This window comes from Pantoea sp. PSNIH1, assembly GCF_007680655.1.
In the GTDB taxonomy this organism is placed as follows: domain Bacteria; phylum Pseudomonadota; class Gammaproteobacteria; order Enterobacterales; family Enterobacteriaceae; genus Pantoea; species Pantoea eucrina.
This window is the reverse complement of the sequence record NZ_VEIP01000005.1, coordinates 1-115,343: the sequence shown is the minus strand read 5'-3', so window position 1 is coordinate 115,343 and position 115,343 is coordinate 1. Positions and strand designations below refer to the sequence as shown.

103 protein-coding genes and 1 tRNA gene (1 of these 104 running past the window's edge) are annotated in these 115,343 nt (G+C 56.9%); 40 read left to right on the top strand and 64 right to left on the bottom strand.

Annotated features, from left to right (window positions below; all coding sequences use genetic code 11):
- The 18 genes from FS690_RS13840 to FS690_RS13755 form a co-directional block, all read right to left on the bottom strand.
- A protein-coding gene (locus FS690_RS13840; RefSeq protein ID WP_039385674.1) for a dicarboxylate/amino acid:cation symporter crosses the window boundary here: on the bottom strand, positions 1-307 show its start. 974 nt of this gene lie to the left of the window's left edge; 307 of the gene's 1,281 nt are visible here — the first part of the coding sequence; the start codon lies at positions 305-307; its stop codon lies beyond the left edge, outside the window.
- Between the two features lie 233 nt (positions 308-540).
- Positions 541-2,550, bottom strand: coding sequence for a biofilm formation regulator HmsP (gene hmsP / locus FS690_RS13835; protein WP_175540445.1), 2,010 nt, complete (start codon positions 2,548-2,550; stop codon positions 541-543).
- Positions 2,551-2,755: 205 nt separating this feature from the next.
- Entirely contained in the window at positions 2,756-3,760 is a 1,005-nt protein-coding gene (locus tag FS690_RS13830) for a glycosyl hydrolase family 8 (RefSeq protein WP_039381672.1), read from the bottom strand.
- A gap of 9 nt (positions 3,761-3,769) precedes the next feature.
- Positions 3,770-4,216, bottom strand: a complete 447-nt coding sequence (bcsD, locus tag FS690_RS13825; RefSeq protein ID WP_039381668.1) for a cellulose biosynthesis protein BcsD — start codon at positions 4,214-4,216, stop codon at positions 3,770-3,772.
- Positions 4,216-8,016, bottom strand: a complete 3,801-nt coding sequence (locus tag FS690_RS13820) for a cellulose biosynthesis protein BcsC (protein ID WP_104085863.1) — start codon at positions 8,014-8,016, stop codon at positions 4,216-4,218. Before FS690_RS13820 ends, bcsD begins: the two co-directional genes overlap by 1 nt.
- Before the next feature lie 9 nt (positions 8,017-8,025).
- Complete coding sequence (gene bcsB / locus FS690_RS13815) at positions 8,026-10,476, bottom strand: cellulose biosynthesis cyclic di-GMP-binding regulatory protein BcsB (protein WP_145339790.1); 2,451 nt, start codon at positions 10,474-10,476, stop codon at positions 8,026-8,028.
- A complete protein-coding gene (bcsA, locus tag FS690_RS13810) occupies positions 10,473-12,578 on the bottom strand; it encodes a UDP-forming cellulose synthase catalytic subunit (RefSeq protein WP_104085865.1) in 2,106 nt (701 codons plus the stop codon). Before bcsA ends, bcsB begins: the two co-directional genes overlap by 4 nt.
- Before the next feature lie 54 nt (positions 12,579-12,632).
- On the bottom strand, positions 12,633-13,433 hold the full coding sequence (bcsQ, locus tag FS690_RS13805) for a cellulose biosynthesis protein BcsQ (protein ID WP_071668229.1): 801 nt from the start codon (positions 13,431-13,433) through the stop codon (positions 12,633-12,635).
- Positions 13,424-14,041, bottom strand: coding sequence for a cellulose biosynthesis protein BcsO (gene bcsO, locus FS690_RS13800; RefSeq protein WP_145339789.1), 618 nt, complete (start codon positions 14,039-14,041; stop codon positions 13,424-13,426). Before bcsO ends, bcsQ begins: the two co-directional genes overlap by 10 nt.
- Before the next feature lie 474 nt (positions 14,042-14,515).
- Positions 14,516-15,526: a dipeptide ABC transporter ATP-binding subunit DppF gene (gene dppF / locus FS690_RS13795; RefSeq protein WP_039381655.1), complete on the bottom strand. Its 1,011-nt coding sequence runs from the start codon at positions 15,524-15,526 to the stop codon at positions 14,516-14,518.
- On the bottom strand, positions 15,516-16,502 hold the full coding sequence (gene dppD / locus FS690_RS13790; RefSeq protein WP_039381653.1) for a dipeptide ABC transporter ATP-binding protein: 987 nt from the start codon (positions 16,500-16,502) through the stop codon (positions 15,516-15,518). Before dppD ends, dppF begins: the two co-directional genes overlap by 11 nt.
- Before the next feature lie 12 nt (positions 16,503-16,514).
- Entirely contained in the window at positions 16,515-17,417 is a 903-nt protein-coding gene (gene dppC / locus FS690_RS13785) for a dipeptide ABC transporter permease DppC (RefSeq protein ID WP_039381650.1), read from the bottom strand.
- A 9-nt stretch (positions 17,418-17,426) separates the two neighbouring features.
- Positions 17,427-18,446: a dipeptide ABC transporter permease DppB gene (gene dppB, locus FS690_RS13780; protein WP_039381648.1), complete on the bottom strand. Its 1,020-nt coding sequence runs from the start codon at positions 18,444-18,446 to the stop codon at positions 17,427-17,429.
- Positions 18,447-18,646: 200 nt separating this feature from the next.
- Positions 18,647-20,257 carry a dipeptide ABC transporter periplasmic-binding protein DppA gene (gene dppA, locus FS690_RS13775; RefSeq protein ID WP_145339788.1) on the bottom strand — a complete coding sequence of 537 codons (1,611 nt, stop codon included), beginning with the start codon at positions 20,255-20,257 and terminating at the stop codon, positions 18,647-18,649.
- 841 nt (positions 20,258-21,098) lie between these two features.
- Positions 21,099-21,175 (bottom strand) — tRNA-Pro (locus FS690_RS13770).
- Between the two features lie 121 nt (positions 21,176-21,296).
- A complete protein-coding gene (gene eptB, locus FS690_RS13765) occupies positions 21,297-22,988 on the bottom strand; it encodes a kdo(2)-lipid A phosphoethanolamine 7''-transferase (RefSeq protein WP_039381642.1) in 1,692 nt (563 codons plus the stop codon).
- A 260-nt stretch (positions 22,989-23,248) separates the two neighbouring features.
- The gene (locus tag FS690_RS13760) at positions 23,249-23,677 is read right to left on the bottom strand and encodes an organic hydroperoxide resistance protein (RefSeq protein ID WP_039381640.1); all 429 of its coding nucleotides are present in this window, start codon (positions 23,675-23,677) and stop codon (positions 23,249-23,251) included.
- Positions 23,678-23,750: 73 nt separating this feature from the next.
- Entirely contained in the window at positions 23,751-24,215 is a 465-nt protein-coding gene (locus FS690_RS13755) for a MarR family winged helix-turn-helix transcriptional regulator (protein WP_071668230.1), read from the bottom strand.
- A gap of 60 nt (positions 24,216-24,275) precedes the next feature.
- Between FS690_RS13755 and FS690_RS13750 the strand changes: the two genes are divergently transcribed.
- Entirely contained in the window at positions 24,276-24,869 is a 594-nt protein-coding gene (locus tag FS690_RS13750) for an HD domain-containing protein (RefSeq protein WP_104085869.1), read from the top strand.
- A 41-nt stretch (positions 24,870-24,910) separates the two neighbouring features.
- On the opposite strand, the gene FS690_RS13745 is transcribed toward FS690_RS13750, so the two are convergent.
- Positions 24,911-25,207, bottom strand: coding sequence for an HTH-type transcriptional regulator (locus tag FS690_RS13745; protein ID WP_039381633.1), 297 nt, complete (start codon positions 25,205-25,207; stop codon positions 24,911-24,913).
- A 699-nt stretch (positions 25,208-25,906) separates the two neighbouring features.
- Between FS690_RS13745 and FS690_RS13740 the strand changes: the two genes are divergently transcribed.
- From FS690_RS13740 to FS690_RS13720, 5 genes are all read left to right on the top strand, one after another.
- On the top strand, positions 25,907-26,623 hold the full coding sequence (locus FS690_RS13740) for a DUF3053 domain-containing protein (RefSeq protein WP_071668231.1): 717 nt from the start codon (positions 25,907-25,909) through the stop codon (positions 26,621-26,623).
- A 431-nt stretch (positions 26,624-27,054) separates the two neighbouring features.
- Entirely contained in the window at positions 27,055-28,989 is a 1,935-nt protein-coding gene (locus FS690_RS13735; RefSeq protein ID WP_039381628.1) for a PTS mannitol transporter subunit IICBA, read from the top strand.
- Positions 28,990-29,082: 93 nt separating this feature from the next.
- Positions 29,083-30,231: a mannitol-1-phosphate 5-dehydrogenase gene (mtlD, locus tag FS690_RS13730; RefSeq protein ID WP_039381626.1), complete on the top strand. Its 1,149-nt coding sequence runs from the start codon at positions 29,083-29,085 to the stop codon at positions 30,229-30,231.
- 63 nt (positions 30,232-30,294) lie between these two features.
- Positions 30,295-30,840, top strand: coding sequence for a mannitol operon repressor MtlR (gene mtlR, locus FS690_RS13725; RefSeq protein ID WP_175540444.1), 546 nt, complete (start codon positions 30,295-30,297; stop codon positions 30,838-30,840).
- A gap of 89 nt (positions 30,841-30,929) precedes the next feature.
- A complete protein-coding gene (locus FS690_RS13720; RefSeq protein WP_065647847.1) occupies positions 30,930-31,292 on the top strand; it encodes a YibL family ribosome-associated protein in 363 nt (120 codons plus the stop codon).
- Positions 31,293-31,298: 6 nt separating this feature from the next.
- Here the strand turns inward: FS690_RS13720 and FS690_RS13715 are convergent, their stop codons facing one another.
- The 3 genes from FS690_RS13715 to fdhD form a co-directional block, all read right to left on the bottom strand.
- Entirely contained in the window at positions 31,299-32,261 is a 963-nt protein-coding gene (locus FS690_RS13715) for a VirK/YbjX family protein (protein ID WP_094111897.1), read from the bottom strand.
- Between the two features lie 184 nt (positions 32,262-32,445).
- Positions 32,446-33,063 carry a superoxide dismutase [Mn] gene (gene sodA, locus FS690_RS13710; RefSeq protein ID WP_039381619.1) on the bottom strand — a complete coding sequence of 206 codons (618 nt, stop codon included), beginning with the start codon at positions 33,061-33,063 and terminating at the stop codon, positions 32,446-32,448.
- Between the two features lie 149 nt (positions 33,064-33,212).
- A complete protein-coding gene (gene fdhD / locus FS690_RS13705) occupies positions 33,213-34,004 on the bottom strand; it encodes a formate dehydrogenase accessory sulfurtransferase FdhD (protein ID WP_039381616.1) in 792 nt (263 codons plus the stop codon).
- A 332-nt stretch (positions 34,005-34,336) separates the two neighbouring features.
- On the opposite strand from fdhD, the gene fdhE reads away from it, so the two are divergent.
- On the top strand, positions 34,337-35,263 hold the full coding sequence (gene fdhE, locus FS690_RS13700) for a formate dehydrogenase accessory protein FdhE (RefSeq protein ID WP_094111895.1): 927 nt from the start codon (positions 34,337-34,339) through the stop codon (positions 35,261-35,263).
- A gap of 48 nt (positions 35,264-35,311) precedes the next feature.
- Positions 35,312-35,923: a glutathione S-transferase gene (locus tag FS690_RS13695; protein ID WP_071668235.1), complete on the top strand. Its 612-nt coding sequence runs from the start codon at positions 35,312-35,314 to the stop codon at positions 35,921-35,923.
- 57 nt (positions 35,924-35,980) lie between these two features.
- On the opposite strand, the gene glyS is transcribed toward FS690_RS13695, so the two are convergent.
- On the bottom strand, positions 35,981-38,050 hold the full coding sequence (gene glyS, locus FS690_RS13690) for a glycine--tRNA ligase subunit beta (RefSeq protein ID WP_104085872.1): 2,070 nt from the start codon (positions 38,048-38,050) through the stop codon (positions 35,981-35,983).
- Positions 38,051-38,059: 9 nt separating this feature from the next.
- Entirely contained in the window at positions 38,060-38,971 is a 912-nt protein-coding gene (glyQ, locus tag FS690_RS13685) for a glycine--tRNA ligase subunit alpha (RefSeq protein ID WP_039381606.1), read from the bottom strand.
- Positions 38,972-39,174: 203 nt separating this feature from the next.
- Between glyQ and FS690_RS13680 the strand changes: the two genes are divergently transcribed.
- On the top strand, positions 39,175-40,170 hold the full coding sequence (locus tag FS690_RS13680; RefSeq protein WP_104085873.1) for an acyltransferase: 996 nt from the start codon (positions 39,175-39,177) through the stop codon (positions 40,168-40,170).
- Positions 40,171-40,213: 43 nt separating this feature from the next.
- On the opposite strand, the gene FS690_RS13675 is transcribed toward FS690_RS13680, so the two are convergent.
- Positions 40,214-40,957, bottom strand: coding sequence for an alpha/beta hydrolase (locus FS690_RS13675; RefSeq protein ID WP_338045677.1), 744 nt, complete (start codon positions 40,955-40,957; stop codon positions 40,214-40,216).
- 463 nt (positions 40,958-41,420) lie between these two features.
- On the opposite strand from FS690_RS13675, the gene FS690_RS13670 reads away from it, so the two are divergent.
- Together FS690_RS13670 and FS690_RS13665 are read left to right on the top strand one after the other, a co-directional pair.
- Positions 41,421-42,524 carry an EpsG family protein gene (locus tag FS690_RS13670; RefSeq protein WP_224144796.1) on the top strand — a complete coding sequence of 368 codons (1,104 nt, stop codon included), beginning with the start codon at positions 41,421-41,423 and terminating at the stop codon, positions 42,522-42,524.
- 242 nt (positions 42,525-42,766) lie between these two features.
- Positions 42,767-43,804, top strand: a complete 1,038-nt coding sequence (locus tag FS690_RS13665; protein ID WP_039381595.1) for an acyltransferase — start codon at positions 42,767-42,769, stop codon at positions 43,802-43,804.
- Positions 43,805-43,869: 65 nt separating this feature from the next.
- Here FS690_RS13665 and FS690_RS13660 read toward each other — a convergent pair whose 3' ends face one another.
- The 4 genes from FS690_RS13660 to FS690_RS13645 form a co-directional block, all read right to left on the bottom strand.
- Entirely contained in the window at positions 43,870-45,003 is a 1,134-nt protein-coding gene (locus FS690_RS13660) for an ROK family protein (RefSeq protein WP_071668238.1), read from the bottom strand.
- Positions 45,004-45,096: 93 nt separating this feature from the next.
- Positions 45,097-45,837: a DNA replication protein DnaC gene (gene dnaC / locus FS690_RS13655; RefSeq protein WP_071668239.1), complete on the bottom strand. Its 741-nt coding sequence runs from the start codon at positions 45,835-45,837 to the stop codon at positions 45,097-45,099.
- Entirely contained in the window at positions 45,837-46,373 is a 537-nt protein-coding gene (gene dnaT, locus FS690_RS13650; RefSeq protein WP_039381566.1) for a primosomal protein DnaT, read from the bottom strand. The genes dnaC and dnaT overlap by 1 nt, the downstream gene beginning before the upstream one ends.
- Positions 46,374-46,473: 100 nt before the next feature.
- Positions 46,474-47,136, bottom strand: a complete 663-nt coding sequence (locus tag FS690_RS13645; protein WP_094111890.1) for a hypothetical protein — start codon at positions 47,134-47,136, stop codon at positions 46,474-46,476.
- Between the two features lie 128 nt (positions 47,137-47,264).
- Here FS690_RS13645 and FS690_RS13640 point away from each other — a divergent pair, with 128 nt between their 5' ends.
- From FS690_RS13640 to FS690_RS13595, 10 genes are all read left to right on the top strand, one after another.
- Entirely contained in the window at positions 47,265-47,825 is a 561-nt protein-coding gene (locus tag FS690_RS13640) for a DNA-3-methyladenine glycosylase I (protein WP_145339787.1), read from the top strand.
- Between the two features lie 108 nt (positions 47,826-47,933).
- Positions 47,934-48,596 (top strand): OmpA family lipoprotein, encoded by a 663-nt coding sequence (locus FS690_RS13635; protein WP_039381558.1) that lies wholly within the window; start codon positions 47,934-47,936, stop codon positions 48,594-48,596.
- 154 nt (positions 48,597-48,750) lie between these two features.
- Positions 48,751-49,746: a LacI family DNA-binding transcriptional regulator gene (locus FS690_RS13630; protein WP_104085879.1), complete on the top strand. Its 996-nt coding sequence runs from the start codon at positions 48,751-48,753 to the stop codon at positions 49,744-49,746.
- 61 nt (positions 49,747-49,807) lie between these two features.
- On the top strand, positions 49,808-50,833 hold the full coding sequence (locus FS690_RS13625; protein ID WP_039381552.1) for a LacI family DNA-binding transcriptional regulator: 1,026 nt from the start codon (positions 49,808-49,810) through the stop codon (positions 50,831-50,833).
- Positions 50,834-50,960: 127 nt separating this feature from the next.
- Positions 50,961-51,707: a sugar phosphate isomerase/epimerase gene (locus FS690_RS13620; RefSeq protein WP_039381548.1), complete on the top strand. Its 747-nt coding sequence runs from the start codon at positions 50,961-50,963 to the stop codon at positions 51,705-51,707.
- A gap of 10 nt (positions 51,708-51,717) precedes the next feature.
- Positions 51,718-52,665, top strand: coding sequence for a sugar kinase (locus tag FS690_RS13615; RefSeq protein WP_071668244.1), 948 nt, complete (start codon positions 51,718-51,720; stop codon positions 52,663-52,665).
- Between the two features lie 93 nt (positions 52,666-52,758).
- Complete coding sequence (locus FS690_RS13610; protein ID WP_071668245.1) at positions 52,759-54,039, top strand: MFS transporter; 1,281 nt, start codon at positions 52,759-52,761, stop codon at positions 54,037-54,039.
- Between the two features lie 67 nt (positions 54,040-54,106).
- Positions 54,107-55,081, top strand: a complete 975-nt coding sequence (ghrB, locus tag FS690_RS13605; RefSeq protein WP_039381539.1) for a glyoxylate/hydroxypyruvate reductase GhrB — start codon at positions 54,107-54,109, stop codon at positions 55,079-55,081.
- A gap of 84 nt (positions 55,082-55,165) precedes the next feature.
- On the top strand, positions 55,166-56,452 hold the full coding sequence (locus tag FS690_RS13600; protein WP_145339786.1) for a valine--pyruvate transaminase: 1,287 nt from the start codon (positions 55,166-55,168) through the stop codon (positions 56,450-56,452).
- Positions 56,453-56,492: 40 nt separating this feature from the next.
- Positions 56,493-57,398: an EamA family transporter gene (locus FS690_RS13595; protein ID WP_145339785.1), complete on the top strand. Its 906-nt coding sequence runs from the start codon at positions 56,493-56,495 to the stop codon at positions 57,396-57,398.
- A gap of 56 nt (positions 57,399-57,454) precedes the next feature.
- Here the strand turns inward: FS690_RS13595 and ibpA are convergent, their stop codons facing one another.
- Positions 57,455-57,871, bottom strand: a complete 417-nt coding sequence (gene ibpA, locus FS690_RS13590; RefSeq protein ID WP_039381531.1) for a small heat shock chaperone IbpA — start codon at positions 57,869-57,871, stop codon at positions 57,455-57,457.
- A 287-nt stretch (positions 57,872-58,158) separates the two neighbouring features.
- Here ibpA and FS690_RS13585 point away from each other — a divergent pair, with 287 nt between their 5' ends.
- Entirely contained in the window at positions 58,159-58,515 is a 357-nt protein-coding gene (locus FS690_RS13585; RefSeq protein WP_223811800.1) for a YceK/YidQ family lipoprotein, read from the top strand.
- On the opposite strand, the gene FS690_RS13580 is transcribed toward FS690_RS13585, so the two are convergent.
- Entirely contained in the window at positions 58,484-59,755 is a 1,272-nt protein-coding gene (locus tag FS690_RS13580) for a DUF3748 domain-containing protein (protein ID WP_145339784.1), read from the bottom strand. The genes FS690_RS13585 and FS690_RS13580 overlap by 32 nt on opposite strands.
- Positions 59,756-59,856: 101 nt before the next feature.
- Positions 59,857-60,666 carry a sugar-phosphatase gene (gene yidA, locus FS690_RS13575; protein ID WP_039381505.1) on the bottom strand — a complete coding sequence of 270 codons (810 nt, stop codon included), beginning with the start codon at positions 60,664-60,666 and terminating at the stop codon, positions 59,857-59,859.
- A 206-nt stretch (positions 60,667-60,872) separates the two neighbouring features.
- Here yidA and FS690_RS13570 point away from each other — a divergent pair, with 206 nt between their 5' ends.
- On the top strand, positions 60,873-61,226 hold the full coding sequence (locus FS690_RS13570; RefSeq protein WP_108570071.1) for a type II toxin-antitoxin system RelE/ParE family toxin: 354 nt from the start codon (positions 60,873-60,875) through the stop codon (positions 61,224-61,226).
- Positions 61,223-61,528, top strand: coding sequence for a helix-turn-helix domain-containing protein (locus FS690_RS13565; RefSeq protein WP_108570070.1), 306 nt, complete (start codon positions 61,223-61,225; stop codon positions 61,526-61,528). The genes FS690_RS13570 and FS690_RS13565 overlap by 4 nt, the downstream gene beginning before the upstream one ends.
- Positions 61,529-61,562: 34 nt before the next feature.
- Here the strand turns inward: FS690_RS13565 and gyrB are convergent, their stop codons facing one another.
- From gyrB to dnaA, 4 genes are all read right to left on the bottom strand, one after another.
- Complete coding sequence (gene gyrB / locus FS690_RS13560; protein ID WP_039381501.1) at positions 61,563-63,971, bottom strand: DNA topoisomerase (ATP-hydrolyzing) subunit B; 2,409 nt, start codon at positions 63,969-63,971, stop codon at positions 61,563-61,565.
- A gap of 17 nt (positions 63,972-63,988) precedes the next feature.
- Entirely contained in the window at positions 63,989-65,077 is a 1,089-nt protein-coding gene (gene recF, locus FS690_RS13555; RefSeq protein ID WP_071668250.1) for a DNA replication/repair protein RecF, read from the bottom strand.
- A gap of 86 nt (positions 65,078-65,163) precedes the next feature.
- Complete coding sequence (gene dnaN, locus FS690_RS13550; RefSeq protein WP_039381494.1) at positions 65,164-66,264, bottom strand: DNA polymerase III subunit beta; 1,101 nt, start codon at positions 66,262-66,264, stop codon at positions 65,164-65,166.
- Between the two features lie 5 nt (positions 66,265-66,269).
- Entirely contained in the window at positions 66,270-67,673 is a 1,404-nt protein-coding gene (gene dnaA, locus FS690_RS13545; protein WP_145339783.1) for a chromosomal replication initiator protein DnaA, read from the bottom strand.
- A 599-nt stretch (positions 67,674-68,272) separates the two neighbouring features.
- On the opposite strand from dnaA, the gene rpmH reads away from it, so the two are divergent.
- The 7 genes from rpmH (at position 68,273) to FS690_RS13510 (ending at position 73,812) form a co-directional block, all read left to right on the top strand.
- Positions 68,273-68,413: a 50S ribosomal protein L34 gene (gene rpmH, locus FS690_RS13540; RefSeq protein ID WP_003849659.1), complete on the top strand. Its 141-nt coding sequence runs from the start codon at positions 68,273-68,275 to the stop codon at positions 68,411-68,413.
- 15 nt (positions 68,414-68,428) lie between these two features.
- Positions 68,429-68,788: a ribonuclease P protein component gene (gene rnpA, locus FS690_RS13535; protein ID WP_071668251.1), complete on the top strand. Its 360-nt coding sequence runs from the start codon at positions 68,429-68,431 to the stop codon at positions 68,786-68,788.
- Positions 68,752-69,009 (top strand): membrane protein insertion efficiency factor YidD, encoded by a 258-nt coding sequence (gene yidD, locus FS690_RS13530; protein WP_071668252.1) that lies wholly within the window; start codon positions 68,752-68,754, stop codon positions 69,007-69,009. The genes rnpA and yidD overlap by 37 nt, the downstream gene beginning before the upstream one ends.
- 2 nt (positions 69,010-69,011) lie before the next feature.
- Positions 69,012-70,658 (top strand): membrane protein insertase YidC, encoded by a 1,647-nt coding sequence (gene yidC / locus FS690_RS13525; protein ID WP_065647883.1) that lies wholly within the window; start codon positions 69,012-69,014, stop codon positions 70,656-70,658.
- A gap of 104 nt (positions 70,659-70,762) precedes the next feature.
- A complete protein-coding gene (gene mnmE / locus FS690_RS13520) occupies positions 70,763-72,127 on the top strand; it encodes a tRNA uridine-5-carboxymethylaminomethyl(34) synthesis GTPase MnmE (RefSeq protein WP_145339782.1) in 1,365 nt (454 codons plus the stop codon).
- 151 nt (positions 72,128-72,278) lie between these two features.
- The gene (locus FS690_RS13515; protein ID WP_145339781.1) at positions 72,279-72,869 is read left to right on the top strand and encodes a malonic semialdehyde reductase; all 591 of its coding nucleotides are present in this window, start codon (positions 72,279-72,281) and stop codon (positions 72,867-72,869) included.
- Between the two features lie 181 nt (positions 72,870-73,050).
- A complete protein-coding gene (locus FS690_RS13510; protein WP_145339780.1) occupies positions 73,051-73,812 on the top strand; it encodes a 4'-phosphopantetheinyl transferase superfamily protein in 762 nt (253 codons plus the stop codon).
- 30 nt (positions 73,813-73,842) lie between these two features.
- Here FS690_RS13510 and FS690_RS13505 read toward each other — a convergent pair whose 3' ends face one another.
- Positions 73,843-75,156, bottom strand: coding sequence for an NCS2 family permease (locus tag FS690_RS13505; RefSeq protein WP_145339779.1), 1,314 nt, complete (start codon positions 75,154-75,156; stop codon positions 73,843-73,845).
- Positions 75,157-75,305: 149 nt separating this feature from the next.
- Here FS690_RS13505 and yieH point away from each other — a divergent pair, with 149 nt between their 5' ends.
- Complete coding sequence (yieH, locus tag FS690_RS13500; protein ID WP_145339778.1) at positions 75,306-75,983, top strand: 6-phosphogluconate phosphatase; 678 nt, start codon at positions 75,306-75,308, stop codon at positions 75,981-75,983.
- 316 nt (positions 75,984-76,299) lie between these two features.
- Here the strand turns inward: yieH and FS690_RS13495 are convergent, their stop codons facing one another.
- The 24 genes from FS690_RS13495 to ravA form a co-directional block, all read right to left on the bottom strand.
- The gene (locus tag FS690_RS13495; protein WP_104085889.1) at positions 76,300-77,538 is read right to left on the bottom strand and encodes an MFS transporter; all 1,239 of its coding nucleotides are present in this window, start codon (positions 77,536-77,538) and stop codon (positions 76,300-76,302) included.
- A 105-nt stretch (positions 77,539-77,643) separates the two neighbouring features.
- Positions 77,644-78,378, bottom strand: a complete 735-nt coding sequence (gene phoU, locus FS690_RS13490) for a phosphate signaling complex protein PhoU (RefSeq protein ID WP_071668257.1) — start codon at positions 78,376-78,378, stop codon at positions 77,644-77,646.
- A 14-nt stretch (positions 78,379-78,392) separates the two neighbouring features.
- Positions 78,393-79,166, bottom strand: coding sequence for a phosphate ABC transporter ATP-binding protein PstB (gene pstB, locus FS690_RS13485; RefSeq protein WP_039381453.1), 774 nt, complete (start codon positions 79,164-79,166; stop codon positions 78,393-78,395).
- A gap of 44 nt (positions 79,167-79,210) precedes the next feature.
- Positions 79,211-80,098 (bottom strand): phosphate ABC transporter permease PstA, encoded by an 888-nt coding sequence (gene pstA, locus FS690_RS13480; protein WP_039381450.1) that lies wholly within the window; start codon positions 80,096-80,098, stop codon positions 79,211-79,213.
- A complete protein-coding gene (gene pstC, locus FS690_RS13475) occupies positions 80,095-81,057 on the bottom strand; it encodes a phosphate ABC transporter permease PstC (RefSeq protein ID WP_039381448.1) in 963 nt (320 codons plus the stop codon). Before pstC ends, pstA begins: the two co-directional genes overlap by 4 nt.
- Before the next feature lie 85 nt (positions 81,058-81,142).
- The gene (gene pstS, locus FS690_RS13470; RefSeq protein ID WP_039381445.1) at positions 81,143-82,186 is read right to left on the bottom strand and encodes a phosphate ABC transporter substrate-binding protein PstS; all 1,044 of its coding nucleotides are present in this window, start codon (positions 82,184-82,186) and stop codon (positions 81,143-81,145) included.
- A gap of 172 nt (positions 82,187-82,358) precedes the next feature.
- Positions 82,359-84,188 (bottom strand): glutamine--fructose-6-phosphate transaminase (isomerizing), encoded by a 1,830-nt coding sequence (gene glmS / locus FS690_RS13465; RefSeq protein WP_145339777.1) that lies wholly within the window; start codon positions 84,186-84,188, stop codon positions 82,359-82,361.
- Positions 84,189-84,332: 144 nt separating this feature from the next.
- The gene (glmU, locus tag FS690_RS13460) at positions 84,333-85,703 is read right to left on the bottom strand and encodes a bifunctional UDP-N-acetylglucosamine diphosphorylase/glucosamine-1-phosphate N-acetyltransferase GlmU (RefSeq protein ID WP_108570065.1); all 1,371 of its coding nucleotides are present in this window, start codon (positions 85,701-85,703) and stop codon (positions 84,333-84,335) included.
- 200 nt (positions 85,704-85,903) lie between these two features.
- Positions 85,904-86,323 (bottom strand): F0F1 ATP synthase subunit epsilon, encoded by a 420-nt coding sequence (locus FS690_RS13455; RefSeq protein ID WP_039381436.1) that lies wholly within the window; start codon positions 86,321-86,323, stop codon positions 85,904-85,906.
- 24 nt (positions 86,324-86,347) lie between these two features.
- Positions 86,348-87,745 (bottom strand): F0F1 ATP synthase subunit beta, encoded by a 1,398-nt coding sequence (gene atpD, locus FS690_RS13450; RefSeq protein ID WP_065647895.1) that lies wholly within the window; start codon positions 87,743-87,745, stop codon positions 86,348-86,350.
- Between the two features lie 63 nt (positions 87,746-87,808).
- Positions 87,809-88,675 carry a F0F1 ATP synthase subunit gamma gene (gene atpG / locus FS690_RS13445; RefSeq protein WP_039381430.1) on the bottom strand — a complete coding sequence of 289 codons (867 nt, stop codon included), beginning with the start codon at positions 88,673-88,675 and terminating at the stop codon, positions 87,809-87,811.
- Positions 88,676-88,727: 52 nt separating this feature from the next.
- On the bottom strand, positions 88,728-90,269 hold the full coding sequence (gene atpA / locus FS690_RS13440; protein WP_039381427.1) for a F0F1 ATP synthase subunit alpha: 1,542 nt from the start codon (positions 90,267-90,269) through the stop codon (positions 88,728-88,730).
- 14 nt (positions 90,270-90,283) lie between these two features.
- Positions 90,284-90,817, bottom strand: a complete 534-nt coding sequence (gene atpH / locus FS690_RS13435) for a F0F1 ATP synthase subunit delta (protein WP_039381423.1) — start codon at positions 90,815-90,817, stop codon at positions 90,284-90,286.
- Positions 90,818-90,831: 14 nt separating this feature from the next.
- Entirely contained in the window at positions 90,832-91,302 is a 471-nt protein-coding gene (gene atpF, locus FS690_RS13430; protein ID WP_039381418.1) for a F0F1 ATP synthase subunit B, read from the bottom strand.
- A gap of 108 nt (positions 91,303-91,410) precedes the next feature.
- Entirely contained in the window at positions 91,411-91,650 is a 240-nt protein-coding gene (gene atpE / locus FS690_RS13425; RefSeq protein WP_003849523.1) for a F0F1 ATP synthase subunit C, read from the bottom strand.
- 48 nt (positions 91,651-91,698) lie between these two features.
- Positions 91,699-92,517, bottom strand: a complete 819-nt coding sequence (gene atpB, locus FS690_RS13420) for a F0F1 ATP synthase subunit A (protein WP_039381416.1) — start codon at positions 92,515-92,517, stop codon at positions 91,699-91,701.
- Between the two features lie 8 nt (positions 92,518-92,525).
- Positions 92,526-92,906 (bottom strand): F0F1 ATP synthase subunit I, encoded by a 381-nt coding sequence (gene atpI / locus FS690_RS13415; RefSeq protein WP_039381414.1) that lies wholly within the window; start codon positions 92,904-92,906, stop codon positions 92,526-92,528.
- A 712-nt stretch (positions 92,907-93,618) separates the two neighbouring features.
- Entirely contained in the window at positions 93,619-94,236 is a 618-nt protein-coding gene (gene rsmG / locus FS690_RS13410; protein WP_071668258.1) for a 16S rRNA (guanine(527)-N(7))-methyltransferase RsmG, read from the bottom strand.
- Positions 94,237-94,284: 48 nt separating this feature from the next.
- Positions 94,285-96,174 carry a tRNA uridine-5-carboxymethylaminomethyl(34) synthesis enzyme MnmG gene (gene mnmG, locus FS690_RS13405; protein WP_113655871.1) on the bottom strand — a complete coding sequence of 630 codons (1,890 nt, stop codon included), beginning with the start codon at positions 96,172-96,174 and terminating at the stop codon, positions 94,285-94,287.
- A 439-nt stretch (positions 96,175-96,613) separates the two neighbouring features.
- Positions 96,614-97,054, bottom strand: a complete 441-nt coding sequence (mioC, locus tag FS690_RS13400) for an FMN-binding protein MioC (RefSeq protein ID WP_039381406.1) — start codon at positions 97,052-97,054, stop codon at positions 96,614-96,616.
- 153 nt (positions 97,055-97,207) lie between these two features.
- Positions 97,208-97,669 carry a transcriptional regulator AsnC gene (gene asnC / locus FS690_RS13395; RefSeq protein WP_039381403.1) on the bottom strand — a complete coding sequence of 154 codons (462 nt, stop codon included), beginning with the start codon at positions 97,667-97,669 and terminating at the stop codon, positions 97,208-97,210.
- A gap of 104 nt (positions 97,670-97,773) precedes the next feature.
- Complete coding sequence (gene ovoA / locus FS690_RS13390; RefSeq protein WP_223811799.1) at positions 97,774-99,912, bottom strand: 5-histidylcysteine sulfoxide synthase; 2,139 nt, start codon at positions 99,910-99,912, stop codon at positions 97,774-97,776.
- 72 nt (positions 99,913-99,984) lie between these two features.
- A complete protein-coding gene (gene viaA, locus FS690_RS13385; RefSeq protein WP_104085894.1) occupies positions 99,985-101,445 on the bottom strand; it encodes an ATPase RavA stimulator ViaA in 1,461 nt (486 codons plus the stop codon).
- The gene (gene ravA / locus FS690_RS13380; RefSeq protein WP_039385671.1) at positions 101,442-102,938 is read right to left on the bottom strand and encodes an ATPase RavA; all 1,497 of its coding nucleotides are present in this window, start codon (positions 102,936-102,938) and stop codon (positions 101,442-101,444) included. The genes viaA and ravA overlap by 4 nt, the downstream gene beginning before the upstream one ends.
- Before the next feature lie 285 nt (positions 102,939-103,223).
- Between ravA and kup the strand changes: the two genes are divergently transcribed.
- Positions 103,224-105,092, top strand: a complete 1,869-nt coding sequence (gene kup, locus FS690_RS13375) for a low affinity potassium transporter Kup (protein ID WP_108570061.1) — start codon at positions 103,224-103,226, stop codon at positions 105,090-105,092.
- On the opposite strand, the gene qseC is transcribed toward kup, so the two are convergent.
- Both qseC and qseB read right to left on the bottom strand, forming a co-directional pair.
- The gene (gene qseC, locus FS690_RS13370) at positions 105,061-106,434 is read right to left on the bottom strand and encodes a quorum sensing histidine kinase QseC (RefSeq protein ID WP_145339776.1); all 1,374 of its coding nucleotides are present in this window, start codon (positions 106,432-106,434) and stop codon (positions 105,061-105,063) included. The two genes, kup and qseC, sit on opposite strands and share 32 nt — an antisense overlap.
- Positions 106,431-107,093 (bottom strand): quorum sensing response regulator transcription factor QseB, encoded by a 663-nt coding sequence (gene qseB / locus FS690_RS13365; RefSeq protein ID WP_071668262.1) that lies wholly within the window; start codon positions 107,091-107,093, stop codon positions 106,431-106,433. Before qseB ends, qseC begins: the two co-directional genes overlap by 4 nt.
- A gap of 178 nt (positions 107,094-107,271) precedes the next feature.
- Here qseB and FS690_RS13360 point away from each other — a divergent pair, with 178 nt between their 5' ends.
- The 7 genes from FS690_RS13360 (at position 107,272) to rbsR (ending at position 113,681) form a co-directional block, all read left to right on the top strand.
- A complete protein-coding gene (locus FS690_RS13360; protein WP_094111666.1) occupies positions 107,272-107,670 on the top strand; it encodes a YgiW/YdeI family stress tolerance OB fold protein in 399 nt (132 codons plus the stop codon).
- A 214-nt stretch (positions 107,671-107,884) separates the two neighbouring features.
- Positions 107,885-108,304, top strand: a complete 420-nt coding sequence (gene rbsD / locus FS690_RS13355) for a D-ribose pyranase (RefSeq protein ID WP_104085896.1) — start codon at positions 107,885-107,887, stop codon at positions 108,302-108,304.
- A gap of 7 nt (positions 108,305-108,311) precedes the next feature.
- The gene (gene rbsA, locus FS690_RS13350) at positions 108,312-109,820 is read left to right on the top strand and encodes a ribose ABC transporter ATP-binding protein RbsA (RefSeq protein WP_104085897.1); all 1,509 of its coding nucleotides are present in this window, start codon (positions 108,312-108,314) and stop codon (positions 109,818-109,820) included.
- Positions 109,817-110,788, top strand: coding sequence for a ribose ABC transporter permease (gene rbsC / locus FS690_RS13345; protein ID WP_108570060.1), 972 nt, complete (start codon positions 109,817-109,819; stop codon positions 110,786-110,788). Before rbsA ends, rbsC begins: the two co-directional genes overlap by 4 nt.
- Before the next feature lie 27 nt (positions 110,789-110,815).
- Positions 110,816-111,691, top strand: a complete 876-nt coding sequence (gene rbsB, locus FS690_RS13340; protein ID WP_039381376.1) for a ribose ABC transporter substrate-binding protein RbsB — start codon at positions 110,816-110,818, stop codon at positions 111,689-111,691.
- A 63-nt stretch (positions 111,692-111,754) separates the two neighbouring features.
- Entirely contained in the window at positions 111,755-112,684 is a 930-nt protein-coding gene (rbsK, locus tag FS690_RS13335; RefSeq protein WP_145339775.1) for a ribokinase, read from the top strand.
- A 13-nt stretch (positions 112,685-112,697) separates the two neighbouring features.
- A complete protein-coding gene (rbsR, locus tag FS690_RS13330; protein ID WP_039381369.1) occupies positions 112,698-113,681 on the top strand; it encodes a ribose operon transcriptional repressor RbsR in 984 nt (327 codons plus the stop codon).
- Here rbsR and mdtD read toward each other — a convergent pair.
- On the bottom strand, positions 113,678-115,081 hold the full coding sequence (gene mdtD / locus FS690_RS13325) for a multidrug transporter subunit MdtD (protein ID WP_108570059.1): 1,404 nt from the start codon (positions 115,079-115,081) through the stop codon (positions 113,678-113,680). The two genes, rbsR and mdtD, sit on opposite strands and share 4 nt — an antisense overlap.
- Positions 115,082-115,343: the final 262 nt, after the last annotated feature.

Genomic DNA, 115,343 nt, shown 5'->3' with positions numbered 1-115,343 from the left:
TTCCTGCGCCAGGCTGAACCACGTTCACCACCACCAGTCCGATGATCAACGCGATAGTACTGACGATTTCAAAATAGAGCAGCGCTACGGCGCCGGTGCGTCCGACGGCTTTCATGCTCTCCATGCCGGCGATACCGGTCACCACCGTACAGAAGATTACGGGGGCGATGATCATCTTGATCAGCTTTACAAAACCATCACCAAGCGGCTTCATCTGCGCGCCTAATTCGGGATAGTAATGGCCTAACAGAACGCCGATGCCGATGGCAACCAGCACCTGAAAGTAGAGGCTTTTAAACAGTTTCATAACAGGTGTCCAGGTAGAGACGGCATTCACCGCCTGTGTCAGGGAGAAACGCATGCGGCAAGCCGCCTGAGAGCGTAAAACCTTACCGATAAACTGAAAATAACACCCTGTTAACAGGATGAGTATCCCCTGACATTCCTTACAAAAGTTACAAAACTCTAACTATGAACTGAAACGCTTCAGCTGGCGCTGTGGCGCGGTTTCTGCAGAACAATCAATTGATAAGGTCACTATCACGTGCGTGAACAGCGCTGCAGCCAGCCCTGTTCAAAGGTGGTAAGCGGCAGGGCTTCGGCATACAGATAGCCCTGACCAATAGTAATGCCACGCGCCAGCAGCCAGTCGCGCTGCTCCGCCGTTTCTACCCCTTCAGCCACAACGTCAGCATCCACAATCTTTGCCACGGCGGCCACAATGCGCACCATAGTGTCATCGTCCGGCAGCGCGGCGACAAAGCTGCGGTCCATCTTCAGCTTATTAACCGGTAACGCTTTAAACTGATGCAGATAATTGAGATTGCAGTAGCCCATACCAAAATCGTCCAGCGCAACGGCAACTCCGGTCTGCTGCAGCGCGAGCAGCAGCGCCATCGCCTGTTCGGCATCACCTATTCCGGCGGTTTCGGTGACTTCCAGCACTAAAGAACCCGGCCGGATGCGATGCCGTTCCAGCAGGCTCTGCAGATGCGTCACCATGCCGCTGTCGCGCAGCTGGACGGCCGAAATATTTACGCTCAGCGGCAGCGTAATCCCCCGTCGCTGCCAGCCGGCCAGAATGCGGCACGCCTCTTCAAATACCCAGCGACCGATGGCGGAAATCACGCCGATCTCTTCCGCGCTGGCGATGAACTCTTCCGGCAGCCCGAAGCTGCCATCCGCCATCCGCATACGCAGCAGCGCTTCAGCCCCCGTCAGCTCACCGGTTGCCATGTTAAGCTGGGGCTGCAGATAAAGCGCAAACTCACCCTCCTGCAGCCCCTGCAGAATGTCATGCTCCTGCGTCAGCCGCTTCTGCGCCCGTTCGGTCAGGACCGGATCAAAAAACAGGATCTGATTTTTCCCCTGATGCCGCGCTGACATCATGGCTGATGTCGCCCGATCCAGCTGCTCGCGGGCAGAGCAGAGGCTCTCGTCAGAGAGCGACAGCCCGATACTGGCATTGGGTCGCAGCTGCAGCTGATACAGATTGACCGGCTGATTGATACGCAGCATCAGGTTGCGCGCCAGACGCATCGCGCGGAAGGGGTTGTGCGCCCGCTTCAGCAGCAGCGCAAAATCGCTGGGTCCCGTCTGCGCTAGCAGCGTGTGGTCATCAATCGTACTGCGGATTTTCTCTACCAGCGTCAGCATCAGCGCATCACGCTGCTCATCGCTCAGCACGCCGTTGGCTTCCTGCAGCGTTTCGATACGGATAACCATGACGCTCCAGGGCTGCTGCCGGTGACGCTGCTGCAGATGCTGGTCGAGCAGCGCCAGGAACAGCGTGCGGTTAGGCAGATCCGTCACGGCAAAATGGGTGGTCAGCCGGCTCATCTCATCGTGAACGGACTCCAGCACCTGCTGATTGCGGTTATAGCTGCGGATCAGCATGCCTATCTCATCATCGCGGTGATTGCCGGGCAGCGTAAGCTTATGTGTCAGGATGGCTTGCGGCGGCAGTTCCTGCAGCTCGCGTGAAATATCGCGCAGCGGGTGCACAACCAGACGGTTAATACACCAGCTAATAGCGACCGAGAGGATCAGCGCCATCAGCAGCCAGGTGGTGATCATGGTTGAGAGCGTACTGAGCAGAAACTGGTAAACGCGCGAGGAGTCCGCCTGAAGCACCAGATAGGCGATGGGCTTTGGCATGCCGCCCCGCTCTATCGCATACAGCGGCAGCGTGATCTGCACCGGCAGTTCAAACAGCCGGGCGACCAGACGCGGAACCGGCTTTTCCGGTGCAAAATCGGCGTGCAGCGCCTGAAACGCATTGGGCAGCACCACATCGGCCCGCGACAGGATACCGGCGGGTTTCAGTGTATTAAGAATATGCTCCGCCTGAGGGATGTCCGCTTTCAGCACCGCCTCTGAGAGCGGCTGGCGTACCGTGTGCGCCACATTCTCCATCTGCTGGGCGTAATCAACCCTGCGCTGCTGCACAAAATGAAAAAGCTGGATAACGATAAAAATCGTGATCGTCACCAGCACAACCGCAGACACGGCTGCCATTTGCTTGATGGTTAACGAGCGACTGACGCGCAACAAAATTTCTCCCGGCCGCAATGCCGCCATAATCCGCAGTGATAGTAGCCTGAATGCGCAGCAAGTATATCCCAGGTCTCAGACGTTGTACGCCGCGATAAGGGTGAAAATCATCGGTCGGAAGGAAGAGAGGCGCGTTTTCAGCGTTTTACCCGTTGCCGGGAGCGTAGAAAGCGAGCGCGCACCGCGCGCTCGCAGGAGAGCATTAACCTTTTTCCTGCCAGGCAAGCCACACTAATAGCTGCAGGCTGGCAGAGAAGTAATTCTGTTCCGGCTGAATGCGGTCGCTGAGATGACCGGTCTGGTTCAGCGTCAAATCGCGTACCGCTGTCAGGCCGCCTTCCATATTATAAGGCGCCGGGCTGTTAGCCAGTACGTCGAACCAGGCCGGCGTAGTCTGACGCGGATAGCCCTGCCAGACGTGCTGAAAAGGCACCAGCCGCAGGCTCTGCGGATCGTACCACCAGATATTCAGCGGCACGCGAATCGCATCATAACTGAACCGATTAGAGTACCCCACCGCCGGTGCGACAGAGCCATCCGCGTTCAGCGCGACCCAGTCCAGTGGCAGCGCGGTTTTACCAAACTGCATCTCACCCAGCAGCGTCATGCCATCGTCAATGAGCGTATTCCAGACGCGCAGATGGCTCTGCTGAGCAAACGCCTGCCAGGCAGCAAACAGAAAATAGGAGGGGTTCAGCACGACGTAGCTCGACTTATTAAAGCCGTTTGCGCCAGGCAGCATAACTTTGTGTCCGGCGTAATCGATCACGTTCAGCTTAATAATTGCCCGCTGAATGCGATCGGAATCCTGCTGATAATCTCCTCCCCACTTTTGGGCCGCGCGCTGCAGCGCCCAGGCAATGAGCACATTACCGTCGCTGGCGTCGTTTTTGTCTGCCACCGGATCGGCCGCATCAGGCACATAGCGCCAGTAGAACAGGTCATTTTGCGGATTATGCAGATGCGCACGCGTCCACTGCCACAGCAGATCAAAGGTAGCGCGATCGTTATTCGCTACCGCCAGCAGCATGCCATAGCCCTGACCCTCTGTATGGCTGACGCCTTTGTTGCCGGTATCGATAATCCGGCCGTCGCTGTTCAGAAAGCGGCTTTTATAACTGCTCCAGCCGTCTGCCATCGCCTGCGCGCTAAAAAATATCATCATTAAACAGAGCATCCACCGACGCCCGTGCCGCATTACATTCATTACCGCTTCCTATTGATATCGATACAGCAGCGTTGAGCCATTGTCGTTTTCCAGCGTCAGCGGTACTGCGGCGCTGCCGCCCTGACCGCGCAGCCACTGCGCATACAGCCCGCCCAGCACGGCCCCCATTGCCAGCCGCCAGCGTTCAGCCGGCAGCGTGTCGTGACCGGCCGGCAGCGCATGATGCTCAATCTGAATCGCATTTTCTGCCGGATGAATCTGCACAAAGCCCCAGTTGAAGCGGGCCAGCTGCAGATTCATCTCCCGTTCCAGATCCTGCACGGTACGTGAAGCCGGCAGCGGATAGCGCATCGCCAGCGTCTCCCCGGTGCTGGCCAGAAAAGCCGTGGCTTCATCACCGCCGTTCTCCAGCACGCTCTCTGTCATCACGCAGACCAGGTCAAACCAGCCAGGCTGATGCGACCAGGTCACGCGTGCGGTGGGTTGCTCGCTCATCAGTTATCTCCAAACATATAGCGGAAGTAGAGGTTGGCAGTGCTTTCGTTGTAGTCGCCAAAGGTGTCATACCCCAGCTGCCCGCCAATCGTGACATCTTTATTAATTTTATAATCCGCACCGGCGTGCAGGTTGTAACCTATGCCGTTTTTACTTTCACCGCTGTAGTAAGCACTTCTGACAAAGCCGCGATCGGCCAGACTCTGCAGCTGCGACTGCAGCGCAGCATCGTCCGGGAAGTAGGCGCTCTTATCCTGGCTGTAAGACTGATACCCTACCGATCCCCCGACGTTGACTTTCAGATCGTCAAACTGACGGCTGAAATCCACCGGGAATGAAACGGATGCATAGTTCTGTGGGCTGAAATAGCCGCCCTGGCCATAACTGAAATAGCTGAGGTTTTTGGAGAAATCCATCCAGGAGAGGTTCATTCCCACCTTCAGCTCGCGATCGTCGTAGTGGAAAGGCCGTACATAAACGCCAGCGGTTGCCTGAACGCTCTGGTTACTCGCCACATTTTCGCCAATGTAGCTATAAGCGCCGCCGCCGGCATAAAGTCCGGCATCGCCGTTGTCATAGCTCAGCAGGGCATTCGCGCCATTTTTCGTTACGCGTCCCCAGCGTTTGCCGCTGGTTTTATCTTCTGCTCCCACATACGAAAGCAGGCTGTCGGTCATGGCACGGCGTTCACCGGTCAGGATCAGCGTCAGGAAATCAGTCAGCTTCGGTGACCACTGGATCCCGCCCACCAGCGTGCTGAGATCCTGGCCCAGCGGCGTGCTGCCGAGATCGATTTTATAGCTGTCGCCCTTCAGCGCCATGTTCAGCTCAACGCCGGAAGCGGACTGCGAATCGGTGGCTGAAGCGGGAACGTCCGTGATTTTCGCATCCCCGGCTGCCACGACATTGCCCTGCACCAGCGCATTGCTGCCAAAGCGGCGCCATGCATCTCCGCCAGCGCTGCCCGCGGTCAGTGAAACCGGCGTAACGGTAAAATCAAACCGCGACTCGCCAAACGGCACCGTGGAAAAGGTCAGCGGCGCTTTCGCTTCGGTCAGCTTACTCAAGCCTGACTCGCCATCGCGTCCGCGCACCTGCATCTGTCCCTGTACCCAGGTCCCGGTTTTCTCCTGCAGCGCGTCCATCATCGTGTCAATCTGATGCAGCGTCTGGTTCTGCTGCAGCACAGGCGTATTGGCTGCCAGCGCAGTGTCTGCTGTGCGGCTTACTGTTGGTGCGTTCTGCCACGGCATGACCGCGCCATAGCTGGAAGAGGAACGGCCAACCGGCGAGGTGCTGCGGTTAATAAAGGGATTGTCTGCCAGCGCCAGTCCGCCAACCACAGGTACGCTGCCGCTTTGCGCGCCCTGCAGACCAATCATTTTACCGCGTGCGGTACGCAGATAACGCATCGCTTCGCCGTGCTCGCCGTTGGCTTCCGCTACGCGCGCCAGCAGCAGCAGCCGCTCCGGCGTCTCTTCATTGCGCAGTCCGCGCGTCAGCGTATTCGCCCTGCTGATATCATTCTCTGCCAGCGCCACGTTAATGGCCCCGGTGCGCGCATCCTGTTGTGGCGTATCCTGCGTGATTAGATAGTCATAGACCACGCCCGCCTCTTTGTTCATTTTGCCGGACTGATAGAGACGCGCCATGGCAAACATCAGATCGCGGTTTTGCGGATCCTGCTGCAGCGCACCCACCAGTTTGTCATAGGCCGCCGCATACTGTTTCTGCTCACGCAGGCGATCTACTTCATTGATCAGATAGCCGTTGCGCACATCAGCCAGCTGCGCTGGCGTACTGCGCGCCTGCAGTTCAGGCGAGCTGAGAAAACGCTGCGCTTCACCGCTCAACCCGGCCTGGTTGAGCACCGTGACCTGCGTGGCATAGTCCCCGGCGTTACCCTGCACGCCGCGCTGCATGTTGCTGCGTACCACCGCCACGGCGCTGGTGAGATCGCCCGCTTTCGCCAGTTTCTCCGCCAGATTGCCGGCGTCAACCGGATTAGCCGGCGGGGCAGCAGCCAGCGCGCGCAGCGTATTCGCCGCCGCCGCATCCGAGCCCTGTGCCAGATACTGATCGGCCGTTGCCATTTGCAGATTAAAGTTAACGCGCTGCGCCAGTTCACGCATTGCGCCGGTTTTACTGCGATCGGGAATACGTGCCAGCAGCTGGCTCGCCTGCTGCCACGCGCCGCTTTCGCTGGCGTTGAGCGCACCGGCATAGAGTTCGCTGCTGGTCGCGCCATTGCGCATCACCGGCTGCATCACATTGGCTGCCATCAGCGTATTACCCTGCGCGCGGTAGAGCCGCGCCAGATCCAGACGCAGCCAGCCATCGGTGGGATAGCGCTGTACGCCGCTGGTCAGCGTGGCGATCGCGGCGGCGCTGTTGCCTGCGGCCTGCTCGCGTTTCGCCTGTGCTCGGATGGGATCGCTGTTATTACCGCGTGGCGCCACGCTCTGCCGCACGCTGTCGGGCAGTGAGGCGAGCAGGCTGTTAGCTTCAGCGCTGCGGTTCTGCTGGCGCAGCACATAGAACAGTCCCTCTTTGGCGCTGCGGTTATCCGCATCGCTTTGCAGGATCGCACGGTAGGTCTGCTCCGCCTGCTGCAACTGATTGGTGCGGCGCTGCACATCGGCACGGAACAGTTTTGCCGCCACGCCTTTTTCGCCTTCAGCCTGGGTCAGCGGCTCGCTCAGCGCCAGCGCCTGCGCACTGTCGCCGCTTTTCAGCGCCTGCTGAGCGGCGGCAAGCTGCGCGTAAAAGCGGGCATCCGCCGCCTGCTTCTGCCGCGCATCGCTCTGATCGCCACCCAGCTGTGCCGCCCGGTTCAGGTAGTCTGCGGCTTCAGCGTAGCGCCCGGCGCGCTGCGCAACATAGCCCATGCCCGCCAGCGCATCCGCATCCTGCGGGTTCGCCTGCAGCACTTTTTCAAAGCTGGACTGCGCACCGCTGACATCGCCGCTGTTCAGGGCCGTAAAGCCGGCGCCCTTTTCCGCGCCGCCCACGTTTTTACGGTAGTAATCCACTACCGCGTTATCCTGAGGATGACGCTGCTGCCAGGTCTGATAGAGCGCAGCGTCCTGAGCCTGCGGTGCCAGCCAGAGCAGCGCCTGACGCAGCGAGCGGTCAGCCTCTTTATTGCCGTCAGCCATACCGGCCAGCAGCTCAATCCCCTGGCGACGGGTCGGCTCCTGATAGGTCATCGCCTTGCCCAGCGCCAGCTGCGCACCGGTATCCTGCGGATGATCGGCGGCAAACTGCCGCAGCGCTTCAACCGCCTGCGGCAGCAGCGTGCGATCGCCGGCCATGGTCAGATAATATTCAGCGGCGACGCTCGGCGGTGGCTCGTTACCGCTGAAGGTGTTGCGCCACGTCTGCAGCGCTGCGGCGATGTTGCCGCTGCGTGCCTGCTGACGCGCCAGCGATAGCTGCGCCTGCGGAATACTCTGCAGCTGACGGGCGTTATCCAGTTCGGCCAGATGCGCATCGTTGGGCGAAACGGCACTCAGCCGCGCACGCCACTGCGCTGCCTCGGCGGTACTTCCGGTCTGCTGGGAGTAGAGCGCCAGCAGATAGAGCGCCTGGGTATTATTCGGCTCCGCCTGCAGGATTTTCTGCAGCGACGCCTTTGCCAGATCGTCATGCGCTTTCTGATGCCAGTAGGCAGCCTGGTCAAACAGCGCCTGCAGCGCAGGATTGTTGCTCTCTGCCGCCAGCAGCGGCTGAGAGAGCGTCAGCGCCCCGCCCAGCAGCAGGGCGTGGCGGATGCCGGCACTCAGTATATTTTTATGCATTTTTTATCCTTACTTCCTGCCGGACTGACTGTCTGCTTTGGGGTTAAGACGCCGCCATGCGTGACGCTTCAGCATGAGCCAGGCGCTGCTGCCGATCAGTACGGCCACCAGCAGCGCGGCCAGTGCCATCAGCACCGAGTGCTGGTTGGCATACCAGACCACCATCATGTACCACGGCATTTCACCGCTCGGAAACTGCGGACCAACCCGGAAGCTGCGGATCCCATTTTCATCGGTAATGATGGCGGTATCGCCGCGAATACCGGCGTTGATACGCGCTGAATTGAGATCGTCATGCAGGCGCAGCAGCTGCTGATCGCTGGTTGCCACCGTCATGACCACCAGCCGGTCGGCGCTCCACGGCGAGCGATAGCTGACAAATCCGCGCCACGCCTCATTTGAGGAAAAGTAGCGATCGGCATCCAGCTCCTGGCGATACCAGTCGCCGGTCAGCCAGCCGTGCAGTTTTTCCATCAGGCCAGGCTCGTTAACGCTCAGCGTATTGCCGCTGGTCTGCCACGGCGTGCCGTGCAGCATCTGCTGCGTAAAGGCGCTGTGCTGCATGGTACTGACCGCCAGCACATCACTCTGCTGCAGCCGGCTCAGATTGGTGCCGCCTTCAGGCAGGCCAAACAGTACCTGATTTTGTACCAGCGCCACCCCGGTTGCGTTACCCGCGCGCGCCGCCATATCGAGCAGCGTGGCGATCTCCGCATCACCCGGTTTTTCCGGCAGCAGCAGCGTGGTCTGCGAAAAATCCGCCAGGCGCGTGAACGGGAACGCGGCCCCGACAAAGTAAGAGAGATTCGGCAGCATTGTGAAGTGACGGGTGTGGCTCAGATCGATCCACGAATCCTCTTCGATGCGGCTTTTGATATTGTTGTTAAGCAGTACGCCGCACGGCGCATCCGCTTTGGGCTTGATATTAAAGTAGAGCGCCAGCTGGTTATCACCGTAAATCAGATAGGGCTCCAGCTTCAGGGTGTAGTGCTCCTGGCGCGCGTCACCCCCCAGCCGGTGCCAGGCGCTCTCCAGCAGGCCGACTTTGTTAACCGTCAGATTACGCAGGAAAGTCCCGTTGAGGGCGACATTCAGGAACGAATTGTTTTCGTCGATCCAGCTTTCAGTGGGAAAACGGTAGTTCAGGTTTACCGGGATCGTATCGCCATCCCACAAAAACAGATCGGGTGCCGCGCGGAAGTTAACGCGCAGCGCATCGTGCCAGATACCGGTCGTGGTCAGGCTCTGATCTTTTCGCAGCAGCTCACTCAGGCGTACCGGGCGTGAGGTGTTGATCCAGCGCGGCGCATCATAAGGTTTACGCTGGGCCAGCGGCTGCGGCTGCACAGCAAGCTGGCTGGCATCGGTAGTCAGCGGTTTGGTTGTCAGACGATTCGCCGCCTGACGCAGCTGTGCGTCATCGCTGCCCACAATCAGCAGCAGTTTATAGACCGGATTATCCGGGTTATCGATCACCTGCAGCAGCGGACCATTGCTGGCCGGCAGCGTCACGATGCCGATTTTGTCGCCCGGATGCCCGACCAGAATACCGTTGCGCTCTGGCAGTGCGCCGCGGCTCACCGGAAAGCGAATGCCGCGGTAGTCAGACTGAATACCCATCCACGACGCCACCAGCGCGGCAGCGCTCACCGCATCCGGCGTCACGCTGCTGGCAAAACCAAAGGTGACGCTGGCCGGCGTCATACGCTGCGCATCAATAAACGGGCGCGGGAAGTTACGCAGGCTGGTGCCGATATTCAGCTGCTGGCCCTCCAGGCTCAGCGTGGTTTGCGGCAGAATCGTTACCTGATACTGCTGCGCGCTCTCTTTCTCGCACAGCAGCTTATCCGCATCGTTGATTTTAAAGCTGAGGTTGTTATCTGACACTACCATGGCAGCCGGAATATCCAGCTGATAGTCGCTGACGTCGCTGTCGCTGGAGCCGAGCGGCAGCGTGCCGAGCGGCTGTCCGTTCAGCATCAGCTGCAGCGAGGTGTTGCGCGCTGCCAGCGCTGATGAGACGCGCAGCGACAGGTTGAGACGCGCGTTGGTGACCACCTCATCACCGGGCAGGGTAAAGGTAATGCCCGACTGCAGCTGTCCTCCGGTCAGGGTGATGCCCTGTTTCTGGCCCATCTGCGCCACAGAAATCGTACTGCTTACCGGCTGGTTGAGGACAGTGCTTCCGGTATCAGCCGCAGGCAACAGAATTGCCGGCGCTTCAGCCTCAGCTGGCGCGGCGGCACTGCTTTCCGGCGCGTCACTACCGCTTTCCGGTGCATAAGGGGCGGCCCCGGCGGCCTGCTGCAGCTGCTGATCGGCCGTGAGCCCTTCCGGCGGCGGCACAGCTGACAGCGCACTGCTGTCCTGCGTAACCGCAGGCTCTTCAGCCTGAACCGGGGTAAGCAGCAGTGCCGTCGCCAGCGAACTGGCGAGCAGCGTTTGCGTTAATCTTTTCATACTGCGCTGTCCTCTTTGGCCACAGGCTGGTCATCACGCTTGCGCTTCTCGCGGCGATCTTTCCAGGTCAGCCAGAACAGCTCAAAAACGGTACGAATAATAGTGCCGATCGACACCAGCGGATTATCCTGCTTGTACTCCGGCTGGATCCACGCATCCGCTCGCGCCAGCACGACGCGCACCAGCTCGCGGCGACGCGCCAGCGGCATCGCGCCAAAGCGCAGACGGATTGTCTCTGCATCGCCGGAAATTTTACTGACCGGGATAGTGATAGTGCCGGACTTCAGCAGCAGATCGATCTCTTCAATCTCATCCATTTCATGCCGGTTGTCAGGCGCATCCAGCTGCGCGCCGCCCATCGAGAGATCGCTGGTGCGGGTACGCGACGAAATCCCGCTGGCGTAGTGGATCACAGCCGGGATCTGCACCTCAATACGAATGGTTTTACGCACCTGCTTGGTTTCGCGCGCCACGGCGATGGCCGCCATCAGAATAATCAGACTGAAAATAGCCCAGCCAACGTTGAGCGCGATAACCCAGGGATCGACCCCGAAATAGTCATGCGCCGTCGCGCGGACCACGCCGGCGACAATACCGATGGAGAGCAGCGTCGCGACAATGACGTGCGGCCGTACGATATGGAAATCAAAGAAGCCCTGATCGAGCAGACCGCCTTTATCCGTTACGTTGAACTTGCCATGTTTCGGCGACAGTAGCGTCAGCAGGGTCGGGATGACCAGATGGAAGCACATCACCGTTTCGTAAATCTCTCCCCAGAAGGTATAGCGGAAGCGGCCATTCATACGGGAGTTAACGTAGAGCGACATCACCAGATGCGGCAGCACATAGGCGAAGATCAGCGACGCCGAAGAGTGAATGATATTCAGGTTAAATAGCAGATAAGCCAGCGGCGCGGTAAGAAACGCCACGCGCGGCAGGCCAAACTGAAAGTGCAGCATGGCGTTGAGGTAGCAGAGGCGCTGCTGCCACTTCAGACCACGGCCAAACAGCGGATTATCCACGCGGAAAATCTGCGTCATGCCGCGCGCCCAGCGGGTACGCTGAATAACGTGCAGGCCGAGGCGCTCGGTTGCCAGACCGGCCGCCAGCGGGATCGCCAGAAACGCTGAGCCCCAGCCGCGACGCTGCATTTTCAGCGCGGTGTGCGCGTCTTCCGTCACGGTCTCAACGGCAAAGCCGCCAATCTCTTCCAGCGCGCTGCGCCGGATAACGGCACAGGAGCCACAGAAAAAGGTCGCATTCCAGTTGTCATTGCCCTGCTGTACCGGACCATAAAACAGCGATCCCTCGTTAGGAATAGAGCGGGCGGCACGCAGGTTGCGCTCGAACGGATCGGGAGAGTAGAAATAGTGCGGCGTCTGCAGCAGGGCCAGCTTCGGATCTTTCAGGAAGGGGCCGACCGTTGCCTGCAGGAACGCGCGCGTGGCGACGTGATCGCAGTCGAATACGCAGATCAGCTCGCCTTTGGTAATGGTCATCGCGTGATTAAGATTGCCCGCTTTGGCGTGCCGGTTGTCATCACGCGTGATATAGCCCACGCCCACGTCAGCGGCGAATACCGCAAACTCGCTGCGCTTGCCGTCATCCAGCAGATAGACTTTGATTTTATCGCGCGGGTAATCGATACACTGCGCCGCCAGCACGGTATCGCGCACCACGTCCAGACTTTCGTTATAGGTCGGTACGTATACATCCACCGTGGGCCACAGACGGGTATCATCCGGCAGCGGTTCAATCGTACGCTTTAAAGGCCAGGTGGTCTGCAGGAACCCGAGAATTAAGATCAGCCAGACGTAAAGTTCAGCCAGATATAAGCCAATGCCGAGAATAGCTTCGATCTCGGAATTAAACTCCAGCGTTTCGGTAGTGCGCCACCAGATATATCGGGTCGACATCAGCGCGGAAAGAATAACCATTACCACGGTTATTTTACGGCTTTTGCTGAAGCCCAGTAAAAACATCATCCCGATGCTGATTAAACCAAAAATATATTGTTTCTGGCTGTCCATAGGCGTGATGATGATTACCGCCGCCACCGGCGCGAGCACCAGCAGCAGCAGGTAAAACCCGAGTTTACTCATGAGTCACCCTGAAAAAGCGTTATAAATTATTTGAGCCGTGCCTGAGCCCGGCTATTAATACTGGCTGCGGATCGGCGCCTGAACTTCACCGTTGCCGACCTGAATACTGAGCAAATTAGCCACGCGCTTTGCCACCAGTTCAATATCGAACGCGGCCGCCGAAGCGGGGCTGAAGTCGTACACTGACTGCTGTGATGCATTCGCTTCCGCCACGCTTTCATCGCGGTGGACAACGCCGAGCAGGCTATCGCCCAGACGCTGCTGCATAAATGATGTGACTTCACGGCTGATATTGCGGCGATTGTCGCTTTGGTTCAGCACAAAATAGTGGCCATGTTTATTATTCAGCGGCTGACCAATCATGCGGTTATTTTCAATTTGCGGCAGCAGAGAGACGGATGCCGTATCCGCAAGCATGACTACTAAATGCATATCGGCAAGTTGCTGCATCGCTTTAAGCGCCGGCCCCGGACCGGGAGGAAAATCGGCCACAATTACCAGGCCGGGATAATTCAGCACGGTATCGAGACCGCGCCGCAAAAAATGGGTGTCGCTGGCAAGCTTGTGCTCAAAGCGTTCACGCTGCTCCTCTGTGACGTCGCCGTAGGGCAGCACAAAAATATTGCCGCCGGTGGTCAGAATCGACTGGCTCCAGTCAGCCTGCTCTTCAGAGCGCGCAACAAAGCCGCGGCCATCCTGCAGCGGGACGCCAAAATGCAGACGCAGCGCATTCTGCACATCAAAATCGATTGCCAGCACCTTGCTGCCGGCGCGCGCCAGACTCCATGCAAGGTTGGCCGCCATGGTGGTCTTCCCTACTCCCCCTTTTGGCGAGCACACACAAACTAACGGCATAACGCAATCTTCTCCAGTAGCGGTTTGAGGAGTGTTTCTTTAGACAATACGGCGGGTTCAGCAGGACGCGAGCGAAACAGCGTGCTGAAGCGGGCAGAGGCGGGCGGAGCAACAGGCGCTGCTGCGGCCGGCACCGCGCTGGCAGGCGGCTGCGGGGCCGCGGGGCGGGTCACGACCGGCTCAGAAAGCGGAGGCGGAAACAGTGAGCCGGCGCGCTGCCGCTCCACAAGCGCCGCCGCGGGCATCGCTGCCGGCGCGCGCTTCGGCGGCGGCGGCGGCGGAAACAGCGCACTGCTGCCCGGCGCGGCCTCGCGGACCGGCGCGGTGGCCGCCAGGCTGCTGAGCAGCGAGGCGCCCTCCTCTGCCGGAGCACGCGGAGCGGCAGGTATGGCTGGCGCGGCAAATGCCTCAGGGCCGGCCGGCTGTGGCTGCGGCAGATCGATACGCTGCCCCTGGCCCAGCTCCGGCGCATCATCTGTGCTCAGCTGGCGCAGAATGGCCCACTGATGATGATCGGCGCTCTGCGCCTGACCCGACATATCTTTGAAATCGATATCAAGCGTCTGCGTTTTTTCTTTGAAACGCTGCAGATCGTCATAATTCTTCATGATCAGTGCCTGTGAAAGCAGAGGGAATTTTTTGGCGAATATAGCACACACATTAAAAGACGGTGAGAAAATTCTGATTATTAAAACCGCATATCTGATAAAGCTGCTTTATCGGTGTTTATAAAAAACCGGATGCTTTACCGGCGGGAGATGCGCGGCGAAAAGAGACTAATGCATTGCCGTTAACCGAAACGAAAATGCCGCCGAAAAGAAATTAAATATCTGTAAAATAAGGATATTTATGATTTTAGTGTTGCGTAACCCCAGCGGTTCAGCCGGCAACGCCTGCACGGTGATTTAAGAATTTGTCTTAGCGCGCTGCGCGGGGAGTCCTGTCGCTGATGGTCAGATAACGTAATGTGATAGATTTCCGGTCCTGTGCCCGGTTAACCTGATAAAGGTTAGCATTGCTGAACTGTTTTCGCTAAAAAAAAGAAAGGCTCCCGCGGGAGCCTTTTTTATCAGTGACGTTAATCAGGGTGTTTCCAGCGGCTGGTTTTCATCCTGATCGACGGCAAAGCAGGCAACCTGCTGATCGCCATAGCGTTTGAGTTTTGGCTGCAGCTGCACGCAGGTGCCAAAACGGCGCCGGCAGCGCGCGTTGAACGCACAGCCCGGCGGCGGATTGAGCGGGCTGGGCAGCTCACCGGTCAGTTTGATACGCTCGCGCCGCTCATCCGGATTAAGACGCGGCGTGGCGGAAAGCAGCGCCTGCGTATAAGGATGGCGCGGATTGCTGAAGATCGCCTCTTTACTGCCTTTCTCCACGCAGCGCCCGAGGTACATCACCATAACTTCATCGGCGATGTGCTCCACCACTGAGAGGTCGTGCGAAATAAAGACGTAGGAGAGGCCCAGGTCCTGCTGCAGATCCATCATCAGGTTCAGCACCTGCGCGCGTACCGAAACATCGAGCGCTGAAACCGGCTCATCCGCGATCAGGACATCCGGATCCAGCATCAGTCCGCGCGCAATGGCAATACGCTGACGCTGACCGCCGGAGAACATGTGCGGGTAGCGATCGTAATGTTCGGTCTTGAGACCCACTTTCGCCATCATCTCCAGCGTTTTTTCGCGCCGCTCCGCTTTGCTCAGCGCGGTGTTGATAATCAGCGGCTCCTCAAGGATCTGGCTGATTTTTTTACGCGGGTTGAGCGAGCCATAGGGGTTCTGAAAGATGATCTGAATTTTCTGCCGGCGCAGTTTTTGCGCCTGCGGATCGTGCTTCAGCAAATCCTGTCCGTGCCAGTAAAGCTCGCCTTCGGTCGGGGTTTCGATCATGGTCAGCAGACGGCCAAGCGTGGATTTTCCGCAGCCCGACTCACCGACTACCGCCAGCGTTTTACCCCGTTCGAGGTTGAAGGAGACGCCATCCAGCGCCTTCACCAGGCGCTCCTGACCAAACAGGCCTTTCTTCACAGGGTAGTGTTTTTTCAGGTCAATCGCCTGCAGCAGATAATCCTGCTTCGTGTTATCAGGACTCATAGGTCGGTCTCCCGGCATCATCCAGTGGGAAGTGGCATTTAGACTGGCGGCCCGGAATGTCGCGCAGCGCAGGTTCTTCGGTACGGCAGCGATCGGTCACATAGGGGCAGCGCGGATTCAGCAGGCAGCCAGAGGGCCGGTCATATTTGCCCGGCACCACGCCCGGCAGCGATGCCAGCCGCGCCTTGTCTGCCGCAAACTCCGGCAGCGCCCGCAGCAGCGCCTGCGTATAGGGATGACGCGGCGCCCTGAAGATATCCACGGCTTTGCCGCTCTCCACCACCTGACCGGCATACATCACAATAATGTGCTGCGCCGCTTCGGCAACCAGCGCCAGATCGTGGGTGATGAGGATCAGCGCCATGTTCTCCTGCTTCTGCAGCGCCAGCAGCAGTTCGATGATCTGCGCCTGAATGGTGACATCCAGCGCCGTGGTTGGCTCATCGGCAATCAGCAGCTTAGGCTTGCAGGCAATCGCCATGGCGATCATCACGCGCTGGCTCATGCCGCCCGACAGCTGGTGCGGATAGACATCAAGCCGCGAAGCCGGATCGGGAATACCCACCTGCTCCAGCAGATCGATAGCGCGCTGGCGGCGGGTGCGTTTACTGCCGCCCTGGTGCACCTTGAGCGCTTCCATAATCTGGAAACCCACGGTATAGCAGGGATTGAGGCTGGTCATCGGATCCTGAAAAATCATCGCCACTTCTGCGCCAACCAGCTGCCGGCGCTCTTTTTCAGAAATCTTCTGCAAATCGCGCTGGTTAAACTCCAGCTTCTCAGCCATGACGCGGCCAGGAAAATCGATCAGACCCATAATCGCCAGCGAACTGACTGATTTACCGGAGCCCGACTCACCGACAATCCCTACGACCTGGCCCTGCTCGACCTGATAACTGATGCGGTCAACCGCACGGAACGGTGTTTTTTCGTCGCCGAAATGCACCGATAACTTCTCTACATTTAATAACGCCATCTCGGTGCCTCTTTACTGCTTGAGTTTCGGGTCGAGTGCATCACGCAAACCATCGCCCATGAGGTTGAATGCCAGAACCGTCAGCAGGATGACCACTCCGGGGAAGGTCACTACCCACCAGGCACTTTGCGCATACTGCAGAACGTCAGAGAGCATGGTGCCCCACTCCGGCGTCGGCGGCTGCGCCCCCATTCCGAGAAAGCCCAGCGCCGCCATGTCGAGGATGGCGTTAGAGAAACCGAGCGATGCCTGCACAATCAGCGGAGCCAGGCAGTTTGGCAGAATATTGATGAACATCTGACGCAGCGTTCCCGCACCTGCTACGCCGGAAGCGGTGACATAATCGCGGTTAACCTCAACCAGCACCGCCGCGCGCGTCAGGCGGATATAGTGCGGCAGCGCCACAAACGTCAGCGCCAGCGAAGCGTTGACGATGGAGGGGCCAAAGATGGCTACCAGCACCAGCGCCAGCAGCAGGCTGGGCAGCGCCAGCATGATATCGACCAGACGCATAATAGTGGCATCCACCACGCCACCGAGGTAGCCCGCCATCAGTCCAAAAATCACGCCAAAAATCAGTGACAGTACCACGACCAGGCAGCCTACCAGCAGCGACAGGCGCGCCCCGAACATCAGGCGTGACAAAATATCGCGGCCCACATCATCGGTGCCGAGGATATAACTCCAGCTGCCGCCCTCCTGCCATACCGGCGGATGCAGCAGCGCATCGCGGAACTGCTCTGCCGGACCGTGCGGTGCCAGAAAATCGGCAAAAATTGCAATCAGCAGCATCAGCGTGATGTAGACCAGGCCGATGACTGCGCCCTTATTACGTTTAAAATAGTGCCAGAATTCCTGAAACGGGGTCATCGGCTTTGGTGCGGCAGTTACGCGCGCGGGTTCAACAGCAGACATAGCTCCCCCTTATTTCTTATGTCGGATGCGCGGGTTAACCACGCCATACAGCAGATCAACCAGCAGGTTGACCAGAATGATCAGGATGGCAACCAGCAGCACGCCGCCCTGCACTACCGGATAGTCGCGGCGCTGCAGCGCTTCAATCAGCCAGCGGCCCAGACCCGGCCATGAGAAGATAGTCTCGGTCAGAATCGCACCGGCCAGCAGCGTACCGACCTGCAGACCGATAACGGTAACCACCGGCAGCATCGCATTACGCAGCGCATGCACGACAATAACCCGCATGCGCGTCAGCCCTTTGGCGCGGGCGGTGCGGATATAATCCTCGCCCAGCACCTCCAGCATGGAGGAGCGCGTCATACGCACAATCACCGCCAGCGGAATGGTGCCCAGCACAATCGCCGGCAGGATCATATGCATGACCGCATCTTTGAAGTCGCCCTCTTCCCCCCACAGGAGCGTATCGATCAGCATAAAGCCGGTCAGGGGATGGCTGTCGTCAAGGAAGATGGTATCGCTGACCCGGCCAGAGACCGGCGTCAGGTTGAGCTGCACCGATACCAGCATAATCAGCATGATCCCCCACCAGAAGATCGGCATGGAGTAGCCGGTCAGGGAGATCCCCACGGCGGTATGATCGAAAACCGATCCGCGCTTTACGGCGGCCAGTACGCCCACCGGAATACCCACGGCGATAGCAAACAGCATGGCACAGATGCCCAGCTCCAGCGTCGCCTGGAAGCGCGGGACAAACTCATCCCACACCGGAATGCGGCTCTTCAGAGAGATACCGAGATCGCCGTGCAGCACCCCGTTGATATAGGTGATGTACTGCTTCCACATCGGCTGGTCGAGGCCAAACTGCGCCATCAGCTGTGCGTGACGCTCCGGGGAGATACCGCGTTCGCCCGCCATGATCAGCACCGGGTCGCCGGGGATCAGATGAACAAACGCAAAGGTCAGTAGGGTAATACCGATAAACGTCGGGATGACAAGGCCCAGACGTCGGAGTATGAATTGCAGCATAAGCCGGATTCTCAGTCATTCTCCCGCAGCGGAAAGTCGTCGCGGGACTACATTGCTCATAACGCGCGGTCGGCAAAGCCGGACGCGATGCAGGCAGCGCTTCAGTAAAAGTATTTGCCGGAAAAAAGTACGGGACACGGATGGCGAAGAGCGCATCCGAGGGCCAGCAGGCTGGCCCTCACCGTGATAATCCGAAAGGGTTATTCCTGAATATCGACGTTTTCGAAGTGATGCTTACCTAACGGATCAACCACATAGCCGCTTACTTTCTTGCTGACAGGCTCATAGACGGTCGAGTGTGCAATGATCAGTGCCGGAGCCTGATCGTGCATAACAACCTGCGCCTGCTTGTAGAGCGCAATACGTTTATTGTGATCGGCTTCCGCACGGGCCGGCTGGATCAGATCTTCAAACGGCTTGTAGCACCAGCGGGAGTAGTTGGAGCCATCTTTTGCCGCTGCACAGCTGAACAGGGTGGCAAAGAAGTTATCCGGATCGCCATTGTCGCCGGTCCAGCCCATCATCACCGTCTGGTGTTCACCTGCTTTGGCGCGCTTGAGATATTCGCCCCACTCATAGGTAACAATTTTGGCTTTTACGCCAATTTTCGCCCAGTCCGCCTGAACCATCTCCGCCATGCGGCGCGCGTTCGGGTTGTATGGACGCTGCACCGGCATTGCCCAGAGATCGATAGAGAAGCCATCCGCCATGCCTGCTTCTTTCAGCAGCGCTTTGGCTTTTTCCGGATCGTAGGCGTAATCTTTGATCTGGTCGTTATAGCCCCACATGGTTGGCGGGATCAGGTTTTTCGCTGCCTGCCCTGCTCCCTGATAGACCGCATCGATGATCGCCTGCTTGTTGACCGCCATGGTCAGTGCCTGACGCACTTTGGCGTTATCCAGCGGCTTTTTCTCTGTGTTAAATGAGAGATAACCCACGTTCAGGCCAGGCTGCTCCATCAGATTGATTTTGCTGTCTTTCTTCATGCTGGCGATGTCAGCCGGGTTTGGATAAGGCATCACCTGGCACTCGCCCTTCTGCAGCTTGGCGTAGCGCACTGACGCATCTGGCGTAATAGAGAAGACCAGACGATCGATTTTTGGTTTAGTGCCCCAGAAGTCCGGGTTCGCTTTGTAGAGAATGCGTGAATCTTTCTGATACTGCTGCAGTACAAACGGGCCGGTGCCGACCGGATTCAGATCGAGTTTTTCCGGCGTGCCTGCTTTCAGCATGTTATCCGCATACTCTTTAGAAAGAATAGAGGCGAAGTCCATACCGAGGTCAGCGAGGAAAGGCGCTTCAGGACGGGTCAGGGTAAAACGCACGGTGTGATCGTCAACTTTTTCAATTTTGCCGATCAGCTTCGGCATATCCATGCCTTCAAAATATTCGTAGCTGCCGCCAGAGACGCCGTGGAATTTATTGTTTTTATCGAGCTGGCGCTCAAATGAAAACACCACGTCATCGGCGTTAAATTCACGCGTTGGTTTGAAATCTTTCGTGCTCTGCCACTTCACGCCCTGGCGCAGGTGGAAAGTGTAGGTTTTGCCATCTTCGCTGACATCCCACTTTTCAGCCAGGCCTGGCTGCAGTTCAGTGGTGCCGGTTTTAAACTCAACCAGACGGTTATAAATCGGGACCGAGCTGGCGTCATAGGTGGTGCCAGAGGTAAAGAGCTGCGGGTTGAAACCTTCCGGCGAGCCTTCTGAACAGTAGACAAGGGTCTTCGCCTGAACACCGGCAGCGACGGTCATCGCAATCAGGCTGAGACCGGCCTTCAGCATCCTGGATTTAGCCCGGGAGTTCATCATGTTTTGCTCCATTGTGATGTGATGTTGTGTGCATCGCCCGTCCTCTGATTTTTTTATGCGGTACGGGCAGGTCTGACAGCGACCAGAATGTGAGCGGTTATTGTTATTGCCCTGGCGGGATACACCAGCCAGATGCGTCCGTCTCTACATCTTACTGAGGCATCAATTTGTCAACAGTTGCAACGAACGTCAATACAACATGGGGTTATTTACACAGAGTGTGAGTAAGTGCAAGCAACGATAAAAAAGAGCACTGGAGAGAGAAACCGATATATAAGGCGGTGAAAAAGCGTTCGATACCGCTGGATTATCTGGCGCTTGCGTCAAATAACAGTGATTATCACCGCTAAAAAACATTTTAAAATTGTCGATAAACGTCGAATATCTGAACGATTCCCCGTGCGTTATGACGTTCGGGTAGCGAAATATGCTGGCGTAATGGCATAAGAAATCAGCAAAAAGCAAAAGCCGGTCATAAGCAGAATGTGTCGCGAATTAAGAGAGGTGCTTTGATGCAGCAAGTGATGAAGAGCGGTGTTGAGGAATAATAAGGTTTATCCCGGTGATGATTAATGGAACGCGTAAATTGATGACTTTGCTTGATCGCTGCCGGGATGTGAGTCTGGTTCAGGGAAGGCCAGTAAATCCTCAGTCATCACCGAAGCCGGATAAAGGGTGAAATGCGGGGCCGTGGAGTAAAGCGTCACACGCCATGGATGGCGTGTGACGGGCGATCAGGGACGGACCTGGTCTTTACGGAGCGGTCGCGGATTTCACCCTGAGAGTGCAAATACGACAGACGAAAAAAACCTGCTTTTTGCAAAGCAGGTTTCTTAAATGATGGTCGGCGAGAGAGGATTCGAACCTCCGACCCACTGGTCCCAAACCAGTTGCGCTACCAAGCTGCGCTACTCGCCGATGGGGGCGAATATTACTGCTGCGCCTTTACAGCGTCAATCCCTTTTCCCTTTAAAGCTGCCTGATTGCCTGAAAAGCAGGCAACCGCGCCGGGAAGGCGATCTCAGCGCGGGCATACCGGTCAGAGATTGCTCGGTGCTTTAGCGGCGGGAGCCTGACACCAGTTGTTTGCCGGATTGATACCGCCATTGGGTGAGGTGTAGCCCAGACAGCCCAGTATGGTATCAAACAGCTCAACGTGACGATGCGTTTTACCGACACGCTGCTGCGCCTGCAGTCGCTCAAAGTTGCTGCGGTTCACCGGATCGTCCAGGTATTTATCGGACGCCCAGACCATCATCGGCACGCGGAACTGCTCAGGCGGCGCCATCTCACGTGGGGTGCCGTGCAGGTGCATATTTTCGCTGATCGACTCGCCGTGGTCCGCCGCATAGAACACCAGCGCTTTTTTATCACGCAGCTGATCCAGTACGCTGTCGAGCATCGAGTCCACATACAAAACAGAGTTGTCATAAGCGTTGATCAACTGCGCCTTGCTGCAGGTGTCATCCACGCCCATGCACTCAGGCTGATAACGCGCGAAGCTGCGGGGATAGCGCTGCGAGTAAAGATAGTGTGAGCCTTTGGTATGCAGCACCACCAGATGTTTGCCTTTCGGGAAACGCTGCAGGGAAGCCTGCAGTTCCGGCACCAGCAGCATGTCGTCTACCGCTTTACCCTGATTACGCTTTTCAGAGCCGATCTGCTCGCGGAAAGAGAAGTTATTCACATCAGCATTGTCATAGAACCAGACCTCGCTCTGCATGGCGAACAGCTCAGAGGTAAAACCCAGCTCTTTCATGACGGCAAATACGTTCTGCTCTTTCAGAGTACGGCCCGGATTATCCATGGTGCCGCCTTCGCGAACAAACATGCAGCGCAGCGAGAGCTTGGTTGCGGTGTCGCAGGACTCACCGCGGAACGCCACCAGGTTTTTCTCTTTGGAGAGCTTTGGCGTGGTATCGCGATCGTAGCCCAGCATCCCCATATGATCCCAGCGCGTGGTTTCACCGATAACAAACACGACGTAAGTGTCATCAATGCCTGCCGGTGCCACATAGGTAAAGTTTTTCGCCGGATCGAACAGCGCTTCGCTGTCCAGCTTTTCATCCACTTTAGTCCAGGTAAACAGCCCCAGAGCAGCAATCCAGTTAGAAGGCAGATAAGAGTGTGCCACTACCCCGCCATAGCTGGGCAGATCGATATTCGTGATCTCTTCCTGCGTTTTCTGCAGTTTGTCAAAATAGCGGATCGGCAGCCATACCAGCGCCACGCTCAGCAGCATAATGGCTACCGGTTTCAGGCGCTGTCCCGGTGTTTTTAGCTGCTCAATCAGCGTCATACGCAGCCGGTTGCGCCAGATCAGCAGCAGCGGCAGCGCGCTGACCAGCACCATCCAGACAATAAAATGCAGGCCGATCACTTCTTTAGAGAGATCGATGTCGGTTGTCATAACCGAAGCCACAATGCCGTAGCCAATCACGACATTAAAGAAGGTCATGTAATATGCCGCGGCCACGGAAATCACCACCAGCAGACTCGCCAGCACGCGGTAAGCCCATTTTCCACCCAGCGAGAGCAGGCGCATCAGGAAAAAGGTAAGTAAAACAGCGGCCGTGACTTCAGCAACAGCAGAAAGCCAGTCGGACGGGGTTGATTTGGTTAAGAAGCCGTCAAAGCGGCGGTAAAAAATTGGCAGGTTTAGCAGGATGCCAAGATAAAGTGCGAGCAGCAGAGAAAGCTTCTGCTGAGTTAAACTTTTGATATAATTCATTTAAATTTTCTGTTCCCGACCCGGTGTCGATTTATCACCGTTCCTGTGACTCTGTTCAGACAGCAAGGTTCGCTTTGAGAATGGAAAAGCGTGACGTATCGAGCAGGATCGGGACGAATCTGAACCGAAAATAACTGCGATGCCGTGTTAAGCGCAGCAGTAGAACATTTAACCAATGGTAAGACCAGATTTTTTTGTGCGGGCTAAAAGCGGGTGAATAAAAAAGGCTCCCGCAGGAGCCCGGTTAACCGCGTGCGTGCTTAATTAATGATATTCAGCGTCACGTCGATATTGCCGCGGGTGGCATTAGAGTAAGGGCACACGATGTGTGCAGCATCGACCAGCTTTTGGGCTTCTGCAGCATCCATCTCCGGCAGGTGGATATTCAGCGTAGCTTCAATACCAAAACCGGTCGGAATCGGGCCGATGCCAACTTCACCTTCAATCCACGCCTCTTTTGGCATCGCGATTTTGTCGCGACCGGCAACAAATTTCATGGCGCCGAGGAAACAGGCTGAATAGCCTGCAGCAAACAGCTGCTCCGGATTAGTCGCCTCGCCACCGGCTCCGCCCATCTCTTTTGGCACGCCCAGCTTAACGTCCAGGACGTTGTCAGAAGAGGTTGCACGTCCGTCACGGCCACCGGTTGCTTTTGCTTTAGCTGTATAAACCACTTTGTCTAAAGACATACTTTATCTCCGTTCGCTATATAATAACGCGCTACTTATCCGCGCCGATGTAAATGCTTTTTTATCCGCGCAGTCAGCCTGCGCGGTTCAGATTGGTGCGCAGCATATCAAGCTGCTCTTTCAGCGCTGCCATCGTCCCGGTGTCACAGGCCGTCGCACACTGCACCGCTTCCGGAATCGCAGCGGCGCGCGCCTGTAGCTCGCGCCCCTCATCGGTCAGCGTCACCACGACCTGCCGTTCATCCTGGCGTGAACGCTGCCGGCGCACCAGCCCGGCTGTTTCCAGCCGCTTAAGCAGCGGCGTCAGCGTCGCGGAGTCAAGAAACAGCTGTTCGCCAATCTCTGACACCGTGACATCATCCTGCACCCAGAGCACCAGCATCACCAGGTATTGCGGATAGGTGATATTGAGTGCCGCCAGCTGCTGACGATAGACCTTATGCATGGCCAGATTCGCCGAGTAGAGCGCGAAACAGAGATGCTGATCAACCTGGAGTGGCGGCCGCTTCACTTTTTTGCCATCTTGATTACTGTTCATGCAAATTAATATAGATAGCGCGCTAGATAATTGCAAGCTACTTTTCACGGGAGAGTGAAGATGCAGGATTCACTGGAGGAGCAGGCGCGTCGTTTTGCTACTGAACTTCATGCAGCCACAGGCCAGCGACGTAAATACACCGATGAGCCCTATATCGTTCACCCGCAGGCAGTGGCTGAACTGGTGCGCAGCGTAACCGATGATGAAGAGATGCTGGCAGCTGCCTGGCTGCACGATACGGTAGAAGACACATCCAGCACGCTACAGGATATTGAACAGCAGTTTGGCCAGCGCGTAGCCGGCCTGGTCGCGATGCTGACTGACAGCGCCCAGCCGCAGGCCAGAAACCGCGCGGCGCGCAAACTGGCACACTTCCGGCATACGGCGGACGCCTCACCCGAAGCGCAGACGATCAAGCTGGCAGATATTATCGATAATACCCGCGCGATAGTGCAGTTTGACCCGGATTTTGCGCGCGTTTATCTGATTGAGAAGCAGGTGCAGATTCAGCTACTGCTGCAGGGCGATAAACAGCTCTGGCAGCAGGCGCATCAGAATATCAAACAGGGATTGCAGCAACTGTCGCAGCCCCCCTATAACGTTCCGGAAAGCTGGTTCGCCCGTCAGGCGGCTAAATTTGAAGCGCTGAAATAAAAAACCCGCCGTGCAGGCGGGTTCGGAGAACCGATAATTGGTTACTCAAGCAGCTGCCGTCCCAGATAGGGATTCGCCTGCAGCAGCTTCATCAATTTGCGTGCCGTAGCGGAGGGGCGCGTGCGCTGCGCTTCCCAGCTTTTTACTGATGAGACGCTCACCCCCATCACGCGGGCGAACTCATCCACCTGCATGCCGGTCATCTCACGTAAACGCTGTGGCTCGGGAACTGACACCGTGTTGAGTGCAATATCTGATACGGAAGGCTTAGCATCACGTGTCAAAACAATTTGCTCAAGACTGCTGAGTAATTCAACCATTGGATCTTTTAATTCCATAGAGAACTCCTTAAAACTCACTATGAAGCACGTGAAAGTAGAGAGGTAAGCATCAAATGATGCTGAAACCAGGCTTTATCAGGCTGCATCCCGCAGCGGTTTGGACGTTAGAGTTATAAAACCGTTACGGGACACAGCCTGCTGGGCACTGCGAACATGTCAGCGCAATGCAACAATTGCCGGGTTTCTTAGTATGGGTCAGAATCCAGGAATTGCTGTCTGTTTTTTGATTATTTTTTCATCTTGCTTATGGCTAAAACCTGCAGTAACGCTTAAGTGCCTGTCAGGTAAAAAGTTGCTGTCTGTCACACTCTGCCCCCTGTCCTGAATGAAGCAAAAATAGCGCCAGATCCGCATTTCGCATCCTGCGGACGTTTCGCACCGCCGCTGCGGCATTTTTGTTCGCATTGTGCTCAATAATAGAGCAGAGATGCACCAGTCTGATGCATATTAAAGGAAAGGTTATGAGTTATGCCGCCTCTGCTGCGTGCACTCCTTCGCCTGCTACGCTGGTCAGGGGCTGAAATAGGGCAGCGGTCTGCCTCATCGTTGACTATTGCTGTGCCACACGGGCGCGCTGACCGGAGAGCATCACACTGCACGCCTTCGGTCATTGTGCACGCCAGGCCATTGCACTATTCTTTAGGACCATTCTCAGCGATTCACATATTGCCATTTTGTCACGACAGGAGTTGAAACATGGCGTCAGGAACTTCCCGCATCTGGATGCGTACCGGCATGCTGCTCGCCAGCGCGCTGGTCATATTGCAACTCACCGCCTGCGGTGACAAAGAGGGCGATCAGCGTAAGGCGTTTAACGATTTTCTGCAAAATACCGTGATGCGCAGCGGTGAACATCTGCCGGCACTGAGTGAAAACCAGAAGCAGACCTTCGGTAACTACGCCAGTGACTATGCCATTCTGTATGGCTTTTCTCAGCAGGTGAGTCAGGCCACGGAACAGGGTATGCGTCCGGTCGTGGATGAGCTGGCAGCGATTCGCGTTCCGCAGGATTATCTGACCCGCCGCGATACCCTGCGTCAGGTGAGCGGCAATCTCAGCGTTCTGACGCAGCAGATCCAGAGCGCGAAAATGCAGGCTGACAGCAGCAAGGCGACGCTTAAACAGCCCGACGACCTGAAAAAGTCGTATGACGCAGCCTATGCAAAAGTGGTTACACAGCCGGCAGGCACGCTGATCCCGCTGCTGCCTAAGCTGCAGGCGCTGAGCCAGAGCGCTGTACAGACCGGAGACTATCTGCAATCGCAGGGAACACGCGTCACTTTTAATGATGGTGGCGTACAGTTCCCGACGCAGGATCAGGCGACCCGGTACAATGCGCTGATGAGTGAGCTGTCTGCAAATGCGCAGGCGCTGACGCAGGCGCAAAATGCAGTACAGGGTTCCTGGCAATAACGCCGGTTACGGGCAGTATTACCACTGCCCGGTTCTCGCTGCGCTTCGCTTTATAACGGCCTGTCGCTTTACCTACCCGCCTGTGATCTGGCGCAATTATGACCAGAAATTCTTTGTGACGCTAATCACACTTTCGCAATAAACCCGCACTACCAAAGAGTGAGGCTTATCACATAAAACCCGCTTTTTTGCTGAATTTTTCGGCGCCGCTACTTTTTTATCCCGTCTTTGTGTGACAAGAGTCACATTAACCCCCCCTGTTCACCCCGCTTTTGCGTGATATGGATCACACTAATTCCGGACGCTACGCACGCTCCTGAACAAGTGCTAGAGTCCGCCTGCATACAGTAATGCCACGGCCCCCGCCGTAACGTCTCAACAAAAACAAATGCGCGCTCTTATTGCAGCGCGTCTCAATAAGGGGTGGGTTTATGTCCTCATCAGTCAAGGTCAGAGTGCAGAGCTTTGGTCGCTTTCTGAGTAATATGGTGATGCCTAACATCGGTGCGTTTATCGCATGGGGTATCATCACCGCGCTGTTTATTCCAACCGGATGGATCCCGAACGAAACGCTGGCGAAACTCGTCGGTCCGATGATCACCTATCTGCTGCCGCTGCTGATTGGCTTCACCGGTGGCCGTCTGGTCGGCGGCGATCGCGGTGGCGTGGTCGGCGCCATTACGACAATGGGCGTCATTGTCGGTGCCGATATGCCGATGTTCCTCGGTGCGATGCTTGCCGGACCGCTGGGCGGCTGGGCAATCCGCGCGTTTGACCGGGCCGTTGACGGCAAGATCAAAAGCGGTTTCGAGATGCTGGTGAATAACTTCTCCGCCGGCATCATCGGTATGCTGCTGGCGCTGCTGGCGTTCCTGGCTATTGGTCCGCTGGTGCAGGGGCTGTCGCACATTCTCGCCGCCGGGGTTAACCTGATGGTGCAGAACAACCTGCTGCCGCTGACCTCTATTTTCGTTGAGCCGGCGAAAATCCTGTTCCTTAACAACGCCATCAACCACGGCATTTTCTCGCCGCTGGGTATTCAGCAGGCGAGCGAAGCGGGTAAATCGATCTTCTTCCTGATCGAAGCTAACCCGGGCCCGGGGATGGGCGTGCTGGTCGCTTATATGATCTTTGGTCGCGGCAGCGCCAAACAGTCAGCGGGCGGTGCCGCTATTATCCACTTCCTCGGCGGCATCCATGAGATTTACTTCCCGTATGTGCTGATGGCGCCGCGCCTGCTGCTGGCGGTGATCCTGGGCGGTATGACCGGCGTATTTACGCTGACGCTGCTGAATGGCGGCCTGGTCTCTCCGGCGTCACCGGGTTCTATCCTGGCCGTGCTGGCGATGACGCCAAAAGGCGCCTATTTTGCTAACGTTGCCGCTATCGTAGCCGCTTTTGCCGTCTCTTTTGTTGTCTCTTCTATCCTGCTGAAAACCAGCAAAGTGAAAGAAGACGAAGATATTGAAGCGGCGACCCAGCGTATGCGCGACATGAAAGCGCAGTCTAAAGGCCAGCCGGCGGCAGGCGCGCCGGTAGTAGCTGACGCTCACAGCGTAGACGTGAGCCACGTGCGTAAAATCATCGTTGCCTGTGACGCCGGTATGGGTTCCAGCGCCATGGGTGCCGGCGTGCTGCGCAAAAAAGTGCAGGATGCGGGCCTCACGAATGTGTCGGTGACGAACAGCGCTATTAATGCGCTGCCGGGTGACGTTGACCTGGTGATCACACACCGCGATCTTACGGAACGGGCGATGCGTCAGGCACCGCAGGCGCAGCATATCTCGCTGAATAATTTCCTTGATAGCGCGCTCTACACCAACCTGACCGAGCGACTGGTCACGGTAAACCGCAGCGTGGCGCATCGCGAAACGGTGCAGTCAACGCTGGCAGACAGCTTTGATAACGAGAATACGCACCTGTTTAAGCTCGGGACGGATAACGTATTCCTCGATCTGAGCGCCAGCAACAAAGAACAGGCGATCCGCTTTGCCGGTGAGCAGCTGGTAAAAGGTGGCTATGTCCAGCCAGAGTACGTTGAGGCGATGCTGGCCCGTGAAAAGCTGACGCCAACCTATCTGGGTGAGTCGATTGCGGTTCCGCACGGAACGGTAGAAGCGAAAGATCGCGTGCTGAAAACAGGCGTGGTGTTCTGTCAGTATCCGGCAGGCGTACAGTTTGGCGATGAGCCGGATGAGGTGGCGCGCCTGGTGATCGGGATTGCGGCCCGCAACAATGAGCACATTCAGGTGATCACCAGCCTGACCAACGCGCTGGATGATGATAGCGTGATTGAACGACTGGCGCAGACCCGCAGCGTGCAGGAAGTGCTGGATCTGCTCTCAGGCAGCAGCGTCAAAGCGTAATCAGTCAGCAGTTTTTTCCCCGGGGCGGGCAGGCCCGCCCTGTGTCCGGGGCGGAAATGCCCGCCCTTTCGCTATTTGAGATGGGTCAATTTTATGAAAGCGTTACATTTTGGAGCAGGCAATATTGGTCGCGGATTTATCGGCAAGCTGCTGGCCGATGCCGGCATCGAGCTGGTCTTTGCTGACGTCAATCAGGTTGTGCTGGATGCCCTTAACGCCCGTCACACTTATCCGGTTCATGTTGTTGGCGAACAGGCAAAAACGGAGACGGTCACCGGCGTCAGCGCCGTTAACAGCACCAGCGATGACATCATTGCGCTGATCGCTGAAGTCGATCTGGTCACGACTGCCGTCGGACCGCAGATCCTCGAACGTATTGCCGGCAGCGTGGCGCAGGGTCTGATCGCCCGTCACGATCGGGGTAATACGGCACCGCTTAACATCATCGCCTGCGAAAATATGGTGCGCGGCACCAGTCAGCTGAAGCAGCATGTGCTGAAGGCGCTGCCGGCGCAGCATCACGCCTGGGCAGAAGCGCACGTCGGCTTTGTCGATTCCGCCGTGGATCGTATTGTCCCGCCTTCTGAAGCGGGCAGCAGCGATCCGCTGGAAGTGACCGTTGAGACCTTCAGCGAATGGATTGTTGATAAAACGCAGTTTAAAGGGGCGCTGCCGGCGATCCCTGGCATGGAACTGACCGACAATCTGATGGCGTTTGTTGAACGCAAGCTCTTTACCCTTAATACCGGCCACGCTATTACCGCTTATCTGGGCAAACTGGCGGGTCATGTAACCATTCGCGATGCGATCCTGGATAGCCGCATTCGCGCCGTGGTTGAGGGGGCCATGCAGGAGAGCGGCGCCGTTCTGATCAGGCGCTACGATTTTGATGCAGAGAAACATGCGGCTTACATCAGCAAAATCCTTACCCGCTTTGAGAACCCTTACCTGAAAGATGACGTCGAGCGCGTAGGCCGCCAGCCGCTGCGCAAGCTGAGCGCAGGCGATCGCCTGATTAAACCGCTGCTCGGCACGCTGGAGTACCAGCTACCGCACGATAATCTGGTGCAGGGGATCGCAGCCGCGATGCACTACCGCAGCGATGCCGATCCGCAGGCTCAGGAGCTGGCCACGCTGATCGCGGAACAGGGCGTTGCAGAGACGCTGGTAAAAATTTCCGGCCTGGAGCCGGAGAGTCAGGCAGTAGAGGCTGTGGTGAGCGCTTACAGCGCTATGGCATAATGCGCGCCCCCGGGTGAGCAAACCGGGCGCAACAGGGTTGCGCCCGCAGACGGTAGCTGAACGATGCAGGCAATGATGGAAGAGAAGCAGGCTTTTGAAAACCAGGTGCTTGAGCGCCTGAACGCCGGTCGTTCGGTGAGAAGCTTTCTGATTGCTGCGGTTGAACTGCTGGCAGAAGCGGTTAATCTGCTGGTGCTGCAGGTTTTTCGCAAAGATGATTATGCGGTAAGGTACGCCGTCGAACCACTGCTGCTGGGAGACGGGCCGCTGGGCGAGCTGTCGGTACGTCTTAAGCTTGTTTACGGACTGGGCGTGATTACGCGGCAGGAGTATGAGGATTGCGAACTGCTGCTGACGCTGCGCGAAGAGCTGAACCACGACGCCAGCGACTATCGCTTTACTGATGACGAGGTGCTGGGTCCGTTCAGTGAGCTGCACTGTGTGGTCGCCTGGCCGCCGCAGCCCGACTTCACCCGCGATGATGAGGCGCTGCGCATTATGCAGCAGCAGCGTTATCTGCAGATGGTGCGATCCACCATGGTGCTCTCTTTGACCGAACTGATTTCCCGAATTTCGCACAAGCAGGCATTCAAAAAGCCCGCTGTCTGACCTCAGGCAGCGGTACATCGAACAGTCATACTGCCCGCCCGGCCTAAATTAATGTATCCTTTCCCTGTTTTCCTTAATGAGTTTTTCCAATGAAAGAACAAGTCAAAGCCGAGATCAAACGCCTCAGCGATCAGCTGGACGCACTGAACCGCAAAGAGCCCCAGCTGCTGGAAGCGGGTGACGCTGAAAAGCTGGGTGCGCTGCTGAAAGAGAAAGAGACGCTGGTGCAGGAGATTGAACGTCTGCGCGGCGTACGTGATGAAAAGCTGAGCAAAGAGGCGCAGCAGCTGCAGCAGCTGCCGTTCAGCCGTGAAATCACGAAAAAAGAGCAGGCCAACATGGGTGCGCTGAAGAAAAGCGTGCGCGGCCTGGTTGTGGTGCATCCGATGACCGCGCTGGGACGAGAAATGGGTCTGAAAGTCATGACCGGCTACGCAAAACAGCCGTTCTGAGGCTGTTCAGGCTGCACGGTCTGCGCGGTGAGCGCAGCCGGCGGCCTGCTGAACCTGCTCTTTCAGGCTGTCGAGCAGCGTGTAGCGCCGGCGATATTCGGCGCGCTTTTTACTGGCTATCTCCTCCAGCGCTTTGCGCTCCATCTGCAGCGGCAGCGTAAAGCAGCCGTCGGCCCGCTCCTCGCCGCCCAGCGACAGCCAGAACTCACTGTAGCTGGCAAAAAACTTATCCCCTTTACTGTGTCGATAGCGCAGGCTGCGAAACACATGCGTGGTGTCCCCGACGGCGGCTATCGCTTCTGCTCCACACGCCTCCGCCAGCAGAAACAGCGCTTCCATCAGCACGCGCTTGGGAAACAGACCGTGCGCCGCTTTAGTCGCTTCGCGGATCGCCTCCGACGGAATATGCTTGCGCGGCCCCTGCAGTCCGCCAATAAACAGCGTACACCGCTGCGGCCCGCCAATCAGCGAGAATGAGAGGGAGGCCAGCAGCATACTTTGATAGTGCAACGTCAGCGTCAGCTCACCTTCGCGATCGTAATAGCCGGAGCTGCAGGCAATCGTAAACTGCTCTTCATTTTTGCCGCTGAGCTGTGCAACAGGCGTCCCGGCCGGATTCAGCATTAGCTGACGCAGGGCGGGATTATCAAGCTGTGCAACATGCTGGTAGTGCTGCACGATAGCGCGTGCGCGCTGCGCCACGCTAAACCGCGAACAGAGATAGGGACGATGCGGTTTAGCGGGCAGCAGACCCTGGCTGGCCATCAGCTGTGGCAAAAAGGGCAGCTGCGCCAGCTGCTGCAGATAGGTCAGCGTGGTAAACGGATAGAGCGCCGTTCGCAACGCAAACTTGGTACGAAAGCGGCCGCTGTGCCAGAGATTATCAGGTCGAAGTTTGCCGCTGATCAGCGGAAAAAACAGCGCTGAAGAAGAGAGATCGCCCGATTCAGTGTGGGTAATTGTTGTCATAAGGAGCTTAACGTCTCGAAAAAACCTGCTGCAATGTTAAGCACAGCCGCTTCAACGATTCGTTAATGACCCCACCCCGCCGGCACTAAACGGTTTGCTGTTTAGCCGGGGTTTAGATTGCCGTGACGCAGATAAAAAAAACCGGCGACATCGCACCGGTTTTTTACGCAGAAATAAGCGCTGATTATTTTGCTGAAGCAAAACGCGCTGCTGCTTCGTCCCAGTTCACTACGTTCCAGAACGCTTTGATGTAGTCAGGGCGCTTGTTCTGATACTTCAGATAGTAAGCGTGCTCCCACACATCCAGACCAATGATTGGGAAGCCAGACGCACCGGCGATCGCGTCACCCATCAGCGGGTTATCCTGGTTAGCGGTTGAAACCACAGCCAGTTTGTCGCCTTTTTTCACCAGCCACGCCCAGCCAGAGCCAAAACGGGTAGCTGCTGCTTTTTCAAACTCTTCCTGGAATTTCTCAACGCTACCGAAATCTTTTTCGATAGCCGCTTTCAGGTCGCCCTGCAGCGTGGTGCCGGTTTTCAGGCCTTTCCAGAACAGGCTATGGTTAGCGTGGCCGCCAGCGTTGTTACGCAGCGGGCCTTTTTTGTCTGCTGGCAGCTGATCCAGTTTGGTAATCAGCTCATCAACCGGCAGATCGGCGAATTCGGTACCTTCCAGCGCTGCGTTAGCGTTGTTTACGTAGGTCTGGTGGTGTTTGGTGTGATGGATTTCCATCGTCTGCTTGTCGAAGTGCGGTTCCAGTGCGTCGTAGGCGTACGGCAGGGATGGCAGTGAATAACTCATGTTCTTCCTCTCCATTTAATGTTTTGCAGCATCACCTTACCAGTGTGCCGCGTAAGCAGTGGGATCATTATAGTTAAAATCATGATCCATAAAAGGGTTATCAATGCCGTAGAAATGATAAGGATTTGCGGTTCAGCGGCCTGAACCGGCTAGCGCAGCCGCTGCGGGTGGGTATAGATCGTTGCCCGCCCTGGCTTACTGAAGCCTACCAGCGTCAGATTACTGCGCTGCGCAACCTCTACCGCCAGCTGGGTGGCGGCCGAGACCGCAAACAGGATCTCCACGCCGCACATGGCGGACTTCTGCACCATCTCATAGCTGGCGCGGCTGGAAACCAGTACTGCGCCCTGCTGCCATCCCTGCTGACTGCGCAGCCCCAGCAGCTTATCCAGCGCAACGTGCCGCCCGACATCTTCACAGCCGCCCGGCAGCAATCCCTCGGGTGAGAGCCATGCCGCCGCGTGCGTACAGCCGGTAAGATTGCCCACCGGCTGATAGTCACGCAGCCGCGCCAGCCCGCTGTCCAGCTGAGCCAGGTCAAACGTCTGGGTAAAAGGCAGCGGCTTCAGCGGCTTACCAATCTGATCCAGCTGCTCAACGCCGCAGACGCCGCAGCCGGTTCGCCCCGCCATCGCCCGGCGCTGCGCTTTTAACGCCATAAACCGGCGGCTGGCGAGCTCAATCTGTACTTCAATGCCGTTGCAGCCCGGCACCACATCGATGCCATAGATCTCAGCCGGTTGTTCAATAATCCCTTCTGAAAGCGAGAAACCCAGCGCAAACGCCTCAAGGTTGTCAGGCGTCGCCATCATGACCACATGCGAGATGCCGTTATAGACCAGCGCTACCGGCACCTCCTGTGCCAGCCAGTCAGTTTCGGCCGTTTCCGGTGTCCGGCGCTGCCACACTTCAGCCTGGCTTACGCCAGCGATCGTTTTCACAGGTTGCTCACCTGCCTGCTGTTTTGCTGTCACGTTATCTGTCTCTTATTGCACTCATCAAAAGCGGCGGGCCTCACGGCCTGTACGCTATACCGGCTGCCGGTTCAGATGCTGAGCATGAACGTCGGCCAAAAATTTTTCTTCAACTTATGTGCTGGCACTCTGGCTGCGCGGCCCGCGGCGGTCACAGAATCGTCCCTCCCTCCGGCTGCCGTCACCGGCAGTTAATCGTCCGTCAGCCAGCCGCCTGAGCGTCAGGCTGCTATCATCAGCGTAGTCGTGCTGCTTTCATTGTTGGCAGCGTTATCGCCAGAAAATAGAGGTGTTCCCTGATGAGTATTCGCATTATTCCGCAGAATCAGCCGGAAACACGCGAACCGCAGACCGCGGAACAGATCCCGCCGCTGCTGTTTCCCCGGCTGAAAAATCTCTATAGCCGTCGCGCTGCACGCCTGCGCCATCTGGCGGCAAAAAATCCGCTGGGTGACTATCTGCGCTTTGCTGCAGTGATCGCTCAGGCGCAGGAGATTGTGCTGTATGACCATCCGCTGCGGCTCGATCTGCGTCCGCGCCTTGCAGAAAGCGCGCAGCGCAATGAGCCGCCGCTTGATATTCGCCACTATCCGCGCGATCGTCACTGGCAGCAGCTGCTGCACTCACTGATTGCAGAACTCAAACCGGAGATGAGTGGCCAGGCGCTGGCGGTGCTGGAGAACCTGGAAAAATCGTCCGCCAGCGAGCTGGAGACGCTTGCCAGCGCGCTGCTGGCCGGGGAATTTAGCCGGGTCAGCAGCGATAAGTCGCCTTTTGTCTGGGCTGCACTGTCGCTGTACTGGGCGCAGATGGCCGCTATGATACCTGGCAAGGTGCGGACGGAACAGGGCGATCACCGGCAGTTCTGCCCGGTCTGCGGCAGCGTTCCGGTTACCGGCCTGGTGCATATGGATGTGGCGCAGGAGGGATTACGCTATCTGCACTGCAACCTGTGCGAAAGTGAGTGGCACGTCGCCAGTGACCGATGCTGCAACTGTGAGCAGACGCGCGATCTGCACCTCTGGTCGCTCGATAATCACCAGGCTGCCGTTCATGCAGAGAGCTGCGGCGACTGCGGCACCTATATGAAACTGCTCTGCCAGGAGCGGGATCCGGCGGTAGAGCCTGTTGCCGACGACCTGGCGTCGCTGGTGCTGGATGCGCGCATGGAGCAGGAAGGGTTTGCCCGCAGTAGCCTGAATCCATTTATGTTTCCCGGCGAATAGCTGGCCCGGGCGTTACCGCTACGTACCGCGTTTTATACGGAGGCTTTGATGAAACTGATAGGCAGTTATACCAGCCCGTTCGTGCGCAAAATTTCAGTTATTCTGCTGGAAAAGGGCATCGTGTTTGAGTTTATAAACCATACACCCTGGGCGGAAGATAGCCAGGTGCCCCACTATAATCCGCTGGGAAAAGTACCGGCTCTGATCGACGAGCGCGGATTAACCTGGTACGACTCTTCTGTCATTGCTCAGGTTATTGAGCTGCGTGATGAAGCACCCGCCCTGCTGCCTGATGATGCGCTGCGCGCGCTGCAGGTACGCCAGCTGGCAAAGCTGGCTGATGGTATTAACGACGCGGCGGTGACCATTGTGCGGGAACAGATGCGGCCTGGCGCGCAGCAGTCTGAAGAGGTGCTGCTGCGCAACCGCGAAAAAATCCAGCGCGGTCTGGATGCGCTGGAGGCGGCCGCGGCGAAAGCGGAGTTGATCAACACCGGCACACTGAATCTGGCGGATATTGCGACCGGCTGCATGATTGGCTATCTGAATTTCCGTCGCGTGCTGCCGAACTGGTGTGTAAACCGCCCGGCGCTGGTCAAACTGGCGGAAACCCTGTTTCAGCGCGAGAGCTTCGCGCGTACCGTGCCGCCGGCAGGTTAGACGGGAATAAAAAAGGGACGATTGCTCGTCCCTTTCGCTACCGCATCCTGCTGCCGTTTACTGCAGCAGGGAAATATCTGCCACCTGCAGGAACAGCTGACGCAGCTGTGCCAGCAGCGTCAGACGATTCACGCGCACGGCATCATCTTCTGCGTTAACCATAACGTTGTCGAAGAAGTTATCTACCGCTTCACGCAGCTGTGCCAGCTCCACCAGCGCATCCTGATAGCGGCCTTCAGTAAACCACGGCTGCAGCTTGTCGCTCAGCGCGGTGACGAAAGTCGCCAGCTGGATCTCCGCGTTCTCTTTCAGCAGCGATGCCTGCACGCTGTCGTTCAGCGGATCGCTGGCTTTTGCCAGAATGTTCGACACGCGCTTGTTGGCCGCTGCCAGCGCTGAGGCTGCCTCCAGCGTGCGGAAATGCGATACCGCTTTCATGCGCGCATCGAAATCTGCCGGACGGGTAGGACGACGCGCCAGTACCGCCTGAATGGTATCAACGCTGTGACCCTCTTCCTGATACCAGGTACGGAAGCGACCCAGCATGAAGTCGATCACCTCATCAACCACTTTCGCGTTGCTCAGCTTGCTGCCGTAGAGGCGCACGGCCTCTTCGGTCAGACTCTGCAGATCGAGCGGCAGATTCTTCTCGACGATAATACGCAGTACGCCCAGCGCGGCGCGGCGCAGTGCAAAGGGATCTTTGTCGCCTTTCGGATGCTGACCGATACCAAAAATGCCCGCCAGCGTATCCATTTTATCTGCAATCGCGACGGCACAGGCCACCGGGTTAGAAGGCAGCGCATCGCCAGCAAAGCGCGGCTGATACTGCTCATTGAGCGCTACCGCCACATCTTCCGCTTCCCCGTCATGACGGGCGTAGTGCATACCCATGACGCCCTGGGTGTCGGTAAATTCAAACACCATGTTGGTCATCAGGTCGCACTTGGAGAGCAGGCCGGCGCGGGTCGCGTGATTGACATCTGCACCAATCTGCGCGGCGATCCAGCCTGCCAGCGCCTGAATGCGGTCGGTCTTATCACGCAGCGTGCCCAGCTCTTTCTGGAACAGCACCGTCTCCAGACGCGGCAGATTATCTTCCAGACGCTTTTTACGATCGCTGTTAAAGAAGAACTCCGCATCCGCCAGACGGGGACGCACAACTTTTTCATTACCGGCCACGATCTGCTGCGGATCGCCTGACTCGATGTTGGTAACAAAGATGAAGTTCGGCAGCAGTTTTCCTTCCGGGCTGTAGACCGGGAAATATTTCTGATCGCCTTTCATGGTATAGACCAGCGCTTCCGCCGGTACTGCCAGGAACTTCTCTTCAAACGTTGCGGTCAGCACCACCGGCCACTCCACCAGCGAAGCAACCTCTTCCAGCAGGCTGTCGCTGAGATCGGCGACGCCGCCCAGCTGCTGTGCAGCCGCTTCCGCATCCGCCTTGATTTTTGCTTTACGCTCAGCGTAATCAGCCATTACCTTACCGCGCGCCAGCAGCTGCTGCGGATAGTGATCGGCGTGCTCCAGCGTAAACTCCGGCTCGCCCATAAAGCGGTGGCCGCGAATGGTGCGCGCTGACTGTACGCCCAGGATAGTGGCCGGGATCAGCTCCTCTCCCAGCAGCAGCGTCACGGTATGCACCGGGCGCACGAACTGGACATCGCTGGCGCCCCAGCGCATCAGTTTTGGAATCGGCAGCTTGCTCAGTGCGGTAGTGACCATTGCCGGCAGCAGCGCGCTGGCCTGCTCGCCCTTCACCGCGGCGCGATGCACCAGCCATTCGCCTTTATCGGTGCTCAGGCGCGCAGCCTGATCGACCGTGATGCCGTTGCCGCGTGCCCAGCCTTCAGCTGCTTTCGTCGGATTACCCGCTGCGTCAAACGCAGCCGCGACGGCGGGGCCGCGCTTCTCAATCTCGCGATCGGGCTGCGCCGCCGCCAGCGCTGCGACTTTCAGCGCCAGACGGCGCGGAGCAGCAAACCAGCTGACTTCGCCGTGCGTCAGGCCAGCGCTGTCCAGCTCGGCAGTAAAGTGTGCAGCAAAAGCTTCCGCCAGGCTGCGCAGGGCTTTCGGAGGCAACTCTTCGGTGCCAATTTCCACCAGGAAAGTTTTATCGGTCATGGCTGCCTCTTACTTATTACGGTTGCACATCGGGAAACCCAGCGCCTCGCGTGACGCATAGTAGGCTTCCGCCACGGCTTTCGTCAGGGTGCGAATACGCAGAATATAGCGCTGGCGTTCGGTAACGGAGATCGCCTTGCGCGCGTCGAGCAGGTTAAAGCTGTGGGCCGCTTTCAGAATGCGTTCATAGGCTGGCAGCGGCAGCGGCTTCTCCAGCGCCAGCAGCTGCTGCGCCTCTTTCTCATACTGCTCAAAACAGCTGAACAGGAAACCGACGTCGGCATATTCGAAGTTATAGGTCGACTGCTCTACTTCGTTCTGATGAAACACATCGCCGTAGGTGGTTTTGCCAAATGCACCGTCGCTCCAGGTCAGATCGTAGACGCTGTCCACGCCCTGGATATACATCGCCAGACGCTCCAGGCCATAGGTGATCTCACCCGTGACCGGCTTGCACTCAAGGCCGCCAACCTGCTGGAAGTAGGTGAACTGCGTCACTTCCATACCGTTGAGCCACACTTCCCAGCCGAGGCCCCAGGCGCCCAGCGTCGGGTTTTCCCAGTTATCTTCTACGAAACGAATATCGTGGATAGTGGGATCGATACCCAGCTCTTTCAGCGAGCCGAGGTAGAGCTCCTGAAGATTGTCCGGGTTAGGCTTGATCACCACCTGGAACTGATAGTAGTGCTGCAGACGATTGGGGTTTTCACCATAGCGTCCGTCGGTCGGACGACGTGAAGGCTGCACGTAGGCGCTGGCCATCGGCTCCGGGCCAATAGCGCGCAGGCAGGTCATCGGGTGTGAGGTGCCGGCGCCCACTTCCATGTCCAGCGGCTGGACAATGGTGCAGCCCTGGCGCGCCCAGTAATCCTGCAAGGTCAGGATCAGGCCCTGAAAGGTCTTGGTATCAAACTTTTGCATGTTGAATTCGCACGGGATACGGGTGAATTAAAAAGAGTTCGACAGTATACCCTTTGACCGGGCAATGTGCAGCCGGAAATCCTGAGGCTGTGCGGGTCGCGCGCGCTTTTGCCGCACAGAGGGCTCTGAATTACGGCGGCAGATGTTGTTGAGTGGCGGCACAGCGGCTACCCTTCCTCGCACCATCTGTACGCGAGGATCACATGCCGCAAAAAATTAGCTGGATCGACAACTTACGTGCGGTCGCCTGCCTGATGGTGATCGTGATCCATACCACGACCTGGTATATCACCGGACCGATGGCGGTCACCGGCATAACCTGGGATGTGGCCAACCTGATGAACGCCGCCTCCCGCGTCTGCGTGCCGCTGTTCTTTATGATCTCAGGCTACCTGTTTTTTGGCGAGCGCAGCGCGCAGGCGCGACATCTGATACGCATTGTGCTTTGCCTGCTGTTCTACAGCGCGGTCGCGCTGGCGTATATCACCTGGCTGACACCGATCAGCGAAGGTCGATCCATCATGAAGCTGCTGCAGAAGCCGGTGTTTTATCATCTGTGGTTCTTCTTTGCGATTATCGGTATCTACCTGCTTTCGCCGCTGATACAGGTCAAAACGGTACAAAAACGCTATGTGGTGCTGCTGGTGGTGGTGCTGGCGGTGGTGGCAAACCCGAATACGGTCAGCCAGTCAGTGGGATCCTTTCGCTGGCTGCCGGTCAATCTCTATGTCAGTGGCGACAGCATCTACTACCTGTTGTACGCCCTGCTCGGACGCGCTATCGGCTGTATGGAGACGGGCGGCCGCCGGATCGGCTGGCTGGCGGGAGGCGTTTTTATCGCCTGCGTGCTGGGTATTGCACTCGGTACAAAGCAGCTGCTGCAAATCAACGGCGCCTTCAACGACACCTGGTATCTCTACTGCGGACCGCTGGTCTTTATCGCGGCCATCAGCCTGCTGGTTCTGTTTAAAAACAGCCTGAACCAGCGGCCGCTGCCGCTGCTGGCGACCATTTCTCGCTATTCGCTGCCGGTATATGGTTTTCACGCGCTGTTTATTCACTATCTGCGTACTCACCACTATGACGATATGTCACGCCCCTGGCTCGATTTGCCGTGGGTGTTTGGCGTCACGCTGCTGGGCAGCCTGCTGCTGGCAAAGGTGCTGAAGCGCATCGATACGCGACAGCTGGTCAGCTGAAAGCGCTGACCGGCTCGCCAGAGTTCATCGCGCATTCTGGCTTTTACCGGTCAGTCAGCGTGCTCTGCCAGTCATGAAACAGCGTCAGCCAGTTTCTTACCGGCAGCTTTAGTTTTTGTCCGGTCCCGAAACCGTGCCCGCCCTGCTGGAACAGGTGCATTTCTGTTTTCACTTTATGCTCGCGCAGCGCGGCAAACATCAGCAGCGTATTCTGCGCTGAAGCCGTACCGTCATTCAGCGCGTGAACGAGAAACGTCGGCGGCGTACGATCGCTGACGCGCGCTTCCTGCGACTGCTGCAGAAGGGTCTGCGGGCTGATGTTTTTGCCGTACATGGCGGCGCGCGTGCCCGGATGTGTTACGCCATCCTTAAGCGACAGTACCGGATAGATAAGGGCAGTGAAGTCGGGACGGGCTGAGACGCTGTCCTGCGCATCCTGTGCCGGATAGTTATCAGCCTCCGGATCGTTACTGAGATTCGCGGCCAGATAAGCCCCTGCAGAAAAACCCATCACGCCAATACGATCGGCAGCAATATGGTATTGCGGGGCATTAGCCCGGATAAGCCGAAGTGCCCGCTGCGCATCCGCAAAGGCCGCCTGGCGATTCTGTGTGGTGCCGTCATGCGGCATACGATAAAGAAGAACGAAGGACGTATAACCCTGACGACTTAACAGCGTGGCGATATTAAGCCCCTCAAGATCTTTCATAATATAAGAAAATCCCCCACCCGGAATGATAAGCACGGCTGTGTGATTATTTTTTCCCGCAGGCGCTACATAAATCATTTCCGGCGAATTAACCTGCGTAACGGCACGATTATTATCAGCAGGATTTTTACTGAAATTAATAAATTTATTCTGTGTTATGTTTTCGCCCGGCCAGATAGGAATTTCCTTAGAGGCAAAGGCCAGCGGAAGATAAAGCAGTAAAAACGCGCTTATCAGGCGAAAAAGGATCATTCTTCTGGCTCCATATTATTAATAAAAACAGTTACAAACGCACTTTAGCCTCGGCCTTTTCTTTACCTCTGCGGATCGGCAACTCTCTGAAAAGGAAAAATATCAGCAGCAGAATTTGAAAATAGCAGAAAGCGGATGAATAATAATCCCGGCAGTAATCTGATAAAATACCGGGCCAGGAAAAATTAGACTTTTCTCATGTTTACCAAAACATAGCCCTATGTTATAAGTGCATTTTAAACTATAAGAATCTGTGACCATGGGAATTTACTGGATCATAAGTCTTAGCATGACTTTTGTCGCAATTGTCGAAATCATGTTAAGTAAAAATGAAAACACAGCACATATCAGGACGTGGCTTTATTTTATTGCTGTTGTAGTACTTTTTACTTTTGGCGGCATCCGTGGCCTGGGAACCGGCCTTGATGACTTCCAGTATCGCGACTTCTATGCACAGTTTCTCGATAAAATTATTATCGAGGGCTTCTGGCGCGCCGTGGTCGAGTTTCGCTATGAGCCTGCTATTTATGCGATTGCCGGTGCAACGCGCATTTTTACGGCCAATGCTGACATCTTTATCTTTGTTATCGCCTTCATCGCGGTATGCGTTAACGCGCACTACTTCCGCAAGCTGACGCCGCTGCCGCTGGTCGCGCTGGCCGTCTACTCGGCGCACCTGTTTATCAACAAAGATATGAACCAGATCCGCTTTGGTCTCTGCTCGGCGTTTCTGCTCGGCTTTGTCTGGCATATGTCGCGTCGCAGTAAATCGGGTATGGTGACCACATTTCTGCTGTCGTTTTTCTGCCACGCAACGGCCGTTGTCGCGCTGCTTATTCCGATGGCGATGATTATCCGCAAAAACAAATATGTGCCGATTGCGATTGTCGTTATCAGCCTGCCGCTGGCCTTTATGGGAAGCTCGGCACTGATCTCCGCGCTCTCCAGCCATCTGGGTTCACTGGGCGACAGGGCCATGGGCTATGCCGATGCAGAGTCGCGCCAGGAGCAGGGTATTCTTACGCTCTCTAACCTGAAGAACATTGGCTTTGTCTTTATCTTCAGCTACATGCTGCTGAGTGATAAAATCAGAAACGCCGACCCGGCAAAATTTAACACTTACTATATTCTGGCGATTACGTTTGCCATCGGCAGTGGCCTGCGTATGGCGCTGCAGGACTACGCCTCTGGCGGCCGCCTGGCAAACTACCTGCTGCAGGTTGAACCGGTGCTGATTTCACTCTGTATCTGGGAAACCAAAAAGCTGAGAAAGGTCATCGCCGTAGCGATAACCGTGCTGATGGTGCTCTACTATCTCTACTATAACACCATGGCCAGTAAGCAATCGATCGTCGGCTACGAGGTGTCGCGCAGCTTCCAGCTGTTCCGTTAATCGTTAAAAACGCTAACCAACTGGTTAGCGTTTTTTATTTATAACCTCTTTTTTCCACCATACCAGGGAAATTCTGAATATTACGCCGCGCTTATACATCGCTTGATTTTTCTATCGTTTAAAACTCTAATAGTTTACATCTGCCGCGGCAGAGTTTAACGCTTTTAATCAGAACACCATCCGATACAGGCGCTTTAATTATTATTACAGCGCGTTGTTATCCCATTAAAAAGAATGCTGATATGAACGAAAAAAATAATTTTGATATTGTCAGGCTTTCGCTCGCCTTTATCGTTTTGCTGGTACACTCAGCTGAAGTCACCAGAAATGCCGATATTCGTTTCCTTGCACATTATCTGAATAGCGATTTTGCTGTGAAAGGATTTTTTGCAATAAGCGGATTTCTTATTGCAAAAAGTTACTTAAGAAGCCGCTCGCTGAACTCTTATTTTATTAAGCGCGCCCAGCGCATCCTGCCCGCTTATATATTTGTGATTTTGATGTGTTTTACCATTGGCCTGTGTCTGACGACATTGCCGCTAATGGATTTTCTGAAACATCGTGAAACTATTAAGTACCTGGTGGCAAACTTTACCTTTCTGAATTTTATTCAGGCTTCACTGCCGGGTGTGTTTACCGATAATCCAAACCAGCCGATGGATGGCTCACTCTGGACGATCAAAGCGGAACTGACGCTCTATGTGCTGTTACCGTTTATCGTTCCGCTGATGAAGCGTAATCCGCTGAAAGTCTGGGGCGCCATTTTCATCATCTCCTGCGCCTGGTTCTTCTATTTCACCTCTGTCTATAGCGGCCCCAAAGCCGATACGCTGGCGAAGCAGTTTGTCGCCCTCTCCTCGTACTTTTTCTTTGGCAGCCTGCTGGCGATACACAAGCCCGCTTTTGATCGGCTGAAGCTGATTACGCTGGTGTCGATGGCGGCATGGCTGCTGTGCAAACGCAGCGAGTATGCGTTTCTTATTGAGCCGGTCGCGTTCTCTTCAGTGGTGATTTTCTGCTGTACCAGCCTGTGTCGTGAGATAAAAATCAGCCAGTTTGGCGATCTTTCTTATGGCATGTACCTTTATCACTGGCCGATTATTCAGGTACTGCAGCACTTCGGCGTGTTCAGCGCCAACGCCTTTGCTGGCCTGCTGCTGACTATCGTCATCACTCTGGCGCTGGCGTGGACCTCATGGACCCTGCTGGAGAGCCGCTTCCTGAAACGGGCGCATCATACACCGCCTTCCATCGTACCACCGGCTGCTGCCCGCGACTGAATCAGCCAGCAGGCCACCTGCGGGTGGCCTGACCTGCGATGAGGTAAAAAGAAGGGTGCACGGCGTTAATAATCTGCCTGCTCATACTGCGCAATAACCGCCAGAGCCAGACCCTGGGCCGGCTCAAGGCGCTGCGCCAGAAAATGCAGCGTCGTATGCGCGTGGGTGAACGCCAGCGTACTGGCCTGCATCGTCTGCTGTACCGCCTCCCTGAAAACAGCTGAGCTGTTCCACGGCGCGTCAATAATGATACAGGCCGGGTTAACCAGCTGCATGACCTGACTCAGCGCAAAACCAAGATGCTCGCCCGCTTCGCTCATCAGCGGATTAAACAGTGAAGGTTCACTCTCACCCTGCTGCCAGCGCAGGCCCGGCTTGCGTTTGCTCAGCTGCTGCTGAATGGCGGGCTGACCGATCAGCGTCTCCAGGCACCCCCGGCGGCCGCAGCTGCAAAGCTGCCCCTCGCGCTGCATCCGCAGATGGCCGATTTCACCGGCGGTCCAGCTGCTGCCGGTAAACAGCGCGCCGCGATCGATCAGCGCGCCGCCCACGCCCTCCGCAATACGCAGATAAAAATGGCTCTGCGCCTTACTGAGCTGCAGCTGCTGTACAGAGAGCAGCGCGGCTGCCTTGACGTTGTTGAGCACCAGCAGCGGCAGGCTGACGCAGCGTTGCAGCGGTGCCAGCACCGCCACGTTCTCCCAGCCAAGCGGCGCAGAGAAGTGCACAAAGCCGCGCTGTGAATCGATAATGCCCGGCAGACCAATCGCAATCCCTGTCAGCTCCGGATGCGCGGCGCATAATGTCTGACACACTTCAGCCAGCTCCTGCAGCAGCCGCTCCGGGGCGGCCGTTTCGGTGCGCCACGTCTGTTCCGCAATAACCTGTGAGAAGTAGTCGCGTACCTGCCAGTGGATCGTCTGTCGCGCTACCATGATGCCAGCGCTTTTCAGTTTTTCCGGCCGCAGGGCGATCTCAATTTTGGGCCGTCCTGCCGCCGTCACGCTGACCGGCCCCAGCTCGCGCACCAGCCCCTGCGCCAGCAGGTCGTCGATAATCAGTGAAACCGTGTTTTTGCTCAGATCCAGCGCCCGGGCGATGTCCTGACGGGAGGTGATGCGGGCGGAGCGCAGCTGCGCCATGACCCGCTTCAGATTATTCAGTCGAAGTACCGCTGGTCCTTTACCGGCTGCTTTCATGGCGCCTTCACCTGAGGATGAGATACGGTTCAGTTTAGCAGCCCGGCATCACCCGGGCGCGCAGGCGGCCGCGCAGTTTACCCGTTTCAGCTATCAATATTCATCACCGCGCACGCGGCTGCGGTAGCTCTCCCAGTCGAAGCGTACCCACAGGCTGTTTCCCAGCCGCATCCGGTCCATTACGCGCTCGCCCAGCAGGCTGTTCATTCCTGCCGGGTCAAGATTAGAGAGCATGCCGGTAGGGCGTTTTGAAGAGGAGCGCCGATCGACAATCTGATTAATAATCACTTTTTCGTAGCGCGATTCACTCTGCATGCCGATCTCATCGATCACCAGCAGATCAACCTGCGTAAGATCCTGCAGCAGCCGCTCTTCCGTGATATCGCTGCCGCCGCTGAACGTACCCTTCATGCTGGACATCAAATCGGCCACCGTCACAATCAGGACGCTCCTGCCGCGAATGATCAGATCATTCCCGATCGCCGCCGCCAGATGATTCTTTCCGGTGCCGGGACGGCCGGTAAACACAAAGCTGGCAATACTGTTCTCAAATCCGGCCGCGTACTCGCGCGCCAGCGCCAGCGCTTTGCGCTGCCCGTCATTCTCTACGCGATAGTTGTCAAAAGAGCAGTTCATATGCAGTTCGCGAATACCGGAGCGGCCCATGATGCGCTGCATCTTCATGGCGCGGTTCTCACGCACTATCGCTTCTGAGCGCAGACGGCCCTGCTCCTGATTCCACGCCAGCAGCTCAGCGCCATTTTTGAATTTTGGCTGCACCTCTTTCGGCATGATTTTTTTCAGGCGATTGAAAAGATCGGTTGGCGTTTTCATTACTCACCTCGGAAACCATCGGGAATATCGTAATCAGTATTGTCGATACGCGTAATATCGCGCTTTGGCTGGCCCCCATTGCCGGCACGATGCATCTGCACGCTGCGCGCCAGCTTCTGCTGCCACTGCACATGATGAAACGGCCGCCCTTCTGCCTGCCAGTAAGCTACAAAGGTAGCCAGCTCAGCGGGCGTCACCGGCTCGCTGAGCGCCACGCCCCATATGGCGGCCTGACGCTGAAAGTCGCTGTCGGGCTGCCAGCCCTGATACATGGCAAACTTACCCGCCGGGATAGCCAGCGCGGCGCTATCCGGCTGAAACAGAGTGTCATCCAGCGCGACATCGCTGGGCTGCCGGGCTGCCGCCTCCAGCGCCAGCAGCGCTGCCAGGCGCTGCGGCGTCAGCGCATAAAAAGCGGGCACGTTATCCTGCAGCACGGCCAGCGTACCGTTATCGGCCTGGTGCAGTGCGGCAAGCGGATCGCGGCAGAAGCTGTCCAGCCCGGCCAGCGTTGAAGATAAGATTTTTACGGACATGAAGAGACCTGACGTTGAGCATTTCGGGGCGCCAGATAACCCGGCGCCAGAGAGACAGTGTACCTGTTTTAGCACCGGGGATCGTCATAAAAGGCAGGAATCAGCGTGCAGCGCGGCTCAGCACAGGCGAGACGCTATCGCGGGGCAGAGACGCCTGCGCCGTATGCGTCTGCCACAGATAACGCAGCGATGCGATAAGGCAGAGAGTGTAACCAAAGAGTTCGCAGCCTTCTTCGGCCATATTCTTCACGACCCGGTTATACCCCTCCATCATCAGCTGCTGCCAGAGCTGATGCATACCGAATAGCCGGGAAAACACCAGTATGGCCAGTAAGCCTGCGGCCATCATCTGCCAGCTGCGGTGCTGCAGCAGCGCAGCGAGACCAGGCAGGATCTGCGCCGGGGTACGCAGCGCCAGCGCCAGTGACGCGGCGGTGGTCGCGAGCGCAAACCAGAGCCAGGCACCGTGCCGGATAAGATCAAACAGATAATCGAGTTCGCGTATCAGCATGCAACTGTAGAATCCACCCACCAGAATCAGCGCGCTGCGCTGCTCAGGTCGCTGCGACGCGGCGCGGAAGAACAGCGCAGCAAGCAGAGTCAGCATCACGGCCTGCGTGATTTCAGTAAACGACGTTTCGTGTAATGCGTTGTGCATCCAGGCGACGTCGATATATACCATCGCCATACAGAAAACCAGAAGCAATCCACTGATGAGAAAGGCCGCCATCTCGCGGCTAATAAGAGTAATATGTTCACGCATTATAATGTAACCAAATGATAAAATAATTAGCGTGCTTAGTATATTTCACCCGACTTATCGCGCTTCTCATTTGGTGCCGGTTTTCAGCCTTGCCGCTGAACGTTCGTAGCAGAAACAGGGAGCAGAGCATGCAGCGATGTGGCTGGGTAACCGCAGATCCTCTTTACGTGCGTTATCACGACCGTGAATGGGGGGTTGCGCAAAGAGAAAGGCGCGCCCTGTTTGAGATGCTCTGCCTTGAAGGGCAGCAGGCGGGTCTCTCCTGGATCACCGTGCTGAAAAAGCGCGAAAATTACCGCCGGGCGTTTCATGATTTTGATCCGGCCACCGTCGCGCGAATGGACGAAGCGGATATCAGCCGTCTGATGCAGGAGAGCGGAGTGATCCGCCATCGCGGCAAGCTGGAAGCGATTGTGCAGAACGCACGCGCCCTGCTGGCGCTGGAAGCAGCAGGCGACGATTTTTCCCGCTTTATCTGGTCATTTGTGAACGATCGCCCCATTTTGCACCATTATGCCGATTACCGGCAGGCACCGGTCACTTCCGAACCGGCGATGGCGCTCTCTAAGGCTCTGAAGCAGCGCGGCTTCAAATTTATCGGTCCGACAATATGCCACGCATTTATGCAGGCCTGCGGGCTGATTAACGATCATCAAACCACCTGTTTCCGCCATCCCGATAATCTTTAACGCAAAAATTTACATTTTCAGATTCGGCCTCACGAATTTCCCCATCTTTGAACGGCATAATAGTCGCCTTCCGGGAGTGTTACCCATAAGTATATTGAGGGACTGATGATGAAAAAGCGTGCTCTGACGCTGGCCTTGTTTGTAAGCGGCAGCCTTGCGCTGTCGGGTTGTACTACCAATCCTTATACCGGCGAATCGCAGGCGGGTAAGTCCGGAATTGGTGCAGGTCTGGGTGCCGTGGTCGGTGCCGGAGTAGGTGTGCTCTCCTCCTCTAAAAAAGATCGTAAAAAGGGCGCGCTGATTGGCGCGGCATCCGGTGCGGCGCTGGGCGGCGGCGTGGGGTATTACATGGATGTTCAGGAAGCGAAACTGCGCGACAAAATGCGCGGTACGGGCGTCAGCGTAACCCGTCAGGGCGACAACATTGTTCTGAATATGCCAAACAATGTCACCTTTGACTCCAGCAGCGCAACGCTGAAAACGGCCGGCGCCAACACCCTGAGCGGCGTGGCTATGGTGCTGAAAGAGTATCCAAAAACCGCCGTTAACGTTGTCGGCTATACCGACAGCACCGGTTCACGCGCGCTGAATATGCGTCTGTCGCAGCAGCGTGCCGAAAGCGTGGCCAGCGCACTGGTGCTTCAGGGCGTAGCGCAGAATCGCCTGCGCACGCAGGGCATGGGACCGGATAACCCGGTTGCCAGCAACAGCACTGAAGAGGGCAAAGCGCAGAACCGTCGCGTTGAGATCACCCTCAGTCCGCTGAACTAAACAGCCTGCCGGCCTGCACCCGCAGGCCGGTTTTCTGACCCTTTCCGGAAATAACTGGAAACCATTCCAGAAAACAGTATATACTGCCCCCGCTCTCTGAAGACTACACTGGCTTATACCAGCGTGACAAAAACTCAACCGGTCGGATACGCCCATGTCACTCAAAGCGATCGCTGCCGCCCTTGGCCTCTCTGTTACCACCGTCAGTCGCGCGCTGAACGGCTACGACGACGTGGCGGAATCAACCCGGCAACGCATTCAGGATGAAGCACGCCGTCGCGGTTATCGGCCAAACATTGCGGCACGCCGTCTGAAAACCGGCCGGGCAAACGCCGTCGGGCTGGTATTACCCGTCAGTACCGCCTCGCTTAACGACAGCTACTACAGTGAAATGCTGCTGACGCTGGATCGGTGCCTGGCGCGTCAGGATATCGACCTGCTGTTGCTGCCGGATAAACCGCGCGATCAGCAGCGTAATTTATTGCGCATGCTGCGCAGCGGCGCACTCGATGCGTTGATCGTTACCCATACCACTCCGCACGACGCCCGCCTGGAGCGCCTGCAGCAGAAAGGCTTTCGCTTCCTTACCCTCGGCCGCAGCAAGCTGCCGCAGCCCTACGCCTGGTTTGACTACGATAACTACGCGGGGGCGCAGCTGGCGGCGCGGCACGCCCTGCAGCAGGGGTTGACGCGGCTTGCCTGGCTCGGTACCGATGAGCCGGGCACCTATATCCTCGATCGCCGCCGCGGCTTTCTCGATACGCTGCGGGATGCCGCACAGCCTGCAGAATTTGTTGCGGCACTGCCGCCTACCCGCCGTGCCGGACTGCAGCAGACGCTCGCCTGGCTGCGTCACCCTGCGCCGCCGCAGGCCATTATTACCGACTGCAGCACGCTCGGCGAGGGTGCAGCCATTGCGCTCCAGCAGCAGCAGCGGCTCTCCGGTGCGCGTGCGATCGCGCTCTACGTCTATGACGGTCTGCCCCATGACTCGATTATCGACCATCCGGTTAATGTGATCCTGCAGATCTCTCAGCAGCGCATCGGCGAATGTGTGGCGGAGATGGTGCTGCAGCTGCTGGCAGACAGGCCGGTCACCGAGCTGCAGACACTCTGGCAGCCGGTTTTGCGCCTGGCCGCTGACGCCTGATGATGGCGCGCCGCGCGTGCTGTGATAGTCTTCGCCTGATTTAACTTTTCAGGAATATGCAATGAAAACCAGGCCGCCACGCGCCACAATCAGCGATGTTGCCCGCACGGCAAATACCGGTAAAACCAGTGTTTCCCGCTATCTGAACGGGGAAGAACATCTCCTTTCGCCCGATCTGAAAACCCGTATTGAGCAGGCGATTGACGCGCTGAATTATCGTCCCAGCCAGATGGCCCGCGGCCTGAAGCGTGGCCGTACGCGATTAATTGGCCTGATCATTGCAGATATCACCAATCCCTATTCCGTGGATGTGCTGAGCGGCATTGAAGCAGCCTGCCGCGCCCGCGGATTTACGCTGCTGATGTGTAACACCAACAATGAGGTCGATCTGGAGCAGCACTATCTGCAGCTGCTGAGCAGCTATCAGGTTGAGGGCATCGTGGTTAACGCGGTCGGTATGCATGAAGTGGTACTCAACCGGCTGCAGCAGTCAATGCTGCCAATGGTATTGATCGACCGTAAAATTCCTGAGTTCGCCTGCGATGTTGTCGGGCTGAATAACCAGGAAGCAGCCTGCAACGCCACGCGTCATCTGCTGGATAATGGCTATAACGCCCTGCTGTTTCTCAGCGAGCCGCTGGGCAGCGTCAATACCCGCCGCGAACGCCTGCGCGCCTTTTTTGCCACCGCAGGTGCCGCGCCGGACGCCATCGCAGAGAATGCGGAAGTGCCGCTGCACCAGCCAGAACCTCTGGATCGGGCGCTGCTGGACTTTTATCAGCGGCATGCCGGCAGACGCGTTGCCGTGGTAGCTGCCAACGGTGCCCTGACGCTGCAGGTGGCACGGGCGCTCCAGCGCCTGGAGCTGGTCTGGGGTAAAGATATTGGCCTGCTGGGGTTTGATGAACTGGAATGGGCGGCGCTGGCCGGCGTCGGCATTACCACGCTGCGTCAGCCCACCTGGCAGATTGGCTATGCGGCGCTGGAGCAGGTGATCACCCGTATTGACGGCAGCGATGCACCGATACGGGATCAGGTGTTTTCCGGCGAGCTGATCGTGCGCGGGTCGAGCCAGCCGCTGCGCTGATACCGGAACCTGATGCTGACTTCGTGAGCAGGATCATAAATCCGCAGTCTGCGTCTTTCCTTTGGAACCGGTTCCATCTAACGTTTTCTCAACGATTGGGAGGCAGTTTGGTGCCCGGAGAGACGTGATGAGACCAGAAATTATTGTAGTGACCGCCGCCTACGGCGCGCATAAAATTGCCGAGCTTGGCGGGCAGAGCCGCCTGCTGCCGCTGATCAAAGCGGCCGGCGCTGACGGCGTTGAGATTCGCCGCGAGCTGTTCAGCGACATTGAGCTGCAGCAGCTGCCGGAGCTGGGCCAGACGGCGCGTGAGCAGTCGCTGCAGGTCAGCTACTCCGTTCCGGAATCGCTGTGGCTGGCAGATGGCGCACTCAATCCACGGCTGGCACAGTTTTTCCATGAAGCGGAGCAGCTCGGCGCGCAGCGGCTGAAACTCGCTATTGGCCACTTTGTTCAGCTGGCTGACCGGCAGCTGGTAGAGATTCTGGCGTCAACATCCGTGACGCTGGTGATTGAGAACGATCAGACCGCTGACAGTACGCTGGCGCCCATGCTGCGCTTTTTTCACCACGCCTGCGACGCCGCCCTGCCGCTGGATATGACGTTCGATATGGGGAACTGGCTCTGGACCGGCGAGGATGCGCTGCAGGCTGCTCATCAGCTCAGCCGCTACGTCAGCTATGTGCACGTTAAAGCGGCCGTTGCGCATCGCGACACGTTCCGGGCGATCGCCCTTGATGATGCGGATGAGAGCTGGCGCACGCTGCTGCACGCCCTGCCCGCAGATGCACCGCGCGGTATTGAGTTCCCGCTGGAAGGCGGCGATCTGCTGGCGGTAACCCGCCACTATGTTGACCTGCTGCGTGCCGCCTAAGGAGCCTGCCATGACACAACCTTCTCAACTTGATGTCGTCACCATTGGCGAAGCGATGGCGATGTTTATCGCGCAGCAAACCGGCGACCTTGCGGCGGCAGAGCGCTTTATCAAGCGTATTGCCGGCGCCGAACTGAACGTTGCCATCGGTCTGGCGCGTCTTGGCCTGCAGGTTGGCTGGGTCAGCCGCGTCGGGGATGACAGCTTCGGGCGCTTCACGCTGCAGCAGCTGGCAAAAGAGAGCGTTGATCACCGCTGTGTGACCACGGATGCCCGCTACCGTACCGGCTTTCAGCTGAAAGCGCGCGTCGACGACGGCTCCGATCCGGAAGTGGAATATTTCCGCAAAGGATCGGCGGCAAGCCACCTCTCGCCGGACGATTTTAATCCGGACTATTTTGGCAGCGCGCGCCATCTTCATCTGAGCGGCGTGGCCGCTGCGCTCTCTGATTCATCGCTGGCGCTGCTGCACTATGCGGCACAGACAATGCGGGCGCAGGGCAAAAGTATCTCTTTCGATCCCAATCTGCGTCCGGTGCTGTGGCGCAGCGAAGCAGAGATGCGCCAGCAGCTTAATGCGCTGGCAGAGTATGCCGACTGGGTGCTGCCGGGTGAAAAAGAGGGCTATATCCTGACCGGCTATCGCCAGCCGGAAGCGATTGCTGATTTCTACCTCGATAAGGGCGTCAAAGCGGTGGTGATTAAAACCGGCTGCGACGGTGCCTGGTATAAAACGGCACAGGGAGAAAAAGGCGTGGTCGCCCCGGTGCTGGTCGACAACGTGGTGGATACCGTGGGCGCAGGCGACGGCTTTGCCGTGGGCCTGATCAGCGCCCTGCTGGAAGATAAAACGCTGCCGCAGGCGATTCTGCGCGGCAATAAGATCGGATCGCTCGCTATTCAGGTAGCGGGAGACAGTGAAGGCTTACCCACCCGCGCGGCGCTGGGTGATTACTGAGTTACTGCGCCGGCACGATACTACTTACCCTACAACACTATTATTCTGAGGCGCATCCACGGAATGTGCCCGCCTCAACCAGAGGAGTCACGCATGAAATCGCAGACAATCGCGCCAAAACGCTGGTGGTATATCATGCCCATCGTGTTTATCACCTACAGTCTGGCGTATCTGGACCGGGCGAACTTCAGCTTCGCCTCTGCCGCAGGCATTAATGACGATCTCGGCATTACCAAAGGGATGTCATCGCTGCTGGGCGCGCTGTTTTTTCTCGGCTACTTCTTCTTTCAAATCCCCGGTGCTATCTATGCCGAGCGCCGCAGCGTAAAAAAACTGATTTTCTGGTGCCTGATCCTGTGGGGCGGCTGCGCTTCGCTGACCGGGATCGTCAGCAATATTCCGATGCTGGCAGCGATCCGCTTTATCCTCGGCGTGGTGGAAGCGGCCGTGATGCCCGCGATGCTGATCTACATCAGTAACTGGTTTACCAAGTCGGAGCGTTCGCGCGCCAATACCTTTCTGATCCTCGGCAACCCGGTCACCGTACTGTGGATGTCGGTGGTGTCCGGCTATCTGATTAACGCCTTTGGCTGGCGTGAGATGTTCATCATCGAAGGTTTTCCGGCGGTGATCTGGGCTATCGCCTGGTGGTTCCTGGTGCAGGATAAACCGGCGCAGGCAAAATGGATGAGCGATGAGGAAAAAGCCGCGCTGCAGGCGCAGCTGCAGAAAGAGCAGGAAAATATCAAAGCGGTGCGGAACTACAGCGAAGCGTTTCGCAATCGCAACGTCATCATCCTTTGCATGCAGTATTTTGCCTGGAGTATTGGCGTATACGGCTTTGTGCTGTGGCTGCCTTCCATTCTGCGTAACGGCACGCAGATGGGTATGGTGGAAGCGGGCTGGCTCTCAGCGGTGCCTTATCTGGTCGCTACTATCGCCATGGTGGTGGTGTCGTGGGCGTCTGATAAAACGCAGAACCGGAAACTGTTTGTCTGGCCGCTGCTGCTGATTGGCGCACTGGCGTTCCTTGGCTCTTATCTGGTAGGTCCGGGCAATTTCTGGCTCTCCTATGCGCTGCTGGTGATTGCCGGCGGAGCGATGTATGCCCCTTATGGTCCGTTCTTTGCCATCATTCCGGAAATGCTGCCGCGCAACGTTTCGGGTGGTGCCATGGCGCTGATTAACAGCATGGGTGCGCTGGGTTCCTTTATCGGTTCATGGATTGTCGGCTATCTTAATGGAGCAACCGGCAGCCCGGCCGCATCTTATATCTTCATGGGTTCAGCCCTGCTGGTTTCGGTCTGGCTGACGCTGATCGTCAAGCCTGCCGCAAACAAAACGCCGCCGATTCACGGGGCGAAGCACGCCTGAAAGCGTAAGAGATGACTTCTCCGGGCGGCACCTGTCGCCCGTCACCTATTTCTACAGGAAGCGATTCATGAAACCTGCTGTGATCCTCTACAAAAGCCTGCCTGACGATCTGCGCCGCCAGCTCGATACGCATTTTCACGTTACCGAAGTAAAAGATGTTTCACCGGAAACGGTGCGCCAGCATGCGGACGCGTTTGCGCAGGCAGAAGGTATTATCGGTTCCGGCGGCAAAGTCGATGACGCACTGCTGTCGCAGATGCCGGCGCTGCGCGCCTGCTCCACCGTCTCCGTCGGCTATGACAACTTTAACGTTGACGCGCTGAATCAGCGCAAGGTGCTGCTGATGCACACCCCGACGGTCCTGACCGAGACCGTAGCGGATACCATGATGGCGCTGGTACTGAGCACCGCACGCCGCGTGGCCGAGCTGGATAAATGGGTTAAAGAAGGCAACTGGAAAAAGAGCATCGGTCCGGATCTGTTTGGCACCGACGTTCACCACAAAACCATGGGGATTTTAGGCATGGGCCGTATTGGCCTGGCGCTGGCGCAGCGCGCCCATTTCGGTTTTGGTATGAATATTCTCTATAACGCCCGTCGTCAGCATGAAGAAGCGGAGAACCGCTTTCAGGCCCGCGCCTGCGATCTGGAGACGCTGCTGAAAGAGAGCGATTTTGTCTGCATCAGTCTGCCGCTCACCGAACAGACGCACCATATGATTGGTGCCGCGCAGCTGCAGCTGATGAAGCCCGGCGCAATTCTGATCAACGCGGGTCGCGGCCCGGTGGTGGATGAGCAGGCGCTGACGGCAGCGCTGAAAGCGGGCACCCTGCTGGCTGCCGGACTGGACGTTTTTGAGGTAGAACCCGTTCCCGCTGAGGCAGAGATCCTTACCCTGCCAAACGTGGTGGCGCTGCCGCATATTGGTTCAGCCACGCACGAGACGCGCTACGGCATGGCCCGTGATGCGGTTGAAAATCTGATTGCCGCGCTGACCGGTACACCGGATAAAAACTGCGTTAACCCGCAGGTTCTGCGCTGACAGGACCGCTTTAGCCATTGCGCCCGCCGCAGGCGGGCGTTATGGTGGTTTTCTCCATTCGCTTTCACAAAATTTTTACTTCCTATGTCCTTTTCTCAGTTCGGCGACAAATTTACGCAACCCACCGGTATCTCCCGTCTGATGGAAGATATGGGAGAGGGACTGCGCGCACCCGGCACCATCATGCTGGGCGGCGGTAACCCGGCACAGATCCCGGCAATGAACGATTATTTTGACCAGCTGCTGCTGCAGATGCATAAAGATGGCACGCTGAGCGAGGCGCTGTGCAACTATGACGGGCCACGCGGCAAGGCGCAGCTGCTGGCATCGCTTGCCACCCTGCTGCGCGAGCAGTTTGGCTGGCCTGTCACGGCGCAAAATATTGCGCTGACCAACGGCAGCCAGAGCGCGTTTTTCTATCTGTTTAATCTGTTTGCCGGACACCGCGCCGACGGCAGTAAAAAGCGCGTGCTGTTTCCGCTGGCGCCGGAATATCTCGGTTACGCTGACGCCGGCCTCGAAGAGGGGCTGTTTGTTTCAGCGAAGCCCACCATCGAGCTGCTGCCAGAAGGGCAGTTTAAATATCATGTCGATTTCGACCATCTGCCGCTGCATGAGGATATCGGGCTGATTTGCGTTTCGCGCCCGACCAATCCGACCGGCAATGTGGTCACTGACGATGAGCTGTTGCAGCTGGATGCGCTGGCACAGCAGCACGGCGTGCCGCTGTTGATCGACAACGCCTACGGCGTGCCCTTCCCCGGTATCATTTTCAGCGAAGCGCGCCCGCTGTGGAATCCCAACACCATTCTCTGCATGAGCCTCTCCAAGCTCGGCCTGCCTGGCGCACGCTGCGGCATCATTATTGCCGATGAAAGCACCATCAGCGCGCTGGGTAATATGAACGGTATTATCAGCCTGGCGCCCGGCAGCATTGGCCCGGCGCTGGCAAACGAAATGATTGTACGCGGCGATCTGCTGCGCCTCTCTGATGAGGTTATCCGGCCATTTTATCAGGCTAAAGTGGCGGAAACGCTGGCGATCCTGCGTCGCTACCTGCCGGAAGATCGCTGTCTGATCCACAAGCCGGAGGGGGCAATTTTCCTCTGGCTCTGGTTTCGCGATCTGCCCATCACCACTGAAGTGCTCTATCAGCGTCTCAAAGCGCGCGGCGTGCTGATGGTGCCGGGCCACTTCTTCTTCCCGGGGCTGGAGCAGGCGTGGCCGCATACGCATCAGTGCATGCGCATGAACTACGTACCGGAAGCGGCAAAAATTGAGCAAGCAGTCCGGATCCTGGCGGAGGAGCTGGAGCGCGCGCTCCGCGAGGCCGAAAGCGTCACCTGCCCCGCAGACGGGAACCAGATTTAACCGCCCGAAACCGGCTACAGTCTGAGAACAGGAAGCCCTTATGTTCGTGAAAGATATGCTGTTAGCGCTGTGCGTCGTTGTGGCGTGGGGCGTCAATTTTGTGGTGATCAAACTCGGGCTGCAGGGCATGCCGCCTTTTCTGCTGGCGGGACTGCGTTTTGCCCTGGTGGCGTTTCCGGCCCTGCTGTTTGTAAAGCGTCCGGCTATTCCGCTGCGCTGGCTGGTCATCTATGGCATGACGATCAGCTTCGGGCAGTTTGCCTTCCTGTTTTTAGCCATCAAGCTTGGCATGCCCGCCGGGGTAGCGTCGCTGGTGCTGCAGGCGCAGGCGTTCTTCACGCTGCTGCTGGGCGCGCTGCTGCTGGCTGAGAAGCTGCGCTGGAATCATATTACCGGCATCGTGATTGCGACCCTGGGGATGTATCTGCTCGCCAGCGCCGGTATGGCGGGCCAGACGGCAGGCGGCATTACCCTGACAACCATGCTGCTGACGCTGGCGGCGGCGGCCTCCTGGGGGCTGGGCAATATCACCAATAAAATCATTCTGCGCAATCACCGCGTACCGGTGATGTCGCTGGTGGTGTGGAGCGCGCTGGTGCCGGTTATTCCCTTTTTCATCTGCTCCTGGTGGTTTGAAGGCAGCGCGCTCATCGTGCACAGCCTGCAGGGCATTTCACTGCAGACTATTCTGGCGCTGATCTATCTGGCTTTCATCGCCACTATCATCGGTTATGGCATCTGGGGCCGGCTGCTGAGCCGCTATGAAACCTGGCGCGTCGCGCCGCTGACGCTGCTGGTGCCGGTGGTGGGGATTATCAGCGCGGCCGTTGTGCTGGATGAAGCGCTGACCGCGCAGGAGCTGCTGGGCGCAGCGGTGATCGTTGCCGGTCTGCTGATCAATGTCTTTGGCGGCCTGCTGAGCCAGCGGCTGCTCTCCCGCGCCTGAATCTGATCAAAAAAAAACGCCGCATTGCTGCGGCGCTTAAGGCTTATGTGATGGCCTTATTTCAGAATTTCAATCCGGCGCGGTTTCGCCTCTTCAGGAACGATGCGCTCCAGATCGATGCTCAGCAGACCGAGTTCGAGACGCGCATCGCGCACCACGATGTGATCGGCCAGCTGGAATTTACGCTCAAAATTGCGCTCGGCGATGCCCTGATAAAGATATTTGCGCTCCGGCTGCTCTTCAGGGTGCGCGCCGCGTACCACCAGCATATTGTCGTGGGCGGTGATATCCAGCTCATTCTGGGCAAAGCCTGCTACCGCAATCGTAATGCGGTAGTGGTTTTCATCCACCAGTTCGACATTGTAAGGAGGGTAGCCTCCGTTCGCCTGGTTCTGATTGGTTTCCAGCAGATTAAACAGACGATCGAAACCGATGGAAGAACGATAAAGTGGAGAGAGATCAAAGTTACGCATAATAAGACTCCTGATAATCAGCAAGTTTTGGCAACCTTCCACTATGGACAGGTTGTCCGGCCTGGCACTGTCCCATGCGGCAACAGTCATACGGCCGTAATGTGAAAATGGGTATGGTAGCGATCTTTTCAAGGGCCACCGGCGTGATTTTTTTGCAGCAAAACCGGTGAGATGACATACACTCAGGAAACCCTGCACCTGCACTGAAAACAGAGCCAGAGAGCGCTGATAACGTCAGGTGACATATTGCTGCCAGGGATGCAGCCATGACTGAAGGGATGATGACAATGAAGATGATAAAACGTTTTCCGCTGACCGGCCTGCTGGTGTGCTGTGTGATAACCACCTCCGGCTGCTCCAGCATGATGTCGCACTCCGGCGGCAGTCAGGGTTACTATCCTGGCACCCGCGCCAGTGCCAAAATGCTGACTGATGATGACACGGGCTGGGTGCTGAAGCCGCTGGCGCTGATCGATCTGCCCTTCTCTGCCGTGCTGGATACGCTGCTGCTGCCGTGGGACTACTTCCACGCCGGTGAGGACAAACGCAGCTCCTCACCGCGCGAACGCGTGCTGCAAAGTGAAAGAGAGGCCAATACCCAGGCGAGCCTCGCTACGGCTGCTGCGATGCCGGCGTCGCACTGACGCAGAACAGCTGGCGCCAGCCCTCCACTTCACGCATATAGGCGATCTGTTTTCCGTCCGGCGACCAGACCACTGCGTCGCCGCTCAGCGCGGCGGCAGTGACCGGCGTCAGTGGCGTACAGCGACCGTCTGCCATTTCGCAGCGCATTACGCGGTCGGCACAGATAAAGGCGACGGCATCACCCTGCGGATGCCAGCTGAACGCAGACTGGATACTGCTGCTGAGCCGGGTGATCTGCCGCGGCTCACCGCCGTTGGGCGACACGCTCCAGAGCTGAATAATGTCCTGCTCATCGGCCAGCAGAAAGGCAATCGCGCTGCCGTCTGGCGCCGCGCGCAGCCAGTGACGCGGCTGCAGCGCCAGACCCCGGGTATGCGTCAGCCGCCGCTGCTGCACCCCTGCCGGCGGTGCCGGCATCCGGGTATCGCTGCCCTCCAGCGGCGAGCTGCCGGGACGGGCGTAATCAGCCAGCGCGTCCGGTAAATCCACGATAAACACCTCCGGCACCTTCTGCCCGCTGGCGCTGCGCGTGTCGCCGATAAAGGCGATAGCCCAGCGCTGCCAGCTGCCGTCAGCTTTCTGATAGCCGCGATCGCCAATCCAGCACTCTTCATAAGCGCGATCGATCGCATCGCTGCCGGGCTGCGGGTCGCGCTGCGTCTGGCTGATCAGCACGCAGTAGTGGCTGCCATCATACTCACGCGGATGTTTTTCAGCCGGACAGACCGGATGCAGCGGCACGGCCACGCCGACGTTGCGCAGATCCTCGCGGCTGTCGCGCTCATGCAGCACATGATCGTTGTAAGTAAAGCTGAGGCGGGTGCCGTCCGGGCTAAAGACATGCACATGCGATCCGCCGCGCAGCGCGCCCGGCGTATAGGGCGCGGTAATATCGCAGGCGTCCAGCGTCTCCGCATGGCCATTCTGCACGATCACGCCACGGCGATGGTGAAAATCGTAATGCCAGTGCGCATCAGGATGTTCCGGGCCATGAATAAAGACGTAGCGCGGCGGCAGGTCGGGGCTTACGGTCACCACCCCAACGTGAGCCCCGTCGCGCGCCTGATAGAGAAGCTCAACGGCGCCCGTAAAGACGTTAACCCGCTCAATGGTCAGGCCGGTAAAAGAGGCGCCGGAGGGGCGCACATCAAACGCCAGCCACTGGCTGTCGGCGGTCCAGACGTTGATATTGGTCAGCTGGTGATGACGCTGCGCGAAGGTAAGCTGTTTTTCTGACATGGGATGCTCTTACAGATAACCGATGCGCTCACGGTACGCGATTCAGCTGTACAAAGCAGCTATTTTGCCGCAGGTTGCACCGGAGCTGCCTGCGGCTCATGTTACAGCACCAGCTCTTCTATAGCGTGCGCAACGCCATCTTCCATATTGGTTTTAGTCACGAACTGAGCGATCTTTTTCACTGAGTCGATGGCATTACCCATCGCCACGCCGGTGCCGGCATACTCAATCATCGCCAGATCGTTCTCCTGATCGCCAATCGCCATCACTTCTGACTGCTGCAGGCCGAGTTTTTCCGCCAGCATCTTCACGCCATAGCCTTTGTTCACCAGCGGGTTGAGGATCTCCAGAAAATAAGGCGCGCTTTTCAGGACGGTGTAGCTCTCCTGCATGCGCGCTGGCAGCCTGGCAATCGCTTTATCCAGCAGCGCCGGCTTATCGATCATCATAATTTTCGGGAAGCGCGTCGCCGGATCCATCTCTTCAACCGCACGATAGCGCACCGGAATACCGGTCAGGCTGGCTTCATGAATGGTGTATTCGCTGATGTCTTTATTGGGGGTATAGAGGGACGATTTGTCGAACGCCTGAAAATGCACGCCGAGTTCGCGCGCCAGCTGCTCAAGATAGAGGTAATCATCAAAGCTCAGCGTTTTCTCAGCCACCACGTCACCGCTATCGGCCTTGTGCGCCAGCGCACCGTTATTGCTGATGCAGTACTGACCCGGCTGGCGCAGATCCAGCTCCATCAGATAGCGCTCAACGCCGACAAACGGGCGGCCGGTCGCCAGCACAATCGACACGCCCTTGTCGCGCGCGCGCCCAATCGCTGTTTTTACCGCCGGAGTGATTTCGTGCTGCGGATTCAGCAGCGTGCCGTCCATATCGATCGCAATCAGTTTTATCGCCATAACGTCCTCGGTTAATTCAGGGTCTGACTTTCATGCTAGCGCGATTCAGCTCTCATTGACCAGTTTATCGGCGCGGCGGATCGCAGATGCGGTGGGCGGCAGATTCCGGATCGCTATGCTGGCCATATACAGGCGGCTGAATAGTTGACCATATAAGTGATTGCTTATAAATTTATATAAGCAATCACTTATAGGACGATTGCAGTATGTGGGAAATTATATTTTCCAGTCACTTTAAAGACTGGTTGCTATCACAGGAAATAAACCTGAAAAAGCGTCTTGCCGCAGCGCTTCTGAACCTTGAGCACTATGGGCCCCTGCTGCCCAGGCCTTATGCCGATACCGTTCACGGTTCCAGTTATCACAATATGAAGGAACTCAGAATTCAGTATGCAGGCCAGCCAATAAGAGTTTTCTATGCTTTTGATCCTGAAAGAAAAGCGATTGTACTCTGTGCTGGCAATAAGCGCGGGGATAAGCAGTTTTATCAGCGCATGATTGCCCTTGCAGACCAGATTTTCACCAACCACCTCGAACATGCTGAGGACAGGAACACATGAGCGACCTGAAGAAATTTCTCGATACGACATTTTCTGCCGCTGAGAGAGTGGAAATTCAGCAGCAAGCTGATGAATTAATACTGGAAACCGGCCTGCAGCTATTAAGGGAAGAATTGCAGTTGTCGCAACGGAAAGTGGCTGAAGCCATGGGTGTGAAGCAGCCGCGGATCGCACAAATTGAGCAGGGCGGAGCCGATCAGCGGTTAATCACGATTAAACGTTATATCGAAGCGATGGGCGGCAGGCTGAGCCTGGTGGTTGAGATGCCGGATGGTGCAGGAGAAAGGACTTTGCGGATATAAAAAACCCCTCCCGGGCGGGAGGGGTCAGAGCGTATCAGATATCGATGTTAGCGGCTTTCAGCGCGTTCTCTTCGATAAAGGCGCGACGCGGCTCCACCGCATCGCCCATCAGCGTGGTGAAGAGCTGATCGGCAGCAATCGCATCCCTGATGGTGACGCGCAGCATACGGCGGCTGTCCGGATCCATGGTGGTTTCCCACAGCTGCTCCGGGTTCATCTCGCCCAGCCCTTTATAGCGCTGAATGGAGAGACCACGGCGCGACTCTTTCACCAGCCACTCAATCGCCTGCTCAAAGCTGGCAACCGGCTGACGACGTTCGCCGCGCTCGATGTAGGCATCTTCTTCAATCAGGCCGCGCAGCTGCTCGCCCAGCGCACAGATTTTGCGATACTCCGGGCCACCGATAAACTCGCTATCCAGCGGGTAGTCGGTATCCACACCGTGGGTGCGCACACGCAGTACCGGCTCAGCCAGCTGCAGCTCACGATTTTCGCGTACCTGTGCCACATAGGTGCTGCCGTGTGCTTCACGCTCGTTAAGATACGCTACCAGCGTTTCCAGCCAGCTGCTGACGGCGGCGGTATCATCCAGCCCTGCCAGCGTTGGATGGTAAACCAGCGCATTAAGCAGGGCTGCCGGGAAGCGACGCTCCATGCGTTTGATCATCTTCTGCGTACTGTTGTACTCCGCGACCAGGCTCTCCAGCGGCTCACCGCCCAGCGCCGGTGCGCTGGCGTTGGTGTGCAGCGTAGCGCCGTCCAGCGCGATGGCGATCTGATACTGATCCATCGCGTCGGTGTCTTTAATATACTGTTCCTGCTTGCCTTTTTTCACTTTAAACAGCGGCGGCTGCGCAATGTAAACGTGGCCGCGCTCAATGATTTCCGGCATCTGACGGTAGAAGAAGGTCAGCAGCAGCGTACGGATATGTGAGCCATCGACGTCCGCATCGGTCATGATAATGATGCTGTGATAGCGCAGTTTATCCGGGTTGTACTCATCGCGGCCGATACCGCAGCCCAGCGCGGTGATCAGCGTGGCGACTTCCTGCGAAGAGAGCATTTTATCGAAACGCGCTTTCTCTACGTTGAGGATTTTACCCTTCAGCGGCAGAATCGCCTGGTTTTTACGGTTACGCCCCTGCTTCGCCGATCCGCCTGCAGAGTCACCCTCCACCAGGTAGATTTCAGAGAGCGCCGGATCGCGCTCCTGACAGTCTGCCAGCTTGCCCGGCAGGCCGGCCAGATCCAGCGCGCCTTTGCGGCGGGTCATCTCACGCGCACGGCGTGCTGCTTCGCGCGCGCGCGCCGCATCGATAATTTTGCCTACCACAATTTTTGCATCCGCCGGGTTTTCCAGCAGGTATTCGCTCAGCAGCTCATTCATCTGCTGCTCTACCGCCGATTTTACTTCGGAGGAGACCAGCTTATCTTTGGTCTGCGAGGAGAACTTCGGATCCGGCACTTTCACGGAAACCACGGCAATCAGGCCTTCACGCGCATCGTCACCGGTGGCGCTGACTTTGGCTTTTTTGCTGTAGCCCTCTTTATCCATATAGGCATTGAGCGTGCGCGTCATCGCCGCACGGAAACCGGCGAGATGCGTCCCGCCGTCGCGCTGCGGAATGTTATTGGTAAAGCAGTAGATGTTTTCCTGGAAACCATCGTTCCACTGCAGCGCCACTTCCACACCGATGCCATCTTTCTCGGTAGAGAAATAGAATACGTTAGGGTGAATCGGGTTTTTGTTGCGGTTCAGATACTCCACAAACGCCCTGATGCCGCCTTCATAGTGGTAGTGATCGCTCTTGTCATCACGCTTATCCTGCAGGCGAATAGAGACGCCGGAGTTCAGGAACGACAGCTCACGCAGGCGTTTGGCAAGAATCTCATATTCAAAATCGGTGACGTTGGTAAAGGTCTCGTGGCTTGGCCAGAAGCGTACGCGCGTACCGGTCGTCTCGGTATCGCCGGTAACCGCCAGCGGCGCCTGCGGCACGCCGTGCACGTAGGTCTGCTGATGCACTTTGCCGTCGCGACGAATGGTCAGCTCCAGCTTCTGCGACAGGGCATTAACCACGGAAACGCCAACGCCGTGCAGGCCGCCCGACACTTTGTAAGAGTTGTCATCAAACTTACCGCCGGCGTGCAGAACGGTCATGATCACTTCCGCCGCCGAGACACCCTCTTCCGGGTGAATACCGGTTGGAATACCGCGCCCGTCATCCTGCACCGACACGGAGTTATCCGCGTGGATAGTGACCACGATGTCACTGCAGTGTCCGGCGAGCGCTTCGTCGATGGCGTTATCCACGACCTCGAATACCATGTGATGCAGACCGGTGCCGTCATCCGTATCGCCGATATACATACCCGGGCGTTTGCGTACCGCATCAAGCCCTTTCAGGACTTTGATACTTGAGGAGTCATAAGAATTCGACATCAACGTTTCTCGCTCATTTAATCTTCAGGTTGAACCGCTATTTTACCCTGTTCCACGCGGAACATCTTGCCCTTTTCGTCGCTCATATCGATTACATGCTCTGTGCCAATAGCACTGACAAACACCTGAGCCTGCGTGGCTTTCAGCCGCTCAGCCAGCAGTCGCCGGCGCGTGTCATCCAGCTCGGATGCGAAGTCATCAATCAGGTATAAACAGCGACGTCCGCTGCTGCGCGTCAGGTACTCACCCTGCGCTAAACGCAGGGCGCACATCAGCAGCTTCAGCTGTCCGCGTGAGAGTAAATCTTCTACCGGCGTCCCTTCAGCACGAATGCGGAAATCCGCTTTGTGCGGGCCGCTGGCGGTGTAGGTAAGCGCGCGATCGCGCTCAAAATTGCGCTCCAGCAGATCGCCATAGTCGCTCTCTTTATCCCAGCCGCGCTGGAAAGAGAATGACAGGGCAAACTCAGGCAAAAACTGGCTGCAGGTCGCGGTGATCTCACTGGCGATGGCCGCGCTGTACTCCGCGCGCCAGGCGCTGATCTGCGCGGCCAGCGGCACCAGCTCCTGATCCCACGGACGAATCTGGCTGTAGCGTGAGGCCTGACGCAGCGCCGCGTTACGCTGCTTCAGCAGGCGACGCAGGTTGCTCCAGGCGATAAAAAAACCGGGATAAGCATGAAAACAGCCCCAGTCGATATAGGCTCTGCGGTATTTGGGGCCGCCGTTGAGCAATGTAAACCCCTCAGGCGTAATCAGCTGCATCGGCAGCAGCTGCGCCAGCTCGGCCACTTTATGCCCGTCGCTGCCGTCAATCCGCACCTTGCTGTCGCCGGCGCGGTTTTTGGTCAGCCCCACCGCCAGCGCGCGTTCACCGCCGCCATCAATACGCCCGTGCAGGACAAACGCCTCCTGCTCGTGACGGATCACCCGCCCCGCCTGCAGGCTGCGAAACGCCCGTCCGTGACCCAGCGTATAAATCGCCTCCAGCACGCTGGTTTTACCGCTGCCGTTGGCGCCGACAAGAAAGTTAAAGCCGGGTGCGAGGTCCAGGTCAGCCTGCTCAATATTACGAAAATCTTTAATCAGAAGGCGGGTTAAAGCCATGACGTGTTCCGGGGATCAACGTAGGGGAGCCATTAATGGCTCCCGAAGTGGTGCAAAAATCCGTCAGGTCGGCATAAATGCCGCCCCTACAATCTCATCGGCATGACGACGTATGCCGCAGCTGGACTGGCTACGTCTTCAATCTGTACGCTGGAAACAGAGTCGGTAAGCAGCAGACGGACGTTCTCGCACTTCAGCGCATTCAGCACATCCAGTACGTAGCTGACGTTAAAGCCAATCTCCAGCTCGGTGCCGCTATAAGAGACATCCAGCATCTCTTCCGCCTCTTCCTGCTCCGGGTTGTTTGCCGTGATTTTCAGCTGATTTTCAGTGATGTAGATGCGTACGCCGCGGAATTTCTCATTGGACAAAATAGCCGCACGGGCAAACGCCTGCTTGAGCAGATCGCAGCCCGCCTCCAGCGCCTTGTCCGGATTTTTGGGCAGAACGCGCCGGTAGTCAGGAAAACGACCATCCACCAGCTTAGAGGTGAAGATGAAATCGCCTACGTGCGCCCGAATGTTGCTGCTGCCAATCTGCACGCGCAGCGGGTTCTCACCGCCGTCCAGCAGGCGGACCAGCTCAATGACCCCTTTACGCGGTACGATCACAGAATGGTTTGGCAGCGCCTGACCAATCGGCATGGCGCAGACCGCCAGACGGTGACCGTCGGTTGCAACGGTACGCAGCTCTTCACCTTCGGTCTCAAACAGCATACCGTTAAGGTAGTAACGTACATCCTGATGCGCCATTGAAAACTGCGTGGCTTCAATCAGCCGCTTCAGCGTGGCCTGCGGCAGCGTAAATTCAACCTCGCTTTGCCAGTCATCCAGGTTAGGAAAATCGCTGGCAGGCAGCGTTGACAGTGAAAAACGACTGCGTCCGGAACGCACCAGCATGCGATCGCCTTCCAGCGTAACGCTGATTTCAGCGCCTTCCGGCAGGCCACGGCAGATATCAAGGAATTTGCGCGCCGGCACCGTGGTGGCGCCAGGCTCGTGGGCCTGATTCAGCGCCACGCGCGCTACCATTTCCATTTCCAGATCGGTTCCGGTCAGCAACAACGACCCTTCATTTACCTGCAGCAGCAAATTTCCGAGGATCGGCAGCGTCGGACGTCCGCCAAGCGGACCACTTACCTGTTGCAGGGGTTTCAGCAACTGCTCACGTTCAACAATAAATTTCATATGCGTCAGGAAGATAATGTTCGGATAAGGTTAGAGAAATCTTCTTTGATGTCGTGGCTCTCTTCACGCAGCTGCTCGATTTTTCGGCAGGCGTGCAGCACGGTGGTATGGTCCCGGCCACCAAACGCATCGCCAATTTCTGGCAGACTATGGTTGGTCAGCTCTTTTGCCATCGCCATCGCCATTTGACGCGGCCGCGCCACAGAGCGCGACCGGCGTTTCGACAGCAAATCCGCCACTTTGATTTTGTAATATTCCGCTACGGTTTTCTGAATGTTGTCGATGGTAACCAGCTTCTCCTGCAGCGCCAGCAAATCGCGCAGCGCTTCACGCACGAAATCGATGGTAATGGCGCGTCCGGTAAAGTTTGCATTCGCGATCACGCGGTTCAGCGCCCCTTCAAGCTCACGCACGTTGGAACGCAGACGTTTGGCAATGAAGAAAGCGACTTCACCCGGCAGGCGGATATCGTTCTCATCTGCTTTTTTCATCAGAATGGCCACGCGCGTTTCCAGTTCAGGCGGCTCAATGGCTACGGTCAGACCCCAGCCAAAGCGTGACTTGAGACGATCTTCCACGCCGTTAATCTCTTTAGGATAACGGTCAGAGGTGAGAATGATCTGCTGATTGCCTTCCAGCAGCGCGTTGAAGGTGTGAAAAAACTCCTCCTGCGAGCGCTCTTTATTGGCAAAGAACTGAATATCATCGATCAGCAGCGCGTCCACGGAACGGTAGTAGCGTTTGAACTCTTCAATCGCATTGTTCTGCAGCGCTTTTACCATGTCCTGCACAAACCGCTCTGAGTGCATGTAGACCACTTTGGCGTTGGGTTTACGGGCAATAATGCCATTACCGACCGCATGCAGCAGGTGCGTTTTACCCAGACCCGTGCCGCCATAAAGGAACAGCGGGTTATAGGCACCACCAGGATTATCTGCCACCTGGCGTGCCGCCGCGCGCGCCAGCTGGTTTGATTTACCCTCAACAAAGTTGTCGAAGTTATGGCGGTTGTTCACGTTCGAGCGATAGGTCACGTCCGCAGGTGCCGGCACTGAATCCCAGCTCGGACGCAGCAGCTGTGCCGGTGCCGGACGGGTTTCCACCGGTGCCGGCGCGCTGACGGTGCTGGTCATAACCGGCTGTGCAGCAGCAACCTGCGCCATAGGACGCGTACCCACTTCAAATCGCAGCAACGGCACATTTGCGCCGCAGAATTCGTTCAGCAGCCCATTAATACTGTTGAGGTATTTATCCCGAACCCAGTCGAGTACAAACCGATTTGGTGCATATAAGGCCAGCGTATTGTCGTTTAATTCAGCCTGCAGTGGACGGATCCACATGCTGAATTCGGTGGCAGGTAATTCATCCTGCAAACGGGCAAGACACTGTTGCCAAAGCGTAAGTGACACGGCGGACTCCACTCGTACAAAATCGATAAGAATTTCAGGCGCTAATAATAGAAACTGTCTTTTTTGACACAGGCGGTCAGAAAGCGCCTGCGACCGCTGTCTGCGGTAGTCATCCCCGGCGATCGCAGTGAGGATCGTCAGCGGAAGGGCGGATCATAGCGCAAAGCGCACCAGAGATCTTCCCTTTCTACACAGTTTTGATCCAATTTATCCACAGGGTGTAAAACCTTTGAACAGTTTATCCGTTCTGACAAAAAAGCAAGCGAAGATCGCGCAGCAGACGCGAATTTTTCAGCCGCCGTCGCGTTTTTTTTCCTGTGGATAGCGTGTGCGATCGCAAGAAGATCCTGGACGATCCTTGCGCTTTCCTTTACAGGCCGTATAATTCCCCACCCGGCATTGGCACGTGGTGCATTAATGCCCGGAATCGCGGTGTTTCCGGGTATTCAGGTCCCGCGACCAGCGAAGTAAATTGACTCCGGACTGTACAATTATTACAATCCCGCCTCTTTATTAAAGACACATTGAGGCGTCGGTCGCTTTACTGCCCCGAAAACGCGTCACCCAGTGAAATTTTTCAAGTTTAGGTAGAAATCGCCATGAAACGCACTTTTCAACCGTCCGTACTGAAGCGCAACCGTTCACACGGCTTCCGTGCTCGTATGGCAACCAAAAATGGTCGTCAGGTTCTGGCACGTCGTCGTGCTAAAGGCCGTTCTCGTCTGACCGTTTCTAAGTAATAAAAGCTAACCCTCGTGGTTCAGCTCGCATTTCCCAGGGAGTTACGTTTGTTAACTCCCGCTCATTTCACTTTCGTCTTCCAGCAACCTCTTCGGGCTGGCACGCCGCAAATCACCATCCTCGGCCGCCGCAATTCGCTGGGGCATCCCCGCATCGGTCTTACCGTCGCTAAAAAGCATGTAAAGCGCGCGCATGAACGTAACCGGATCAAGCGATTGACCCGGGAAAGTTTTCGTCTGCGTCAGCATGAACTGCCTGCGATGGATTTTGTTATTGTTGCGAAAAAGGGGATTGCTGACCTCGATAACCGGGCACTGATGGAAGCGTTGGAGAAACTATGGCGTCGTCACTGTCGCCTGGCTCGCGGCTCCTGATCGCACTGATACGCGTTTATCAACGCGCTATCAGCCCTCTGCTGGGACCTCATTGTCGGTTCCATCCCACCTGTTCGCAGTACGGGATTGAGGCCCTGCGCCGTTTCGGCGTGATAAAAGGCAGTTGGTTGACGATTAAACGCGTATTAAAATGCCACCCGCTAAACCCGGGTGGCGACGATCCTGTGCCGCCAAAAACCTTTGATACCAGAGAACATTAACGATGGATTCGCAACGCAATCTCTTTCTCATCGCTTTTCTGTTCGTGTCTTTTATGATCTGGCAAGCCTGGCAGACGGACCACGCTCCGCAGCCACAGCAGACCCAGACCACGCAGAACACAAGCAGCGCAGCGGGTGATGCCGCCACTTCCGGCGTGCCGGCCAGCGGTCAGGGCAAAACGATCACCGTTAAAACTGACGTCCTGTCACTCAATATCAACACGCGCGGTGGTGATATTGAACAGGCTCAGCTGCTGACCTACCCGGATAAACTCGGCTCCGACGCGCCATTCCAGCTGCTGGAAACCACGCCGGCATTTGTTTATCAGGCGCAGAGCGGCCTGACCGGTCGTAACGGCCCGGACAACCCGAACAATGGCGCGCGTCCGCTCTATACTGCCGCACAGGATAGCTTCGACATGGCCGATGGCCAGACTGAGCTGCGTGTGCCGCTGAGCTGGACTGGCGAAAACGGTGTGGTTTATACCAAAACCTTCATCTTCAAGCGTGGCGAGTTCGCGGTTAACGTTGACTACAACATCAATAACACCTCACAGCAGCCGCTGGAAGTGGCGATGTTTGGCCAGCTGAAGCAGACCATCGACCTGCCTAAGCATCGCGACACGGGCAGCAACAACTTTGCGCTGCACACCTTCCGCGGTGCCGCCTACTCCACCAGCGATGCGAAATATGAAAAATATAAGTTCGACACCATCGCTGATAACGAGAATCTGAGCACCACCACCAGCAACGGCTGGGTTGCGATGCTGCAGCAATATTTCGCCACGGCGTGGGTGCCACGTACGCAGGGCAATAATACCCTGTATACCAGCAACCTCGGCAACGGCGTAGCGGCGATCGGCTATAAGTCAGCGCCGGTTACCGTTGGTGCAGGTGCACAGCAGACGCTGGGCGCAACGCTGTGGGTCGGCCCGGAAATTCAGGATAAGATGGCTGCGATTGCGCCGCACCTTGACCTGACCGTGGATTACGGCTGGCTGTGGTTTATCTCTCAGCCACTGTTCAAGCTGCTGAAGTTCCTGCACAGCTTTATCGGTAACTGGGGCTTCTCCATTATCGTCATCACCTTCATCGTGCGCGGCATCATGTACCCGCTGACCAAAGCGCAGTACACCTCGATGGCTAAGATGCGCATGCTGCAGCCGAAGATTCAGGCGATGCGTGAGCGTCTGGGCGATGACAAGCAGAAGCAGAGCCAGGAAATGATGGCGCTCTACAAAGCGGAGAAAGTGAATCCGCTGGGTGGCTGTCTGCCGCTGGTGATTCAGATGCCTATCTTCCTGGCGCTCTACTATATGCTCTCTGGCTCGGTAGAACTGCGTCACGCACCGTTTGTACTGTGGATCCATGACCTCTCTGCACAGGACCCGTACTACATTCTGCCGGTGCTGATGGGTATCACCATGTTCTTCATTCAGAAGATGTCACCGACCACCGTGACCGATCCTATGCAGCAGAAGATCATGACCTACATGCCGGTGATCTTTACCGTCTTCTTCCTGTGGTTCCCGGCAGGTCTGGTGCTGTACTACATCGTCAGCAACCTGGTCACCATTCTCCAGCAGCAGCTGATTTACCGCGGCCTGGAAAAACGGGGCCTGCACAGCCGCGATAAGAAGAAAGCGTAACCTTCAGCCCGGCTGAGCAACAGGTATAATCAAGGGGCGGCATTTATGTCGCCCTGTTTTTTTTCTATTTTTCAGCCCGGCACAGCGCGGGCAAGAGGACGATCATGAGCCACAGCGATACTATCGTTGCGCAGGCAACCCCACCAGGCCGCGGCGGCGTCGGTATACTGCGTATCTCAGGCACCCGGGCAGCAGACGTTGCGCAGGCGCTGCTGGGTAAGCTGCCAAAGCCGCGCTATGCCGATTATCTGCCCTTTACCGATGCAGATGGCAGCGTGCTGGATCAGGGCATTGCGCTGTGGTTTCCGGGTCCGAACTCCTTTACCGGTGAAGATGTGCTGGAGCTGCAGGGGCATGGCGGACCGGTTATCCTGGACCTGCTGCTGAAACGTATTGTCGCCCTCCCCGGCCTGCGTATTGCGCAGCCAGGTGAGTTTTCGGAGCGCGCGTTTCTGAATGACAAGCTCGATCTGGCGCAGGCTGAGGCGATTGCCGATCTGATTGATGCCAGCTCGGAACAGGCGGCGCGCTCGGCAGTGAACTCGCTGCAGGGCGTGTTTTCACAGCGCGTAAATGCGCTGGTGGAGGCGCTGACCCACCTGCGCATCTATGTCGAGGCCGCTATCGATTTCCCGGATGAGGAGATCGACTTTCTTTCCGACGGTAAGATTGAAGCGCAGCTTAATGCGGTGATCGGCGACCTGAATGGCGTACGCGCCGAAGCGCGTCAGGGCAGCCTGCTGCGTGAGGGCATGAAGGTAGTGATTGCCGGACGCCCGAATGCAGGTAAGTCGAGCCTGCTGAATGCGCTGGCGGGACGCGAAGCGGCTATCGTTACCGACATTGCCGGCACCACGCGCGATGTCCTGCGCGAACATATCCATATTGATGGAATGCCGCTGCATATCATTGATACCGCCGGACTGCGCGAAGCCAGTGATGAAGTCGAGCGCATTGGCATCGAGCGCGCCTGGCAGGAGATTGAACAGGCCGATCGGGTGCTGTTTATGGTCGATGGCACCACAACGGACGCCACTGAAGCGGCGGCTATCTGGCCCGACTTTGTGGCGCGCTTACCGGCGGCGCTGCCCATTACCGTGGTGCGTAACAAAGCGGATATGACCGGTGAGACGCTGGGACTGAGTGAGATGAACGGTCATGCTCTGATCCGCCTGTCAGCCCGGACCGGCGACGGCGTGGAAACGCTGCGCGATCATCTGAAACAGAGCATGGGCTTTGCCGGCAACATAGAAGGCGGATTCCTTGCGCGCCGCCGCCATCTGCAGGCGCTGGAGAGCGCCGCCACGCATCTGCAGCAGGGGAAAGCGCAGCTGCTGGGCGCGTGGGCGGGTGAGCTGCTTGCGGAAGAGCTGCGGCTGGCACAGCAGGCGCTGAGCGAAATTACCGGCGAATTTACCTCTGACGATCTGCTGGGCCGTATCTTCTCCAGCTTCTGTATCGGGAAATAAGCGCGTACCGCTCTTTGCCAGTCAATCATACATCTTTGTTATTTGGCTCCCTTTCTCCTTTACAGTATAACGATAGAGGCTGCGTTAAGCGCAGCCTCTATTATTCATGCTAAAAATCGGGCCTGCACCGCAGCCTGAACAGGAGAGAAACATGAGTACACCGCTCGACAGCGCGGCGCTTGATGCGCTGTTTACTGACGCCCGCACCCACAGCCACTGGCAGGATAAGCCGGTTTCACAGGCGCTGCTGCAGGAGCTTTATACCCTGACGGCTCTGGGCCCGACCTCCGCTAACTGTTCACCAGGCCGCTTTGTATTTGTGACCTCAGCGGAAGGCAAAGCCAGGCTGAAACCTGCCCTCTCCTCAGGCAACGTGGATAAAACCATGTCGGCGCCGGTAACGGTGATTGTCGCGTGGGATCCGGAGTTTTTTGAGCAGCTGCCAAAACTGTTTCCGTTTGGTGACGCGCGCAACTGGTTTACCAGCAGCCCGGAGCTGACGAAAGAGACCGCGTTTCGTAACAGCAGCCTGCAGGCAGGCTACCTTATCCTCGCTGCGCGTTCGCTCGGTCTGGATGCCGGTCCGATGTCCGGCTTTGATCCCGCCAAAGTCAATGCCGCTTTCTTCAGCGAAAGCAAATGGCAGGTGAACATGCTGATCAATCTTGGCTACGGCGACGCAGGTAAACTGCATCCGCGCCTGACGCGACTCGGTTTTGATGAAGCCACCACCTTTGCCTGAAAGCTGGCAACCTGTCTGCGCTCTGCCGGTCGAGCCGGCAGAGTCTCTTTTCCGCCTTATCCCGCGCTGATTTTCAGTCTTATCTGAATTTATCGCTCTGCCGGGAAAGCCGGATGCAAACACCTAAGAAAATTCTTACAATGCCGCTGATGATTATTCGCCCATTTTCACGGAGCGACAGATGGCTGGTCATTTTGTGCGCTGGACAGGCACCACACCCCTGCCGGTAACGGTTTCACGCATCACTCAGGATGTACTGGATAACGCTGCCCGTCTGCCCGATCGGCGGCGCGCGCGTTTTCTTGCTGCCCGCGAACTGCTGGCGCAGCTGATGCTGCGGATCTACGGAATCGATCGGCTGCCACCGCTGAGCGTCAGCAGCAGCGGACGCCCCTGCTTTGCCGATCCGAACCTGCCTGACTTCAGCATCTCCTACACAGGCCATATCATTGGCGTACTGCTGGCGGAAGAAGGGGGACGTGCCGGACTGGATATGGAGATTGTCCGCGCGCACAGCCGGCAGACGCAGGAAGCGCTGATGCAGGAACTCTCCTCTGGTGAAAAGGCGTGGATCAATGCACAGCAGGATTTTATGGAGGCGGCCACGCAAATCTGGACGCTACGTCAGAGCGTGCTCAAGCTGACCGGTGAAGCGGATCGGGGCCTCTCTTCGCTGCGTCTGCATCCGGCATCAGGCCGGTTGCGCTCCACGCTATTTCCCGATATTCAGGCGGTCTGTGACGCCGAACCGACGCTGGTCTGGTCATGCGCACTTTCACCCGGAACCGAACATCTGCGACTGTGGGAGATTGACGCGCAGCAGCAGTGGGTTGCGCTGCGGGATATTGAAATGAATAAGCCAAACCTGGATCCACATACGCTGCGCCTGACCAGTCTGCCCGGCGAACGCATAGCCGGACAGCAGGAGATGCGGCAGCTTTGAATCGGGTGGCCGCACAGGCCACCTGAAGCGTCAGTGCGCGTCGATAAACGCGATTTTCAGTGCGAACAGCAGCGCAACCACCACCACGCAGGGGCTGATTTCACGCCAGCGTCCGGTGCCCAGCTTCATCACGCAGTAGGCGATAAAGCCCAGCGCGATCCCTTCCGTAATTGAGAAACTAAACGGCATCATCGCCGCGGTGACAAAGGCCGGCACCGCTTCGGTGAGATCGTCCCAGCGTACGCGCGACAGCGATGCCGTCATCAGTACTCCGACATAGATCAGCGCGCCCGCCGCCGCATAGCCCGGCACCATCGCCGCCAGCGGCGACAGAAATATTGCCAGCAGGAACAGCAGCCCGGTGATGACCGCCATCAGCCCGGTGCGGCCACCAATGGCAACGCCTGACGAACTCTCAATATAGGCTGTCACCGATGACGTACCCGCCAGCGCACCCGTGACGGAGCTGATGCTGTCCACATACAGCGCCTGCTTCATACGGGGAAAGGTGCCCTTTTCATCGGTCAGACCCGCTTTATCCGTTACGCCAATCAGCGTACCGGAGGAGTCAAACAGATTGACCAGCATAAAGGAGAAGATCACGCCTGCCATGCCGATATTGAACGCGCCTTTGATATCCACCGCGCCCGCCACCGCAGAGATTGACGGCGGTGGCGAAAAGAAACCGGTGAACCTGACATCTCCCAGCGCAAGCCCGATGCTGGTCGTGACCACAATTGAGACCAGCACCGCCGCGTGAATATTACGCGATGCCAGAATGGCAATAATGAAGAAGCCGAGCGCGCCCAGCAGAACACTGTGCGACGTCAGATCGCCGACGGCCACCAGCGTCTCCGCGTTTGGCACAATAATGCCGGCATTTTTCAGCCCCATCATTGCGATAAACAGGCCGATACCGGCGGTGATCCCGGTGCGCAGGCAGAGCGGTATATTAGCTATCATCCAGTAGCGCACGCGCAGCAGCGTCAGGATCAGCAGCCCCAGCGCGCCCCAGAAAATGGCGCCCATCCCTATCTGCCAGGAGTAACCCATTGCCCCCACCACCACAAACGCAAAAAAGGCGTTCAGGCCCATCGCAGGTGCCAGCGCAACCGGCAGATTCGCTATCAGCCCCATCAGAATGCTGCCAAAGGCGGCAATCAGACAGGTAGTGACAAACACCGCCTGGGTATCCATACCGGCAGCGCCGAGGATTTGCGGGTTAACAAAGACGATGTAAACCATCGTCAGAAAAGTGGTGAACCCGGCAATCACTTCGGTGCGTATCGTGGTTCCGTGTTCCTGCAGTTTAAATATGCGCTGCAGCAGGCCCTGAGTCTTCATTTTGCTGTTCCGCTGAAAAATTTATCGCCGCGTATCCTATAGGCTTTATTCCGGTAAAACACGGAATTTTCGCAACCGGTTGCCTGCTGCTGCCTGTGGCAATCCAGGCTAGAGTAAAAGCTGAAGCGTTATCAGAAGGATAGTGGGCGATGACAGTGGAGTGTGTGTTCTTTGATTGTGATGGCACGCTGGTTGACAGCGAAATGCTCTGCACGCAGGGCTATGTGAATACGTTTGCCCGCTACGGCATCACGCTGTCGCTGCAGCAGATGTTTGAGCGGTATAAAGGCGTAAAGCTTTACGACATTATTCGCGACATCAGCGAAGAGTATCATCAGGCGCTGCCGGTAGCAGAGGTGGAGCACGCCTATCGCATTGAAGTCGCGCGCCTGTTTGAGCAGGAGCTGCAGCCGATCGGCGGTGCGCCGGAGCTGGTGGCGCGGATCCGCGTTCCGGTGTGCGTGGTCTCTAACGGACCGGTAAAGAAAATGCAGCATTCGCTGGGTCTTACCGGCATGCTGCCGTGGTTTACCGATCGCCTGTACAGCGGTTATGACATTCAGGCATGGAAACCCGATCCGCAGCTGATGTTCCACGCCGCAGAGCAGATGCAAGTGCCGATTGAACGCTGCATTCTGGTGGATGATTCCGAAGCGGGCGTTCGCGCCGGCATTGCTGCAGGTATTCCGGTGTTTTACTACTGCGCCGATGCGCATAATCCCGCAATTGATCATCCGCTGGTGACGCGGTTTGATGATATGGCGCAGCTGCCTGCGCTGTGGCAGGCGCGCGGCTGGGCGCTGTTATCAACCAGCGAGGTTCTGTAGGGGGCGCCCCTGATATGCGGCGGTATTGCCTGATATCAGGGCGGCATTAATGCCGCCCCTACGGCGCCCCTGCAATGTTTTGTAGGGGGCGCATTAATGCCGCCCCTACGGCGCCCCTGCAATGTTTTGTAGGGGGCGCATTAATGCCGCCCCTACGGCGCCCCTGCAATGTTTTGTAGGGGGCGCATTTATGCGCCCCTGGCATGAGACGCCGTACATCGCCTGATACCAGGGCGGCATGAATGCCGCCCCTACGGCGCCCTTGCAATGTTTTGTAGGGGGCACATTTATGCGCCCCTGGCATGCGCGCAGGCTATCAGCCTATCGCGCCCAGCGAATCCTCATTGCTTTGCTTCTTAGGCAGCAGAAACAGCGTGGCGAAAATATCCAGCAGATAAATCAGCGCCAGCAGCGTAATAGCGGCGGTGAAGGAAATTTGCGTAGCCAGCGCGCCAATCACCAGCGGACCAAAACCGCCGACGCCGCGCCCGAGGTTAAATAGCACATTTTGCGCGGTAGCACGCGCCTGCTGCGGGAACGTATCGGAGATCAGCGCGCCATAGCCGCCAATCATGCCGTTAACAAACATGCCCATGATGGCGCCGGTAAACAGCATTACCGTCGGATCGCGCAGCTGCGCATAGACCACCACCATCACCACGGCACCGAACTGGTACAACAGAAAAATTTTCCAGCGTGCGAAGCGATCGGCCAGCACGCCAAACAGCCAGATACCCAGGGTCATGCCCACCACCGTCACCGCGGTCCACAGCCCCGATTTTGTCAGGCTGAAACCAAAACTGGAGGAGAGATAGCTCGGCATCCAGATCATCAGACCGTAATAGCCAAAGTTCTGTACCGAACAGAGGATAAAAATACCCAGGCTCGCTTTACGGGTGGCGCGGTCAGCAAACAACAGCCTTATGCGGGCGGTAAATGAGAGTGCCGGTACGCTTTTTACCTGCCGTGTGAAACTCTCCGGCTCACCCATACTGCGCCGCAGCACGAATGAGAGCAGTGCCGGCAGCATACCCACCAGAAACATGCCGCGCCAGCCAATCACGCTGAGCAGCGGCGGCGTAATAAAGGCAGCCAGCAGCACACCGAGCTGCCAGCCGATGCCGACCCAGGCCGATGCCCGGTTGCGCTTCTCCTGCGGCCAGGCTTCGGCGATCAGCGCCATACCGATACCAAACTCGCCGCCCAGCCCCACCCCGGCCAGAGTCCGGTACGCCAGCAGATCCCAGTAGCCCTGCGCCACCGCGCACAGGCCGGTAAACAGTGAAAACATCAGTATCGTTACGGTCAGGATACGGATCCGGCCAAAGCGATCGCTGAGATGACCAAACAGAATACCGCCGATCACTGCGCCAATCAGCGTCCAGGTCACCAGCGATCCCGCCTGTGACGGGTCAAGCATCAGTGACACGCTGATGGCCGGCAGCATAAAACCGAGGATCAGCAGATCAAATCCATCCATCGCGTAGCCGCTGATTGCGGCCAGCATCGCTTTAGCCGGCGTAACGGCTGGTTTAGCAGATCGGGAAAGGGACATAAAAGAGTACCTGGCGAAAAAAAGTGCGCCAAGTATAAAGAGCGGGCGGCGGAGTGACCAATCAGAAATGGTAATGGCTGCCGCACAGGCAGCCGGAGGAGAGGGTCAGGTAGGGCGATTGCTGCCGTCGTCGCCGGAGAGCAGTTCATCCAGCCGGTCGCCGCCAACGTGACGAAAATCCTGCCCCTTAACAAAATAGAAGATAATTTCGCAGATGTTCTGACAGCGATCGCCGATACGCTCGATCGCGCGCGCGCAGAACAGGGCGGTCAGCACGCTGGGGATCGTGCGCGGATCTTCCATCATATAGGTCATCAGCTGGCGCACGATGCCTTCATACTCTTTATCCACTTTTTTATCTTCACGGTAGATGGTGATGGCAGCGCTGAGATCCATGCGCGCAAACGCATCCAGTACGTCATGCAGCATCTGCACCGTATGATGGCCCAGCGACTCCAGGCTGACCAAGAGCGGCAGATGCTGCTGGCCAAACTTCTCCAGCGCGGTGCGGCTGATTTTTTCCGCCACGTCACCAATACGCTCCAGCTCAGAGATCGCTTTGATGATGGCCATTACCAGCCGCAGGTCGCTGGCGGTAGGCTGACGCTTGGCGATAATACGCACGCACGCCTCATCAATCTCTACCTCCATCATATTGACCTTCTGGTCGCCTTCAATCACCCGGCGTGCCAGTTCCGCATCCTGATTATGCATGGCGGTAATCGCGTCGGTGAGCTGCTGCTCCACCATGCCGCCCATGATCATCACCTGCGTACGAATATGCTCCAGCTCGGCATTAAACTGACCGGAGATATGTTTATTAAGATTTAAATTATCCATGAGTCTCTCCTGAATCAGCCGTAACGACCGGTGATGTAATCTTCAGTCTGCTTCTGCGCGGGTTTGGTAAACAGCGTGTCGGTGTCGCTGAACTCAATCAGCTCGCCAAGATACATAAACGCCGTATGATCGGAGCAGCGGGCAGCCTGCTGCATATTGTGCGTCACAATCACCACGGTGTAATCCTGCTTGAGCTCGGTGATCAGCTCCTCAATGCGGCCGGTGGAGATCGGGTCCAGCGCCGAGCAGGGCTCATCCAGCAGCAGCACTTCCGGCCGGATAGCGATACCGCGCGCGATGCAGAGACGCTGCTGCTGCCCGCCGGAAAGACTGTAACCGCTCTGATGAAGCTTGTCTTTGGTTTCGTTCCACAGCGCGGCTTTGGTCAGCGCCCACTGCACGCGCTCATCCATATCCGCGCGCGACAGCTTCTCAAACAGGCGCACGCCGAAGGCGATGTTGTCGTAAATTGACATCGGAAACGGCGTTGGCTTCTGAAATACCATGCCGACGCGCGCGCGCAGCAGGGCGATATCCTGGTGCGACGCGAGAATATTGTCGCCATCCAGCAGGATCTCACCTTCTGCGCGCTGCTCCGGGTAGAGCGAATACATTTTATTGAACGTACGCAGCAGCGTGGATTTACCGCAGCCCGACGGGCCGATAAACGCGGTGACCTGATTGCGGGCAATATCCAGGTTGATATCTTTCAGCGCGTGGAACTTACCATAATGAAAGTTCAGATTACGCACCTGGATTTTACCGGCAGAAGGGGTTGCCATACTCATTGCTCATCTCTCTTATACAGCGCCGCCAGAGCCGCGCCGGAAAATTAGTGTTTGCCTTTGGCGAAGATCATGCGGGCAACAATGTTCAGCAGCAGCACGCACAGCGTAATGATCAGCACGCCTGCCCACGCCAGGCTTTGCCATTCGGCAAACGGGCTCATGGCGAACTTGAAGATAGTGACCGGCAGGTTGGCCACCGGCTGCATCATGTCAGTGCTCCAGAACTGGTTGGAGAGCGCGGTAAACAGCAGCGGAGCGGTTTCACCTGCGATACGCGCAATCGCCAGCAGTACGCCGGTAATGATGCCGGAAACAGACGCTTTCAGCGTGATGGCTGAGATCATCTTCCACTTCGGTGTGCCCAGCGCGTATGCCGCTTCGCGCATGCTGTCCGGCACCAGCCGCAGCATATTCTCGGTGGTACGGATCACAATCGGGATCTGCAGCAGCGCCAGCGCCGCAACGCCTGCCCAGCCGGAGAAGTGCTGCATCTGTGATACCACAATGGTGTAGACAAACAGTCCGACCACGATAGAGGGCGCGGAGAGCAGAATGTCGTTGATAAAGCGGATCACCTCTGCCAGCCAGTTCTTACGGCCATACTCCGCCAGCCAGATCCCGGCCATAATGCCCAGCGGCGTACCGAAAAAGGTGGACCAGAAAATCAGCAGGCCGCTGCCCGCCAGCGCATTTGCCAGCCCGCCGCCGGCGGTGTTGGGCGGCGGCGTTGATTCGGTAAACAGCGACCAGCTCAGCCCGTCGATGCCTTTAGTCACCGTGGTGAACAGGATCCAGATCAGCCAGAAGAGGCCAAACGCCATGGTCAGCAGCGACAGCGTCAGGGCGATTTTATTTTTTGTACTGCGCCACGCCTGCATTTTGCGGCGCGAGGCTTCCAGCTCAGTACGGCTCTGCATTTCAATTGCGGTCATGAACGGGCCCCTTCACTTTTTGCCAGCCGCAGGATCATCAGCTTCGAGATCGCCAGGACGATAAAGGTGATCACAAACAGGATCAGACCCAGCTCCATCAGCGCAGCGACATGCACGCCCGATTCCGCTTCAGCGAACTCGTTAGCCAGCGCGGAGGTGATACTGTTGCCGGGCATAAACAGCGAAGCGCTGTCGAGCTGGTAGGTGTTACCGATAATAAAGGTCACCGCCATGGTCTCTCCCAGCGCCCGCCCCAGTCCCAGCATCACGCCACCGATGACGCCGTTTTTGGTAAACGGCAGCACGATACGCCAGATCACTTCCCAGGTTGTGCAGCCGATGCCATACGCGGACTCTTTCATCATCACCGGCGTCTGTTCAAAGACGTCGCGCATTACCGAGGCGATATAAGGAATGATCATAATCGCCAGGATGACGCCTGCGGCCAGGATACCGATACCAAACGCCGGGCCGGAGAACAGCGTGCCGACGATGGGAATGTTAGCGAGGACGTTGCCAACCGGCGTCTGAAAATATTCGGCAAACAGCGGCGCGAAGATAAACAGGCCCCACATGCCATAAACAATGCTCGGGATGGCCGCCAGCAGTTCAATGGCGGTGCCCAGCGGACGACGCAGCCAGCCGGGTGCCAGCTCGGTCAGAAACAGTGCGATCCCGAAGCTTACCGGTACCGCGATGATTAATGCGATCAGTGAGGTCACCAGCGTGCCGTAAATCGGCACCAGTGCGCCAAACTCTTCGTTTGGTGCATCCCAGGTTTTGGTCCAGAGAAAGGCGAAGCCAAACTTCTGAATGCTGGGCCAGGAGGAGACGATCAGGGAGACAATAATGCCACCCAGCAGCAGCAGGACAATCAGCGCAGAGAGTTTAACCAGCGCGCCAAAAATCATGTCGCCTTGCTTACCCGGTGCTTTGAATGCCGGCTTGGTAGCAGCCATAAAATTCTCGGTTCTCAGAGGATATGCAGGGCGACCAGGCGGCCGCCCCCGGGATACTCAGCCAGTAGCCGAGCCTGACAATGGCTTACTGCCAGAGCGCTTTGCCGCTGCTGTCTTTGATATTCGCTTTCCATGCCGCACGGATCTGCGTCACTACGCTCTCCGGCAGCGCCGCGTAATCCAGCGCCGTGGCGGTTTTGCTGCCGCCTTTATAGGCCCAGTCAAAGAACTTCAGCACTTCTGCGCCCTTCTCCGCATTAGCCTGATCTTTGTAAATCAGGATAAAGGTGGTGGAGGCGATCGGCCACGCGTCGTCACCTTTCTGGAACGTCAGGTCCTGAGCAAACGAGCTGCTCCAGTCAGCGCCTTTGGCGGCGTTGGCAAAGCTGCTTTCACTCGGGGCCACCGGCTTGCCATCCGCATCCAGCAGTTTGGTGTAGGTCAGGTTGTTCTGTTTCGCGTAGGCGTATTCGACATAGCCAATTGAACCCGGCAGACGCTGCACGAAAGCGGCCACGCCATCGTTGCCTTTACCGCCAAGACCGGTTGGCCAGTTAACGGTGTTGCCTTTGCCTATTTTGCTTGCCCAGTCCGTGTTCACTTTGGTCAGATAGCTGGTAAACACAAAGGAGGTACCGGAGCCGTCGGCGCGGCGCACGACGTTGATATTGGTGTCAGGCAGTTTCAGGTTCGGGTTCAGCTTAGCGATCGCCGGATCGTTCCATTTTTTGATGGTGCCGAGGTAGATGTCACCTACGGTTTTGCCATCGAGCGTCAGCTCGCCCGACTTCACACCCGGAATGTTAACGGCCAGCACCACGCCACCGATAACGGTCGGGAACTGGAACAGGCCATTTTTCTGCAGATCTTCCTCTTTCATCGGCGCATCAGAAGCACCGAAATCCACGGTTTTTGCGATGATCTGCTTTACGCCACCCGAAGAGCCGATCCCCTGATAGTTGATTTTGCTACCGGTGGCCTGCTGATACTCTGCTGCCCACTTGGCATAAACCGGGGCCGGGAAGGTCCCGCCAGCGCCGGTCAGATCGGTGGCGGCAAACGCAGAAACTGCGCTGACGGCGAAAGTGGCGGCGAGGATTCGGGCTACGGTGCTACGCATCAGTGTCATGTTCCCTCCGGGGGAGTATAAATCAGGCTTAACGCCGTTTTAGTTGGAGTCAGTGATTGCTGCTGGAGGGAAAATAGGACAGTTTGATGACAGCGAAATGTACGAAATGTGACAGTTTTATGACGAGAATAAAAACCGGGCGGGCCCGTTGCAGGCCCGCCCGGCTTAGCGATTACTCAACGGTAACCGATTTTGCCAGGTTACGCGGCTGGTCCACGTCGGTGCCTTTGATCAGCGCCACATGATAAGAGAGCATCTGCAGCGGCACGGTGTAGAAGATAGGGGCAATCACTTCCTCAACATGCGGCAGTGAAATGATTTTCATCCCTTCACTGTCGCTGAAACCCGCATCGCCATCGGCGAAGACATAGAGCAGGCCGCCGCGCGCGCGCACCTCTTCAATGTTGGATTTCAGCTTTTCCAGCAGCTCATTGTTAGGTGCGACCACGATCACCGGCATATCGGCATCAATCAGCGCCAGCGGGCCGTGCTTCAGCTCACCGGCCGCGTAGGCTTCGGCATGAATATAGGAGATCTCTTTGAGCTTAAGCGCGCCTTCCATGGCGATCGGGTATTGATCGCCGCGGCCAAGAAACAGCGCATGATGCTTGTCAGAGAAATCTTCTGCCAGGCTCTCAATGATCTTATCCTGCGCCAGCATCTGCTCAATACGGCTTGGCAGCGCCTGCAGCGCGTGCACAATCTCATGCTCCGTTTCCGGCTTCATGCCGTGCAGACGACCCAGTTTTGCCACCAGCATCAGCAGTACCGTCAGCTGCGTGGTAAAGGCTTTGGTGGAAGCCACGCCAATTTCCGTGCCCGCTTTGGTCATCAGCGCCAGATCGGATTCGCGCACCAGCGAAGAGCCGGCGACGTTACAGATAGCCAGTGAGCCAAGATAACCCAGCTCTTTGGAGAGGCGCAGCGCCGCCAGCGTATCGGCGGTTTCACCCGACTGCGACAGGGTGATCAGCAGGCTGTTTTTGCGAACTGCGGATTTGCGGTAGCGGAATTCAGAGGCGATCTCAACGTCACACGGGATATTCGCCAGTGATTCAAACCAGTAGCGCGATACCATACCAGAGTTGTAGGAGGTGCCGCAGGCGATGATCTGGATATGCTCTACTTTGCTCAGCAGCGACTCTGCATGCTCACCCAGTTCGCGCAGATCGACAATCCCGTCGTGGAAGCGGCCCGCCAGCGTATTTTTGATAGCGTTGGGCTGCTCGTAGATCTCTTTCTGCATATAGTGGCGATAGATACCTTTATCGCCCGCGTCATACTGCGCGTTTGATTCGATCTCCGCGCGCTGGACCTGATGGCCTTCGCGATCGATGATAGTGACTTCACGGCGGGTAACCTCGGCAATATCCCCCTCTTCCAGGTAAATAAAGCGGCGGGTAACCGGCAGCAGCGCCAGCTGATCGGATGCGATAAAGTTCTCGCCCACGCCACGGCCAATCACCAGCGGGCTGCCGGAGCGCGCGGCCACCAGCACCGACGGATCGCGGCTGTCCATGATGACCATGCCGTAAGCACCGCGCAGCTGAGGGATCACGCGCAGAATAACCTCACGCAGCGTGCCGCCCTGCTTCTGCTCCCAGTGCACCAGATGCGCCACCACTTCGGTGTCCGTCTCGGAGGCAAAATGGTAGCCGCGTTCGATCATTTGCGCGCGCAGCGGCTCATGGTTTTCGATAATGCCGTTATGCACCACGATGATCTGCGCTGAGACGTGCGGATGCGCATTTGCCTCAGAAGGTTCACCGTGCGTGGCCCAGCGGGTGTGGGCAATACCGGTACCGCCAATCAGCGGCTGCTGATCTGCGGCCTCCGCCAGATTAGCCACTTTGCCAACGCGACGCAGACGCGTCACGTGCCCCTGACGATCGACGACCGCCAGACCGGCTGAGTCATAACCGCGATACTCCAGACGACGCAGACCTTCCAGCAGGATCTCTGCAATGTCACGCTGCGCTACTGCTCCAACAATTCCACACATATTCGTTTCCTGACTTCATGGCTTTCGGCCATTGCGTTGTCATCTGACCTGATTTCCGGCTGCGCCGGTTCCCCGAGCCTTGTAGAGAGTGGGGATATCGTTATGGCACTGCTAAACGGGCCGATCTTTGCCGGCCCTTAAAATTTATTTTTTCTTCACCGGGCGCTGCCAGCCCGCTTTCTGCTGCTGTTCTTTGCGGTTGTAGACCAGATCGGCGGCGGTAACATCTTTCATCACCGTAGTACCGGCAGCGATAGTGGCGCCTGCGGCAACGGTGACCGGTGCCACCAGCTGCGTATCCGATCCCACAAAGACGTTATCGCCAATGATGGTTTTAAACTTGTTAGCGCCATCATAGTTGCAGGTAATAGTGCCGGCGCCGATGTTAACGCCCGCCCCTATTTCCGCATCACCCAGGTAGGAAAGATGGCCCGCTTTGGAGCCTTTGCCGAGCGTGGCCTTTTTCATTTCCACAAAGTTGCCGACGTGCGCCTGTTCAGCCAGTTCGCTGCCAGGACGCAGCCGGGCAAACGGCCCGACCGTGCAGGCGGCGGCCAGCGTCGCATCTTCGATGACAGAATAAGGGCTGATCTCACAGTCATCGCCCAGAACGCTGTTTTTGATCACGCAGCCGGCGCCAATTTTTACCCGGTTGCCCAGCGTGACATCACCTTCAATGATGACGCCGATATCAATTTCCACGTCGCGCCCGTGCGCCAGCGTACCACGCAGGTCAAAACGCGCCGGATCGCGCAGCATCACGCCCGCCAGCAGCAGTTTTTCCGCCTGCTCCTGCTGAAAAGTGCGCTCCAGCGTAGCCAGTTGCAGACGATTATTTACACCTTCCGTTTCACTGATACGTGCCGGATGAACGGTATTAATTACGCGGCCTTCCTGATGCGCCATCGCGATAATATCGGTGATATAGAACTCACCCTGTGCGTTATTGTTGTCGAGCTGTGCCAGCCAGCGCCGGAGATCGCCGCCGCTGGCGATCAGGATACCGGTATTGATCTCCTGAATAGCCAGCTGCTCAGCAGATGCATCCTTCTGTTCAACAATGCCGGTCACGATCGTGTTTTCACGCACAATCCGGCCATAGCCGGTGGGGTTATCCAGCACCACGGTCAGCAGCCCGATGCCGCCTTCAGGTTTCGCCGCGCGCAGCTGCTGCAGCGTTGCCTGCGAGATAAGCGGGACGTCGCCATACAGCATCAGAATATCTTCGTCATCCGCAAAGAAGGGCGCTGCCTGCTGCATGGCGTGCCCGGTGCCGAGCTGTTCCGCCTGCAGTACCCAGTTCAGGGCGTTGTGCGCCAGCTTCTGCTGCAGCAGTTCCCCCCCGTGACCATAGACCAGGTGAACCTGACGGGCACCAAGCCCGGTAGCGGCATCAATAACATGCTGCACCATGGGTTTACCTGCCAGCGTGTGCAGAACTTTAGGCAGATCGGAATACATACGGGTGCCTTTGCCAGCGGCCAGGATCACCACACTCATCGCGCTTACAGACATAATTTTCCAGACTCAATTTAACTTTCGAAAGTGTAAGGTTTACCCCTGAGATTACTACATTTTTCTCATGGCGAAATTAGACAACCGGAGGAAAGCGGAAAGGGGAGTCAGGGAGGGTGCATGACAACGGGTTTGCCGGGCGCCGGGCAAAAAAAATGCCAGCCCCGGAGGGCTGGCATTTCATGACGCATAAAGCCTGATTACATCGCTTTTTTGGTCAGCTCGATAACACGCAGTTTCGCGATAGCTTTCGCCAGCTCTGCAGAGGCCTGAGCATAGTCCACGTCGCCGTGGCTGCTGTTCATGTGCTCTTCTGCTTTACGTTTCGCTTCCAGCGCGCGCGCTTCGTCAAGGTCTTCACCACGAATCGCGGTGTCGGCCAGAACAGTCGTGCTGCCCGGCTGTACTTCCAGCACGCCGCCGGAGAGGTAGATATACTCCTCGTCGCCGTGCTGCTTCACGATGCGAATCATGCCAGGCTTGATGGCGGTCAGCAGCGGGGCGTGGCCCGGGTGGATACCCAGCTCGCCTTCGCTACCTGACACCTGGATACGCTGTACCAGACCGGAGAACATCTGCTGCTCCGCGCTGACCACGTCCAGATGATAAGTCATAGCCATACCATTCCTCCCGGGAAACCGTTATTACAGTTTCTTCGCTTTTTCTACGGCTTCTTCGATAGCGCCGACCATGTAGAACGCCTGCTCTGGCAGGTGGTCGAATTCGCCTTCCATGATGCCTTTGAAACCACGAATGGTATCTTTCAGCGTCACGTATTTGCCCGGAGAACCGGTGAAGACTTCAGCAACGAAGAATGGCTGAGACAGGAAGCGCTGGATCTTACGCGCACGTGCCACCAGCAGTTTATCTTCTTCAGACAGCTCGTCCATACCGAGGATGGCGATGATGTCTTTCAGCTCCTGGTAACGCTGCAGCAGTGACTGTACGCCACGTGCGACGTCATAGTGCTCCTGACCCACGATCAGTGGATCCAGCTGACGGCTGGTAGAGTCCAGCGGGTCAACGGCCGGGTAGATACCCAGAGAGGCGATCTGACGGCTCAGCGTAACCGTTGAGTCTAAGTGAGCAAAGGTGGTTGCCGGAGACGGGTCAGTCAGGTCATCCGCAGGAACGTAAACGGCCTGTACGGAGGTGATTGAACCAGTCTTGGTGGAGGTAATACGCTCCTGCAGCACACCCATCTCTTCAGCCAGCGTTGGCTGATAACCTACCGCAGATGGCATACGACCCAGCAGTGCAGATACTTCAGTACCTGCCAGGGTATAACGGTAGATGTTGTCGATGAACAGCAGAACGTCACGACCTTCATCACGGAATTTTTCCGCCATGGTCAGACCGGTCAGTGCTACGCGCAGACGGTTACCCGGCGGCTCGTTCATCTGGCCATACACCAGCGCTACTTTATCGATAACGTTGGAGTCAGTCATTTCGTGGTAGAAGTCGTTACCCTCACGAGTACGCTCACCCACACCAGCAAAGACCGAATAACCTGAGTGCTCAGCCGCGATGTTACGGATCAGCTCCATCATGTTTACGGTTTTACCTACGCCCGCACCACCGAACAGACCGACTTTACCGCCCTTAGCGAACGGACACATCAGGTCGATAACCTTGATGCCGGTTTCCAGCAGTTCCTGCGAGTTTGACTGATCTTCATAGGAAGGCGCGGCGCGGTGAATAGAGGAGACCTCTACTGCGCTGCCATCTTCTTCTGTCAGGTCGCCTTTCATGTCGATAGGCTCGCCCAGCACGTTCATGATACGGCCAAGGGTCGCTTTACCAACCGGAACCTGAATAGGTTTTTTCAGATCGATTACTTCCAGACCGCGCTTCAGGCCGTCAGAAGAACCCATGGCGATAGTACGTACTACGCCACCACCCAGCTGCTGCTGAACTTCCAGCACCAGACGAGTATCACCATTCTTAACCTCGAGAGCGCTGTATACCTGTGGTACCGCGTCCTGAGGGAATTCGACGTCAACTACGGCGCCGATAATCTGGACAATCTTTCCAGCTGCCATCTTGAATCCTCTACCTAATACGAGAATATCCGGCCGCGCTCGGGCGACAGGATATATGCCTGGTTAAACCGCGGAGGCTCCCGAGACGATCTCGGTAAGTTCCTGGGTGATGCTGGCCTGACGAGCTTTGTTGTAGACCAACTGCAGCTCTTTGATCAGGTTTCCGCCGTTATCGGTTGCGGCTTTCATCGCTACCATACGCGCGGCCTGCTCACTGGCCAGGTTTTCCACCACACCCTGATAAACCTGCGATTCGACATAACGACGCAGCAGCGTATCGAGCAGCGCCTTCGGATCGGGTTCGTACAGGTAATCCCAGGTCTTCGCCTTCATCTCTTCTTCACCTTCCGCTGGCGGTAACGGCAGCAGTTGGGTAATGGTCGGAGTCTGAGACATGGTGTTGTTAAACTTGTTGCTGACGATATACAGCTTGTCGATACGGCCTTCATCGTAGGCCTGCAGCATAACTTTTACCGGGCCGATCAGATCGGACAGCGCAGGCTTATCGCCCATGCCGGTAACCTGAGCCACGACGTTACCACCGACAGAGCCGAAGAATGAAACGCCTTTAGAACCGACAATCGCCAGATCGCTCTGAACGCCTTTGTCTGCCCAGCCTTTCATTTCAGCCAGCAATTTTTTGAACAGGTTAATGTTCAAACCACCACAAAGCCCGCGGTCAGTCGAAACGACCAGGTAGCCGACGCGCTTAACGTCGCGCTCATCCAGGTAAGGGTGCTTGTATTCCAGATTACCCAGTGCAAGGTGACCAATCACTTTGCGCATGGTATCTGCATACGGACGGCTGGCCGCCATGCGTTCCTGCGTTTTACGCATTTTGGAGGCGGCGACCATTTCCATCGCTTTGGTGATCTTCTGCGTATTTTTTACGCTTCCGATCTTGGTACGTATTTCTTTTGCGCCGGCCATTAGCTTCTCCTCAAAGCCTTGCGGCCTGTCTTTTCAGACAAGCCGCCAGACATTACCAGGACTGGGTTGCTTTAAACGTTTCGAGCAGGCCTTTCAGCTTCGCTTCGATATCGTTGTTGTAGTTACCCGCCTGGTTGATTTCAGCCATCAGCTCAGCGTGTTCGCGATCGGCGTACGCCAGCAGAGCGGCTTCGAAGCTGCCGATTTTCGCCAGTTCAACGTCGTTCAGGAAGCCGCGCTCAGCAGCAAACAGCACCAGACCCTGCTGCGCAACGGACATTGGCGCATACTGTTTCTGTTTCAGCAGCTCGGTCACTTTCTGACCATGGCTCAGCTGTTTACGCGTTGCATCATCCAGATCGGAAGCGAACTGAGAGAACGCTGCCAGTTCACGATACTGTGCCAGCGCGGTACGAATACCACCGGACAGTTTCTTGATGATCTTGGTCTGTGCAGCACCACCAACACGGGATACGGAGATACCCGGGTTAACGGCTGGACGGATACCGGAGTTGAACAGGTTCGACTCCAGGAAGATCTGACCATCAGTGATCGAGATAACGTTGGTCGGAACGAACGCAGAAACGTCACCAGCCTGGGTTTCAATGATTGGCAGCGCGGTCAGAGAACCGGTCTGGCCTTTCACAGCACCGTTGGTGAAACGCTCAACGTAGTCAGCGCTTACGCGTGATGCACGCTCCAGCAGACGAGAGTGGAGATAGAACACGTCGCCCGGGAATGCTTCACGGCCTGGTGGGCGGCGCAGCAGCAGGGAGATCTGACGGTAAGCGATAGCCTGCTTAGAGAGGTCATCGTAAACGATCAGCGCATCTTCACCGCGGTCGCGGAAGTATTCGCCCATGGCACAACCAGCGTACGGAGACAGGTACTGCAGCGCAGCAGACTCCGATGCAGAAGCCACAACCACGATGGTATTAGCCAGCGCGCCGTGCTCTTCCAGCTTGCGAACCACGTTAGAGATGGTTGACGCTTTCTGACCAATCGCAACGTAGACACACTTGATGCCTGAATCACGCTGGTTGATGATGGCGTCGATAGCCATTGCAGTCTTACCGGTCTGACGGTCACCGATGATCAGCTCACGCTGGCCACGGCCGATTGGAATCATCGCATCGACAGATTTGTAACCAGTCTGAACAGGCTGGTCAACAGACTGACGATCGATAACGCCTGGTGCAATCATTTCAACCGGCGAGAAGCCGTCGTTGTCGATTGCGCCTTTACCGTCGATAGGTGCACCCAGGGTGTTCACCACGCGACCCAGCAGGCCACGGCCAACCGGTACTTCCAGAATACGACCGGTGCACTTAACCTTCATGCCTTCGGCAAGGTCAGCGTACGGGCCCATAACGACCGCACCAACCGAGTCGCGCTCGAGGTTCAGTGCGATAGCGTAACGGTTGCCCGGCAGGGCAATCATTTCACCCTGCATAACATCGGCCAGGCCATGTACGCGGATGATACCGTCACTTACAGAAACAATAGTACCTTCGTTGTGAGCTTCACTCACGACATTGAACTGAGCAATGCGCTGCTTGATCAGTTCGCTGATTTCGGTGGAATTCAGTTGCATATGCTCCAGTCCCCTTAAGACTGCAAGACGTCTGCCAGACGGTCAAGACGGCCGCGCACGCTGCCATCAATCACCAGGTCACCCGCACGGATAACCACACCTGCCAATACAGACTTATCAATTTTGCAATTCAGCTTAACTTTGCGTGACAGACGTTTTTCCATCGCGGTGCTGATTTTGGTCAGCTGGCTGTCACTCAGCGCACTGGCGGAGATTACATCAACTTCGGCTGTCGCTTCATAAGCGTCACGCAGTTGAATAAATTGCTCCAGTACGTCTGGAAGCGCTGTCAAACGTCCGTTCTCCGCCATTACCTTGATCAGGTTCTGAGCGTGTTCATCAAGTTGATCACCACAGACTGCATTGAAAGAGGCAGATAACGCTTCAGGTGCTAAGGCACCAGAGAGTACTTCTGCCATCTGTTCGTTGCGAGCCACTTCTGCGGCAAACGCCAGCATGGTCTGCCAGCGTTCGATACTTTGATGCTCAACAGCAAAGTCAAAAGCTGCTTTGGCGTAGGGGCGAGCTACAGTAATCAGATCAGACATCAGCCCCTCCCTCCTTACAGTTCAGCGACCAGTTTATCAACGATGTCGCTGTTAGCAGCTTCATCCACGGAACGTTCGATGATTTTCTCGGCGCCAGCTAATGCCAGCAACGCGACCTGTTTACGCAGCTCTTCACGTGCACGTGAGCGCTCGGCTTCAATTTCTGCCTGCGCCTGAGTGACGATGCGGTTACGTTCAGTTTCAGCTTCAGTTTTGGCTTCGTCCAGAATCTGGGCACGGCGTTTGTTCGCCTGCTCGATAATGACCTGAGCTTCTTCCTTCGCTTTTTTCAGCTGGTCGGTCGCATTGGCCTGCGCGAGATCCAAATCTTTCTTCGCGCGTTCAGCAGAAGCAAGGCCTTCAGCAATTTCTTTCTGGCGCTTTTCGATGGCAGCCATGATCGGTGGCCATACGTACTTCATGCAGAACGCGACAAACAGGATGAACGCGATGGCCTGGCCGAGGATTGTTGCGTTAATGTTCACAGCACAATGCCTCTTATTAAGTTAACGTGCTCTGCCGCTATCATCGATAAACGGCAGAATCTGTTCCTCATCACACCAGGTGCCATGAGTGAACAATGGCTACAGGCTTTAGGCGACAGCAAACATCACGTAGAGACCCAGACCAACAGCGATCATCGGGATTGCATCCACCAGACCCATTACAACAAAGAACTGCGTACGCAGCAGAGGGATCAGATCCGGCTGACGCGCTGCGCCTTCCAGGAATTTACCTCCGAGGATGCCGATACCGATCGCAGCACCGATTGCCGCCAGACCCATCATCACAGCGGCAGCCATGTACAGCAGATCCATATTCAGGTTTTCCATGACAGTCTCCAGTTTGTTTCAGTTATGCTTAAGTTGTTGAGAAAAAAATCAATGTTCTTCAGATGCCATCGACAGATAGACAATCGTGAGGACCATGAAAATGAAAGCCTGCAGCGAAATAATCAGGATGTGGAAAATGGCCCATGGCACATTCAGCACCCACTGCGACCACCACGGCAGCAGACCGGCAATCAGGATAAAGATCAGCTCACCCGCATACATGTTGCCGAACAGTCGCAGACCGAGTGAAACCGGTTTTGACAGCAGGCTGACACCTTCAAGAATCAGGTTGATGGGGATGAAGATCGGGTGATTAAAAGGCTGCAGAGTCAGCTCTTTAGCAAAGCCGCCTACCCCTTTCATTTTGATGCTGTAGAACAGAATCAAAATAAATACGCCCAGCGCCATAGATAGCGTGATGTTCACGTCTGCTGACGGCACGACGCGCAGCGCCGGCAGGCCCAGATAGTGCTCACCGATAAACGGCAGCAAATCAATAGGCAGCAGATCCATGAAGTTCATCAGGAAGACCCAGACAAAAATTGTCAGAGCCAGCGGGGCGATAACTTTACTTTTACCGTGGTACATGTCGCGAACGTTGCTATCAACAAAGCCGACAACCAGCTCGATAGCCGCCTGCATTTTCCCTGGCACGCCGCTGGTGACGCTTTTCGCCACGCTGCGGAACAGCACAAGGAATAATACTCCCAGTGCAACAGAGAAAAACATGGAGTCCAGGTTTAACGTCCAGAATGTTGCTGGCGCGTCGTGTGCATTCACCAGCTCGAAAGTACGCAGGTCCATCTGAAGATGCGTCAGATGATGTCCTATGTATTCCTGCGGCGTTGAGATTTCTCCTGCGGCCATGATGCCTCTTACCCTTTGTTGTTAATTACAGCCGGTGCGACGATTTGCACCACCAGCACCGATAACCAGGTGATTGCGAGTGGCCAGAAGACCGCTCCGAACCCACCCAACGCCACAGCGAGAAAAATAACGGTGGCGAACACCTTAAGAACTTCACCCAGGGCGAAACTCCAGGCGACACGCCCTTTAGCCGGTGTTTGATCCTGCAGACGCCAGGCTAAAAACGTGAACAGTATGTTTGGCAGCCAGGCTGCCACACCACCCGCGATAGCAGAGGCGCCCCAGGTGACATCTTTCAGGGCAAACAGCGCACCGATTACGACAAACGTCACCAGCTGGACAACCAGAACGGCTCGGGCTAATTTCACACTGTAAAGAGACACTGACATGACGCTTAACTCTCCTGCCCCGGACGGGGTATGTCGCGTGTCGTATAAGACTGCCTTTGCCGTTTTGAGTCAAGCAGCAAAAGCCGTGCAAATTATACGGGCCGCACCTGCGATTTCAATCGCTAAGTAGCGAAAAGGTGAACAATTATTTAAATTTCTTTCTGAAGGGCTATTTTTCCAAAGATTCATAACCCGGAAAGCCATCAGCGACGTTGCCGTTTTCTGGCTAAAGCGTGATATAAAGCGTGCTGCAGATCACATAATAAACAACCAGACGCTGAAAAATTTACCAGAATGCATAATCCGCACTAATAATCAGGGCATGTTAACCATTTAAAATCATGGTGTTATAAATTTAAATCTGCTTCAGCTCACTCTTTTCCGATAAAAACATCCGGTTGACACTGCGGAAAGAATTAAAATCGAAATAATAATATTACGCCCGCCGATTTATTGCCGCGTCATATTTCCCTGCGTGATAATCGAAAGCAGAAAACAGCAGTTATCATGTGACATTAGTGGCAATAAAATGTGAATTAATCGTTAAATGTAACAACGCTTTTCGGATAATTACGGCGAAGGATGTTAACGCCTTTCCCCTCCCCTGCCGAATAAAAGCGTTTGTCACCGCGCGTTCAACCGCTGTTTTTTTATTCAGCCCTGACGATGGTTCCGCTGCCAGAAGCTGAATAAAACCCTGCTTTTTGCAGGCTTATTGCTGCGAAATCACCACAAGATGACGCTCGCCTTCCAGTTCAGGAACGCGCAAGGCTTCAATTTTTTCTACGCTAAAGCCTGCTGGCAGCGAAGCGATCTCCTCATCCGGACGCACGCCTTTCAGCGCATAAAAGCGTCCATGCGTTCCGGGCAATGCGCGGCACCAGGTCAGCATATCTTCCAGTGAGGCAAATGCCCGGCTGATGACACCATCAAACGGTGGATCTGCCGGGAACTCTTCAACCCGGCTCTGGACCGGAGTAATGTTAGTGAGTCCTAACTCATGCTGTACCTGACGCAGAAAACGAACCCGCTTACCCAGGCTGTCCAGCAGCGTAAAATGCGCCTGCGGACGGACAATGGCCAGAGGAATGCCCGGCAGTCCTGGTCCGGTCCCAACATCAATAAAGCGCTCCCCCTGCAGATGCGGCTCTACCACCACGCTGTCGAGGATATGGCGTACCAGCATTTGATGCGGATCGCGCACTGAGGTCAGGTTATACGCTTTGTTCCACTTATGCAGCAGCTCCACATAGCCAACCAGCTGCTGTTTTTGTTGATCGGAGAGCGAAATATTTGCTGCGTCAAGCAGCCGGGAGAGTTTGTTAATCACAGCGAGGTTTCCGTTAACAGGGGCAGTCGAAGCTGCCCCGGTGGTCAGTCAGGCGCTTTTACGCAGCAGACCCTGTTTTTTGAGATAGATCAGCAGAATTGAGACCGCAGCTGGCGTGATGCCGGAAATACGCGATGCCTGGCCAATAGAGGTCGGCTTATGGTCGTTGAGCTTGGCGATCACTTCGTTTGACAGGCCATTAACCTGACGGTAATCGAGATCGACAGGCAGCAGCGTATTCTCATTGCGCAGCTGGCGATCTATCTCCTCCTGCTGACGCGCAATGTAACCCTCATATTTAACCTGAATTTCAACCTGCTCGGCTGCCTGTTCATCAGGCAGTGCCGGACCATAGTCCGCCAGCGTCATCAGTCGGGCATAGGTCATCTCCGGACGACGCAGCAGATCCTCTGCGCTGGCTTCTTTTGTCAGCGGTGCGCTGATGATGCTGTTTACGTCAGCCACATTCTCTGACTTCGGATGCACCCACAGGCTGCGCAGACGCTGGCGCTCCTGCTCAATCGCCTCCAGCTTCTGGTTATAGCGCGCCCAGCGCGCATCATCGACCAGTCCCAGCTCACGGCCCGTTTCAGTCAGACGCAGATCGGCATTATCTTCGCGCAGCATCAGACGATACTCAGCGCGGGAGGTAAACATGCGGTATGGCTCTTTGGTACCCAGCGTGCAGAGGTCGTCGACCAGCACGCCGAGATAAGCCTGATCGCGGCGCGGTGCCCAGCCCTCTTTGTCCGCAGACTGCCGTGCAGCGTTAAGGCCAGCCAGCAGTCCCTGGGCTGCCGCTTCTTCATAACCGGTAGTGCCGTTGATCTGGCCGGCAAAGAAGAGACCGTGGATAAACTTGCTCTCCAGCGTGGGTTTCAGATCGCGCGGATCGAAGAAATCGTACTCGATAGCATAGCCAGGGCGCACAATGGTGGCGTTCTCCAGCCCTTTCATTGAACGGACAATCTGCATCTGTACATCAAATGGCAGACTGGTTGAAATTCCGTTCGGGTAAATTTCATTGCTGGTCAGCCCTTCCGGCTCCAGGAAGATCTGGTGGGCGTTGCGATCGGCAAAGCGCATCACTTTATCTTCGATAGATGGGCAGTAACGCGGACCAATCCCCTCAATGACGCCCGCATACATCGGGCTGCGATCGAGATTATTACGGATCACATCATGCGTCTGTTCGTTGGTATAGGTGATCCAGCAGGGAACCTGCTGCGGATGCTGTGCCACGCTGCCCATAAACGAGAACACCGGCATCGGCGTATCACCGTGCTGTGGCGTCAGTACAGAGAAATCGATCGAACGCGCGTCAATGCGCGGTGGCGTACCGGTCTTGAGACGGTTGACGCGCAGCGGCAGCGCCCGCAGCCGTTTTGCCAGCGGAACAGAAGGCGGATCGCCGGCGCGTCCACCGCTGTAATTATCAAGACCGATATGAATTTTGCCATCGAGGAAGGTGCCAACGGTCAGCACCACAGTTTTAGCCCGGAATTTCAGTCCCATCTGCGTGACGGCACCTACCACCCGATCGTTTTCGACGATCAGATCGTCAACCGCCTGCTGGAAGATCATCAGGTTGGGCTGGTTCTCCAGCGCGGTGCGTACCGCCTGGCGGTACAGTACACGGTCTGCCTGAGCACGCGTAGCGCGCACCGCCGGACCTTTGCTGGCGTTTAGTATCCTAAACTGGATACCTGCCTGATCGATTGCCGTGGCCATCAGGCCGCCGAGGGCGTCCACTTCCTTTACCAGGTGTCCTTTCCCGATACCACCGATTGCCGGATTGCAGGACATCTGTCCCAGCGTGTCGATGTTATGCGTGAGTAACAGCGTCTGCTGACCCATTCGGGCGGCCGCCATAGCGGCTTCGGTACCCGCATGACCACCACCGATTACGATGACGTCAAAAGGATCTGGATAAAACATGAAGTGGGTCCTCGTTAAAGTTCAGACAGGGATCGTTGCCCTGGGCGGTGGATTCTACTGAAATTATGGTTCAGGCGAAAGCGGCGGATCCTGCGTGTTTATAGAAAGGATCTTTACTCTTTTATATGATCTTCTTGTTAGATCTCTTATTAGGATCGCCGGTTTCTGTGGATAACGTGGCAAACCCGTTATTTTACATCAGCCTGGGAAGGATCGTTTGCTGTGAAAGATCGGTGATCCTGATCCAGATAAGCTGGGATCAACTTTGCTGGTTATCCACAGATGAAAAAAGCATCAGCGGTTATTCTTGGGATAACTACCGGTTATACGCATGATTCAGGCTGGTTTATCCACAGGAGATCGGAAGGATCCGCAAGAAATACAGTGTAATCGTCTGGGGATCGTCACTATTTCCCGATCCCCTGCCGGTTATGATCCGTCAGATCTGCTCAATCCAGCCAGCGACCCAGGCTTCAGCGGCATCTTCCGGTATTTCATGCTCAAGCATGTCGATTTCCAGCCGTTCCCCGATGCGCGTTGCGCCCAGCGCGATCAGCTGAGCCTCCAGGGTTTTTATTGCGCCACAGAAAAGATCGTATTCGCGGTTGCCGATGCCTGCTGCGCCAAAGCGCACGGCGGAAAGATCGGGCTTTTCAGTCTGCAGCGCCTCATAAAAGGGCAGCAGATTGTCCGGCAATTCACCGGCGCCGTGTGTGGACGTTACCACCAGCCAGATACCCGAATCAGGCACCTCATCAAGCGCCGGGCCGTGCAGTACGCTGGTTTTGAAGCCCGCATCCTGCAGCTTCTCTTCTAAATGTTCTGCGACATATTCGGCACTGCCAAGGGTACTGCCGGTGATTAAGGTAATATCAGCCATGATCGTCTCCCGCACTAAAGGCAGGCATTGTACGCTGTGATCAAGCCGTGATCCACCTGTGGAAAACAGGGTTAATAAAAGAAAGCATCCGCCGACAAACCGGATACCGCGCCGGATCGCTGCTGCATAACTTTATGCACAGGCTGGTGCGGTTCAGGGCTTGATGGTACGCATGATCGGGTTTTGCAGCGAGATCAGCGTCTCAGTGGACTGGATCTCATCAATAGTCTGGATCTTGTTGATCAGCACCTGCTGCAGCGCATCGATAGATCGGCACATGACCTTAATAAAGATGCTGTAGTGACCGGTGGTATACCAGGCTTCAACCACCTCATCCAGCGCTTCAAGCTTGCTGAGCGCTGCCGGATAGTCTCGTGCGCTCTTCAGAATGATGCCAATAAAGCAGCAAACATCGAATCCCAGCTGGCGTGGATCGATTTCCACGCGCGTACCGAGAATAATGCCGGCCTGACGCATTTTCTCAACGCGGACATGAATAGTGCCGGGGCTGACATTGAACTGCTTTGCCAGCTCTGCGTAAGCCGTGCGGGCGTTCTCCAGCAGCGCATTGAGTATGCCGCGGTCGAGATTATCCAGTTGCAGATGTTCTGCCATCATCCTTCCTCTTAAATTCGTCTTCGCTGAACAGAGGTGAATGTGCAGGAATTTAGCGGGGCAGGCAAGATGCAGACTGCGGGCATGCCGCAGTCTGCACGCTTTTAGCGCTTACGCCAGAGCGTAAGCTGCGCCTGAGTATGCTGAAACTTGCGTGCGGTTTCGCGGATCACAAAGGGAACATCCTGCGGCGGCGCGATTTCATCAAACTCGTCGCGCAGAAGGCGCTGCAGTGCCTGGCAGGTGGTCAGCGCTTCGCCGTTTTCGCGGATACCGCCCAGCCAGTTCTCTTTCGGCGTGAACTCCTCAAGCCAGGTGTAAGGTGAAGAGATCGCCAGCACGCCGCCCTGACGGATCATCGGTGCGATATCCTGCAGGAAACGCTTTGGCTGACGCAGACGATCAATCAGATTGGCGGCCAGCACCAGATCGTACCGATCCGGCTGCGGCTTCAGGTTGCAGGCGTCACCCTGAACGAATTGGATCCGCTCCGCCTGCTGCCGGTCCGTGCCGATCTCCTTCAGGCGCACCTGGCGATACGCCACCAGCTCGCCCTCCTCCGGTACCACGTAGCGGAAATCCTCACCGGAGGTGAGCTGCAGCGCCACGTCGATAAAGCGTGCGGAGTAGTCCATGCCGGTAACGGCAGCAAAGTGACGCGCCAGAGCAAAGCTGGCGCGACCGGTGGCACAGCCGATATCCAGCGCATGCTCGCGCTGATGGCAGTGCGGCAGCACCAGCTCAATCAGTTTTTCGGCATAATTTTCCACGCCGTAGTAGCCAGGCCCGTACTGGAAATCGAGATACTGCGACACCATGCCGTCGGTTTCATACGGGTTAAGCTGCATACTCTCCTGATGCGCTGACACCACGTAACGGAAGCCGGCATGCTGGAAAAAGTGGCGGCGAAACGCGTAGCGCGACGATTTTAACGCCTCGTTACCGGTTGAGATCCAGCTGCCGCCTTTGATGATGGCATGCTTGCCGTCAAAGGTAGGCGTGGAAAAATCGTCATACAGCGGATGGACGCGAAATCCTTCAAAGCCATTGATGGGCGTGGTGGTCCACTGCCAGACGTTCCCCACCAGATCAAAGAACGCGCCCTGGGAAAAATGATCCACCGGACAGGAGGAGGCCCAGTACGCGAGATTGATATTACCGGGTGCCTGCTCCCAGTCTGGCTGATCGCCGCTGACCTGTTCGCGCAGCAGCATATATTCCGCCTCACATGGCAGCTGAATTGTCTTACCGCTTTTGTCTGCCAGCCAGCGGCAGAAGGCGGCCGCTTCCAGCTGATTAACTTCAGCCGGCCAGTCCCACGGCATCGGGACTTCCTGCGTCATCAGGCGCAGGCGCAGCGCGTCAGGTTGGGTGATATCACCGACCCAGAAAGCAGGCATCTGCGCCCCGGCAAATGTCCGCCAGCCCTCTCCCTCTTCATCCCACCAGCGCGCCGTCTGATAGCCACCGGCAGCGACAAACTGATAAAACTCCGCGTTGCTGACCAGCATTTTGCTGGCCTGGAAGGGGCCGAGCTCGGTTTTCTGATGGCCATACTCATTGTCCCAGCCATAAGTCTCATCCGTTTTTCCCTGCAGCACCGATCCACCCGCCAGCGCAATCAGACTGTTTTCCGGCACCGCGGCGCGATCGTGACGCGCCAGCGGGCAGGCAGGCCAGACGGGCTGCGGCTGCACCCACTCCAGCGGCAGCTGGCGGATCAGCACGCTGGAGGTTTCCAGATGGATGCGCTCATGCTCAATGCCCATCAGGATCACCCAGGCCGGACTCTCCCAGCCGATCGGCAGCTCAAGCGGCATCGTACGGATAAAATCAGTCACCAGCGCTTTCACTTTGCCGCGGTAGTCGCGCACTTCTGCCACACCGGGCCAGTCGTAGTGGGCGTCATTGAGATCGTCCCAGCTCATCTCATCCACACCAATCGCCATCATCGCCTCAATGCGCGCGTCAACACGGCGATCGAGATAGCGTCCAGCCATCAGCTTGTTGATATAGAAAGATGCGGTATGGCCAAAATAGAAAATCAGCGGATGGCGCAGCGAAATCGCTTTATTAAACCAGGCGCGCTCATCGCTCAGGCAGTCGAACAGGCTTTCATACAGCGTCCAGGTCTGAGTGAAATAGGCGAGCAGTTCGGCACGTTTCTCTTCAGCGGTGCCACCGGAAAGGCGCAGGGTGCGGGTCGGAGCAGGCAGCTGGCAGGGCAGATCGGCGATTGTCACAGTGAACTCCATAAAGCTGAATAAACACAGCGGGTCATTCACTATAGCAAACAGGCGTGTCTGTCAGATGAATCAGCGCGTCCAGCGACGCAGCAGGCGGCTTTTCAGCCCGGTATCGAAGCGCCAGATATGATCGAAGATGCGCAGAATGCCGGGTTTGCCATGCGCTGACATCGCCACGGCGTGAAACCGCTGCTGCTGCATCCGCTGTCGCTGCTTTATGGTCTTAATCAGCTCTTCCGGCAGGCGCTGGGCGATAAAGTCCGACACGATCACCGCGTCTGCCTCCTGCCACTGGCTGCCTTCCATGCGCTGCACCACGGCACTCAGGCAGGCCGTCAGATCGGTACCGCCGCGAAAACGCTGGCTGAGGAAACGAATCGCCTGTTCAATGCCGTTATCGGCGGTCAGCTCATAGCCGACCACCTCATGGGCAAACAGCATAATGTAGCAGCGACGCCGATCTGCCAGGGCGATTTTCAGCAGCGCAAGGCAAAAGGCCTTGGCGCAGCGTTCATTAAACCCGCCCATAGAGCCGGACGTATCCACGCAGACAATAAACGGACCGCGCGGCTCTGTTTCATGCTGCTGATGGCTCACCGGCCGCAGCGCGGTTTTTTCGTGCCAGGCATCACCCTGCAGGCGATAGGTCAGCAGGCGTTTTTCTACCAGACGCCGGTAAAATTCCAGCTCCAGTTCACTGATACTGAGCGCGGCCAGTTCCGGCGGCAGCAGGCGCAGCACATCATCGCTCTGATGAATGCCGCTGACCTCTTCCGGCACGTTATCTGGCTCATGCACCAGCTGATGAAACGCTTCCAGCGGCGCATCGCGTGACGGCACCGATTTGGCTTCGCGGCTGCGGCCTAACTGCTGCGCCAGCTGCATCAGCTCCGGCTGCTGCGCCAGAAACGCACCATATTGCACAATTAGTGTGTAGTCGCCTGGCTGCAGCGAGGCTTTGCTGAGATCCCACAGCCGGCCGGCGGCGGCCTCATCTTCATCGCTCAGCACCGGCGCCAGCTGGCCGCTCAGCGCCATACGCTGCTGCAGTTCCGCCAACAGCCGTTCACGCTGCGCCTCCAGCAACGTTTCATTCAGCGTCAGCGTCTGCAGCGTCAGGCTCAGTCGCCAGCGCTGCAGGAACAGCCGGTGCTGCGCGTTGCTCAGTTCCGGGCCTTCATTACGCTGCAGCAGCATCCTGGCTTCGGTGAGAAAAGGGGATGGCAGCTTCTGCAGCTGCTCAAGGAGGTGCGGCAGCTGAGCGCTGAAATCACGGCTGCTGAGCAGCTGTAACCGCTCAAACAGCTGAAACTCCTGCGCCAGCACGGCGGGCACGGGCGTCGATCTCATCTGCCCGGCGATTTCAGCGCGCCAGCGCGGCAGATCGCGCAGCATCGCCTGCTTCATGCGGGGAAATTTTTCGAAAAACAGCGTCAGCTGCGGTGTGGCCAGCAGCGCCAGAATCAGCTCATCAATCAGCTCCGTTTCACCAATTGAGAGCAGTGTGCTGAGCGTCTCCAGCGAGATCATTTCCGCGCCTGTTTCAGCTGCTCGGCGACATCCTGCAGGCTGGTCTCAATGCGTGCCAGCCAGTCATCGCTGATAAACAGGCAGCGCTGATGCTGGCTGAACAGCGCCCGCTGCGCCCGCAGGCGGGCCTCAAGCGCATCATATTCATCAACGATTTCCGGCGGCAGCGCCTGCAGGCTCGCCGCTCCGGGCAGCGTCAGGCGCGCAGACTGCAGGCTGACATCGCGTAGCGTCAGGCAGTGATGGGTATCGACCACCAGATCGAGTGACTGTGCAAAGCCGATGCCGTTCAGCTTGCCGCGTATATCTCCGCCTTTCAGCAGCCACTGTACCAGGGCCTCACGGCTTACCACTATATGGCTGACCTGCATATCGTGCAGCGTCAGCGGCTGCTGCAGCATCAGGGTCAGCTGTTCGCCGGCAACCGACTCCGGCAGCTCATAATGTGGCTTACGGCTGAACATGCCGCTGTGTTTCTCCAGCGTCAGCGCCTGCGCCACGCTCTGCTGCTGCTGCAGTGCCAGACGCTGCGCATTGATCTGCTGCAGCCGGTGCAGCATCGCCTGCTGCTGCCAGGCGTGCTGCGTCATCAGCGCATCCATTTCCCGGTCCAGCAGCGTCATCGAAGCGATGTCGTGCCAGAGGCAATCTTTGAGCAGAACCAGATCGATAGGCGCAATCGCCGTGCGCCCGCTGTAAAAGGCGCTGGCCTGCAGCAGATGAATCGCTTTTTTCCAGCGGCGGTCAGAGATGTAGGGCGCATCCGGCAGGTTTTCCAGCTGCTGACGCAGCTGATAGATAAGCTCAAACACATCGTCAGGCAGCTTTACCTGACTGATGCCCTTTTGCCACTGCAGATACTCTTCATCGCTGATGCAGAGCGACTCCGCGACCGGATTGACGTTCTCATCCTGCTGGTGGGTCAGCATGCTGCGAAAATTTTGCTTCTCATGTACGTTATCGAGCCACAGGCGGATAAGCATGCGGTCATAGAGCGCTTCAAGGCCGCTGTCAGCTTCCGGCAGCTCGTTTGAGGCGGTCACCAGCAGACGCATCGGGATCGCCTCTTCGCAGTCGCCGTTCCGGAAGCGGCGTTCGTTAATGGCGGTCAGCAGCGTGTTCAGAATGGCCGGACCCGCTTTCCAGATCTCATCCAGAAAGACGATCTCCGCATCCGGCAGATAGCCTCTGGTCAGACGCTGATAGCGGCCCTCATCTTTCAGTGCCTGAATCGACAGCGGGCCAAACACCTCTTCCGGCGTGGAGAAACGGGTCATCAGATATTCAAACGCACGGGCGTGCTGGAAAGCATATTTAAGGCGACGGGCAATCAGGCTTTTGGCAATGCCGGGCGGGCCGAGCAGAAAAACGCTTTCGCCGCTTAACGCTGCCAGCAGGCAGAGGCGAATGGCATGGTGCCGTTCATACAGCCCTTTTTCCAGCGCATTACTCAGTCGGGAAATTCTTTCTGCCAACAGATGGGGTTGAGCCATAATCACATCATTGTCCTTCTGAACCTGGTGCCGTTACGGTCTGGCGAGCGCAATACTCTACTGTTTATCATGCTTGAATGCGTTGATAGCCGTCAGCTTTTTTGTTTCAGAAGGTTGTGGCAGCACAACGTGCGGTTTTCAGCCCGTTTTCTGCAGGATTTTCGGCGAAAAAGCAGAGTACGCTGCGTATTATCATCAGCGCTGTCTGTTGGTTTCTGCCAATTATGTGCATACTGTGCGCTTTTTGATGGCCTGAGTCGCAACGGCTCCAACACAAGACACCCTATGAGCTCGGATAAGAAACAGTCTCTTAGCGCCGTCACGCTGGCTGCAATCGGCGTGGTCTATGGCGACATTGGCACCAGCCCGCTGTATACCTTACGTGAATGCCTTTCCGGCCAGTTCGGCTTTGGCGTTGAACGCGAAGCGGTATTCGGCTTTTTATCGCTGATCTTCTGGCTGCTGATTCTGGTGGTTTCGCTGAAATATATCAGTTACGTCATGCGCGCGGACAATGCGGGTGAAGGCGGAATTCTGACGCTGATGTCGCTCGCGGGTCGTCACACCGGCGCGCGTGCCACAGCCGTTCTGGTGATCATGGGGCTGATCGGCGGCAGCTTCTTTTATGGTGAGGTGGTGATCACCCCGGCCGTATCCGTGCTCTCAGCGATTGAGGGACTGGAGATTGCCGCGCCCGGTCTCGACACCTGGATCGTCCCGCTGGCGATCGCCGTGCTGACGCTGCTGTTTATAATCCAGAAACAGGGCACCGGTATCGTAGGCAAGCTGTTTGCGCCGGTTATGCTGGTATGGTTTCTGGTGCTGGCCGTGCTGGGCGCGCGCAGCATCCTGAATAATCCTGATGTACTGCACGCGATCAATCCTTACTGGGCGCTGCACTTCTTTGTTCAGTATAAGTCGGTCTCCTTTTTTGCGCTGGGTGCGGTGGTACTGGCGATCACCGGCGTGGAAGCGCTTTATGCGGACATGGGACACTTCGGCAAATTTCCGATCCGTCTGGCGTGGTTTGTGGTGGTGCTGCCTTCGCTGGTGCTGAACTATTTTGGCCAGGGTGCGCTGCTGCTGGCGCATCCGGAAGCGATAAAGAACCCGTTTTTCCTGCTGGCACCGGACTGGATGCTGATCCCGATGCTGCTGCTCGCTACGCTGGCGACGGTTATCGCCTCACAGGCGGTGATCTCCGGCGTCTTTTCCCTGACGCGTCAGGCGGTGCGGCTCGGTTATCTGCCGCCGATGCGCATTGTTCACACCTCTGAAGAGGAGTCAGGACAGATCTACATTCCGGTCATTAACTGGCTGCTCTACGCCGCGGTGGTGATTGTGATTGTTGGTTTTGAGCACTCCAGTAATCTGGCGGCGGCCTACGGCATTGCCGTGACCGGCACTATGGTGCTGACGGCGATCCTCTGCGCCACGGTGGCGATCCAGAACTGGCACTGGAATCGCTATCTGGTCATGCTGATGCTGGCCGCGATGCTCTGCATTGATGTGTCGCTGTTCTCCGCTAACCTGATCAAAGTCTTCTCCGGCGGCTGGCTGCCGCTGACGCTGGCGCTGATGATGTTCATCATCATGACGACCTGGAAAAGTGAGCGCTTTCGTCTGCTGCGCCGCATGCATGAGCACGGCAATTCGCTCGATGCGATGATCGCTTCACTGGAGAAATCACCGCCGGTACGCGTATCGGGTACGGCGGTATATATGTCGCGTGCGCTGAACGTGATCCCTTTCGCGATGCTGCATAACCTCAAGCACAACAAAGTGCTGCATGAGCGCGTGGTGCTGCTGACGCTGCGTACGGAAGATTCACCCTATGTGCATAACGTACGCCGGGTCACCATTGAACAGCTGTCGCCTACGTTCTGGCGCGTGGTGGCGAGCTACGGCTGGCGCGAGACGCCAAACGTGGAGGAGATTTTTCACCGCTGCGGGCTGGAGGGGCTTAACTGCCGGATGATGGAGACCTCATTCTTTATGTCGCATGAATCGCTGATCATCGGTAAACGGCCCTGGTATCTGCGCCTGCGCGGCAAACTGTTCCTGACGCTGCAGCGTAACGCGCTGCGCGCGCCGGATCAGTTTGAAATCCCGCCTAACCGTGTTATCGAGCTGGGTACGCAGGTCGAGATTTAGCGCCGCTGCGTTGCCGGATTAGCGTGATGCGCAGCCCCTGCGGCACGGCGTGACTGAAGTGCAGCTGCAGGTCGTGCAGCTGCGCAATATTTTTCACAATCGACAGCCCCAGGCCGCTGCCGTTCTGTGTCTGGCCGGGCGGGCGCCAGAAGCGTTCGCCGAGCCGCGCCAGCTGCTCGTCCGATACGCCCGCACCATTATCTTCTATCACTATGCTGTCCGTCTCCAGCCGCAGCGCTATCCGGCTCTGTGCCGGCGCATAGCGCAGCGCATTATCCAGCAGATTACGTATCATCAGGCCCAGCAGCAGCGGATGACCGTTCATCACCGGCGCGGCATCGCTGGTCAGTGTTATCTCTGTCTGCTGCGCGGCGGCCTGCGGCAGATGTTCAGCGACCAGCGCCTGCAGTAGCGGGAGCAGCGCGACCGGCTGAAATTCACTGCGCAGATCGTCCGCTTCAACGCGCGACAGCGTCAGCAGCTGATCCACCAGCCGGGTCGCACGGATAATACCGCTATCGAGCTGCTGCAGCGCCCGCCGTCGCACCTGCTCATCATCTTCGGCCAGCTGGATCACCTCACTTTGCACGCGCAGGGCAGCCAGCGGGCTGCGCAGTTCATGGGCGGCATCGGAGGTGAAGCGACGCTCGCGCTGTACCAGCTGCGCCGTGCGTCCGAAGAGATCGTTGAGCGCCGCTACCAGCGGCTGTACCTCACGCGGCAGATGCGTAACCGGCAGCGTGGTCGCGTCATCCGGCGCACGCTGCTGCAGCCGGTGCGCCAGCTGCTTCAGCGGCCGCAGTTCATACCACACCAGCAAGAGCAGCAGCAGCAGCATAAACGGCATCGCGACAAGCCACGGCAGCAGGGCGGCGGACGCCAGATCGAGCGTCATATCATCCCGGTACTCCTGCTCCTGCCCCACTACCACGCGATACTGTTTATCGGGTGACGTCAGCCAGAGCAGACGCCAGCGCTCATCGTCATCACGCAGCTGCCCGTCACGAAAGCCGTCGCGTCGCGTATCGAACGATAACCCGCGCCCGTTCTCGCCGTCGTTGAGCAGCGGCGTACCGTCGGTGCGGAACACCGCAAATGCCAGGGCGTCATCATCCTGATCGCCGCGGTGATGGCGTAAAAGGGTTTTGGTTTTCGGTAATGCTGCGTGATGCAGGCTGGTGGGGTCGAGCGCCAGCAGCCGTTTGGCAAACAGCATCTGCTGGGTATCAAACAGTTCATTAACCGTATCGCGCGTCTGCTGCCACGCGCTCCAGCCGGCGCTGGCACCGCACAGCAGGATCAGCAGCACAAAACCCGTTGCCAGGCGCACAAACAGGCTCATTCTGCCGCTCCCAGCGTATAGCCAATACCGTGCACGGTGCGGATAAACTGACTGCCCAGCTTTTTGCGCAGATGATGAATATGTACTTCTACCGCGTTGCTGGAGACATCGTCATCCCAGCTGTAAAGCTTCTCTTCAAGCTGGCTGCGCGTCAGCACCTGAGCCGGATGTCGCAGAAACAGCTCCAGCAGCGCCAGTTCGCGGCTTTTCAGTTCAAGCGGTTCGCCATTGAGCAGAACGCTGTGGCTGGCGGGCTGCATGACAACATTGCCGTGCCGCAGCTCAGGCTGCAGCTGGCCATGCCGGCGGCGGATCAGCGCCTGCAGTCGCGCAGCCACTTCAGTCAGTGCGAACGGTTTGCAGAGATAGTCATCGGCACCCAGCTGTAAACCCTGTACGCGCTGGTCCAGTGCGTCGCGCGCGGTGAGGATCAGCACCGGAATATCCGCGCCTGCAGCGCGCCACTGGCGCAGGATCTCCAGCCCGTCGCGTTCCGGCAGCGACAGATCCAGCACCACTGCATCCCAGGGCGCTGCGCTCAGCGCCTGACATCCGGCCTCACCGGATATAAACCAGTCGACGCTGAATCCCAGTTTTGTCAGGCCAACCTTCAGCCCGTCGCCAATCAGCGTGTCATCTTCAATCAACAGAATTCGCATTGTGCTCTCCCCCGGCTACAGGCGAGTTATACGAAGCCCGTCCGGGCTTGTACAGGCCAGCAGCGCGATTTTCAGCTATTTTTCACGCAACGGTAAAAAACAGCGCTCCTTAAGATCCTGTTAAGAACTCTCTGGTCTACTGCTGATATTCCACCTGTTCACAGAAATGAGGTAACTAATGAAAACACGTATCGCGTTACTGACCCTGATTGCCCTGGCCACCGCACCGGTACTTGCTGCGCCGCAGGGCGGCTTTATGGATCCCGCTGCGCCAGCCGCACAAAGTAATCAGGCGGGCGGTTTTAAAGCGGGCGAAGCCAGCGTCGTGACGGTAAAACAGGCTGAAGAGATGAAAGATGACAGCTGGATCACCGTGCGCGGGACGCTGGAAAAGCAGACTGGCGATGAAGATTATCTGTTCCGCGACAGCAGCGGCACCATGAAAGTGGAAATTGACCACAAGCGCTGGAACGGCGTGACCATTACGCCAAAAGATCGCGTCGAACTGACGGGCGAGCTGGATAAAGATTTCAATGCCACTGAGCTTGATGTGAAACAGGTTCGCAAACTGCCATAACTCTGTTGTGAAGCCACTGCCTGAGTGGCTTCATTTATTCTGATGGGCCCATATCATCCTGCTCCCTGCCTCTCTGTACTCCCTTACCCAAATTTTTCCGGCTGACAGCGAAACGTTTCGATGGCGATCACACTTCCGTGATGGTGTCATTGCGTTACTATGCTGCTTTTATACACTGCTCCACAGCGAAACGTTTCGCTGTGGAGTGGATGAAATGAAAAAAGGTCGCCTGTTACACGCTGAACTCTCTCATGTGATTGCCCGCCTCGGGCATACCAATACGCTGACTATTGCGGACGCGGGCCTGCCTGTTCCGCACGGCCCCCGGCGTATTGACCTGGCATTAACGCCCGGTACGCCCGGATTTTTACAGGTTGTGGAGGTAGTCACACAGGAGATGCAGGTAGAAAGCGCCCTGATTGCGGAGGAGATAAAAGAACATAATCCGCAGCTTCACAGCCAGCTGCTCGCCGTGCTCGAAGCGTTGCAACAGCACCAGGGGAATAGCATCACCGTCCGTTACATCAGTCATGAACAGTTCAAACAACAGACGCAGTGCAGCCAGGCGGTCATTCGCAGCGGAGAGTGTTCTCCGTATGCGAATGTCATCCTGAGCGCCGGCGTCACCTTCTGAGGCCGCTATGCAACCCTTACTGCAACTTAAAGGAATCGAAAAGTCGTTTCCTGGCGTAAAGGCGCTGAATGGTGCCTCGCTGGCGGTCTACCCGGGGCGCGTTATGGCGCTGGTAGGCGAAAACGGGGCCGGTAAATCCACCATGATGAAGGTGCTGACCGGCATCTACACCATGGACGCCGGCTCGCTGCAGTGGCTGGGTGAAGCTGTCGCCTTCTCCGGCCCTAAAGCGTCGCAGGAGGCAGGCATCGGCATTATTCATCAGGAGCTTAATCTGATCCCGCAGCTGAGCGTGGCGGAAAATATTTTCCTCGGCCGGGAGTTTGTAAACCGGTTTGGCCGTATCGACTGGAAAAAGATGCATCGCGAGGCAGAGTCGCTGCTTAAGCGTCTTAACCTGCGTTTCAGCAGCCACAAACTGGTGGGCGATCTCTCAATTGGCGACCAGCAGATGGTAGAGATTGCCAAAGTACTGAGTTTTGAATCACGCGTCATCATCATGGATGAGCCGACGGATGCGCTGACGGATACCGAAACGCTGTCGCTGTTTCACGTTATCAATGAACTGAAAGCGCAGGGGTGCGGCATTGTCTATATCTCGCACCGTATGAAAGAAATTTTTGAGATCTGCGATGACGTAACCGTATTTCGTGACGGGCAGTTTATTGCCGAACGCGCCGTCAGCGATCTGAGTGAAGAGCAGCTGATTGAGATGATGGTGGGACGCAAGCTGGAAGATCAGTATCCCCATCTCGATCAATCGCCCGGTGAAATCCGTCTGCAGGTTGAAAAGCTCTGTGGTTCAGGCGTGGAGGATGTCAGCTTTACCCTGCGCAAAGGTGAAATTCTGGGGATTTCAGGGCTGATGGGGGCCGGGCGAACGGAGCTGATGAAAGTGCTCTATGGCGCCCTGCCGCGCCGCAGCGGCAGCGTCACGCTCAATGGCCGTACCGTGACCGTACGTTCGCCGCAGGAGGGGCTCGCCAGCGGTATCGTTTATATCTCTGAAGATCGTAAGCGCGACGGACTGGTGCTGGGAATGTCGGTAAAAGAGAACATGTCGCTGACGGCGCTGCGCTATTTCAGCCACGCCGGCGGTAACCTGAAACATGCGGAAGAGCAGCTGGCGGTAGGCGATTTTATCCGCCTGTTCAATGTAAAGACGCCCTCAATGATGCAGCCAATTGGCCTGCTCTCCGGCGGTAATCAGCAAAAGGTGGCGATTGCCCGCGGCCTGATGACCCGTCCGGACGTGCTGATCCTGGATGAACCCACGCGCGGTGTCGATGTGGGTGCCAAAAAAGAGATTTATCAGTTAATTAATCAGTTCAAAGCGGAAGGGCTGAGCATCATTCTGGTGTCATCGGAAATGCCGGAAGTGCTGGGCATGAGCGATCGCATTCTGGTGATGCATGAAGGCCATATCAGTGGCGAATTTTCCCGTGAGCAGGCTACCCAGGAATCCCTGATGGCGGCGGCGGTCGGTAAGCAACACAGCGAGGATTTAGTCGTATGAGTACCCACACCCTACCCGCCAGCCGCCGCTGGTTCAGTAAAAGCTGGCTGCTGGAGCAGAAGTCACTGATTGCGCTGATTGTGCTGATCGCCGTGGTCGCCAGCCAGAGCCCGAACTTCTTTACGCTGGCCAACATGTTCAACATTCTGCAGCAGACCTCGGTCAACGCCATTATGGCGGTGGGGATGACGCTGGTGATCCTGACGTCAGGCATCGACCTGTCAGTGGGATCGCTGCTGGCGCTTACCGGTGCGGTTGCCGCGTCTATTGTCGGCATGGAGGTCAATGCGCTGGTTGCCGTTGCCGCTTCCCTGGCGCTGGGCGCGTTTATTGGCGGCATCACCGGCGTGATAGTTGCGCGCGGCAGGGTGCAGGCGTTTATCGCCACGCTGGTGATGATGCTGCTGCTGCGCGGCGTCACGATGGTTTACACCGACGGCAGTCCGGTGAATACCGGCTTCAGTGAAAACGCCGATCTGTTTGGCTGGTTCGGTATTGGTCGCCCGCTGGGGATCCCGACGCCGGTATGGCTGATGGCACTGGTATTCGCGCTGGCGTGGTACATGCTGCATCACACCCGCCTCGGTCGCTATATTTATGCGCTGGGCGGTAATGAAGCCGCTACCCGGCTATCAGGCATCAGCGTTAACCGCGTCAAAATTACCGTCTATGCGCTGAGTGGCCTGCTGGCGGCGCTGGCGGGCACGATTGAAGTCGCCCGTCTCTCCTCAGCACAGCCTACGGCTGGCACCGGTTATGAACTGGATGCGATTGCGGCTGTGGTCCTGGGCGGCACCAGCCTGGCAGGCGGTAAAGGCCGTATTATGGGTACGCTGATTGGCGCGCTGATTCTGGGTTTCCTGAATAATGGCCTGAACCTGATGGGCGTATCTTCCTACTACCAGATGATTGTTAAAGCCGTCGTGATTTTACTGGCGGTGCTGGTAGATAACAAAAGCAGTAAATAACTCTGACCCTCACACAGGATCCTGTAAATGAAAAAATTAACTGCACTGGCCGTCATTCTTGGTGCCACCCTGAGTGCCGGCGCAATGGCCAAGGATACGATTGCGCTGGTGGTTTCTACCCTCAATAACCCCTTCTTTGTCTCGCTTAAAGATGGCGCTCAGAAAGAAGCGGACAAGCTTGGCTACAACCTGGTGGTGCTGGACTCCCAGAACAACCCGGCAAAAGAGCTGGCTAACGTGCAGGATCTGACCGTTCGCGGCACTAAGCTGCTGCTGATCAACCCGACAGATTCCGACGCTGTTGGCAACGCCGTAAAAATGGCTAACCAGGCAAATATCCCGGTGATCACGCTGGACCGTATGGCAGCACAGGGCAAGGTAGTGAGCCACGTCGCCTCTGACAACCGCTTTGGCGGTAAAATGGCGGGCGATTTTATTGCGAAAAAAGTGGGTGACGGCGCAAAAATCATTGAGCTGCAGGGCATCGCCGGCACATCAGCCGCACGCGAGCGCGGTGAAGGTTTCAAGCAGGCCGCTGATGCGCACAAATTTGCTATTCTTGCCAGTCAGCCGGCTGACTTCGATCGTACTAAAGGGCTGAACGTGATGCAGAACCTGCTGCAGGCGCATCCGGATGTGCAGGCGGTGTTTGCACAAAACGATGAGATGGCGCTGGGTGCGCTGCGTGCGCTGCAGACCGCCGGTAAAACCGATGTGCTGGTGGTTGGATTTGATGGTACGGCTGACGGCGTGAAAGCGGTAGAGTCCGGTAAACTGACCGCAACCGTGGCGCAGATGCCGGATAAGATTGGTATGATTGGCGTGGATACCGCAGACAAAGTGCTGAAAGGTGAAAAAGTGCAGGCGATCAACCCGGTTGACCTGAAACTCGTCACTAAATAAAACCAAAGAAAAGCGTGGCCTCGCGTCACCCTCAGGGTGGCGCAACTTCCTGGATCCCTCTCTATGAGCAAATGCGCAACACTGGCGGTAATGGGCAGCATTAACGCCGATCATATCCTGAACCTGAGCCACTTCCCGCGCCCCGGTGAAACCGTTATCGGTAAGGCGTATCAGATCGCGTTTGGCGGCAAAGGCGCTAATCAGGCGGTGGCAGCCGGACGCGCGGGCGCTGATATCGCCTTTATCGCCTGTGTAGGCGGCGATGACACGGGCGAACGCATCTGTGAACAGCTGCAGCGCGACAATATTGATATTACGCCGGTTGAAGCCATCCCGTCAGAGGCAACCGGCGTGGCGATGATCTTCGTCAACGGTGAAGGTGAAAACAACATCGGCATTTATGCCGGCGCGAACGCCGCGCTGACGCCAGACTATGTACGGCGTCATCAGCAGGTGATCGCTGACGCTGAGGCGCTGCTGATGCAGCTGGAATCCCCGCTGGAAAGCGTGCTGACGGCAGCGCAGCTTGCGCGACAGCACGGCACGCAGGTGATCCTCAATCCGGCCCCTGCGACCAGGCTGACGGATGAATTGCTGGCACAGATTGACATCATTACGCCTAACGAAACCGAAGCGGAGATCCTGACCGGGATTGCCGTTACCAGTGACGCTGAGGCCGCACAGGCAGCGCAGGTGCTGCATGCCAAAGGGATCCGCACCGTGCTGATTACGCTGGGGCGGCGCGGCGTATGGCTGAGCGAACAGGGTAACGGCGAACGCATTCCTGGTTTTAACGTACAGGCCGTTGACACCATTGCCGCAGGTGACACCTTCAACGGTGCTTTTATTACCGCGCGGCTGGAAGGCATGACGATGCATGATGCGGTACGGTTTGCGCATGCGGCAGCGGCGATTGCCGTGACGCGGCCCGGCGCTCAGCCTGCTGTACCGTGGCGCCGCGAAATCGACGCTTTCCTGCAGCAACAGGAATAAGCGCTTGGCTACCATGAAAGATGTTGCCCGTCAGGCGGGCGTCTCCACCTCTACCGTTTCGCATGTGATCAATAACAATCGCTTTGTCAGCGAGCAGGTGCGCGAAAAGGTTGAACAGGCCATCCGTGAGCTGAACTATGCCCCTTCGGCGCTGGCGCGCAGCCTGAAGATCAGGCAGACGCGTACTATCGGTATGTTACTGACGGCCAGCAGCAACCCTTTCTATGCTGAGGTCGTGCGCGGCGTGGAAAACAGCTGTTACGAACGCGGCTATAGCCTGATCCTGTGTAATACCGAAGGGGATGAAGAGCGCATGAATCGCAGCCTGGAAACGCTGATGCAAAAGCGCGTGGATGGCCTGCTGCTGATGTGCACGGAGACGCATCTGCCTTCGGCTGAGATCCTGAATCGTTATCCCTCGGTGCCGATGGTAATGATGGACTGGGCACCGTTTGAGGGACGGGGCGATATCATTCAGGATAATGCCTTACTGGGCGGCGAAATGGCGACCCGCCATCTGATTGAACGAGGCTACCGGCGTATTGCCTGTATTGCGGGACCGCAGGACAAAACGCCGGCGCGACTTCGTCTTGAAGGCTTTCATAAAGCGATGGCGGCGCACGGTTTAACGGTACCTGATGGGTATGTGGTTGACGGCGACTTTGAGTTCCAGGGCGGATTCAATGCCATGACGCAGCTGCTGGCGCTGGAGCCGGTACCGGAGGCGGTGTTTACCAGTAACGATGCGATGGCCGTTGGCGTCTATCACGCGTTGTATCAGGCGGGCCTGCAGGTACCGCAGGATATTGCGGTTATGGGATATGACAACATCGAACTGGCCCGCTATCTGACACCGCCGCTGACCACGGTACATCAGCCAAAAGATGAGCTGGGCGAGCTGGCTATCGATACATTGATTCACCGCATGGGCGCGCCCGACGCCAGTCAGCAAACGCTGGTGCTGACGCCGGAGCTGGTGGAACGCGGTTCTGTTTAAGCCGCTTTCTTTTTCTTTTCCCGGTTGGCGATCAGGTTACGGCCGTCGCCGGGCCGCAGTAACAGAAACGCGGCGGCAGACAGCACGGTAATGACGCCCATCGTCAGAAACGTAGCGTGGAACTGCTGCACGGTCGTACTTTCAAAATCCTGGTAAAAGCGCAGCACCGCCGCGCTGACCGCAACACCAAAGCTGATAGAAACCTGCTGCGTTACCGCCAGTACGCTGTTGCCACCGCTGGCGTTGTCATCATTCAGATCGGCCAGCGTAATCGTGTTCATCGCGGTGAACTGCGTTGACATCGCCATGCCCAGCACAAACAGCGCTATCAGCAGCATAACTGCGCCCTCACCCGGTGACTGTAGCGAGAAGCTGGCGATCAGGATACCGATAATGATGGTGATGCCCACCAGGGTCCGGCGATAGCCAAAGCGGCGCAGCACCTGCGTCACCGTCGATTTGGCCAGCAGTGAGCCTACCGCCGTAGGCCCCATCATGCAGCCTGCAATAATTGCCGGATAGCCAAAGCCCACCTGCAGCATCAGCGGCATCAGAAAGGGAATACAGCCGGTTCCGAGACGCGCCGCAATATTGCCGAGGATACCGACAGAAAATGTACGGGTGCGGAACATCGGCAGGCCGATCAGCGGTGCGGGATGGCGCCGCGCATGCAGTATATAAAGAAGCAGCAGTGCAAAGCCGCCAAACAGCACCAGCAGCGCCTGCCATGACGCAACAATGCGCTCGCCGAACAGCTCAATGCCCACTGAGATCAGCACCAGCCCCAGACCGAAAAGAAGAAAGCCGGTAAAATCGAAGCGGCGTTTTGGCGTGGTGAAATCTGGCATATATTTGCGCGCGTAAAAAATGCCGGCAATACCGATGGGAATATTGATCAGGAAAATCCAGTGCCAGCTGGCGTAGGTTACCAGCAGGCCTCCCAGCATTGGTCCGAGGATAGGGCCGACCAGGCCCGGCATTGTCACGAAATTAAGCACCGGCAGCAGTTCACTGCGCGGATAGGCACGCAGCAGAGCCAGACGCGCCACCGGCATCATCATGGCACCGCCCACGCCCTGCACAATGCGTGACACCACCAGAATAGTCAGCGAGCCCGACAGGGCGCAGGCCAGCGATCCCAGCGTAAACAGTGAAACGGCAATAATAAAAATACGGCGCGTGCCAAACCGGTCGGCCAGCCAGCCGCTGACGGGTATCAGCATAGCGACAGTCAGGGTATAGCTGATAACGGCGGACTGCATAGCAAGGGGGGAGCGTTCAAGGCTGGTGGCAATGGCCGGCAGCGCTGTATTAAGAATGGTTGCGTCGAGTGCCTGCATAAAAAACGCCATTGCGGCTATCCACGGCAAGCCAGCCATACTGCGCGCAGAACGAATCATCGAAAATCCTTCTATTGGTGGTGCTGGCAAACAGCATTATCAGAAAAGAATAGCATTGCAGTTACAGGCGATGACGTTGATTTGTGCCTCTTACGAGGCCATTTTGGCCATTAATTGGTCATATAATGCCTGCTTTTAGCGCTTTCGCTCAAAAAAGAGACGCTCAGCTATTTTTTTGCAATAAACACTTGTCACCCGGCGAGAACTCCCTATAATGCGCCACCACTGAGACGGCAAAGCGGCAACGCAGACGGGCTCAGCA

Bases quoted from the DNA above. Each gene is read 5' to 3' on its own strand.
- FS690_RS13830 (WP_039381672.1), bottom strand. From the start codon at position 3,760: ATGAATGTAATGCGGCACGGGCGTCGGTGGATGCTCTGTTTAATGATG.
- bcsD (WP_039381668.1), bottom strand. From the start codon at position 4,216: ATGAGCGAGCAACCCACCGCACGCGTGACCTGGTCGCATCAGCCTGGC.
- FS690_RS13820 (WP_104085863.1), bottom strand. From the start codon at position 8,016: ATGCATAAAAATATACTGAGTGCCGGCATCCGCCACGCCCTGCTGCTG.
- bcsB (WP_145339790.1), bottom strand. From the start codon at position 10,476: ATGAAAAGATTAACGCAAACGCTGCTCGCCAGTTCGCTGGCGACGGCA.
- bcsA (WP_104085865.1), bottom strand. From the start codon at position 12,578: ATGAGTAAACTCGGGTTTTACCTGCTGCTGCTGGTGCTCGCGCCGGTG.
- bcsQ (WP_071668229.1), bottom strand. From the start codon at position 13,433: ATGCCGTTAGTTTGTGTGTGCTCGCCAAAAGGGGGAGTAGGGAAGACC.
- bcsO (WP_145339789.1), bottom strand. From the start codon at position 14,041: ATGAAGAATTATGACGATCTGCAGCGTTTCAAAGAAAAAACGCAGACG.
- dppF (WP_039381655.1), bottom strand. From the start codon at position 15,526: ATGAGTCCTGATAACACGAAGCAGGATTATCTGCTGCAGGCGATTGAC.
- dppD (WP_039381653.1), bottom strand. From the start codon at position 16,502: ATGGCGTTATTAAATGTAGAGAAGTTATCGGTGCATTTCGGCGACGAA.
- dppC (WP_039381650.1), bottom strand. From the start codon at position 17,417: ATGTCTGCTGTTGAACCCGCGCGCGTAACTGCCGCACCAAAGCCGATG.
- dppB (WP_039381648.1), bottom strand. From the start codon at position 18,446: ATGCTGCAATTCATACTCCGACGTCTGGGCCTTGTCATCCCGACGTTT.
- dppA (WP_145339788.1), bottom strand. From the start codon at position 20,257: ATGATGAACTCCCGGGCTAAATCCAGGATGCTGAAGGCCGGTCTCAGC.
- eptB (WP_039381642.1), bottom strand. From the start codon at position 22,988: ATGAATTATATCAAAAGTTTAACTCAGCAGAAGCTTTCTCTGCTGCTC.
- FS690_RS13760 (WP_039381640.1), bottom strand. From the start codon at position 23,677: ATGTCTTTAGACAAAGTGGTTTATACAGCTAAAGCAAAAGCAACCGGT.
- FS690_RS13755 (WP_071668230.1), bottom strand. From the start codon at position 24,215: ATGAACAGTAATCAAGATGGCAAAAAAGTGAAGCGGCCGCCACTCCAG.
- FS690_RS13750 (WP_104085869.1), top strand. From the start codon at position 24,276: ATGCAGGATTCACTGGAGGAGCAGGCGCGTCGTTTTGCTACTGAACTT.
- FS690_RS13745 (WP_039381633.1), bottom strand. From the start codon at position 25,207: ATGGAATTAAAAGATCCAATGGTTGAATTACTCAGCAGTCTTGAGCAA.
- FS690_RS13740 (WP_071668231.1), top strand. From the start codon at position 25,907: ATGGCGTCAGGAACTTCCCGCATCTGGATGCGTACCGGCATGCTGCTC.
- FS690_RS13735 (WP_039381628.1), top strand. From the start codon at position 27,055: ATGTCCTCATCAGTCAAGGTCAGAGTGCAGAGCTTTGGTCGCTTTCTG.
- mtlD (WP_039381626.1), top strand. From the start codon at position 29,083: ATGAAAGCGTTACATTTTGGAGCAGGCAATATTGGTCGCGGATTTATC.
- mtlR (WP_175540444.1), top strand. From the start codon at position 30,295: ATGCAGGCAATGATGGAAGAGAAGCAGGCTTTTGAAAACCAGGTGCTT.
- FS690_RS13720 (WP_065647847.1), top strand. From the start codon at position 30,930: ATGAAAGAACAAGTCAAAGCCGAGATCAAACGCCTCAGCGATCAGCTG.
- FS690_RS13715 (WP_094111897.1), bottom strand. From the start codon at position 32,261: ATGACAACAATTACCCACACTGAATCGGGCGATCTCTCTTCTTCAGCG.
- sodA (WP_039381619.1), bottom strand. From the start codon at position 33,063: ATGAGTTATTCACTGCCATCCCTGCCGTACGCCTACGACGCACTGGAA.
- fdhE (WP_094111895.1), top strand. From the start codon at position 34,337: ATGAGTATTCGCATTATTCCGCAGAATCAGCCGGAAACACGCGAACCG.
- FS690_RS13695 (WP_071668235.1), top strand. From the start codon at position 35,312: ATGAAACTGATAGGCAGTTATACCAGCCCGTTCGTGCGCAAAATTTCA.
- glyS (WP_104085872.1), bottom strand. From the start codon at position 38,050: ATGACCGATAAAACTTTCCTGGTGGAAATTGGCACCGAAGAGTTGCCT.
- glyQ (WP_039381606.1), bottom strand. From the start codon at position 38,971: ATGCAAAAGTTTGATACCAAGACCTTTCAGGGCCTGATCCTGACCTTG.
- FS690_RS13680 (WP_104085873.1), top strand. From the start codon at position 39,175: ATGCCGCAAAAAATTAGCTGGATCGACAACTTACGTGCGGTCGCCTGC.
- FS690_RS13675 (WP_338045677.1), bottom strand. From the start codon at position 40,957: ATGATTTATGTAGCGCCTGCGGGAAAAAATAATCACACAGCCGTGCTT.
- FS690_RS13670 (WP_224144796.1), top strand. From the start codon at position 41,421: ATGACTTTTGTCGCAATTGTCGAAATCATGTTAAGTAAAAATGAAAAC.
- FS690_RS13665 (WP_039381595.1), top strand. From the start codon at position 42,767: ATGAACGAAAAAAATAATTTTGATATTGTCAGGCTTTCGCTCGCCTTT.
- FS690_RS13660 (WP_071668238.1), bottom strand. From the start codon at position 45,003: ATGAAAGCAGCCGGTAAAGGACCAGCGGTACTTCGACTGAATAATCTG.
- dnaC (WP_071668239.1), bottom strand. From the start codon at position 45,837: ATGAAAACGCCAACCGATCTTTTCAATCGCCTGAAAAAAATCATGCCG.
- dnaT (WP_039381566.1), bottom strand. From the start codon at position 46,373: ATGTCCGTAAAAATCTTATCTTCAACGCTGGCCGGGCTGGACAGCTTC.
- FS690_RS13645 (WP_094111890.1), bottom strand. From the start codon at position 47,136: ATGCGTGAACATATTACTCTTATTAGCCGCGAGATGGCGGCCTTTCTC.
- FS690_RS13640 (WP_145339787.1), top strand. From the start codon at position 47,265: ATGCAGCGATGTGGCTGGGTAACCGCAGATCCTCTTTACGTGCGTTAT.
- FS690_RS13635 (WP_039381558.1), top strand. From the start codon at position 47,934: ATGAAAAAGCGTGCTCTGACGCTGGCCTTGTTTGTAAGCGGCAGCCTT.
- FS690_RS13630 (WP_104085879.1), top strand. From the start codon at position 48,751: ATGTCACTCAAAGCGATCGCTGCCGCCCTTGGCCTCTCTGTTACCACC.
- FS690_RS13625 (WP_039381552.1), top strand. From the start codon at position 49,808: ATGAAAACCAGGCCGCCACGCGCCACAATCAGCGATGTTGCCCGCACG.
- FS690_RS13620 (WP_039381548.1), top strand. From the start codon at position 50,961: ATGAGACCAGAAATTATTGTAGTGACCGCCGCCTACGGCGCGCATAAA.
- FS690_RS13615 (WP_071668244.1), top strand. From the start codon at position 51,718: ATGACACAACCTTCTCAACTTGATGTCGTCACCATTGGCGAAGCGATG.
- FS690_RS13610 (WP_071668245.1), top strand. From the start codon at position 52,759: ATGAAATCGCAGACAATCGCGCCAAAACGCTGGTGGTATATCATGCCC.
- ghrB (WP_039381539.1), top strand. From the start codon at position 54,107: ATGAAACCTGCTGTGATCCTCTACAAAAGCCTGCCTGACGATCTGCGC.
- FS690_RS13600 (WP_145339786.1), top strand. From the start codon at position 55,166: ATGTCCTTTTCTCAGTTCGGCGACAAATTTACGCAACCCACCGGTATC.
- FS690_RS13595 (WP_145339785.1), top strand. From the start codon at position 56,493: ATGTTCGTGAAAGATATGCTGTTAGCGCTGTGCGTCGTTGTGGCGTGG.
- ibpA (WP_039381531.1), bottom strand. From the start codon at position 57,871: ATGCGTAACTTTGATCTCTCTCCACTTTATCGTTCTTCCATCGGTTTC.
- FS690_RS13585 (WP_223811800.1), top strand. From the start codon at position 58,159: ATGAAGATGATAAAACGTTTTCCGCTGACCGGCCTGCTGGTGTGCTGT.
- FS690_RS13580 (WP_145339784.1), bottom strand. From the start codon at position 59,755: ATGTCAGAAAAACAGCTTACCTTCGCGCAGCGTCATCACCAGCTGACC.
- yidA (WP_039381505.1), bottom strand. From the start codon at position 60,666: ATGGCGATAAAACTGATTGCGATCGATATGGACGGCACGCTGCTGAAT.
- FS690_RS13570 (WP_108570071.1), top strand. From the start codon at position 60,873: ATGTGGGAAATTATATTTTCCAGTCACTTTAAAGACTGGTTGCTATCA.
- FS690_RS13565 (WP_108570070.1), top strand. From the start codon at position 61,223: ATGAGCGACCTGAAGAAATTTCTCGATACGACATTTTCTGCCGCTGAG.
- gyrB (WP_039381501.1), bottom strand. From the start codon at position 63,971: ATGTCGAATTCTTATGACTCCTCAAGTATCAAAGTCCTGAAAGGGCTT.
- recF (WP_071668250.1), bottom strand. From the start codon at position 65,077: ATGGCTTTAACCCGCCTTCTGATTAAAGATTTTCGTAATATTGAGCAG.
- dnaN (WP_039381494.1), bottom strand. From the start codon at position 66,264: ATGAAATTTATTGTTGAACGTGAGCAGTTGCTGAAACCCCTGCAACAG.
- rpmH (WP_003849659.1), top strand. From the start codon at position 68,273: ATGAAACGCACTTTTCAACCGTCCGTACTGAAGCGCAACCGTTCACAC.
- yidD (WP_071668252.1), top strand. From the start codon at position 68,752: ATGGCGTCGTCACTGTCGCCTGGCTCGCGGCTCCTGATCGCACTGATA.
- yidC (WP_065647883.1), top strand. From the start codon at position 69,012: ATGGATTCGCAACGCAATCTCTTTCTCATCGCTTTTCTGTTCGTGTCT.
- mnmE (WP_145339782.1), top strand. From the start codon at position 70,763: ATGAGCCACAGCGATACTATCGTTGCGCAGGCAACCCCACCAGGCCGC.
- FS690_RS13515 (WP_145339781.1), top strand. From the start codon at position 72,279: ATGAGTACACCGCTCGACAGCGCGGCGCTTGATGCGCTGTTTACTGAC.
- FS690_RS13510 (WP_145339780.1), top strand. From the start codon at position 73,051: ATGGCTGGTCATTTTGTGCGCTGGACAGGCACCACACCCCTGCCGGTA.
- FS690_RS13505 (WP_145339779.1), bottom strand. From the start codon at position 75,156: ATGAAGACTCAGGGCCTGCTGCAGCGCATATTTAAACTGCAGGAACAC.
- yieH (WP_145339778.1), top strand. From the start codon at position 75,306: ATGACAGTGGAGTGTGTGTTCTTTGATTGTGATGGCACGCTGGTTGAC.
- FS690_RS13495 (WP_104085889.1), bottom strand. From the start codon at position 77,538: ATGTCCCTTTCCCGATCTGCTAAACCAGCCGTTACGCCGGCTAAAGCG.
- phoU (WP_071668257.1), bottom strand. From the start codon at position 78,378: ATGGATAATTTAAATCTTAATAAACATATCTCCGGTCAGTTTAATGCC.
- pstB (WP_039381453.1), bottom strand. From the start codon at position 79,166: ATGAGTATGGCAACCCCTTCTGCCGGTAAAATCCAGGTGCGTAATCTG.
- pstA (WP_039381450.1), bottom strand. From the start codon at position 80,098: ATGACCGCAATTGAAATGCAGAGCCGTACTGAGCTGGAAGCCTCGCGC.
- pstC (WP_039381448.1), bottom strand. From the start codon at position 81,057: ATGGCTGCTACCAAGCCGGCATTCAAAGCACCGGGTAAGCAAGGCGAC.
- pstS (WP_039381445.1), bottom strand. From the start codon at position 82,186: ATGACACTGATGCGTAGCACCGTAGCCCGAATCCTCGCCGCCACTTTC.
- glmS (WP_145339777.1), bottom strand. From the start codon at position 84,188: ATGTGTGGAATTGTTGGAGCAGTAGCGCAGCGTGACATTGCAGAGATC.
- glmU (WP_108570065.1), bottom strand. From the start codon at position 85,703: ATGTCTGTAAGCGCGATGAGTGTGGTGATCCTGGCCGCTGGCAAAGGC.
- FS690_RS13455 (WP_039381436.1), bottom strand. From the start codon at position 86,323: ATGGCTATGACTTATCATCTGGACGTGGTCAGCGCGGAGCAGCAGATG.
- atpD (WP_065647895.1), bottom strand. From the start codon at position 87,745: ATGGCAGCTGGAAAGATTGTCCAGATTATCGGCGCCGTAGTTGACGTC.
- atpG (WP_039381430.1), bottom strand. From the start codon at position 88,675: ATGGCCGGCGCAAAAGAAATACGTACCAAGATCGGAAGCGTAAAAAAT.
- atpA (WP_039381427.1), bottom strand. From the start codon at position 90,269: ATGCAACTGAATTCCACCGAAATCAGCGAACTGATCAAGCAGCGCATT.
- atpH (WP_039381423.1), bottom strand. From the start codon at position 90,817: ATGTCTGATCTGATTACTGTAGCTCGCCCCTACGCCAAAGCAGCTTTT.
- atpE (WP_003849523.1), bottom strand. From the start codon at position 91,650: ATGGAAAACCTGAATATGGATCTGCTGTACATGGCTGCCGCTGTGATG.
- atpB (WP_039381416.1), bottom strand. From the start codon at position 92,517: ATGGCCGCAGGAGAAATCTCAACGCCGCAGGAATACATAGGACATCAT.
- atpI (WP_039381414.1), bottom strand. From the start codon at position 92,906: ATGTCAGTGTCTCTTTACAGTGTGAAATTAGCCCGAGCCGTTCTGGTT.
- mnmG (WP_113655871.1), bottom strand. From the start codon at position 96,174: ATGTTTTATCCAGATCCTTTTGACGTCATCGTAATCGGTGGTGGTCAT.
- mioC (WP_039381406.1), bottom strand. From the start codon at position 97,054: ATGGCTGATATTACCTTAATCACCGGCAGTACCCTTGGCAGTGCCGAA.
- asnC (WP_039381403.1), bottom strand. From the start codon at position 97,669: ATGGCAGAACATCTGCAACTGGATAATCTCGACCGCGGCATACTCAAT.
- viaA (WP_104085894.1), bottom strand. From the start codon at position 101,445: ATGATCTCGCTGGAGACGCTCAGCACACTGCTCTCAATTGGTGAAACG.
- ravA (WP_039385671.1), bottom strand. From the start codon at position 102,938: ATGGCTCAACCCCATCTGTTGGCAGAAAGAATTTCCCGACTGAGTAAT.
- kup (WP_108570061.1), top strand. From the start codon at position 103,224: ATGAGCTCGGATAAGAAACAGTCTCTTAGCGCCGTCACGCTGGCTGCA.
- qseC (WP_145339776.1), bottom strand. From the start codon at position 106,434: ATGAGCCTGTTTGTGCGCCTGGCAACGGGTTTTGTGCTGCTGATCCTG.
- qseB (WP_071668262.1), bottom strand. From the start codon at position 107,093: ATGCGAATTCTGTTGATTGAAGATGACACGCTGATTGGCGACGGGCTG.
- FS690_RS13360 (WP_094111666.1), top strand. From the start codon at position 107,272: ATGAAAACACGTATCGCGTTACTGACCCTGATTGCCCTGGCCACCGCA.
- rbsD (WP_104085896.1), top strand. From the start codon at position 107,885: ATGAAAAAAGGTCGCCTGTTACACGCTGAACTCTCTCATGTGATTGCC.
- rbsA (WP_104085897.1), top strand. From the start codon at position 108,312: ATGCAACCCTTACTGCAACTTAAAGGAATCGAAAAGTCGTTTCCTGGC.
- rbsC (WP_108570060.1), top strand. From the start codon at position 109,817: ATGAGTACCCACACCCTACCCGCCAGCCGCCGCTGGTTCAGTAAAAGC.
- rbsB (WP_039381376.1), top strand. From the start codon at position 110,816: ATGAAAAAATTAACTGCACTGGCCGTCATTCTTGGTGCCACCCTGAGT.
- rbsK (WP_145339775.1), top strand. From the start codon at position 111,755: ATGAGCAAATGCGCAACACTGGCGGTAATGGGCAGCATTAACGCCGAT.
- rbsR (WP_039381369.1), top strand. From the start codon at position 112,698: ATGAAAGATGTTGCCCGTCAGGCGGGCGTCTCCACCTCTACCGTTTCG.
- mdtD (WP_108570059.1), bottom strand. From the start codon at position 115,081: ATGATTCGTTCTGCGCGCAGTATGGCTGGCTTGCCGTGGATAGCCGCA.